Consider the following 112971-nt stretch of genomic DNA (forward strand, 5'->3'; position numbering starts at 1 on the left):
GCGTCACGCACTCACCCGAACCCCGCGTCCTGGACCCGTTCGCCGCCGACGGCTACGACTTCGTCATGGCGGGCCACACGCACGGCGGCCAGCTCCGCGTCCCCGGCTACGGCGCCCTCGTCACCAACTGCGACCTCGACCGCTCCCGCGCCCGCGGCGTCTCCCGCTGGGGCTCGCACATGTGGCTCAACGTCTCCGCCGGCCTCGGCACCTCCCCCTACGCCCCCGTCCGCTTCGCCTGCCCTCCCGAAGCCAGCCTCCTCACCCTCGTGGCCCGCACCGTCGACGCAGGTCAGAGCCCATCCGAAGCCGTTAGGGGTACCCGATTCGGAGTGGGCGGCAACATCCGGTAGAGTTCCAATCGTTCCAACCGGGGTGTGGCGCAGTTTGGTAGCGTGCTTCGTTCGGGACGAAGAGGTCGCAGGTTCAAATCCTGTCACCCCGACGGTTGAATACACAGGCCAGGAACCTTTCACGGGTTCCTGGCCTGTTTTCGTGTCGTCTACTTGCGGTCCGGAGACCGAGGGGCGCGCGATGGAGGTCAACGACGTGATCCTTGCCGGTGACCGGTACGAGCTGTCGTACGAGCTTCCCGCCGACTAGTCCACAGTGGCCTTCGCTGCTCTAGCGGACCTTGTGAGGACTTTCTCTACTTGTTCAAGGCGGCCCCTGCGGGGCCGCTCGGCCGCACTCTGCTGATCCTGTCCGACAGGGTCTTCACGGCCCCATCCTTGTGCCGCTCGGGCAAGCGGGCGGGGCCCGCCCTGGCGGGCACCACCCACGCCCGGCGACGGGAGCAGGGCCTAACCCAGCCGGACACGACAGCGGCCGATCAGCCCCACAGGGTCCGCAGACGGAGAAGGACATGTCCTCGCCGGACGGCAGGTCTCCGAGATGGTCGAAGCCATCGACAGCTCGCGTTCGGCAGTGGGACCGGGGATCGCGCCATCTCGTCGACCTCCACGAGGGCAACCACACGCGTCAAGGGGGCAGCCCCAGCGTCCGTGTCCAGTATAGGTGGATGAGCCCCCTTGACCCGCGCGGTTGGGGCGGGGCCAGGTCGACGAGATGGCGCGAAACCCCTCGTTGAGGTAAAGCGTCCCGCACGAGTCAGACCTAAAGGGACTTTAGGGAGCTAGATAACCTTCGCGCCAACCGGGCCGCCTGGTGCGACCAGCGGTCAGCGGAGTTCGGCAGAGCCGATCTGCCTCGCCGATCGCTCCTTCACTTTGCGCCCTCGACCTGCTTAAGCTGCAAATGCACGCCGAAGACATAGCAACGGGCGACCTACCGTTAGGCAAGGTCGCCCGTCGCAACTAAGCCGTCTGGTAGCACAGACAGCTTTCGTTCAGCCAAACCGGGTCTCCGGTAGGCAGTCTGTCTCCTCGTAGCACGGCCCATCGTGATCGACTCGCTTAGCCAACCTTGCGATCACGAACAAATTTCCGCCTAGAAGGAGCCAGCATCAGTGACGATAGGTCCCCTCACCCACCGTCCACCATCCCCAAACCGTGCCTCTCTCGATGAGAGGTCGCCGTCGAGCGCCGAAAAGCACTGCTACGGTCGAAGGCTGACTAGCTCGGCAGATCTGCTTGGCAGGTCGGACTTGCTCAAGCTTCACACGGGGCGCACCCTGACCTGGGCTTACGTGAACAGCGAGGTCCGGTGATGTCTCCGTGGATCTGGTTCTTCAGCGCTTACGCGATCTTCACTCTTACAGTAGCCGGCTATGCCGCACGCGCTGCGGTCTCGTACACAGACGCCAGCCAGCGTGCTGACGCCTATAAGGTGCTCAAGCTCATCTGGGGTATGGGGACCGGCACAGGGGGTCTCATCGGACTCGTCATCAAAGCACACGAATCCGGGCTGCTGTAGAACATCCCTATTGCACGCGGGACGTGTCGTTGGCTTGCCAGCAGCAGTCGGCAAGCCTGGCATCGTGTCTTGATCAAGCCTGCCTCGGTCAACTGCGGCAGGGTTGCCACGCCAGCAGCATCAGCAGTCAGTAGGAAGTCAGCAAACCGGTCGGCATCAGGCGTTACAGGAACCATCTGGCCGACACAAAATGCGACGCCAGAGGCACTCGCCAACACGGCCCGACAGCAAGCAGCAACGTTCGGGACGAAGAGGTCGCAGGTTCAAATCCTGTCACCCCGACCAGGTTAGAGCAGGTCAGAGCCGGTCTCCGCAGTACGGGAGACCGGCTCTTTCCGTTTGTTCAGGGGTATTCGGCGAACCTCCGTGCAAAGCAAGGCCCCCGACGCGAACCGCGTGTCGGGGGCCTTGTGAGCGGGGGCGGTCAGCCGCCGGGTTCGGTCGGGATGGTGATGCCGCCGGGTGGTGGTTCCTGGCCAGGTGGGGGGTTGGGGGCGGGGGGTGGTTCGGTGGCCGGTGGGGCCTCGCTGGTCTGCGGGGGCGGGACGTAGCCGGAGCTGACGAAGAGCGTGATCATGGTGCCGCGCAGGGCGTTGCCGCGCGGGGTCTGGCTGACCACGGTGCCCTTCGACTCCGACGAGTTGCGGTCCTGGGTGCTGACCTTGTAGCCGGCCTTCTCCAGGGTCGAGGTGGCGTCGTTGACGTTGCGCCCGACGACGTCCGGGATGCGGATCTCGTCGCCGCCCTTGACGTAGCGCTGGTCGGTCGGCGGCAGCGGCTTGGGCGGGGAGTCGCCCAGGACGCGGGTCATGGTGTCGAAGAACGTGCGGGCGGGCACGGTGCCGCCGAAGATGTTGCCCTCCGGGCACAGGCGCGGTTTGCCGCCGACGCAGATGCCGCGCGGCTCGATGCCGTCGTTGAACGTCTGCACCGAGGCCGCGTAGTCGAGGGTCGCGCCGACGAAGGCGGCGGACTTGAAGTCCTCCGTGGTGCCGGTCTTGGCGAGCATCGGGCGGGTCCACTTGAACTGGTTGGCGGCCGCCGCCGCGGTGCCGCCGCCCTGGTCGTCCTTGCTCATGCCGGTCGCCAGGGTGTTCGCCAGCGGTTCGGCGACGACCTGCTCGCACGGCTGCTCGTTGACCGGGACCGGCTTGCCGTTGCGGTCGAGGACCTCCTGCAACGGGGTCGGCGGGCACCACTTGCCGCCGCTGATGAGGGTCGCGGCGACGTTCGCGAGCTCCAGCGTGCTCACCGGCGCCGGGCCGAGGGTGAAGGAGGCGTTGCCGCCGTTGGACTTGTAGAACTCCGTCTGCGAGATCCGCAGCTCCTGCTGCTTCTCCTTGGAGTCCGGCCGGACGCCCGCGATGTTCGTCGCCATCGTCTCGCGCATGCCCAGCCGCGACGCCATGTCGACGACCGGGTCCATGCCCAGCTGCTCCTCGAGGATGACGAAACCGGTGTTCGGCGACGTCTGCAACGCGGTCTGCAGCGTCATCGACGCCGGGTAGGTCGTCGACGCGTTCTTCAGGCAGTACCAGCGGGTGTCCGGCTCACCGGTGGGCGGGCACTTGTCGCCGCCGCCCTTGAACACCTTCGACGTGTAGGAGGCGGGGGTGGCCATCGTGTTCTCGATGCCCATGCCCTTCTCCAACGCCGCCGCCGCCGTGAAGATCTTGTAGATCGAGCCCGCGCCGAACTTGTTCTCCACACCGCTGGGCAGGTCGAACTGGGTCTGGTTCGCCTCGGCCTTGAGGCCGTAGTCGCGGTTCGCGACCAGCGCGACCACCTCGTGCCGCTCCGAGCCCGGCCGGACGATCGCCATGGCGTTGGCGATGCCGTCGGTGTCCTTGGCGACCTGCGCCTCGGCGGCCTGCTTGGCCTGCTCGGTGATACCGCGGTCCAAAGTGGTCTTGATGGTGTAGCCGCCGGTCTTGAGCTGCTCCTCGCTGAACCCGTTCTTCTCCAGGTAGTTGATCACGTAGGAGCAGAAGAACCCGTTCTCCGGGCCCGCGCCGACGCAGCCGTTGGGCGGGGTGCGCACCGGGGTCGCCAGACCGAGCGGTTCCTTCTTGGCGACCTCGGCGGCGTCGCGGGACAGCTTGTCGTTCTCGACCATCTTGTCGATGACCTTGTTGCGCCGCTCCATCGCCTTGTCCGGGAAGACCTCCGGGTCCAGCGCGGACGGGCTGTTGACCATGCCGGCGAGCACGGCGGCCTGCGGGACGGTCAGCTTGTCCGGCGTCGTGTTGAAGTACGCCTGCGACGCCGCCGCGATGCCGTAGATGGTCGAGCCGAACGGCACCACGTTGAGGTAGCGGGCCAGGATCTCGTCCTTGCCGAGCTTGCGCTCCAGCTGGATGGAGATCCGCGCCTCGCGCGCCTTGCGCGCGATCGTCTGCTCCTGCGCCTTCTGCTGCTCCACCTTGTTGTTGCGCGCCACGACGTGGACGAGGTAGTTCTTCACGTACTGCTGGGTCAGCGTCGAGGCGCCCTGCGACACGCTGCCGCCGACCTGGTTGGTCACCGCCGCGCGCAGCGTGCCCTTCCAGTCCACGCCCTGGTGCTCGTAGAACCGCCGGTCCTCGACGGAGACCAGGGCGGCCTTCATCGTCGGGGATATCTTGTCCGGCGGTGTGAGCACCCGGTACTGGTCGTAGAGGTACGCGATGGGCGCACCGTCCTTGTCCGTCACCGTGGTGATCAGCGGTGGGTCGGTGGTGACCAGGTCCGCGGAAATGCTGTCGACCGTGTCGCTGGCTCGGTTGGACACGACACCGAGCGAGCCGACGGCTGGGAACAGCGTGCCGGCCAGTAGTACGCCGGCAAGCAGACACAGGCCGAGCAGCTTCAGCAGGCCGTTCCTGACTCGCACGCGGGCCAGCGTACGCGGCACCTGAACGGGTGAGAGTGACCCGCAACACTGATTACAGAGGATGAGTAGACGTACTCAAGACAGATAACAGGTGCGCAACCCAGGGTTGGACGTGGAACCGGAAGCACCTAGAGTTCGTCAACGTCCAAGTAAGGCGCCAACGGCTCGGCCACTCCGGTGGTGAGCCTACGGCATCCGCGGCAGGGGTGTGGCGGATTTCGGAGTTTGGACAGCTCAAACGAGGTGGGGGATCATGGACCAGGGGGATTGGCGAATCAATGCGTCGTGCCGGGAGGAAGAGCCGGACCAGCTCTTCGTTCGTGGTGCGGAGCAGCGGAAAGCGAAATTGGTGTGCCTCGGCTGCCCGGTCAGGACCGAATGCCTGGCCGAGGCCCTGGACAACCGGATCGAGTTCGGCGTCTGGGGTGGCATGACGGAGCGTGAGCGGCGGGCGCTGCTGCGGCGGAGGCCGGACGTCACGTCCTGGCACGAGCTGCTCGACACCGCGCGCCAGGAGCACCACGTGGACGTGCGGGTGGGCTGAGGCCCACCAGGGTCACTCGCCGGCGAGCCTGCGCCCGATCTCGTGCAGACCGTCCAGGTCGTGCACGTCGGTCGGCAGCGCGGGCACGCCCACCAGGGCCACGCCGGGGTGGGCCCGCGTGAACCTCGCGATCAGGCGCTTCTCCCGATCGGCGACGGCCACGCGGTCCGCGTGCAGGCGGAGGACGGCCGCCGCGAGGGGCGCGTCACCGGCGCGTTCCAGGCCGTCCGCCGCCGCGTGCGCCTTGGTGGCGGACAGCGAGGCGAGCACGGGGTGCGTCCGGTTGGCGACGAGGCCGATCAGGGGCATGTTCTCCGCGCTGAGCCGCTCCACGAAGTAGCTGGCCTCGCGCAGCGCGTCCGGTTCGGCCGCCGCGATGACGAGGAAGCCCGTGCCCGGTGACCGGAGCAGCTCGTAGGTCTTCTGCGCGCGCTGCCGGAAGCCGCCGAACATGCTGTCGAACGCCTGCACGAACGTCGAGGCGTCCTGCAGCAGCTGCCCGCCGACGATCGTCGACACGGCCTTGGTGAACAGGCCGAAGCCCGCGCCGACGATCTTGCGGATGCCCCGCCCGCCCGCGCGCGCGGGTGCGGACAGCATCCGGATCAGCCTGCCGTCCAGCACGGTCGACAGGCGCTGCGGCGCGTCCAGGAAGTCCAGCGCGGACCGGCTCGGCGGGGTGTCCACGACGATCAGGTCCCACCCGCCGTCGGCCACGAGCTGGCCCAGCTTCTCCATCGCCATGTACTCCTGCGTGCCGGAGAACGACGTGGAGATCGTCTGGTAGAAGGGGTTCGCCAGGATCTGCTCGGCCCGGTCGCGGCCCGCGTGCGCCAGCACCATGTCGTCGAACGTGCGGCGCATGTCCAGCATCATCGCGTGCAGCTCGCCCTTGGGCTCGAAGCCCTCGGTCTTCACCTCGCGCGGGCTGTTGTCCAGTTCCCGCAGGCCCAGCGACTGCGCGAGCCGCCGCGCCGGGTCGATGGTCAGCACGACCGTGCGCCTGCCGCGTTCGGCCGCCCGCACGGCGATCGCCGCGGCCGTCGTCGTCTTGCCCACGCCGCCGGACCCGCAGCACACGAGGACCCGCGTCTCCGGGTCGTCGATCAGCGCGTCCACGTCGAGCAGAGGTGGCCTGGTCCCGGTCATCGCACGCCCCGCTCCACCAGCAGCTCGGCCAGTTCGTACAGCGCGGCCACGTCCACGCCGTCGGTGAGCTCGGGGAGCTCCACCGTCGGCAGGTCCGACTCCGCGAGCTTCTCCTTGGCGCCCTGTTCCATCCTGACCCTGATGGCGTGCTCCACGGTCTCCTCGACCAGGCCGTCGATCGTCTCGACGTCCAGGTCAAGCCCGGCGCTCTCCAACCCCGAGCGCACCCGCGAGGCGTCCACCCGGCCACCGGCGGCGGCGACCACCGACCGCGCGGGCAGCCGCGGCGGCCGCACCCGGTTGACCAGCACCGCACCGGGCCGCAGGTCGGCGCCGTCCAGCTCGGCGACCGCGTCCAGCGTCTCCCGGACCGGCATCTCCTCCAGCAGCGTGACCAGGTGCACCGCGGTGTCCCCGGAGTGCAGCAGCTTCACCACGCCGTCGCTCTGCCCCTTGATCGGACCGACCTTCGCCAGGTCCGCCATCGCCTTCGTGACGTCGAGGAACTGCACCACGCGGCCGGTCGGCGGGGCGTCCAGCACCACGGCGTCGTACTCGTGCCGCCCGGACGGCCCGGTGCGCCGCACGCACTCCTTGACCTTCCCGGTCAGCAGCACGTCCCGCAGCCCCGGCGCCAGCGTCGTCGCGAACTCGATCGCGCCCATCTTGCGCAGCGTGCGGCCCGCGAAACCCAGGTTGTAGAACATGTCCAGGTACTCCAGCAGCGCCGCCTCCGGGTCCACGGCCAGCGCGCGCACCTCGCCCCCGCCGGGCGCCGACGCGATCCGCTCCTCGGAGTAGGGCAGCGGGGCCCGGTCGAAGAGCTGGGCGATGCCCTGGCGACCCTCGACCTCCACCAGCAGCACCCGCCGACCACCGGTCGCCAGCGCCAGGGCCAGCGCCGCGGCCGCCGTCGTCTTGCCGGTACCGCCCTTGCCCGTGACCACGTGCAGCCGGGCTCGGGTCAGTTCCTGGGTCCATCCAGTCGCGGGGGAAGCCACCTGGTCAGCCTAAGCGCGCTCGCCCCAACGCGTTGGTCAGTCCATCATCGTGATGAAGAACACCGCCATCGCCGTGGCCGCCACGACACCCCACGTCACCACGGACGGCAGCCAGAAGGCGATCGCGGTCGAGACCACGGCCACGACGGCCAGCCCGATCACCCCCGCGCGGACCACCTCGGCGTGGCTCGTGCCCCGCCGGTCGCGCACCTGCGCCATGGCGACCAGGACCATCACCAGCCCGCCCAGGATGAACAGACCGGTGGCCACCGCGCGCCACGTCTCCATGTGATCAAGGTAGCGGCGGGTGACCGTCGCGGGCAGGGTCTTCACCCGCACGCCGGACGGCTAGGCTCCCCGCCATGACTAAGTGGGAGTACTCCACGGTCCCGCTGCTGATCCACGCCACCAAGGCGATCCTGGACCAGTGGGGCGCCGATGGCTGGGAGCTCGTCACCGTGATCCCGAACCCGACCGGTGAGCAGCACGTCGCCTACCTGAAGAGGCCGAAGGCATGACGAGCTGGTCGGAGAAGCTCGCCGAGCTGGGCATCGAGCTGCCCGGCGTCGCCGCACCGCTCGCGGCCTACGTGCCCGCCGTGCGCACCGGGTCCCTCGTCTACACCTCCGGCCAGCTGCCGTTCGTCGACGGCGTGCTCGCCGCGACCGGCAAGGTCGGCGCCGACGTGAGCCCGGAGGAGGCCAAGCGGCACGCCAGGACGAGCGGCCTCAACGCCCTCGCCGCCGTGCACGCCCTGGTCGGCATCGACTCGGTCGTCCGCATCGTCAAGGTCGTCGGCTTCGTGGCGTCCGCCGAGGGCTTCACCGGCCAGCCCGCGGTGGTCAACGGCGCGTCGGAGCTGTTCGGCGAGGTGTTCGGGGACGCGGGTGTGCACGCCCGGTCCGCCGTGGGTGTCGCGGAGCTGCCGCTGGGCGCCCCGGTCGAGGTAGAGCTGATCGTCGAAGTCGGCTGAAGATCGCGAAGGACGTGATGTGAGATGTCGGACACCGAGTGGGCGTGCCACGAGCTCCTGCTGAGGTTGGCGGGCAGGCTGCCGGACGACCTCCTCTGGCGGTTCCGCGACTGGGCCGCGACCGACGGGGTGGTGGTGCTCGCACGCGCTTTGCCGCGCGCGCTGCTGCACGACCGCATCGGCCTGACCGACCTCGAGCACGGCCTGCTCGCCGACGCCGTGCTGTCGAACGGGGCCGATCGGGCGATGCTGAGTTCCGTCGAAGGGGTGGACGAACTCCCGGAATCCGACTACACCTTCACAGCAGAATCACCCGATCGTGTGTCGATGGGGGATTCGGCGACCGCGGTGCTCGGTGCCACGCTGCGCGGTCGCCAGGGGGTCGGCGAAGTCCGGTCCTCCTGGCGGCAGGGCGGTGCGGACCCGGTGGCCAGGCGAATCATGCTGATCGCCGCCACGACCGGCCACGCCCGCCTGACGGGCGAGGTGCAGCGAGTGCTCCGCGCACTGGGTGAACACGACCCGTGCGTCGAGGTCGTCCCGCTCGGAATGGAACTGCCGCCCTACCACCGGGCGGCGTTGGCGGCATCGGAGCCGATCTGCACCGGCGCCGAGGTCGATGGGCACCTGGTGCCCGTGTAGCGCTCGTCGATCGGCGGGCCGGAAGGAGAACAGACGTGGCGAACGACGTGGAACTGCCCGTCCGCCTGCACGATCTCCTGTTGGCGCTGGCCGGTCGCGTCGACGACGACGCGCTGTCCCAGGCACGGGAGCTGCTCGCGGTCGCGGAGTCCGACCGCGCGCTCGAACTGGTCGTGGGCTGCCTGCTCGCGGGCCGCATACCCGTGACGGACGGCGAACAGGGGCGGATCGCCGACCTGCTGGGCGAGCTCAACTCGTCCCGCACGCTCGCCGACCTCCTCGTCGTGGTCGACGCGCTCCCGGTGCCCCGGCACCGGTTCTCGGCCGAGTCCGACCCCGTGGACGGCATCTCCAACGCCCTGTCCAAGGTGGTCGCGAACCTGCCGGACATCCGCTCGGTGATGTCCGTCTGGCGCTCCACCCCCGCGGGCGCCTCACCGGGCCCGCTGCCCCAGCGCGTCGTCCTGGTCGACATCGGCCCGCAGGGCCACGCACCCGCCACCGCCTACCGGGTCGACCGCGCCCTCCGGCGCGCCGGCCTGCACGTGGCCGTGGAAGTCCTCAGGCCCGCGACGCAGCTCAGCGACTACCACGCGGCGGCCGTCACGACAGCCCGCGAGGTGAAGTTCAGCGACACCTCGACCGGGTCGGGCGGTGGGCACCGCGACGAGACCGGGGCCTGGTTCGACGGACCGGAAGACGTTCGGGATCAGGCACCGGTGGTAGAGCCGACACCGGTGCCGGAGATCGCAGAGACCGGCTCACAGGCCTCGCGGCGCACCAACCGCGCCGAGTCCTTCGAAGGCGCGCAGCCCTTCCCGCCCAAACCGGTCAAGCGGGTCGTCCGCGAGACCGTCGACGCGGCCGACGAACCCCCGCTGCCACCCGCACTCGCCTCACCTCCGGCGCTGAACAACGCCGAGGTCACCATGGAACTGGGCCCGGACGACCTGAAAGCCCTCCAGGCCGCCCTGGCCGACCCGAACGGGCTGCCGCCGGGGTCCGTGGCGGTGGAGGCCACGCCGGCCGCTGACGCGAAGCTGAGCGACCGGGAGCGGGCGCTGTTGCAGCAGCTGCACGAGGAGCTGGCGCAGCGGGAGGACGTGCCGCCGGGGCAGGCCGAGGCGAACTGGCAGACGGATCGGTCCAGTGGGTCGTTCCAGCCGCCGGCGTGGATGGGGGCGCAGGGGGATCCGGTGAACGGGGCGCCTCAGCAGAACGGGCATCCGCCTTATCCGGCTTGATGCTTGTCCGGCTTGGTGGTTCCGGCTTGAGCTGGGTGGATTTGGTTCGGGTGGGGTGACCCCGGCCGCCGAGTGTTCTACGACCAACCCTGGTTGTCAAGACGATAGGACTGTCTTGACAACCAGGGTTGGTCGTAGAGATGGCTTTTCGTCGGGGTGCGTGGGGGAAGTGTGGGTTCGAGGGCATCAGGCTGCGCCTGACAGGGCATCGGCTGGCGCCGACGGAGCATCCTCGCTGCGCGTCGGACAAGGCGGGCGGGCGCTCCGCGCCGGATGCGAGGTGGCGGGCTTCGCCCAGCGGGGGTCTGTGCCTGGCGGAGGCGTCGCATGGGGTGCGGTCTTGTGGTCGTACTCCTTGTCCGACAAGGCGTCTGGCGGGGTGTGGGTGGTTGCCGAAGTCTTGTGGTGGGATCCCGAACCTGTCGGTCTCAGGGGTCGTTCGATCACTCAGGGTGATCATGTCGGGCTGTTTGCTCGCGGTGGTGAATGCGAGCAATCCTCAATTCCGTTTCCCTGCGAAATGCTCCACGCGGATTACCCGGCCGAACCCGAAGATCGTTCAGCGGTCGGCCCGTCAAAATTGTCGGACCTTCCAGCTAGCGTGGAATTTGGGGGCCCATCCCTCGCGCGCGTATGTGGGGGTCCCCCGAATTCGAGTTTACCGATGGGGACCGACAAGATCGGGTAATCGGGAGGGGCTAGATCGTTATCGGAGGTAAGGGGTTGGGGTGGGTCAGGGTTGGGGTGGGGATTTGTCGGTGAGGGTGCGGAGGTTGGTGATCATGGTTGCCCGTGAATGCGGGGGGAGGTGGCGGTAGGGCCTGGAGGCGGTGCGGTCGGTGGCGGCCTCGATGCGGATGTGGGTGGGGGTGTCGGTTGGTAGGGCTTGGACTTCTTGGGCGGTGAAGCCTTCCGCGGACCAGGCGGCGGCGTGGGCGTCGGCGCGGTGGTGGCGGAGGGCGCGTAGTTGGTCGAAGAGGTGGGCGGGTGGGGTGGGGGCGGTGATCGCGGTGGACATGGGGTGGTCCACCCGGGTGGGGATGGGGATCGGGGTTGGCCAGAGGGTGGCGGCGATCTCGGCGTGGACCTCGTTGACCAGTTCCAGGACCGGGCGGCAGCGGGCGGTGGCGGTGACCTCGTGGGGGGTGAGGGTGAGCCAGCCGGTTTCGGCCAGGTGGGCGTGGTGGGTGTCGAGGTCGGCCGTGTAGCGGTGCAGCGAGCGGACGGTGTCGCGGGGAGCGGGGCCAGTGGTGAGGAGGCTCGCGAGGTCGGCGAGCAGGCCGAGGTGCGGTGGGCGGTCGGTGACGCGGGCGACGACCCGCGGGCCCGCGGCGCGGTGCACGGCGGGGACGAGGCGGTGGAGCTCGGTGGCGATGGTGGCGGCGGTGAGGCAGGCGTCGGCCGCGTCGACGGCCACGGTGGCCGAGGCTACGAGGTCGGGGTCGGTGCGCAGGCGGAGGGCGGCGCGGAAGTGGTCGAGCGCGAGGTCCCACTTGCCCTCGTCGTAGCGGCACTTGCCCGCGTGCTGGTGCACGTAGTCGCGGAACTCGCCCGCGTCGGCCAGACAGGTCTCGAACTCGGCGTACGCCTCGGCGAACCGGCCCTGCCACTGGAGCACGTGGGCGCGGCGCAGGCGGGCGGCGGTGGTGGAGCGGATCGCGAGCGCGCGGTCCATCGCGTCCTCGGCCTGGTCGAGCCTGCGCAGCAGCCGCGCGGCCAGACCGACCATGCTCCACGAGCGGTAGTCGTCGGGCCGCTGCCGGTCCAGCCAGGCGGCGAGCTCGGCGGGGTGGTCGGGGACCTCGTGCAGGGTTTCCGGGTCGACGTGGAAGGCGTGGACGTTCACCTGCCCGCCTTGCTTCCCGCCAGTTCGATGATCCGCTGCAGGTGCAGGCCGCGCCGGACGTCGAGGGGGTGCTCGGTGGTGCGGCTGTGCACCATGGCGACGAAGTCGTCGAGCAGCAGCGTGTAGCAGTCCCGCGCGGACGTGCCGCCGTTGGAGAGCCTGCGGTACCCGTGGTCCCCGTACACCGCGAGCTCGGACACGGTCGGCTGCAACGGCAGGTTCATCGACATCGCCACGGCACTGGTCGCACCGCCCTCGTGCGCGAACACCAGGCGCCACAGACCCGTCTCGGAGACGGTCGCGGAGACCACGTCGGTGATGGTGCCCAACGTGATGTCGAGCAGGTCGAACACGTGCGGCCCGAGGTCGTGCAGGGCACCGCGCTCGTGCCGCCACGGCGAGTTCGAGTACGGGCCGTCCAGCAGGGCGCCGTTGAGCCACTGGGCGTCGCCACCGGTCCAGCCGCCCGTGCGGCGCAGCTGGGTCAGCAGCTCCTTCGTCTCCGGCGCGTACCGGCGGGTCAGCAGCACCAGCGAGGCGACACCGGCCTGCTCGACGGCGGCGACGAGCAGCTCCGCCTCGTCCACGGTGGCCGCGATCGGCTTGTCCAGGATGACGTGCTTGCCCTGCTGCGCCGCCTTGACGGCGATCACGGACTGCACCTCCGGCGGCACCGCGAACGCCACCGCGTCCACAGAGGACAGCAGTTCGTCCGGTGTGGACGCCACGTCGGCGCCGTGCGCGTGCGCGATCGCCGCGGCCGCTTCCGGCCTGCGGGCCCACACCGACGTGAGGCGGGTACCGGGGTGGTCGGCGATGCCGGGTGCGTGCACCGCGGTCGCCCACGGGCCCGCCCCGACCAGTCCTACGCGCAGTTGTTCTTCCACGCCACCCATCCTGCCCCTCAGCGGCCTCCCGCGTAGGCGGACTCGGGAACGAAGATCTCCCCGCCGTTGTCGAAGCGCAACCGGGTCCCGCCGCCGCCGAACACGGCCTCGGGGTCGTCCTCCCAGCCGCGGGGGATGGGCACGACGTGGCCGCGCGACTCGTCCGGGCCCAGCCACACCTCGTAGCTGGTCGCGCCGAAGAGGCTGTCGACCTTCTTGACGAACACCCCCGGTCCGGCGCTGGACTGGGGCGTCGAGTGCACGGTCGTGCGGCCGGGGATGAACAGCACCACGCCCGCGACCACGGTGAGCCCGGTGCCCAGGATCGCGCCGAGCAGGAACACCAGGATCTTGACCAGGCAACCGGTGACCAGTGGACGGGAGTCGGAGACCATCGGCACATCCTGCCCGGTGCCCGGAAGTAGGCTCGACCGCATGCGCGAACTCCCCGCGGACATGGTGCTGCCCGAAGGAATGGTGCCCGCCGAACCACCGGCGGTCCCGGTCGTGCCGAGGGACGCCGCGACCGTCGTCCTGATCAGGGACGCGCCTACCGGGCCGGAGGTGTTCCTCCAGCGGCGGGTCACCGGGATGGCCTTCGCGGGCGGTATGACCGTGTTCCCCGGCGGTGGTGTCGACCGCCGCGACGCCGATGCTTCCGTGGCCTGGGCGGGCCCCGAGCCCGCCTGGTGGGGTCGCTGCTTCGACTGCGACCCGGCGTTGGCCACCGCACTGGTGTGCGCGGCCGTGCGGGAGACGTTCGAGGAGTCCGGCGTGCTGCTGGCCGGTCCGGACGCGACCAGCGTCGTCGCGGACACCCGCCCGTTCGCCGACGCCCGCAAGGCGTTGGAGAAGCGCGAGGTGTCTCTGGCCCAGTTCCTGGCCGAGTCGGGTCTGGTGCTGCGCGCCGACCTGCTGCGGCCGTGGGCGCACTGGATCACCCCGGCCGAGGAGCCGCGCCGCTACGACACCCGCTTCTTCGTCGCCGTCCTGCCGTCCGGGCAGCGCGCCGACGACGTGACCAGCGAGGCGTCCGACGCCTCCTGGCAGACGCCCGCCGCCGCCATCGACGACTGGCGGCAGGGCAGACGCGGCCTCATGCCACCTACGTGGACGACCTTGGCCGACCTCGACGAGTTCGACAGCACCGCCGCCGTCATGGCCGCCGAGCGCACCGTGGAGAAGATCATCCCGAAGGTCGTGCGCCGCGGCGGGAAATTGCATGTCATCCTGCCAGGGGACCCCGAGTACACGACCGCCGCGGCCCACTTGGACGCCCGGCCGGATGACGAGGTGGGACGACGATGAGCCGCTTTCCGTCGATCGGCGCACACGCGCAGCACCCGGCCTACGGCGTGCTGCGCAAGGTCACCGACACCGCCTCGGTGATGCTCGCCGACAACCCGTCGATCATGACCCTCGACGGCACCAACACCTGGATCCTCCGCGCCCCCGACTCCGTCTCCTGCATCGTCGTCGACCCCGGCCCTCTGGACGAGGCCCACCTCACCCGCGTCGCCGCCTGCGGCCCCGTCGCCACCGTCCTCATCACCCACGGCCACCCCGACCACGAGGCGGGCGCCAGGCGCTTCGCCCAACTCGTCAACGCCCCCATCCGCGCCAACAACCCGTCGCTCTGCCACAACGGCGCCCCGCTGACCGGCGACACCACCGTCTCCGCCGCGGGCCTGCGCCTCAAGGTCCTCGCCACCCCAGGCCACACCGCGGACTCCATCTGCCTGCTCCTGGAGGACGACAACACCACCGCGGTCCTCACCGGCGACACCATCCTCGGCCGCGGCACCACCGTCGTGGCCCACCCGGACGGCAAGCTCGCCGACTACCTCACCTCCCTCCGCCTGCTGGCCACCCTCCCACCCAACACCCAAGCCCTACCCGGCCACGGCCCGGAACTCCCCGACGTCACCCAGATCGCCACCGCCTACCTCGCCCACCGCGAACAACGCCTCGCCCAGGTCCGCACCGCCGTGGAACAACTAGGCGGCTCCCCAACCGCCCGCCAGGTCGTCGAAGTCGTCTACGCAGACGTCGACCGCATCCTCTGGGACGCCGCCGAATGGTCAGTAGGCGCCCAACTGGAATACCTCCGCACCGAGGACTAAGGCCAAGGCCAGAGCCAGGTCCAGGGGCGAAGGGTCAGGACCAACAGAACCAACCAGGGCCCACGATGATGGGCGAAGCCCGGCTCCGCGCATCCGGCGCGGAGCGCCTGGGGCCTTGTCCGCAGCGCAGCAAGGATGCCTTGTCCGACGGCGCAGCCGAGGATGCAGTGTCCGTCGCGGAGCGTCGGATGCCCTCTAAACCCACCTTTCCCCCACGCACCCCGCCGGGAAAGCCACCTCTATGCCCACTCCTGCTTGTCAAGACAGCTCCACCGTCTTGACAAGCAGGAGTGGGCATAGAACACTCGGCGACCGGGGTGCCCCACCCCCTAAGCCACCGTCCTCAACGGCACCACCAAGTACGTCAACTCCACCCCGTCCCCCTCCACCCCAGACGTGAGCACGGTCGACCTCAACCCCTCCTGGATCCTCAGCTCCACCCTCCTCCCGCTGAACGCCTTCAACGCGTCCGCCAGGTACCGGGCCTGGAACGACTTCGTCAGCCGGTTCCCGTCCACGGTCGCCTTCACCGACTCCTCGGACTCCCCGCTCTGCGGGTCGCTGCCCCGCACCCGCACCTCGCTGTCGTCCACCTGGATCGTCACCGACCCGTGCGGCCCCGAGTACGGCGTGGCCCGCCGCACCGCCCCGGCCAACGCGTCCGCGTCCACGAGAACCGTGCTGTCGATGACCGCCTCCAGGAGTTTCCGCACTCGATCGTCGGGAAAGGGCGCCGCGAGCAGAGCGGTGGAGACCGATCCACCGGCCCACGACAGCCCGAACAGGTCTTCGTCGGCGTGCACCGCCACCTGGTCCGCGGCGCCCGGCTGCCGGACCACGTCGGCCAGCAACCCGGCCGGAACCAGCACGTCCAGCGGCCCCATCGGGTCCCATGGCAGGGTCGCGAAGGCCATCCGGTACCGGTCCGTGGCGATCAGCTCCAGCCGCTCGCCCGCCGCGTGGATCCGGATCCCGGTGAACACCGGCAGCGCGTCGTCCCGCGACGCGGCACCGGACACGGGCAGGACGGCGGCCGCCAGCACCCCCGCGGGCAACCGCCCCACCAGAGGCGGCAGCGCGGGAACCCCCGGATGCGCCCCGAGGTCCAGCAACGGCAACGCGAACCGCGCGTTCGAGGTCCGCACCGCCAGCCGCGACCCCTCCACGACCAGCCTGACCTGCGGATCCTCCAACGTGCGCAGCGTCTCCGCCAGCGGCTTCGCGGGCACCAGCACGGCCCCCTCGCCGTGCACGGTCGCCTTCCGGCTGAGCCGGACGGCCCGCTCCCGGTCGCTCCCCGACAGCTCCACCCCCGACGGCCCGGCCCGCAGCACGAGGCCCGCCAGCACCGGGTCGAGCACCCTCGTCGGGAGCAGCCGGGCGACCTCGGCGGCGGCCGAGGCGAGGTCCGAGGTGGTGGCGGTGAGGTCCATGCGCCGAACCTAGCGACGGGGTCCGACAATTTCTGGTCGTGCGAGGTCAGCGGGGGTGCGGTTAGCGTAGGGGCGTGATGAGCGAACCGGTGCCGATGCCCACCCTGCGCGGCAGGGTCCTGGGTGGCAAGCTCCGCGACCTGCGGGAGGCGACCGGGATGTCGGTCGAGGCCGTGGCGACGCGGTTGGACATCGTGGCCGCGCGGGTCCAGCGGCTGGAGGACGGGGTCACCCCGGTGTGGATGCCGGACCTGCACGCCTACTTCCACGCGCTGCGCATCGAGCGCAAGCTGCGGGACGTGCTGATCGGCGAGGCGGTGCGCGCCCGCGACCTGTACCTGGAGTGCGACTGGGGCCCGGAGGCGGAGTCCGTGCTGACGCTGCTGGGCCGGACCGCGGAGCGGGTGGACGTGCTGAGCCCGCACGCCGTGCCGACCCTGCACGTCGACGACCTGACCCGGTGCACGGTCTTCACCAGCGAGGGCGCCATGCCGAGCCCGCCGCCGGGCATCACCGTGCGGCGGATCCCGTTCGCGAAGGGCGCCTACCCCGGCATCGGGCACCCGTGCACGCTGTTCCACATGGCCGAGGGGCCGTCGGTGGTCTACCTCGAACACGTGCACGCGGCCACGTTCATCGAGGAACCCGACGAGGTCATGGCCGCGCGCAGCGTGTTCGAACGCCTGGACGTCTTCCTGGACTAGCGACTGGCGACTGGCGACCGTGCGACTAGCGCGAGGCGAGGTCCATCTCCTCGCGCCGCACCGCGGGCACCTCGGCGGGCACACCCGCGGCGACCGTGCCGCGGAACAGCCACACCAGCGCGGCGACGAACAGCCCCGACCCGCCCGCGGCGAGGAACGCCACCGGGGTGCCGACGTGCTCGACGAGGTAGCCGCTGATCGACTGGCCGATGGCGAGACCGACGGTCACCGCGGTCACGACCCAGCCGAACGCCTCCGTGGCCGTCCCCTTCGGCGCGACCTGCTCGATCGCGGCCGAGTGCGTGGTGGCCTGCGGCGTCACCATCGTGCCGACCACCAGCATCGCGGCGCCGAGCCAGAACAGCGACGTCGGGACGGCCAGCAGCAGCGACAGCGCGCCGAACCCGCCGAGCAGCGCGGGCAGCCGCAGGTGCATCGACTTCGGGAACGGCCGCATCGCGTACAGCACGCCGAACACCACCGAGCTGATCGACCACGCGCTGAGCAGCAGTCCGCCGAGGCTGACGTGACCGGCGTTCGCCGCTGCCGCGGGCACCGCGACCTCGATGAACCCGATCGTCACGCCGAAGCCGAGCGCCGCCAGCGCGACGGTCCGCATGCCGGGGCTGGCCAGCGCGCCGAGCAGCTTGCGGCCGGTGACCGCGGCGGGCCGGACGCCGCGCACGGTGGGGTTGAGCGCGAACCAGGTGCCGCCGACGACCATGCAGACCGCGCCGACGACCACACCGGTGCCCGCCCACGGGGCGGCGACCAGGATCCCGGACAGGCCGGGGCCGAGGATGAAGAACACCTCCATGCTGATCGCCTCGTAGGCGTAGCCCGCAAGGCGGGTCGAGCCCGGCGGCACCATCCGGCTCCACAGCGCCCGCGACGCCGAGCCGACCATGGGCTCGGTGAACCCGACGCCGAAGGCGAGCGGCAGCAGCACGGCGACCGGTGCGTGCGCCTCGACGGCCGTGATCGACACCGCCACGAACACGGCGAACAGCGCGATCACGGCCAGCAGCGGACGGGTGGGGCCGAAGCGGTCCATCAGCCTGCCTTGCACGACCGCGCCCACTGCGACCCCGACCAGCGACCCCGCCGACACCAGCCCCGCGATCGCGAACGACCCGGTCGTGCGCTGCACGTAGAGCAGCAGCGACAGCCCGACCATGGCGATCGGGAGGCGGGCGAGCACGGCCGCGATGACGGGGCCGCGCATTCCGGGGGTGGTCAGGGCAGCGCGGTAGTCGGCGAGACGGGCGGAGTGGGACATGCGTACCAGTGTGCCGCACTGTGGTACGCCCGTGCCAGTTATTTGCCGGTGCGGTTGGTCACCGGTTGAGACGCCCGTTGCGATTCGGTCACAACAATGGGATGTCCGGGTGAAAGTTGGCAACAAAACGGCTGAACAGGACGTCTTTCAGGGTGACGGGTCTTGAAAGACCGGGGAGTCGCCGTGCGATCGTTGACCCGCGGGTCACGTGAACCGGAACCCGCCGGTCGGCGAAGGTCCACGCAGGTGGTTTCGACGCGGACCGGGCTGGGTAACCACACCCACCAGGTCTTCGGACCTCCTGCCGGCGATGAGGGTCGGGGCCTGCACGCCGGGCAGGAGAAGCGCGGTTCGTCGGGGGATGGATCGCGCAGCAGAAAGGGACCGGTGCGCCGCGTCGGGGGCGGCGCCCGGTCCCTTTGTGTTGTCCTGCGCTAGCGGGCCCGGCGAGCCAGTCGCTCGGGGTCCAGGATCAGCACGCTCTTGCCCTCCAGCCGCAGCCAGCCGCGGTGGGCGAAGTCGGCCAGCGCCTTGTTCACGGTCTCCCGCGAGGCGCCGACGAACTGGGCGATCTCCTCCTGCGTCAGGTCGTGCGTGACCCTGAGCAGGCCCGCCTCCTGGCTGCCGAAGCGCTGCGCGAGCTGCAGCAGTGCCTTCGCGACTCGACCGGGCACGTCGGTGAAGATCAGGTCGGCCAGCATGGAGTTCGTCCGGCGCAGCCTCCGGGCCAGTGCCCTGAGCAGCTGCTCCGCGATCTCCGGCCGGTTCGTGATCCACGTCCGCAGCGCGGGCCGGTCCATGCTCACCGCACGGACCTCGGTCACCGTGGTGGCCGTGGACGTGCGCGGGCCGGGATCGAAGATCGACAGCTCGCCGAACATGTCCGACGGTCCGAAGATCCCGAGCAGGTTCTCGCGACCGTCCGGGGACTTCCGGCCGATCTTCACCTTGCCCGACTGGATGATGTACAGCCGGTCGCCCGGTTCACCTTCCGCGAAGATCACGTGGCCACGCGGGAATTCAACGGACTCCAGCGTCTGCGCCAGTGCCTCCGCTGCAGCCGGTTCAACCCCCTGGAAAATGCCCGCGCGGGCAAGGGTCTCGTCCACCTCGTCCCCTCCTGTCGAGACACGACGGCATGGTCGAGCGCCCTCCACCTTTTGGCGGAACAAGCGCCGTGCCGTCGATCACTGGGTGCAGTCTAAGGCTTGAGCCGTGGATCGCCTTCCGGCTCGCCGTCCCAAGTGGAGACAGCTCACCCCGGTCGAACCCCAGACAGCCCGGAAAGGCCCACGAAGGGTTTCTCCGTGGACCTGGTCGGTGCGGGCCTGCTAGCGGCGGGTGCGCCGCTGACGCAGGTTCCTGGCACGACCGCCGAGCCGCCGCAGCCGGAACAGCTCCAGCGCGCGGCCGATGCCGTGCCCGTAGAGCGCGCGGACCTCGTCCGGACGCGCCTGCTCCAAGAACTCCTCGACCTCGTCCTCCTGCACGGCCACGTGCCGCAGACGAGCTTCCACGCGCTCCATGAAGAGCGCGAAGAACATGATGACGATCGGAACGGCGATGACGAACCAGGCAGTCATGATGGCTCCGATCCTTGCGCATCGTAATTTCGGTCGCTCAAGAGGGGGTCCCTCCAGCGTGTCGAGCCTCTGACGTACCAGGACGCGCACGCCCGTACATTGGTTCCGTGCCCCCCGCGACGTTTCGCCAAACACCCGCGGCCAAGCCGGAGACCAGACTGGGTCTCGTCCGCCGGGCCCGCCGGATGGTCCGAGTGCTCGCCGAAGGCTATCCGGACGCCCATTGCGAGCTGGACTTCGACACACCGCTGGAGCTGCTCGTCGCCGTCGTGCTGTCCGCGCAGAGCACGGACAAGGGCGTCAACAGGGTCACCCCGGCCCTGTTCAAGCGCTACCGGACCGCCGAGGACTACGCGTCCGCCGACCGCGCCGAGCTCGAGGAGCTGATCCGCCCGACCGGCTTCTACCGGAGCAAGGCGACCTCCCTGCTGGGCCTGGGCGCCGCACTGGTCGAGCGCTACGGCGGCGAGGTGCCCGGCAGGCTGGTCGACCTGGTCACGCTGCCGGGCGTGGGCCGCAAGACCGCGAACGTGGTGCTCGGCGACGCCTTCGGCGTGCCGGGGATCACCGTGGACACGCACTTCGGCCGCCTGGTCCGCCGCTGGGGCTGGACGACCGAGGAGGACCCGGTCAAGGTCGAGCACGCGATCGGCGCGCTGATCGAGCGCAAGGACTGGACGATCCTCAACCACCGGGTGATCTTCCACGGCCGCCGCGTCTGCCACGCCCGCAAGCCCGCCTGCGGCGCCTGCCTGCTCGCCCCGCAGTGCCCCTCCTACGGCGTCGGCGAGACCGACCCCGTGGCGGCCGCGAAGCTGGTCAAGGGCGACGAGGCGCCGCACCTGCTGGAGCTGGCCGAGCGCGTCCGGGCGGGGGAGAAGCTCGGGTGAGGCCCGCGACGAGGTGGGCGCTGGTCGTGCTGGTGCTCGTGGTGGCGGGCGTGGTCGCTATCTGGCCGCGTCCGGACGGCTCGCCGCAGGGCGAGCCCGCCAGGGCGGCCAGGCCCAGCCAGGACCTCGGCGCCTCCCGCGACCTCGCCGCGCTGCGCCCGTGCCCGCGGGCGGGCACCGAGGGCCCGCAACCCCTTCGGGGGATCGTGGCAACCTGCCTGGGGGATGGCGCGTCCATAGACGCCGCCACCACCGTCGGAGGCGGCCCGGCGCTCATCAACTTCTGGGCGACCTGGTGTCAACCGTGCCAGGAGGAGCTCAGGGTGCTCGACGGCTACTCCCAGCAGCCCGGCGCGGTCCCCGTGGTGGCCGTGCAGGTGCAGAGCGGGGAGTCCGACGGCCTGGAGCTGCTCGCCAGGCTGGGCGTCCACCTGCCGTCGCTGCACGACGAGCAGGACGCGCTCCGCAAGGTGCTCAAAGCCCCTCCGACGCTGCCCGCGAGCTTCGTGGTCAAGGCGGGTGGTCCAGTGATCCAGGTAACATCCCCGCTCGTCTTCTCGTCCCCGGAACAGGTCCGCGAGGTCGTCGGATGACCGCGCTGAGCGACCCGGCCGACGTGCCGGAGTGGATGGCCACCCTGGTGAAGGCGGCCTCCACGATCGACGCCTCCACGTTCTCCGGGGTGAACGTCCCGATGACCGGGAAGACGCGGTCGGCGGCCGTGCTCATCCTCCTCGGCGAGGGCCAGGACGGCCCTGACGTGCTGCTGCTCCGCCGCGCGGACACCCTCGGCTCGCACCCCGGCCAGGTCGCCTTCCCCGGCGGCGCGGCCGACCCGACCGACGGCGGACCGGTCGACACGGCCCTGCGTGAGGCCCGCGAGGAGACCGGTGTGCTGCCCGAGGGGGTGCGCCCCGTCGTGGTGCTCCCGGTGCTGCACGTACCGGTGTCCCGTTTCCTCGTCACGCCCGTGCTGGCACATTGGCATGAACCATGTCCGGTGGAGCCCGTAGACCTTGCTGAGACCGCGGCGGTGGCCAGGGTGCCGATCGCGCACCTCGCGGACCCGGCCAACCGGTTCCGCGTGAGCCACCCCTCGGGCTACGTCGGGCCCGCGTTCTCCGCACCGGGCATGTTGGTGTGGGGCTTCACCGCGGGACTGCTGAACGGGCTCATCGCACTGGGCGGCTGGGAACGCCCGTGGGACGGGACCGACGTCCGGGACCTTGATCTAGCGCTGCGCGCTACGTAGAAGCTTGTCGGAGGGTGTGGGCGTGAACTGGGTCGACCTGCTGGTGCTGGCGCTCGCCGTGTTCGCGGCGGTGTCCGGTGCCCGGCAGGGCATGGTCATCGCCCTGCCCGCCTTCCTCGGTGTCCTCGTCGGACTGGTGCTCGGCACCCAGCTCGCGCCGCTTGTGGTGGCGCAGTTCGACAACGTGGTGACCAAGGTGGTCTTCGCGGTCGGCATCGTGATCCTGCTGGTCGCGCTGGGTGAGACGCTCGGCGTCTACATCGGCCGGATGATCAAGCCCAAGATCAACGCCACCCCGCTGCGGGGCATCGACAACATGCTCGGCGCGCTGGTCCAGGGCGCCGTGGTGTTCGTCGTGGCGTGGATGATCGCGCTGCCGCTGACCTCGGTGGCGGGCCTGCCGTCGCTGGCCAAGGCGCTCAACCAGTCGCTGCTGCTCAAGACGGTCGACGAGGCCATGCCGCCCGCCGCCCGGCAGCTGTCGGACGACCTGCAGAAGCTGTTCGACGTGTCCGGCTTCCCGGCCGCGATGGACCCGTTCAACCGCACGCCCCTCAAGGACGTCGGCCCGCCCAACCCGGAGCTCGCCGCCAACCCGATCGTGCAGAAGCTGCGGCCCAGCGTGCTCAAGGTCCGCGGCCGGGCGCCGTCGTGCTCGCGGGCGCTGGAGGGCACGGGGTTCGTGGTCGCGCCGGAGCGGGTGATGACGAACGCGCACGTCGTGGCGGGCACCAGCGAGGTGACCGTCGAGGTCGGCCGCGGCCAGTTCGACGCCACCGTGGTGCTCTACGACGCCCAGACCGACATCGCGATCCTCGCGGTCCCGGACCTGGAGGCCACGCCGCTGCAGTTCCACACCGACGAGATCCCGCAGGGCCAGGACGGGATCGTGCTGGGCTACCCGCTGGACGGGCCGTACACGGCGTCCGAGGCGCGGGTCCGCGAGCGCATCCCGATGCTGCGCGGCCCGGACATCTACGACGCCCAGACGGTCACCCGCGACGTCTACACCGTCCGGGCGAAGGTCCGCAGCGGCAACTCCGGCGGCCCGCTGGTCGACCCGCAGGGACGCGTGATGGGCGTGGTGTTCGGCGCTGCCGTGGACGACCAGGAGACCGGTTTCGTGCTGACCGCCCAAGAGGTGCAGGCCGAGGTGGAGAAGGCGCCGACCCTGGTCCGCAAGGAATCCACGCAGAGCTGCGCCAGCTAGGGGTGTGTCGGACTGCTCCGGCGCGGTCTCGCGAGGTCAGACCTGGGCCAGGAACTCCGCCAGGACCCGGCTGGTCGTGTGCGGGGCTTCCTGGTGGGGGAAGTGGCCGATCTCCGGCAGGCAGCGGAACTTGGAGTTCGGACCCAGCCAGTACGACGAGTGCCGGGCGGTGGTCTCGAGCATGATCGGGTCCATCGCGCCGTGCAGCTGCAGCACCGGCACCTCCAGCCTGCGGTCGATGGTCTCGATGAACCGGCGCCCGTCGCTGCGGACCTGCGAGCGGACCGCCCAGCGGTAGTACTCCAGCGCGCTGTGCGCCACGCCGGGCACCAGCATCGCCTCGCGGTTGCGCCGGACGACCTCGTCGAACTCCGGCGCCACGGTCCACTTGGGACCCGACCAGGCGCGCAGCAGGCCGCCCACGTTGGCCGCGCGGTCGCCGGTGAGCCAGCGCTCGGGGTGGATCGGGGCCTGGAACCTGAGCACGTAACCGGCAGCCCGACCCTGGGTGCGCGGGTTCTTGCGGAACGCGCGGCGCAGCGCCAGCGGGTGCGGGGCGGAGATCGCGGACACCGAGCGGACGAGCCGGGGGTGCATCGCGCCGACGGTCCACGCCAGCAGGCCGCCCCACGCGTGCCCGACCAGGTGCGCCCGGCGTTCGCCGAGGGCCTTCACCAGCCCCGCGACGTCACCGGCGAGCGTCCAGCCGTCGTAGCCGCGCGGAGGCTTGTCCGAGTCGCCGTAGCCGCGCAGGTCGACCGCGACCGCGCGGTAGCCGGCCTCGGCCAGCGACGTGAGCTGGTGCCGCCAGGACCACCAGAACTCCGGGAACCCGTGCAGCAGCAGGACCAGCGGACCCTCGCCCATCTCGGCGACGTGCAGCCGGATGCCGTTGGCGGAGACGTCGCGATGGGTCCACGGACCACTGATCCGCACCGTGGACGGATCAGGAGGCAGGCGCACGACCCGGCCTAGCGGGTCTCGCCGCGGTGTCGCAACGTGTCGACGATGTCCTTGGCGGACTCGATCGTGCGCTCCGGCGCCTTCAGCTTCTTCACCTTGCGGTAGCCGAGGAACGCGAACAGGCCCGTGACGAGCAGCATCGCCACGAACACGGTCAGGAACGACAGCGACAGCGGCCAGCCGAAGATGTCGTAGAGGGCGTAGCCGATGGTCAGGAACAGGAAGAAGAGGCTGAACAGCAGCACCGTCAGGGCGATGATGAAGTAGACGCTGCCGGTGACCCCCTTCTTCACCTCCTTGACGACCTCGGACTTGGCCAGCTCGACCTCGGCCCTGACCAGCGTCGACAGGTGGCTCGTCGCATCGCGGACCAAACCGCCGAGCGAGGTCTCCTCCGCGATCCTGGCCGCGTTCTCCGCCCTCAGCGGGATCGACGGGACTGGCGGCAGGCCGTCGGTCGCCCGGCTGCCATTGGTGTTCTCCCTCGCGCTGGTCACCGGCTCATCGTGCCATGCACCGGGACGCGCAGCCGTTCGGCTGGCGGATCACGGCGCTTCGTTGTCGGCTTGGTGCACACGACTGCGCCGAACGAGCAGCACGGCGGCGAACAACGAGGCCGTCAGCGACGCCAGCAGGACGGCCGCCTTCGCCTGCTCGGCGGCCGCTCCGTCCAGCGCGAGGTCCGCGATCAGCAGGCTCACGGTGAACCCGACGCCGCCCAGCATCCCGACCGCGAGGACGTCCCGCGGCCCCGCGCCGCTGGGCCACACCGCGGCCTTCAGCCACACCGCGAGCGCCGCCGACCCGACGATCCCGACCACCTTGCCGAACACCAGCCCGGCCATCACGCCGAGCGCGATCCTGTCGGTGAACAGCCGGCCCAGCGCGTCACCGCCCACCGGCACGCCCGCGGCGAACAGCGCGAACACCGGCACCGCGAACCCCGCCGAGTACGGCTGCAACCGGTGTTCGAGCCGGACGGCGGGCGAGTGCTTCTCGCGGGGGTCCTTGCGCACCCGCGTCAGCAGGCCGAGCGCGACACCGGCGATGGTGGCGTGCACGCCCGCGGCGTGCACCAGCGCCCACGTCGCCACCGCGATCGGCACGTACAGCCACGCGGTCCGGACGCGCTTGTGCTGGAGGTACGCGTAGAGCGCCATCAGCGCCAGCGCGCCGAGCGCCGCGAGGAGGTCGAACTTCGAGGTGAACAGGATCGCGATCAGCAGGATGGCGCCCAGGTCGTCGACCACGGCGAGGCTGAGCAGGAACACCCGCAGGCTGCTGGGCAGCCCCGACGCGGTGATCGCCAGCACGCCCAGCGCGAACGCGATGTCCGTCGCGACCGGGATCGCCCACGCCCGCTCGACCCCCGGCTGCCCCCAGGCCACCCCCACCGCGACCAGCGCCGGGACGACCATGCCGCCCACCGCGGCGATCACCGGCAGGATCGCGGCCTTGAACTTCGACAGCTCGCCGACGACCAGTTCGCGCTTGAGCTCGAGCCCGGCGACGAAGAAGAACACCGCGAGCAGCCCGTCCTTGGCCCAGTCGCCGACGCTGAGGTCCAAGTGCAGCGAGGCCGGACCGACGTGCAGGTCGCGCAAACCGGTGTAGGACCCGCTGAACGGCGAGTTCGCCCAGATCAGGGCGATGGCGGTCGCGCCAAGCAGCACCATGCCGCCGACGGTCTCGGTGCGCAGGTAGCGGGCGAAATCGGTGACGATGGCCGGACGGCGGGACTGCACCAGATCAACTCCGAGGTCTAGAGGACAGCACCATGCTGCTGCCGACCAGACTTCCCGGCTCACCAGAACCCACCCTAGCTCACCGGCCGAGCACCCTGATCTGCTTGTTCTCCACGATTCCCGGAGTGCCGGACGACCGGTCCAGGGCCGCCTGGACCATCGCCCTGGCCAGCGCGTCCACACCCACCGACAACGGGCCGTACAACGCTCGGACCAGAGCGTTCGTCCCGACGGGGAGGACCTTGGCAGGCCGGAAGCAGAAGACCTCGAACCCGCCGCGCCGCGCGGCGAGCTCGCGCAACCCGGCCTCCGCGCGGCCCTTGGGGCTGTCCGGGGACGTGCCCCACCCGCTCACGTAGCAGAACCGGAAGTCGTCGGTGGCCGCCGCGGAGGCGAAGGCCAGGGGGAAGTCGACGGTGAGGCGCTCGTGGGCGGCCTTGTCGCCGCCCGGCGCGTAGCGGCTGCCGAGCGTCCAGACGCAGGCGTCGTGCCCGAGCACCCGGTCGTCGTAGCTGGTGAAGTCGTCGAGCACGACCGACCGGACCTTGTCCGACCCGACCTGCACCGGCCGCCGGGTCAGGCAGGTCACCTGTGTGACGTCCGGCCGGTCGACCAGCTGCCGGAGCACCTCCGACCCGATGAACCCGGTCGCTCCGGTCAACGCCACCTTCATGCGTCCCAATCCCTTGCACACGACACGGGACCCGTGGGGTCGTCACGTGGACGGCCCCACGGGTCCGGTCTGAGAGTCAGTCCTCGGTCGTGGTCTTCAGACCGCTGGAGATCAAGTCCATCACGGACGAGTCCGCCAGGGTGGTCACGTCGCCGACTTGGCGGTTTTCCGCCACGTCCTTCAGCAGCCTGCGCATGATCTTGCCGGAGCGGGTCTTCGGCAGCTCGGGCACGACCATGATCTGCCGCGGCTTCGCGATCGGGCCGATCTCCTTCGCCACGTGCTCGCGCAGCGCCTTGATCGCTTCCGCGCCGGACGCGCTGTCGCCCGCGCCGCCGCGCAGGATCACGAACGCCACGATGCCCTGGCCGGTGGTCGGGTCGGACGCGCCGACGACCGCCGCCTCGGCCACGGTCGGGTGCGAGACCAGGGCGGACTCGACCTCGGTGGTGGAGATGCGGTGGCCGGACACGTTCATCACGTCGTCCACCCGGCCGAGCAGCCAGATGTCGCCGTCGGCGTCGTACTTCGCGCCGTCGCCCGCGAAGTAGAAGCCCTCCTTCTCGAACCGCGACCAGTACGTGTCGCGGAACCGCTGCTCGTCGCCCCAGATGCCGCGCAGCATCGACGGCCACGGCTGGTCGAGCACGAGGTAGCCACCGCCGCCGTGCGCGACCTCGACACCCTGCTCGTCGACGACCTTCGCGCCGATGCCGGGCAGCGGCCGCTGCGCCGAGCCGGGCTTGGTCGAGATGACACCGGGCAGCGGCGAGATCATGATCGCGCCGGTCTCGGTCTGCCACCAGGTGTCCACGATCGGCGCCTTGCCCGCGCCGATGTGCTCGCGGTACCAGATCCACGCCTCGGGGTTGATCGGCTCGCCGACGCTGCCCAGGACGCGCAGCGAGGACAGGTCGTACTTCGCGGGGATGTCGTCGCCCCACTTCATGAACGTGCGGATCAGGGTGGGCGCCGTGTAGTAGATCGAGACGCCGTACTCCTGGATGATCTCCCAGTGCCGACCCTCGTGCGGGGTGTTCGGCGTGCCCTCGTAGACGACCTGGGTGACGCGGTTGGCCAGCGGGCCGTAGACGATGTAGCTGTGCCCGGTGACCCAGCCGATGTCGGCGGTGCACCAGTACACGTCGGTGTCCGGCTTGAGGTCGAACACGTTGTGGTGCGTGTACGCGGTCTGCGTCAGGTACCCGCCGGCCGTGTGCAGGATGCCCTTCGGCTTCCCGGTCGTGCCGGAGGTGTAGAGGATGAACAGCGGGTGCTCGCTGTCGAACGCCTCGGGCGCGTGCTCCTCGGACTGGCCGTCCACGACGTCGTGCCACCACACGTCGCGGCCCTCGACCCAGTCCACTTCGGACTCGGTCCGCCGCACGACGAGCACGTTGGTGACGCTGGGGGTCTGCGCGACGGCCTCGTCGACCGCGGCCTTGAGCGACACGGGCTTGCCGCGCCGGTACTGGCCGTCGGTGGTGATCACGATCTTGGCCGACGCGTCGTCGATGCGGGTGCGCAGCGCCTCGGCGGAGAAGCCCGCGAAGACGACGCTGTGCGTGGCGCCGAGCCGGGCGACGGCGAGGATCGAGAAGATCGCCTCGGGCACCATCGGCATGTAGATCGCGACCCGGTCGCCGGTCTCCAGGCCGAGCGACACCAGCGCGTTCGCGGCCTTGGAGACCTCGCGCTTGAGGTCGTTGTAGGTGATCGTGCGCTTGTCGCCCGGCTCGCCGACCCAGTGGATCGCGACCTGGTCGCCGTGGCCGGACTCGACGTGCCGGTCGACGCAGTTGTAGGCGACGTTGAGCTTGCCGCCGACGAACCACTTCGCGAACGGCGCGTCCGACCAGTCGAGGACCTGGCCCCACTTGGTGTCCCAGTCCAGCCGGTCGGCCTGCGCGGCCCAGAACGCCTCGCGGTCGGCACTCGCATCGTCGTACAGCGCGGACGTCGCGTTCGCCTGCGCGGCGAACTCCGCGCTGGGCGGGAACGTCCGGCTCTCCGTGTGCAGGTTGTCCAGGGCCGGGCCCTGGTCCGACGGCTGGGTCATGGTGCGGGACCTCCTACATTCCTGACCTACGTGCGAAGTGGCTGTGCTGACCGTAGTGCCGGTCGGCCCGGATCGACAGGCCACCGCGCCCAAAAGGTTCAGACCAATCCGCGGTAGCGGACCATCCGGGGCAGGCGAAACACGGTGCTCACTGTGTAACGACCGCATCGGTCAAGGCCACCGTTCGTCCGGTGAACGACCCGTCCGTTGCGCCCAGCGGCCCGGTCCGTGACGCGAGTCACCCCTGATCGGACTAGTTTCGGCTGGTCAGCCCCGCGCGCACGGACGGCCATTCCGGCGCGGTCACCGAGTACACGGCCGTGTCGCGCAAGGTGCCGTCCGGGCGGATGCGGTGCGCCCGCAGCGTGCCCTCGAACGTCGCGCCGAGCCGTTCGATCGCCGCCCGCGAGCGGCTGTTGAGCATGTCGGTGTGCCAGCCGACGCGCAGCGCGCCCAGGTCGTCGAACGCCCGCGCGACGAGCAGCAGCTTCGAGTTGGTGTTCATCCCGGTGCGCTGCCAGCGCGGGCCGATCCAGGTGTGTCCGATGTAGACGGCCCGGTGGACGGGGTCGACGTCGTAGTAGGACGTGGTGCCCGCGACCTCGCCGGTGGCCGGGTCGACCTGCGCCCATGCCCGCCGGTTCGGGTCGGCCAGCGCTTTGGTCACGAGCGCCCGCGCCTCGGCGAGGGTCCCCGGTTGGAGGTCGGCGAGCCACGTCCAGATGTCGGGGTCCTTGCCCGCCTCGAACAGGCCCTCGGCGTGCTCCGGCGTCAACGGCTCCAGCCGGACGTGCGGGCCGGTGAGCACGGGGCGGTCGAACCAGTCGGTGGTCACGGGTCTGACGCTAGGTCGCGAGTGGCCATCCATGAACAGCCATTGCAGGCCATTTCGAGATGGCCACTTTACTCACGGGTAATGTCCGCGCGGTGACCGATCCGCTGGCTCCGCTGCTGGACCTGCCCGGTGTGGCCGACGCCGTCGCCGCCGCCAAGAACGCCGTCTTCCAGGTGCACCGCCACCGGGTGAACCTGCGCGGCTGGGCGACCACCGCAGCCGAGGCGTCCGTGCGCGCCGCCCGCGCCTCCGCCGCGATCGAGGGCGGGTCGACCGCGATCCCGGACGACGGGTCGGTGACCGACCCCGTGCTGGCCGGGTCGCTGCGGGTCGCCGAGGCGCTCGGCACGCTGCTGCCCACGTGGGAGCGCGCGCCCTCGCAGGCGTTGGCGAGGCTGCACCTGCTGGCCGCGGCGGACTTCGCCGGTGAGCTCGGCAGGCCCCGGCTCGACCCCGGCGTGGCCGACCGGCTGGACCTGCTGGCCGGGCTGCTGACCGGTGGTACGAAGGCCCCCGGTCCGCTGCTGGTGTCGATCGTGCACGGCGAACTGCTGGCGCTGGCCCCGTTCGAGAGCGCCAACGGCGTGGTGGCGCGGGCCGCGGCCCGGCTCACGTCGATCGCCACCGGGTTGGACCCGAAGGGGCTCGGCGTGCCGGAGGTGTCGTGCCTGCGGCGGCAGGACGAGTACGACGCCGCTCTGGTCGCCTTCACCACCGGCGAGCCGGAAGGCGTCGGCCGGTGGATCCTGTTCTGCTGCTCGGCGCTGGAGGCGGGCGCCCGCGAGGCGTCGAGCATCGCGGACGCCGCCTCCGCCTGATCAGCTGGCGCCGTTGTTCACGTACCCGACGCGCACCAGTTCACTGGTCAGCGGCGAGGGCCACGCCGTCGTCACGGTCCGGTCGGCCGCCTGCGTCGGCAGGGTGAAGGTCACGGTGGCGACGGGGAAGTTGTCGCTGCCCTTCCGCGACGCGAGGTAGAGGTACTTCGTCGTGTCGGGGGAGAGCACGATTCGCTCGCCGCCGGTCGGGTCGGGCATGAGCACGCCGATGGGCAACCGGTTCCCCGCCGCGTCGTGGAACGCCAGGTAGCCGAACGAGCCCTTCAGCGTGCACGTGATGCCGGGCTTCGCCGCCAGGCGGAACGTGTAGGCCTGGTCGACCGAGTTCGGCGCGTGCCCATCCGCCACCGCCACGTCCAGGTTCGACGCGGAGCACTCGGGGGCTGGGGCGGACGCGTTGGCGGCGCTCGCGCCGACCACGCTGAGGGCGATCGCGGCGGCACCGATCAGGACTGAGGACTTCTTGGTGATGTTCACGTTGGGTACACGCCTCGGCACCACCCGTGGTGGCCCGTGAGCGAGATGTGCCACTCGCGGACAACCCGGACCCCGGCCCGAGCGTGATCTAGAGGATCTCGGCCAGGGCCTCCGCGGCCCGGCGGGCGTCGGAGTACCGGTTGTACAGCGGCGCGAACCCGAAGCGCAGCACGTCGGGCGGCCGGTGGTCGCCGATGACGTCCCGCGCGATCAGCTTCCCCATCACGGCCTCGGCGTCGGCGTGCCGCAGCGACACCTGGTGGCCGCGCCACTCGTCGGCGGGCGTGATCACCTCGATGCCCGGCAGGTCCCGCACGAGCGACCGGAAGTGGTCGGTCAGCTTGAGCCCCTTGGCCCGCACGTCGGCCAGCGACACGTGGTCCCACACGTCGAGCGCGGCGTCCAGCGCCAGCATCGACAGGATGTCCGGGGTGCCGCAGCGGGCCCGTGCGACACCGGGGTCGGGGATGTAGTCGTCCTCCATCGCGAACGGCGCGCGGTGCCCCGTCCACCCGGTCAGCGGTTGCTCGAACGACGCCTGCGCGGCCGTGGGCACGTAGAGGAACGCGGGCGCGCCGGGACCGCCGTTGAGGAACTTGTACGAGCACCCGACGGCCAGGTCGACGCCGAGCGCGTCCAGCTCGATGGGCAGCACGCCCGCGCTGTGGCAGAGGTCCCAGACCGCCTTCGCGCCGACCGCGTGCACCCGCTCGGTCACCGCGGCCATGTCCAGCATCCGGCCGGTCCGGTAGTCGACGTGGTTGAGCAGCACCACCGCGGTCCGCTCGGTCGGCTCCAGCGCGTCCGGTGACGCGGGCCGCAGCTCCAGCCCGGTCAGCTCGGCGACGGAGCGCGCGATGTAGCCGTCGGTCGGGAACGTGCCCGCGTCCACGACGATCTCGGTCCGGTCGGTGCCCCGCACGGCCGCCATCAGCGCCTTGAAGATGTTCACGCTCGTCGAGTCGCCCACGACGACCTGCCCCGGCGCGGCCCCGACCAACCGCCCGATCCGGTCGCCGACCCGTTGCGGTGCCTCCCACCAGCCCTCGGACCAGCCGCGGATGAGCCTGCGCCCCCACTGCCGCCGCACGACGTCCCGCATCCGCTCGGCGACGGCCTTCGGGGGCGCGCCGAGGGAGTTGCCGTCCAGGTAGACGACGTCGTCGTCGAGGTCGAACAGCTCGCGCACGTGCGCCAGCGGGTCGACGGCGTCCAGGTCGTCCAGGTCGTTCACACGAAGCTCCTCGCGGTCCACAGCTCGGGGAACACCGACCGTCGGGTGCGCTTCTCCAGCCAGGCCACGCCCGCGGAGCCACCCGTCCCCACCTTGGCACCCATCGAGCGCCGGGTGGCCAGGAGGTGGTCGTAGCGCCAGCGCGCGAACTCCTCGGCGATGTCGGTCAGCGCCTCGCCCAGCTCCAGCAGGTCGCGGTGGTCGCCGCGGTAGACCTCCGCCCACACCTGCTCGACGTCGGCGTTGACCTCGTAGGCCTGGCTCACGTCGCGCGCCAGCACCTCGGCCGGGATCGGCAGGCCCTGCCGGTGCAGCGCGGCCAGCACGTCGTCGTAGAGGCTCGGCGCGTGCAGCTGGGCCTCCAGCGAGTCGTGCAGCTCGGGCACGGCGCGGTGCGGCACGAGCATCGACCGGGACTTCTCGCCGAGCAGGAACTCCATCTCGCGGTACACGCCGGACTGGAAGCCCGAGCCCTCGCCGAGCGCGTCGCGGAAGGAGTTGAACTCGCCCGGCGTCATCCGCGCGATCGGCCGCCACGCCGCGTTGAGGCCCTGCATGTGCAGGTCGCTGCGGCGCAGCGTGCGCACGGCCGCGCGCAGGTCGTCGGCGCGCAGCTCGCGCTGGGCCTGCCGCCACTCGAAGACGAGCAGCCCGAAGTACAGCTCCATGATCTGGGTGATGACCAGGAACGACATCTCGCGCGGGTCGTCGGAGGCCTGCTTCTGCAGCGTGTGCAGGACGGAGGCGTGCACGTAGTCCTCGTACGGCGTGGTGCCGCCGAAGTCGAGCTTGGGGGCCTCTTCGCCGTTGTGGATGACCGGGCAGGTGCTCATGTCGTCATCATGCGTGGCCGGGTGGCATTTCTGAATGCACGTTACCGCCCTTCGGAACGGAGACTTCTCATGGCCGAAAGGCATTTCGGCGGATAGCTTTGCGTTCATGAGCATCGAGCTGGACACCGTGGACTGGGCCCTGCTGGAGGCCCTCCAGGAGGACGCGCGGCTGTCCTACAACGAGCTCGCCCGCCGGGTGCACGTCTCGCCGCCGACGGTCGCGCAGCGGGTGCGCAGGCTGGAGAACGCGGGCGTGATCACCGGCTACCGGGCCGCGGTCGACCCCACGGCGGTGGGGCGCTCGGTCGTCGCCCTGGTGCGGATGAAGTGCTACGGGCCGCGGTGCATCACCGTGCACCCGGAGCTGCTCGACGACTGCCCCGAGGTGGTCGAGGTGGTCCGGCTGACCGGGGACATCTGCTCGGTGGTCAAGGTCGTCACCACGTCGGTGCAGGAGCTGGAACGGCTGCTCGTGCGGCTTGGCGGCCACGGCGAGACGTCCAGCGCCATGGTGCTGTCCACGCCGATCCCGTGGCGCCCGGTGCTACCGGCCGTTCAGTGACACCAGCGCTTGGCGGACGTGCCCGTCCGAGCCCACCAGCGCCTCGGCGGCCCGCGCGAACGTGACGCCGGACAGCAGGTGCACCAGCGCCACCTTCAGGTCGCCGCCCGAGCCGGTCAGCGCGTCCGTGCACTCCTGCTCGGCCAGCCCGGTGGCCTCGCGCAGGATGCGCACCGTCCGGCCGCGCAGCTTCGCGTTCGTCGCCCGCATGCTGACCATCAGGTTCGAGTAGGTCCGGCCGAGCCGCACCATCACGGCCGTCGAGAACGACGTCAGCACCAGCTTCTGCGACGAGCCCGCCTTCATCCTGGTCGAGCCCGCGATGGCCTCCGGGCCGGTGTCCAGCGCGATCAGCACGTCGACCTCGCACGGCGAGGGCGTGACCGGGTTGTTCGACACGAGCACGGTGCTCGCGCCCATCGCGCGGGCCTCGCGCAGCGCCCCCACGACGAACGGCGTGCGCCCGGACGCCGTGACGCCCAGGACGAGGTCGCCCGCGGCGGCGTGCGTGCGGATCTGCGCGGCACCGCCGAGGTCGTCGTCCTCGACGTTCTCCAAGGCCCGCACCAGCGCCTCCTGGCCGCCGGCGTGGTGCGCCAGGAACCAGTCGGGCGGGGTGTTGAACGTGGGCACCAGCTCCGCCGCGTCGAGCGTGGCGAGCCTGCCGGACGTGCCCGCGCCGACGTAGTGCACCCGCCCGCCCGCGCGCAGGGCGAGCACGGCGAGGTCGGCGGCGCGCGCCACCTCCGGCAGCACCGCCGCCACCGCGTCGGGCACCACGTGGTCTTCGAGGTTGATCGCTCGCAGTATGTCCAGTGTGGACATCCGGTCGATGTCGAGGGTGCGCGGGTTCCGCATCTCGGTCGGAGAGTCCACGCGCACCGCCACACCGTTCCGGTACGAGGTCATTTAGCGGTCTCCCGTCGTCGTCTGCCGTCCGGCCGCTCGCCCAGCCGGTGGCCGGACACCGCGTCGTAGGTCGCCTCCAGCGCCGTGGTGGCGCTGTCGACGTGCAGCTGGGCAACGCCGATGAACAGGCAGTCGACCACTGTGAGCTGGGCGATCCGGCTGGACATCGCACCGGAGCGGAACGTCGTCTCGCGGGCCGCCGTGGTGAGCACGTGGTCGGCGACCTCGCTGATGGGCGAGCGCGGGAAGTTGGTGAGCGCCACCGTGGTCGCGCCGTGCTCCTTGGCGACCCGCAGCGCCTCGACGGTCTCCGAGGTGGACCCGGTGTGCGAGATGCCGACCGCGACGTCGGCACCGGTCAGCACCGCCGCGCTCGTCAACGCGATGTGCGCGTCGTTCCAGGCGAAGCAGACCCGGCCGATCCGGTGCAGCTTCTGCTGGAGGTCGAACGCGACGAACGCGCTCGCGCCGAACCCGTAGACGTCCACCCTGCCCGCGCCCGCGACGGCCGCCACGACCTCGCGCAGCGCGTCGACGTCGAGCTGCTCGGCGGTCTCCTCGACGGCCCGCGCGTCGGCGAACGCCACCTTGCCGACGACCTGGCGCAGGTCGTCGGTCAGCGTGATGTCGCTGCCGAGGTCGCGGTCCACGCGGGACGCGGTCCGCGCGGTGTCCGCGGCCAGCGCGATCCGCAGCTCCGGGTAGCCGCCGACGCCGATCGCCTTGCAGAAGCGGGTCACCGTCGTCTCGCTGGTGCCCGCCGCCTCGGCGACTTCGGTGATGCTGCGGTGCGCGACCGTGGCCGGGTTCTCCAGCACGACCTTGGCGACCCGCTGCTCCGCGCGGGCGAGGCCCGGCAGCAGTGAGCGGATCTTGACCAAGGGGCTGGCGTCGAGGTAATCGGGAATGTGGCTGGACACGTGGGAAACTTACTAACCGTCACCGTCGTGGTCAACGGATCCGAGGGGTGACTCGGCCGTGTTGTGAGGATTTCTCACTCTTATGGCGCCCCTGCCTCACCGGCTGTCCATCCGATTGCGACACACCGTGCTCACCGGTCCGCAAGGCGCCAGCCCACGGCCGTGAGCGCCTCCGGGTGGCGTTCCGCGTCGAGGACGGTGCCCCGGTCGCCCGTGACCCGGATCCCGTCGACGTACACACCGCGTCCGCCGTAACCGGTGCCGCGCGTGTACACCCAGCGCACCCGGCTGCCGTCGACCGCGGCCTCCACGCGGGTCCACTTGCGCGTGCCCGTGCCGGTCAGCGTCCTCACGTCGCGCCACGTCGTGCCGTCCCCGGTCTGCAGCACCGCGCTGTCGCCCTCGTCGAGGTCGACGAACGCGTCGAACGAGACCTTCCGCGCGCCGGGCAGGTCGCCGGTCGTCAGCGTCGCCCCCGTCGCGGTCGGCGTCCACGCGTCGCGGCCCTGCTGCGGCCGGACGGCGAGCGCGCGCGCCAGCCCGTCCGCGACGGCCCGGCGGGCGGGGTTGATCGTCCCCCAGTCGCGCGAGGGGTGGACGCGGTTGGTCAGCAGGATCGCGATCGACCGCGACAGCGGGTCGACCACCAGAGTCGTGCCCGTGTACCCGGTGTGGCCCGCGGTGGCCGGTGAGCTGAGCGCGCCCATGTACCAGCGCTGGTCCAGCTCGAAGCCGAGCCCGTGCGAGTCCTCGGGGAACTCGGTGTTGAAGTTGGTCAGCATCAGCCGCACGGTCTGCGGCCGCAGGATCCGGTGCCCGTCGTAGGTGCCGCCGTTGAGGACGGTCTGGGCGAGCACCGCGAGGTCGCGCGCCGTGGAGAACACGCCCGCGTGCCCGGCGACACCGCCCAGCGACCAGGCGTTCTCGTCGTGCACCTGGCCGCGGACCATGCCGCGCGGCGGGCTCGTCTGGAACTCCGTCGCGGCGATCCGGTCGAGCTTGCTCGCGGGCGGGTTGTAGCCGGTGTCGGGCAGGCCGAGCGGCTCGGTGATGCCCTTGCGCACCAGCTCGTCCAGCGGCGACCCGCTGACCCGGTGGACGAGCTCGCCCAGCGTGATCAGGTTCAGGTCGGAGTAGGTGTACGCGGTGCCGGGGGTGGTCTGCGGCGTCGCGTCCATCACGGCCTTGATCCGGGACGGGACGTCCGGCCACTTCTGCCACAGCGGCAGCCACGGCTCCAGACCGGAGGTGTGGGTCAGCAGCTGCTCGACGGTGATGTCGGCCTTGCCGTTGACGCCGAACTCCGGCAGGTACCGCGACACCGGCTGGTCGACCCGGATCCGGCCGCGCTCGACCTGCTGCATCACCACGATCGAGGTGAACAGCTTGGAGATCGACGCCAGGTCGAAGATCGTGTTGTCCGCCATCGGCACGCGCTGCTCCACGGGCAGCTCGGTGCCCTTGGCGTCGGAGTAGCGCACCGCCCACCCGGTCGGCCGCTGCGCGACGACGGAACCGTCGTGCGCCAGCAGCGTCACCGCGCCTGCGAACATCGGGTGCCCGGTGGCGTCCGGCTCGGTGTAGCGGCGGACCTGGTCCAGGGCGGCGTCGATCGGCGCCCGGTCCAGGCCGGGGTCGCCGCGGTGCAGCTGCGTCCACGGCGGGGCGAACCCGGTGTGCGGCCGGTCGAACCGGCCGGTGGACGGGTCGGCGTGCGCCGCGACGGGCAGGGTGGTCATGGTCAGCATGGTCGCGACGAGCAGGGCTGGCAGTCGCATCGGAGTCCTCACCGGTAGTGCAGGTACTGGCGTCGGGTGCGGCGGAACGAGGTCAGCTCGGGCTCCCACGCGCCAACGATGTCGTCGACGCCCGCGCCCGCGTCGACCATGCGCCGCAGGCGGTCCGAGCCGCTGAGGTTGTCGATGAAGTCGTCCGGCCGCCACGCGAACAGGGCGGGGTAGAGCGCGCGGGCGGTCACGAGCATCGCGACCGCCGAGCGGATGGCGTCGAAGGCGGACGGGTCGGTGAGGTGCAGGGCCACCCCGCCGCAGGCCTTGCCGACGAACTTGCCGAACGTGGGCGTGAAGTACGCCTCCCGGAACCGCACGCCGGGCAGCTCCAGCTCGTTGAGCCCCTCCGCCCAGCGCCAGTCGACGTCCGGGGCGCCGATGGTCTCGAACGGCCGCGTCGTGCCGCGGCCCTCGGAGAACGCGGTGCCCTCGAACAGGCACGTGCCGGGGTAGACCAGCGCGGTGTCCTGGGTGGGCATGTTCGGGCTGGGCGGCACCCACGGCAGCCCGGTGTCCAGGTCCGCGCGCCGCCAGCCGCGGGCCCACACGACGTCCAGGCTGGACACCCGGCCGCCGTCGGAGGGCAGGAACTCGGCGTCGAAGAACCGGGCCAGCTCGCCGACGCTCATCCCGTGCTGCTGCACGATCGGCTTGCGGCCGACCCCGGTCGCGTACGCCGGGTCGAGCTGCGGGCCGCGCGCCGTGCCGCCGACCGGGTTCGGCCGGTCCAGCACGAGGAACGCCGCGCCGGTCGCCGCGGCGGCCTGCATCGCCGTGTACATGGACCAGATGTAGGTGTAGAACCGCGCGCCGACGTCCGCGATGTCGAACACCACGGTGTCCACCTGCGCCTTGCGGAACATCCCGGCGAGCTTCTCCGCGTTCGCCCCGTAGGCGTCGTACACCGGCACGCCCGTGCGCGGGTCGGGGTAGTCGCCCTCGGAACCGCCCGCCTGTGCCGTGCCGCGGAAGCCGTGCTCCGGGCCGAAGGCGGCCTGCGGGCGCTGCCCCGCGGCGACCATGGAGTCGACGACGTGGGTCTGGTCGGGCAGCACGCCGGTCGGGTTGGTGAGGATGCCGACGCGCCTGCCGCGCAGCCGCCGCCAGTCGTCCTGGGCGAGGACCTCCGCGCCCGTGACGACCCTCGTGGCCGCCGTCGCCTCCCCGCCCGTGAGCGCCAGCGCGGGCACGGCCAGTGCGCCCGCCTGGAGGAGCTGCCTGCGCCTCACCAGGTGACGCCGTGGCCGAGCGGGTACCGCGTCGGTCCCGGCACCTCGACCGGCAGCTTGCCCTTGGGGCCGGTCTCGCCGTAGACGACCTTCGCCAGCGACTCCATCGCCCCGGCGCCGTAGGAGTAGGTGGCCAGCCAGGTCGGGTTGTCGACGCCGACGTCGTACGGGTTCTGCACGGCCACCGCGACGACCGGTTTCCCGGTCGCCCGCAGCCTCGTCAGGAGCGCCTGCTGGGCGGACTGGGTGGACAACGAGTTCGTCAGCAGGACGACGACCTCGGCACCGGCCGCCGCCTGTTCGGCCGCGACGATCTGGGCCTCGGTCGGGGCGCTGCCGGTGGGCAGGGCGGTGGTGGTCGTGCCGCGGGCGGTCAGCCGGGCGGCGAGCGTGCGCGTCGTCGTCTCGCCCCAGCCCGTGACCAAGGCGGACGCGGGCTTCTTGGCCAGCGGCAGCACCTTGGCGTCGTTGCGGACCACGGTCGTGGTGCGGTCGGTGATCCGCTGGGCCGTCGCCAGGTTCGCGGGGGAGCCGACGGTGCGGGGGATCGCGCCGACGTCGACCAGGGGGCTGGTCAGCATGCCGCGCAGGAGCTTCATCCGCAGGATCCGCAGCACGCTCTGGTCGATCCGGCGCTCGCTCAGCTCGCCGCTGCGCACGGCGTCCAGCACCCCGTTGACCGCGACCTGCAGGTTCACCGGCATCAGCAGCTGGTCGACACCGGCCTTGAGCGCCAGCACGGGGATCCGCGCGTCGGAGTGCAGCTGGCGGACGCCCTCCATCTCCAGCGAGTCGGTGATGACGACCCCGTCGTAGTGCAGCTCGTTGCGCAGCAGACCGGTGACGACCGGAGCGGACAGCGTCGCGGGCTCGCCGGACGGGTCGATCCGCGGCGTCTGGATGTGCGCGGTCATGATCGAGTCGATGCCCGCGGCGATGGCGGCCCGGAACGGCGGCGCGTCCAGCTTCCGCCACTGCTCGACGGTCCGGTCGACGACCGGCAGGCTCGTGTGGCTGTCCTCGGACGTGTCGCCGTGACCGGGGAAGTGCTTCGCCGTGGCCGACACCGCGCCCTTGGCCAGGTACCGCTGCTGGTACCCGCGGACCTGCGCGGCGACCATGTCGGAGGCCAGCGCGGGGTCGCTGGAGTAGGAGCGGACCCCGATGACCGGGTTCGCCGGGTTCGAGTTCACGTCCGCGTCCGGCGCGAAGTCCTGGGTGATCCCCATCGCGCGCAGCTCGTTCGCGGTGATGGTGGCGGCCTTCTCCGCGTCCGCCGTCGACCGGCCCGCGCCGAGCGCCATGTTGCCGGGGAACTGGGTCGCGGGCGCGCCGATCCGGGTGACGATCCCCATCTCCTGGTCGGTCGAGATCGCCAGCGGGATGTGCAGACCGGACGACATCGCGGCCCGCTGCAGGCCGTTGGACAGGGTGGCGACCTGCTGCGGGGTGTCGATGTTGTCGCGGGTGGAGTTGTTGAAGTAGATGACGCCACCGGGGTGGAACTTGGCGACCACCTGGGCCGGGGTGTCCACGCCGAAGTTCGTCCGGTTGGCGGGGTTCACCTCGTCGGGTGACTGGCCGTTGAGGTAGGTGACGAACAGCTGGCCGACCTTGTCCTCCAAGGACATCCGCCGGACCATGGTGGTGATGTTCCGCGCCGACGTGGAATCCGGTTGGGCCGACGCGGTCAACGGCGCACCCACCACGGCCGTGACCAGCGCGACAACCGCTAACGGACGAGCGACCTGGTACACAGGGCCTCCCCAGGCGTGTTTTTCACCGCTGTGCGGGCATCTTCGCAAGTTACCCACGTCACGGGAGGCGGTCAACGGCCGGGGATCGTGCCAGGTCCGGGGGAATACCGCTCGGCGGAAAAGGGGTGCCCAGACGGAAAAGGGCGGAGCCCCCGCACTCTCGTGAGGGGGCTCCGCCACCAGCACGGGCCTTCGAGTTACCAAGCGTGCAACTCGTGCCGTATCAACCTGGCCTCGGCGTCCAGCGTCCCGGTACGCAGGCCCTTGACGGCAAGCCTCCCGCGGCGTGCTGCGCGTGGGTGCTCGAGGTCCGTGCACGGAGATCTGCCGGGGTGGACGTCGCTTATCTTCTGCTTCGCCCCTGGCCGACCCGAAGTCCGCACCTCCATTTGTAGACCGTGTGCCGCGTCACAGCAAGGTCTCGGACGAGTGCACCGGTCAAGCAACGTTCAGTAGCCGAAGTTGGTCGCGCACAGGGGTTTCCGGCCTCGGTACCGCTGATCGGGCGGTGCTCGCGACCCGTGGGTCGACAGGGGGTCAGCTGCGGCGCCTGCGCCTCATGCCGTACCAGGCGACACCGGCCGCGGCGGCCGCGCCGAGCCCGATCGCGGTGACCGCGACGGCCGTGCCCGACGGGGTGGGGATGCGGGCGCGCAACGACACCGGGTCGGAGAACGTGAGCACCGGCCAGCCCCGTTGCGCGGCGACCTTGCGCAGCGCACGGTCCGGGTTCACCGCGGTGGGGTGGCCGACGACCTCCAGGAGCGGCAGGTCCGACACCGAGTCCGAGTAGGCGAAGCAGTCCTCGAGGTCGTAGCCGTGCTTCTGCGCCAGCTGCTTGACCGCGATGGCCTTGTTCTCGCCCGCGCAGTAGAAGTCGACCTCGCCGGAGTAGCGGCCGCCGGTGACGAACATCCGCGTCCCCACGCTGTGCGTGGCGCCGACCATGCCGGCGATCGGCGCGACCAGCTCCTCGCCGGAGGCCGACACCACGACGACGTCGTGGCCCTCCGACTTGTGGTCGGTGATCAGCTGGGTGGCCTCCTTGTAGACCAGCGGGTCGACGATGTCGTGCAGCGTCTCGTCGACGATGGAGCGGACCTGCTCGACGTCCCACCCCTCGCAGAGCGCGGTGATGTGGGACCGCATGCGGTCCATCTGGTCGGCGTCCGCGCCCGCGAGCATGAACACGAACTGCGCGTAGGCGCTCTTGAGCACCGCGCGCCGGTTGATCAGACCCTCTTGGAAGAAGGGGCGGCTGAACGCCAGCGTGCTCGACTTGGCGATGACCGTCTTGTCCAGGTCGAAGAACGCGGCGACTCGGGTGCCTTGTGCGGGGGCTTCGCCGCTGCCGGGATCGGTCACGCGGTCAGTTTAAGGGCTGGCGAGACGGGCGCGTTTCGCTTGTTGACGAAGAGGATGCGTGGCGAGCGCGGAAATTCCTCGTGTCCCTCTAACGGAAGACACGCACCACCCCCGCATGTGGGGATACAGTGGGGGAGTCCGGTTCTGCCGGACAGGTTCAGTCCGACCCCCCGGGACTGAACCAATGACGACCCCCGTCCCTCCCCCCTGGCGGGGGTCGTCCCATGTCCGGGGTCGGGTGGACCGGGTGTCCACTCCCGTTTTCGGAGCCCAACCCCTCAGCTTCCCGCACGCCACCGACAGTTCCGGCGAACCGCCGTCGAGTTGTCCACAGGGCGGGTGGTTGTCCACATCTCGATCTTGTCGCCTTGTGGCCTTGCTCACGACAGCCGACCGTTGGACCAGGGCCCGCACCGGGTCCGGGAGTCGACGGAGGTGGGTCGGGGTGGACACGAGGCGACCGGTGGCGCTGGTGGGGGACGAGGTGCTGCTGGACGAACTGCTGCGCCTGGCGGCCGCCGCTGGGTGCGAGCTCGACCGCGTGCCGGACGTCGCGGCGTTGCGCGCCCGGTGGAAGGACGCGCCGCTGGTCCTGCTCGACGAGTGGGCCGCCTCCGAGTGCGGGCTCGTCGACCTGCCCCGCCGCGCGGGCGCCTACCTGGTCTGCACCCGGCCGCCCGCGGAGCACGTGTGGCGGGAGGCGTTGGCGTTGGGGCTGGAGCGCGTGGTCGAGCTCCCCGCGGGCGACCAGTGGCTGGTAGGTGCGCTGGCCGACCTGGCGGAAGGGCCGCCCAGCGGTGAGGGGCGGGTGGTCGCCGTCCTCGGCGGTCGCGGTGGTGCGGGCGCCTCCGTCCTCGCCGCCGCGTTGGGCCAAGCCGTCCTCAGCTCGGGTGGTCAGGGCCTGCTCGTCGACTGCGACCCGTTGGGCGGCGGTTTGGACCTGACGTTGGGCGACGAGTCCCACGAGGGCCCGCGCTGGCCGGAGCTGCACCTCTCCGGTGGCCGCGTGGCCGCCTCCGCCCTGCACTCGGCCCTGCCCGGCCGCACCGGCAAAGGCGGCAGGCTGACCGTCCTCTCCTGCGACCGCGACGGTCCCGGTCCGGAACCCGACGCCGTGGCCGCTGTCGTCGAGGCGGGGCGCAGAGCGGGAGAGACCGTCATCTGCGACCTCCCGCGCCACCTCACCGCCTCCGCCCTCGCCGCCCTCACCCGCGCCGACCTCACCGTCCTGGTCGTCCCCGCCGAGGTCCGCGCCTGCGCCGCAGCCAAACGCGTGGCCCACCAGCTCATCTCCCACGGCGCCACCCTCGGCGTCGTCGTCCGCGCCCCCGGCCCGACCGGCCTGCGCGGCAAGGAGATCGCCGACACCATCGGCGCCACCCTCCTCACCTCCATGCGCCCAGAACCCCGCCTCGCCTCAGCGCTCGACAACGGCCGCTTCCCCACCGCCACCCGCGGCCCCTTGGCCCGTGCCGCCACCGCCGTCCTGGCAGCACTCCACGCCGACTGACCGCTTTCCCGACTCCGCGCTCGCATTCCCCGCGCCCCGGTCCGTCGCATCCGGTCACCCGGTGGCGGGAGCCTCCTCGTTTCCCATTGCTGCCAACAACTTCCGTCCAGTCCGAGGTAGCCGACCGAGCGAACCGGTCGCACCCGACACCTACTGCGTTGAGGCAACGGCGTTGATCCCACCCGGCTTGCCGGGGTGCGTTTCCGACGCCCCAAGCACTTCCCGTCCCACCGGCCACTGAGGCCCAAGTCCTACCCCAGCACCGAGGTCGCGCGACGCGCCGCTTCGGTCCGAAAAGGGTCGCGGGCGCTTCCCCGAGAGCGCCCGCGACCCGCCCAACCCCGAGGAGTCCGTCATGACCGCTGATCTGGTCGAGCGCGTCCGCCGCCGTCTCGCGACGAGCCGGGCCGAGCTGACCTCGGCCGCGGTGGCCGAGGCGGTGAGGGGCGAGGCGGGTGGTGTGCTGGGGGACGCCGAAGTGCTGTCCGCGCTGACGTTGCTGCGCCAGGAGTTCACCGGCGCGGGTCCGCTCGACCCGCTGCTGGCCGACCCGGACACCACCGACGTCCTGGTGACCGGTCCCGACGACGTGTGGGTCGACGGCGCGCAGGGCTTGCACCGCACCGGGATCACCTTCCCGGACGAGGCCGCCGTGCGCAGGCTCGCGCAGCGGCTTGCGGTGGCCGCGGGGCGCAGGCTCGACGAGGCGGTGCCCTACGTGGACGGTTGGCTCTCCGGCTCCGGTCCGGCGGGCCGGGTGCGGTTGCACGCCGTGCTGCCGCCCATCGCCGCCTCCGGCACGTGCCTGTCGCTGCGCGTCCTCCGCCCGGCCGTGCACGACCTGGCCGAGCTCCGCTCCCGCGGCACCTTCGACCAACCAACTGCCGACTTGCTCCGCGCGATCGTCGAAGCCCGCCTGGCGTTCCTCGTCACCGGGGGCACCGGCTCGGGCAAGACCACGTTGCTGGCGGCGCTGCTCGGCTGCGTCCCGCACACCGAGCGCGTGCTGTGCGTGGAGGACGCGGGGGAGCTGCAACCGCAGCACCCGCAGGTGGTCCGCCTGCTGGCCAGACCGGCCAACATCGAGGGTGCGGGGGAGGTGGCGGTCCGCGAGCTGGTCCGCCAGGCCCTGCGGATGCGGCCGGACCGGATCGTCGTCGGCGAGGTGCGCGGTGCCGAGGTCTGCGACCTGCTGGCGGCGCTCAACACCGGCCACGACGGCGGCGCCGGCACGTTGCACGCCAACTCCCCGGCCGAGGTGCCCGCCCGCCTGGAAGCGCTGGCGGCGCTGGGCGGCCTGGACCGGACCGCCCTGCACAGCCAGCTCGCCGCCGCGGTGCAGGTGGTCCTGCACATGCGCCGAAGTCCCGACGGCAGCCGCCAGCTGGCGGAGATCGGCGTGTTCGAACGCCGCATGGACACGCTCCTGGTCCGCACCGCCTGGCACCGCGAACGCGACCGACAAGCAGCCTGGCCCGTCCTGCAGACCCTGCTGGGACGGCACCGATGAACGGCGGGTACCCGATGACCTCCCTGAGCCTCGCCACCCTGGCCACCGCACTGCTGGTCCTGCCCGCGTCGGCCGCGACCCGCCGACTGCGCGCCCTGGCACCGCCCGACCACCGCCTGACCCGCAGACCGCACCGATCGGTCGTCGTGGTCACGTGCTGCGTGCTCGTCGGTCTGGTGGGCGGACCGGCGAGCCTCGTCGCCACCGCGCTGATCGGCACGGTGCTGTGGCGCGCGGGCCGTTCCCGAGCCGAGCGGCGGTCCCGGTTGGCGGCCACGGCCACGATCGCGGCGGGCCTGGCGGCGTTCGTGGCGGAGCTCAAGGCCGGGGCGCACCCGGCCGCGGCGGCCTCGGGTGCCGCGCAGGACTCCGAGGAACCGGCCACCACGGTGCTGACCACCATCGCGTCGACCGCTCGCCTGGGCGGGGACGTCGACACGGCCCTCACGACCCTCGCCGCCACGAGACCGGAGCTGACCGCGGCGCTGGGACCGCTCACGCGGGCGTGGTCGCTGTCGGACAGCCACGGCGTCCCGCTGGCCGACGTGCTCGACGCGGTCCGCCGCGACCTGGAACGCCGGGTCTCGTTCGCCGCGCAGGTCAAGGCCCGCATGGCGGGACCGGAGGCCAGCGCGGCGATCCTCGCCGCCCTCCCGGCCCTCGGGGTGCTGCTCGGCGAGCTGAGCGGCGCCCACCCGCTGCACGTCCTGACCTCCACCACGGCGGGCCAGGTCCTCCTGGTCCTAGGCGCACTGCTCATCTCCGCCGGCCTGCTGTGGAGCGCGAGGCTCACCGACCAGGCGGTCCGGTCATGACCCTCCTGCTGCTCGCCCTCGCACTCCTCGTGCTGCCGTCCCGCTCCTCGGCACTGGCCCGGCTGCGCCCGCCGACGGCGAAGCCGGAACGACCACCCCGCCCGGCGGCCGACGACCCGCTCGCCGCGGCGGCGAGCTGGGACCTGCTGGCGGCCTGCCTGCGCGCCGGACTGCCGGTCGCGAACGCGGTCCGCGCGATCGTCGACGGCCTGCCACCACCGGCCGCGGCCGCCCTGCGCCAGGTCGGCGACCTCCTGGCACTGGGCGCCGACCCGGTGACCGCGTGGGCACCCGCCCTCGCGAACCAGGACACCGCCGCACTGGCCCAGGGCGCCCGGCGCACCGCCCGCTCGGGTACCGCACTGGCCGCGCTCGCCGCCGACCTGGCGGTCCGGGTCCGCGAACGCACCGCCGACCAGGCCGAGGCCCGCGCCCAACGCGCGTCGGTTCTGGTGGCCGGCCCGCTCGCCGCCTGCTTCCTCCCGGCCTTCCTCTGCCTCGGCGTCCTGCCGGTCGTGCTCGGCCTGGCCGACCGCCTCACCGCCACCTGGTGACAGAAACCCCTGCCCGACAACCGAAAGCGAGCCGCCATGTACCGATCGATCCACGCCGCCCTCGACGACGACAGCGGCATGACGACCGCCGAGTACGCGCTCGGCACCCTGGCCGCGGCCGCACTGGCCACCGCGCTCTACCTGGTGGCCAGCAGCGACGCCGTGTCCGCCCTGCTGAGGTCGTTGCTGGACCGCGCGCTCTCGGGCATCACATGAGCCGACCCGACGACCGGGGTACCGCCACGGTCGAGGCGGCCCTCGTCATCTTCAGCCTCGCCCTGGTCCTCGGCCTCGGGTCCGCGGCCGTCGTCGCGGTCGTCGACCAGCTCCGCTGCACCGACGCCGCCCGCGAAGCCGCCCGCCTCATCGCCCGCGGCGAACCGGCACGAGCCGAGTCCGTCCTCACCACCATCGCCCCGTCCGGCGCCCGGCTCGAGGTCAGCACCGACGGCGACACGGTCCGGGTCGCCGTCACCTCGACGCCCGCGAACGGCCTGCTGCCGGGCGTCCACCTCAAGGCCACCGCCTACGCCGTCCTGGAACCGACCACCGACGACTGATCCGCGCGGCAGAACACCGCACGAGAACGACCGCGAGAACAGCACCGCATAAGAAGGAGGAAGGAAGTGCCGAACATGGCGGACGACCGCACGGCGAACGGCAGCAGGCTGTGCGGCCGAACTCATGGCCGCACTGCCAACGGCAGCAGGGCGAACGTCCGAACAGCCGGCCGCACGGCGAGCGGCACCGAGCTGTTCAGCCGAACATCCGGACGTGCGGTCAACGGCGGCACGACGCGCGGTCGAACAGCCTGCCGTCCGGTGGGCGACCGCCTGACAGTTGACGGTAATGCGGACGATCAAGGACCTGCCCACCCCGAGCCGGACGACCGCTTGCCGAACCACCTGAGGAACGACTGGCCGGCCCGCCGGGCGGATGGCGGGCCGCAGGACCGGCCGGACGACCACCGGCCGGACCAGCAACCGGAACACCCACCGGACCAGCAGCCACACCAACACCCTGACCACGAGCCGGGTCACCAGCTGGACCGCGAGCCGCACCAACAGCCGAACCAGCCGGACGACGCCGGTGTGGCGACGGTGATCGGCGTGGCCTGCATCGCGGTGTTCGCCCTGCTGGCCGTGTTCGGCATCCGCCTCGGCACCCTCGTCGTCGAACGCCACGAGGTCGCGGCGGCGGCCGACTTAGCAGCGTTGGCCGCCGCCGCCCACCTCCCCGACGGTGTTGTGGGGGCCTGCGACCGGGCGCGGTGGGTCGCCGAGCGGATGGGCAAGCGGTTGGGCGGGTGTGCGGTGAGCGGTTGGGAGGTCGTGGTCCGGGTGGACGGGGTCGGGTCGGTGTTCGGTACGCCGAGCGTTCGGGCGCGAGCGGGGCCGGCTGAAGGGTGAGGTGGGGTGGCCGCGATGAACGGTCATCCATCCACGGTGAGCGGACTCACACGCGGGCTGTTTCCGAGGTGAAGGTGGGACGAACGTTCGGCGGACAGTTCTGCCGGCCGCTGTTCGGGGATCGTTCGCCGTGCCATTCCGACCAGTTGTCGACAGGGAGTTACATCCGAGGCGGGTCATGCCGTTAATTGGAGTAGCGGCACCGACGCGGTGTCCGGCAACACCGACACAGTGTCAGTGTTTACGCAGTTGGAGGCGACAGAGCATGGAGTGGTCGGATAGCTGGCGCGGGGCCTTCCGCATCGAGCTGCGGGCAGAGGCAGTGGGCCTCGCGTGGCACGGGTGGCCTGTGCTGCCGGGTACCTATCCGGCCGGTTCGCAGAGCGGTTCGGTCCAGTGGGCCGGACGCGGCGGTGTGGACACCGACGGTCCGGTGCCGGTGCACCGCGACTGGCAGGAGCGCATCGGTACCAAGCCGGAGCAGGTCGCCGCGTGGTGGACCGGCCGGTCCTACAGCGTGCTCGCCGCCACCGGCCACGTGCTGGACGCCATCGAGGTGAGTGCCGACCTCGGTCGCCGTGCCGCCATGGCGCTGCGCACCATCGGTCTCCCGGTGCCGATCGTCGCCACCCCCGCGGGCCAGTGGATGTTCCTGGTCGAGTCGGGCCAGGCGCTGCGGGCCGATCTGGCCGCGCACAACGACATCCGCCTCTACGGCAAGGGCGAGTACATCGCGCTGCCGCCGTCCCCCGTGCAGCACGGTGTCGTGCACTGGCGCGTCAAGCCGCAGATCTGCGGCTGGCAGCTGCCGGTCTCGCGCATCGTGCAGGACGCGCTCGTCGAGGCCGTCCAGATGCCTTCGCTGTTCGAGTCCAACGCTCAGCGGCTGGTCGCCGCCGAACTGGGCTGACCCCCGATCTGGCCGTGCTGGGTGCTGTTGGTTCTCTCCCCGACAACCCCGAGAACAGTGCCCAGCACGGCCATTCCACCTGCCTTGTCCAGCGGTTCGTTGCCATTCCCGCACTTCGGCGACTGAACGCAGGACGGGCACCCGGCCGGACACGCACACGAAGCGATCGCTTCCCGAGTAGCGACCAACCAGGGGATCACAGCGGCGAAGCCGCGGTCGGCGAATCCGGCCCCTCCTGGATGACCGTCGTGCACGAACACCGTCGCCTCCCCGGTGTCAGCGTGCAGAGCGGTCGACACACCGCCGATGTCCCAGCGGTCACAGGTCGCGAACAGCGGTAGCAGGCCGATCGCAGCGTGTTCGGCGGCGTGCAGTGCACCGGGGACGCGCGCGGGATCCAGACCCGCGCCCCCCGGTGCACTGCCCACCAACAAGCCCTCCGACACTGTGTACCAGACGGCCCTGGTGAGCAGCACCTGCTCGGGCATGTCCAACGGCACCTGGTCGATCACCTGACCGGTCGGCAGCCTCCGCAGGTAGCCCACCACCTGCGACGTCACCTCGACCTCGCCGAGGCACACCGAGACGCCGTCGTAGCGCCGTTCCTCGACCGTCCGCACCACCGTGATGTCGACGGTCTCGCGCGCCATCGTCGACCACTCCGGCCGGGCGGCGTGCACGAGCGCCAGGCCCTGCTCCAGGTCGAGGTCGTCGACCAGGTACGACTCGCCCTGGTGCAGGTACACCGCGCCCTGGTGGACCGACCGGTGCGCCGCGCCCGGATCGACGGTGCCGAGCATCCGCCCGGAGTCCGCTTCCACGACGACGACCTGGTCGCCGCCGGAGCCGCGGATGTCGACGTCCGCGTGCGGGCGGTCGTGCGAAGCCCAGTACCAGCCGTTCGGCCTGCGCCGCAGCAGCTTCCGCGCCACCAGGTCCGCCAGCACGGGCAGGGCCGCGTCGCCGCCGAACTCCGCCAGACCCCCCTCGGTCAGGGGTAACTCCGCCGCCGCGCACGCCAGGTGCGGGGCCAGCACGTACGGGTTCGTCGGGTCCAGGACCGTCGCCTCGATCGGCCGGTCGAATACGGCGGGCGGGTTGTGCACGAGGTAGGTGTCCAACGGGTCGTCGCGGGCCACGAACACGACCAGCGCGCTGTCGCCGGACCGCCCGGCGCGGCCCGCCTGCTGCCAGAACGACGCCAGCGTGCCGGGGAAGCCCGCCACCACCACGGCGTCCAGCCCCGCGATGTCGACACCCAGCTCCAGCGCGTTCGTCGTCGCCACGCCGAGCAGCTCGCCGCTGGACAACGCCCGCTCCAGGGCCCGGCGCTCCTCGGGCAGGTACCCGGCGCGGTAGGCGGCGATCCGCGGCGGCAGCGACTCGTCGACCTCGGCCAGGATCCGCTTGGCGCCGATCGCCGTCAGCTCGGCGCCCACGCGGGACCGCACGAACGCCAGCGACCGGGCACCCTCGACGACGAGGTCGGCCAGGATCCGGGACGTCTCGGCACCCGCCGACCGCCGCACCGGGGCGCCGTTCTCGCCCGCGAAGTCCTCCAGCAGCGGCGGTTCCCACAGCGCGACCGTGCGCGAGGCGCGGGGCGAGCCGTCCACCGTCACCGCCGCGCACTCGGCGCCCAGCAACCGGCCCGCGGACGCCGCCGGGTCCGTCACCGTCGCCGAGGCCAGCACGAACACCGGGTCCGCGCCGTACTTCCGGGCGACTCGGCGGAGCCTGCGCAGCAGCAGCGCGACGTGCGAGCCGAACACACCCCGGTAGGCGTGGCACTCGTCGACCACCACGTACTTCAGCCTGCGGAACAGCCGGATCCACCGGGTGTGGTTCGGCAGCACCCCGCGGTGCAGCATGTCCGGGTTCGTGAACACCCAGTTGGCGTAGGCCCGCACCCAGTCGCGCTCGGCCATCGGGGTGTCGCCGTCGAACGAGGACGCGTGCACCCCCGGTACCGCCAGCCCCTCCACCGCGCGCAGCTGGTCCGCGCCCAGCGCCTTGGTCGGCGCGAGGTACAGCGCGGTCGCGCGCGGGTCCGTCGCCAGCGCGGTCAGCACCGGCAGCTGGTAGGCCAGCGACTTGCCGGACGCGGTGCCGGTCGACAGCACGACGTGGCGCCCGGACCAGGCCAGCTCCGCCGCCTCGACCTGGTGCGACCACGGCTGGGGGACCCCGCGCGCGCGTACCGAGTCGATCACCGGATCCGCCGCCCACGACGGCCACTGGGCCAACCGGGCGGCGCGACGTGGCATATCGGTGACGTGCGTCAGAGGTGATTCCCCGCTGGGCACTCCGGCGAGCACCCGCTCCAGCAGTCGGCGTCCCTGGTCGGCCACGGTCGGCAGCTTGGCACACGCCACCGACAGTTCTGACAGCCCGTCGAGACGCGTAGGACCGCATCCAGCGCGGATAACGGTGTGTGCACGGAACGGGACGGATCGTTGCAGGCTTGCGGCCTATGAATAGACTCCGCCGAATCGCATCCAATGAGGGATGCATCACGTGGTGTCGGGGCTGACGCACGGTTGGCCGGCTGGATGGCGCGACGCGATGCGGTCCCCTGTTGGGCAAATACTCACCAGGAGGACGGATGTCCCGGCAATTCCTCGCGGAGGGCCTTGAACTCTCCGGAGGTGATCGCGGCGTTGTCGCCGTGGTCGCCGTGGTCGCCCTGGCAGCCCTTGCCGTCGGCTACGTACTGCTCAGGGAGGTGCTGGCCGCAGGCCAGGGCACCCCCAAGATGCAGGAAATCGCGACGGCGGTCCAAGAGGGCGCAGCGGCTTACCTCAACAGGCAGTTCCGCACGCTCGCACCCTTCGTGGTGATCGTTTTCGTCCTGCTGTTCGCGCTACCGGCCGATGACCTGAACGAGCGGATCGGCAGGTCGCTGTTCTTCATCTTCGGCGCTGTCTTCTCGGCGAGCATCGGCTACCTCGGCATGTGGCTGTCGACCCGCGCGAACGTGCGCGTCGCCGCCGCGTCGAAGGAGGAGGGCGGTCGGGAGAAGGCGACCCGGATCGCGTTCCGCACCGGTGGTGTCGTCGGCATGATGACCGTCGGCCTCGGCCTGTTCGGTGCCGCGGTCGTGGTGCTCGTGTACTCCGGCCAGGCCCCGAAGGTGCTGGAGGGCTTCGGCTTCGGCGCCGCGCTGCTCGCGATGTTCATGCGCGTCGGCGGCGGCATCTTCACGAAGGCCGCCGACGTCGGCGCCGACCTGGTCGGCAAGGTCGAGCAGGGCATCCCCGAGGACGACCCCCGCAACGCCGCGACGATCGCCGACAACGTCGGTGACAACGTCGGCGACTGCGCGGGCATGGCCGCGGACCTCTTCGAGTCCTACGCCGTGATGCTCGTGGCGTCGCTGATCCTCGGCACCGCCGCGTTCGGCGCGCAGGGCCTGCTGTTCCCGCTCATCGTCCCCGCCATCGGTGTCATCACCGCCGTCATCGGCGTGTACACCACCAAGGCGCGGGTCGGCGAGAACGGCCTGGCGGCGATCAACCGCTCGTTCTACATCTCCGCGGTGATCTCCGCGGTGCTGTGCACCGTGGCGGCGTTCACCTACCTGCCCAGCTCGTTCGCGAACCTGGACGGCGTGACGGACGAGATCAAGGGCACCAGCGGCAACCCGGCCCTGATCGCGGCCATCGCCGTGATCATCGGCATCGTGCTCGCGGGCGTCATCCTCTGGCTGACCGGCTACTACACCGGCACCGAGCACAAGCCCGTCAAGGAGGTCGGCCGCACCTCGCTGACCGGCGCCGCGACGGTCATCCTGTCCGGCATCTCGGTCGGTTTCGAGTCGGCGGTCTACACCGCGCTGGTGATCGGCGCGGCCGTGTACGGCGCGTTCCTGCTGTCCGGCTCGGTCGTCGTGGCGCTGTTCGCCGTGGCGCTGGCCGGGTGCGGTCTGCTCACCACGGTCGGCGTCATCGTCGCCATGGACACGTTCGGCCCGGTCAGCGACAACGCGCAGGGCATCGCCGAGATGTCGGGCGACGTCGACGGCGAGGCCGCGCAGATCCTCACCGAGCTGGACGCGGTGGGCAACACCACCAAGGCCATCACCAAGGGCATCGCGATCGCGACCGCCGTGCTGGCGGCGACCGCGCTGTTCGGCTCGTACAAGGACGCCATCACGCAGTCGCTCGCGAAGGTCGGCTCGACCTTCGACAACGCCGACTTCGTCGCGTTCACGCCGAACGTCCTGGTCGGCCTGATCATCGGCTCGGCCGTGGTGTTCATGTTCTCCGGTCTCGCGGTCAACGCCGTGACCAGGGCCGCGGGCGCCATCGTGTTCGAGGTGCGCCGCCAGTTCCGCGAGAACCCGGGCATCATGGACTACTCGGTGAAGCCGGAGTACGGCAAGGTCGTCGACATCTGCACCAAGGACTCGCTGCGCGAGCTGGCCACCCCCGGCCTGCTCGCCGTGCTGGCCCCGATCGCCGTCGGCTTCGGCCTCGGCGTCGGCCCGCTGGCGGGCTACCTGGCCGGTGCGATCGCGACCGGCACGCTGATGGCGGTGTTCCTGGCCAACTCCGGTGGTGCCTGGGACAACGCGAAGAAGCTGGTCGAGGACGGCAACCACGGTGGCAAGGGCTCCGACGCCCACGCCGCGACGGTCATCGGCGACACGGTCGGCGACCCGTTCAAGGACACCGCGGGCCCGGCCATCAACCCGCTGATCAAGGTGATGAACCTGGTGTCGGTGCTGATCGCGCCCGCCATCATCACGTTCTCCATCGGCGCCGACGCCTCGACGGGCATCCGCCTGTCGATCGCCGTCGTCGCGGTGGCGATCATCGTGGCGGCCGTCGTGATCTCCAAGCGCCGCGGCACCGCGATCGCGGACAGCCCGGCGGAGTCGGTGGCCAACGGCGCCTCGTAGCGCCGCGGCTCGAGCACCACCTGAAAGGCGCGTCCGGGTCCTCGGCGATCCGGGCGCGCCTTTTCGGTTCACACTGGACCGGTCCCACCGCCGACCAGATCCAGGAGTCCGACATGAGGCTCAGCCCCGCCGCGCTGGTCACCGCCGCGGCGCTGCTCGCCGGGTGCACCTCCGGCGGCGGCTCGACCGCGGCCCCGTCGACCCGGCCGACCGCCGACCCGGCCGTCGCGTACATGGACAAGGTCTGCGCGGCGACCTCGGAGTTCGCGGGCACGGCCAAGTCGCCACCTGCGCTCGACACGACCGACCCGGTCAAGCTGAAGGCCGACATGGCCGCCTACATGGGCCAGCTCGCCGACGGGTTCGGCAAGTCCGCCGCCGACCTGCGCTCGGTCGGCCCGGCGCCGGTGGCCGGGGGCGACGAGCAGGTCGCGAAGATGGCGACCACGTTCGACGAGGTCGCGAAGGTGTTCACCGACGCGAAGGCCAAGGTGGAGGCCGCCGACGCGGCCGACCCCAGCGGCGGCCTGCAGGCCGCGAGCGACGCCATCGGTAAACTGGCCGAGTTCACCGTGCCGCTCAAGGACCTGGAGACCAGTCCCGAGCTGCTGGCGGCCGCGGAGAAGGCACCTAAATGCCAGTCGATCCGCGAGCCGACCTCGCCCACCGCGACCTCGTGACGCGACGGGTCTCGATTGGGGTACGAGACCCCGAACGGTCCAACAAACGGGTCCGTCCGGGTCACGCCGAGGAGTAGGTTCGCCCCTCTTGCTCCACTGACCGACTACTGGGAGTTCTCATGAGGCACCGCCTCGTCGCGGTCGGCGTCTTCGCCACCGCTGTCCTCGCCCTGACCGCGTGCGGCACGCAGACCTCGGGCTCGGCGTCCGGCACCGGCACGGGCACCGGTCCGACGAGCTCGGGCTCCTCCGCCGCCGCGGACAGCGACGAGAACGTCGCGTGGATCGACAAGGTCTGCGGCGCCAGCCTCGACGTCATCAAGACGCTCTCCACCGAGCCCGCGCTCGACACGACCGACCCGGCCAAGATGCAGCAGCAGTTCGCCGCGTGGCTGGGCGACGGCTCCACGGCCGTCGACGGCGCCGTGAAGAAGCTGAACGACCTGAAGAACGGACCGCACCCGGACTCGGAGAAGCTGGCCACGAGCGCCGCCGACATCTTCGGCCAGCTCAAGACCGCCCTCGACAAGGCCAAGACGGGTGTCGAGGCCGCGAACCCGAGCGACCCGGCGTCGATCGCCGCCGCGTTCACGCAGGTCGCGACGGACATGCAGGCCGTGGCGAAGGTCGGCGAGGACTTCGACGGCGTGCTCGTCCGCTCGAACCTGGCCGAGGCCGAGAAGAAGGCCCCGAACTGCAAGGCCATCGACTCGGGCACGAGCGCGTCCGCTACTCCCACCTCCTGACGCAGGGGGTCCGCCCGGCGGTTTGGTGGCTGACACAGGTCGAACAGGTGTTCTACGCTCCGTGCGTGGGGCAACTGTCCTTCTACTCCGCCGAGGCGCGCCAACCCGGTATAGGGGACCTGGCGGGTCTGCTTTGCGGACCCGGCCAGGCGGTGGGTTTCGGACGCGGCACGGCGGCCCGCGTGTCGGTCGTGATGGCCGACCGCGGGCGGGCCACCGCGCTGGCCGCGGAGTGCGGCCGGCGCGGCGTCGTGGCGGAGGTGGCGACCCTCGAGGAGCGCGGCGCGCTGGTCCGCACGGCGTTTCGCGCGGATCTCACCCGTTTGGCCGCCGAGTGGTTACGGGGAGGAGCCGCGAAGGCGGTTCCCGCCGAGTTCGAACTGGATGGTCCGGTGCTCAGGTTCTGGGCGCTGGTGTCCGGCGGATGGGTCGACTCGGCGTACGCGCTCGGTCTCGACCCGGACGCCCCGGAAACACACGAACCCCTGCGTAAGGCCTTGATCGGCTCCGGTTTGCCCGCGACCCTCGTGGGCGGACCGGACGGCGGACCGGTGCTCCGGGTGATCGGCAGGCGCAGGTTGGGCAGGCTCGCGGAGCTCGTCGGAGACCCTCCGACAGGCGTAGCGGAATGCACCTGGCCGGCCGTGTCGCCGGGTCCTCCCAACGGGCGATAGAGGGCACTTGTGTCACCCTGTCCGCACCAGGCCTGCCCAGCAGGGCTGGTCGACAGTGCACACTGGCGGGTCGAAGCACAGGGTTTGGAAGAGAGCGGGACAGCGTGGCTGGATCGACACGGACGAAAAACGGCTCCGGGGCTACGGGTGACGGCAATCGCCGATTGGTGATCGTCGAGTCGCCCGCCAAGGCGCGCAAGATCGCGTCCTACCTCGGCAGCAACTTCGTCGTGGAGTCCTCCAAGGGGCACATCCGGGACCTGCCTCGGGGCGCCGCCGACGTGCCCGCCAAGTACAAGGGGCAGTCGTGGGCGCGCCTGGGCGTCGACGTGGACCACGACTTCGAGCCGCTGTACGTGGTGACGCCGGACAAGAGGTCGACCGTCGCCGAGCTGAAGGAACTGCTCAAGGGCGTCGACGAGCTCTACCTCGCGACAGACGGTGACCGCGAGGGCGAAGCCATCGCGTGGCACCTGCTCGACACGCTCAAGCCGAAGATCCCGGTCCGCCGGATGGTCTTCCACGAGATCACCGAGCCCGCGATCCTCGCGGCCGCGGCGAACCCGCGCGACCTCGACCAGGACCTGGTCGACGCGCAGGAGACCCGCCGCATCCTCGACCGCCTCTACGGCTACGAGGTCAGCCCCGTGCTGTGGAAGAAGGTCATGCCGAAGCTCTCGGCGGGCCGCGTGCAGTCGGTGGCGACCCGGATCGTGGTCGAGCGCGAGCGGGAGCGGATGAAGTTCGTCTCCTCCTCGTACTGGGACATCTCGGCCACGATGGACGCGGGCGCCGAGGCGTCGCCGCGCAACTTCGGCGCGCGCATGGTGGCCGTCGACGGCGTCCGGCTGGCGCTGGGCCGCGACTTCGGGTCCGACGGCAAGCTCAAGGCCGGGTCCGAGGTGCGGCTGCTCAACGAGGCCGAGGCGCGGGCGCTGGCCGCCGGCCTGGTCGACGTGCCGCTGACCGTGGCGAGCGTCGAGGAGAAGCCCTACACCCGCAAGCCGTACGCGCCGTTCATGACGTCGACGATCCAGCAGGAGGCGGGCCGCAAGCTCCGCTTCACCGCGGACCGCACGATGCGCACGGCGCAGAAGCTGTACGAGAACGGCTACATCACCTACATGCGAACCGACAGCACGACGCTGTCGGAGACCGCGATCACGGCGGCCCGCACGCAGGCGACCCAGCTCTACGGCGCGGAGTACGTCGCGGCCCAGCCGAGGCAGTACACCCGCAAGGTCAAGAACGCGCAGGAGGCCCACGAGGCGATCCGCCCCGCGGGCGAGGTCTTCCGGACCCCCGGCGAGGTCGCCCGCGAGCTGGACGCCGACGAGTTCAAGCTCTACGAGATGATCTGGCAGCGCACGATCGCCTCCCAGATGAACGACGCCCGCGGCAACACGACGTCGGTGCGGATCGTCGGCAACGCCGCGAGCGGCGAGGAGTGCACGTTCTCCGCCTCCGGCCGCACGATCACGTTCGCCGGGTTCCTCAAGGCGTACGTGGAGACCGTCGACGCCGAGGCCGGTGGCGAGTCGGACGACGCCGAGTCGCGGCTGCCGCAGCTGGTCAAGGACCAGACCCTCACGGCCGCGGACCTGACCGCCGACGGCCACTCGACCAGCCCGCCCTCGCGCTTCACCGAGGCCAGCCTGATCAAGACGATGGAAGAGCTGGGGATCGGCCGCCCGTCGACGTACGCGTCGATCATCAGCACCGTCCAGGACCGCGGCTACGTGTGGAAGAAGGGCTCCGCGCTGGTGCCCTCGTGGGTCGCCTTCGCGGTGGTCGGGCTGCTGGAGCAGCACTTCGGGCGACTGGTGGACTACGACTTCACCGCCGCCCTCGAGGACGAGCTGGACGGCATCGCCGCGGGCCGCCAGCAGCGCACGACGTGGCTGTCCGGCTTCTACTTCGGCGGCAGCGTCGGCCCGGAGAGCTCCATCGGCCGCTCCGGCGGCCTGAAGAAGCTCGTCGGGTCGAGCGTCGAGGAGATCGACGCCCGCCTGGTGAACTCGATCGCGCTGTTCAACGACGACGAGGACCGCCCCGTCGTGGTCCGGGTCGGCCGCTACGGTCCGTACCTGGAGCGCGAGGTCATCGGCGACAACGGCGACCCGACCGCGCAGCGCGCGAACCTGCCGGAGGACATGCCGCCGGACGAGCTGAACCTGGAGCTGGCCGAGAAGCTGTTCTCGACCCCCCAGGAAGGCCGTTCGCTGGGCGTCGACCCGGTCACCGGCCACGAGATCCTGGCCAAGGAGGGCCGCTTCGGCCCGTACGTGACCGAGGTCCTGCCGGAGGCCGCGGACGAGAAGGCGGCCAAGAAGGCGCCCAAGCCGCGCACGGGCTCGTTGTTCAAGGACATGGCGCTGGACACCGTGACCCTGGACGACGCGCTCAAGCTGCTGTCGCTGCCCAGGGTCGTCGGCAAGGACCCGGAGACCGGGGCCGAGATCACCGCGCAGAACGGGCGCTACGGGCCGTACCTGAAGAAGGGCACGGACTCGCGTTCGCTCGTCACCGAGGACCAGCTGTTCACGGTCACCCTCGACGAGGCGCTCAAGATCTACTCCGAGCCGAAGAAGCGCGGCCGCTCGGCCACCAGCGCACCGCCGCTCAAGGAGCTGGGCAACGACCCGGTGTCCGGCAAGCCGATGGTGGTCAAGGACGGCCGGTTCGGCCCGTACGTGACCGACGGCGAGACCAACGGGTCGCTGCGCAAGAGCGACACCGTCGAGGGCCTCACCGACGAGCGCGCGTCCGAGCTGCTGGCGGAGAAGCGCGCCAAGGGCCCGGTCACCAAGAAGAAGCCCGCCGCGAAGAAGCCCGCGGCCCCGCGCAAGAAGGCACCGGCGAAGACCAAGAGCTGACGTAGGGAAGTGGTGGCGGTGCCTGGACCCAACGAGTTCGGACCCGACGGGACCCAAGCCCCGCCACCACCTCGCGCGTTCCCGGACGCCCTCGCGGGCCTGGTCACGGGCGAGGCCCACTACCGGCCGAAGCCGGTCGCCCCCCTGCTGCCCGTCTACCGGACCCCGGTGCCGGACCCGGAGCTCGCGCGGGCGGCCATCCGGGAGGCGATGCTGCAGGAGCAGCGGTTCCGGCCGGTGCGGACCCGCCAGCCACTGCCGCCCCAGGGCGTCGTGAGCAACCAGCGGGTCCAGTACCACGCGCCGGTCGCCCCGACTCCCCAGGCGCACGCGCCCGCGGCGGCCGTGCCGAAGCAGGCGAAGTCGCGCGGGTCGTCGTTCGGTGGTTGCCTGGTGGCGCTGCTGATCATCGGGTCGGTCTTCTTCAACGTGATCCGCCAGGTCGTCGAGTCCTTGTTGGACGCAATCCGCTGACTCTGCGCACTTGGCCGGTCGGTCGCGGTTAGGCTGATCGGTGGGTGGCCTACAGGGGGTGGACAACATCCAGGACAGCGACACCGCAGGTCAGCCCAATCCGGGCGGGGCAGGCGCGGCTTCAGCGACCCATCGACTGCGCAGCGTGCTGGCGATCCGGCCGTTCCGCAGGCTGTGGGGCGTCACGTACCTGTGCAGCGTCGGCGACTGGCTGTCGCTGCTCGCGCTGACGGGTCTGGTGACCAAGCTCGCCGAGGGCTACCGGTGGGAGGGCTTCGCGCTCAGCGCGGTCGTGCTCACCCAGTTGCTGCCCGGCATCTTGTTCGCGCCGCTGGGCGGTGTGCTGGCCGACCGGTTCGACCGCCGCAAGGTCATGGTCCTGTGCGACCTGGCGCGCGGCGGGCTGTTCCTGTCGATCGCGTTCGTGGGCACCGCGTGGTGGCTGTTCATCGCCAACTTCCTGGTCGGCTGCTGCGCGATGCTGTGGATCCCGGCCAAGGACTCCGCCGTGCCGAACCTGCTGCGCAGGCCGGACCAGGTCGAGTCGGCCAACCAGCTCGGGCTGGTGATGACCTACGGCATCTCCACCATCAGCGGCTTCGGCCTCTACGCGATCATCTCCGGCATCCCCGGCTACCTGCACCTGACCGACCGCGACGACGTCGTGTTCACGGTCGCGTCCATCGCGGTGGTCGTCAACGGCCTGCTCTACATCACCTCGGCGGTCCTGGTCGCGACCCGCATCCCGGAGCTGTCCGGCCGGGCGACCTCGCCCAAGCGCAAGCAGGCGGACGAGGACAAGGTCGGCTTCGTCGCGATGATGCGCGACGGCCTGCGCTACGCCTGGCGGACCCCGCTGGTGCGCGGCCTGGTGATCGGCATGATCGGGGCGTTCGCCGCCGCGGGCGCCGTCATCGGCTGCGCCAAGCTGTACGCGCTGAGCCTGCTCGGCGGCGACAGCGCGTTCGGCCTGCTGTTCATCGCGGTCTTCGTCGGCCTGGCCAGCGGCATGGCGCTGGCCCCGAGGTTCGCCCGGCGGCTCACCTACAACCGGCTGTTCGGGCTGACGATCGTGTGCGCGGGCCTGAGCCTGGCGATCGTGGCGCTGGCCCCGCACCTGTGGGTCGCCCTGGTTGCCGTGGCGCTGGTCGGCGGCACGGCGGGCATCGCGTTCCTGACCGGCCTGACGATCATCGGCTCGCAGGTCGAGGACGAGATGCGCGGCCGCATGGTCGCGCTCGTGCAGTCCCTGATGAAGATCATCCTCGGTCTCTCGACCGTCGTGACGCCGCTGCTGGTCACGGTCGTCCAGCCGCGCACCATCACCGTGTTCAACCACCCGCTGCACGTGGACGGCACCCGCCCGGTCATGTTCGGCGCCGGTGTCCTGGCCGCGGTCGTCGGCCTGATCGCCTACCGGCAGATGGACAACCGGCGCATCGAGCCGATCCTGTCCGAGCTGTTCAACGCCATCCGCGGCAAGTCGAAGTCGTCCGCGGGCCTGCTGATCACCGTCGAGGGCGACACCCGCCGCGACACCAGCGCCCAGGCCCGCAGGCTGGCCGACGCGCTGCGCGACGCGGGCCACGTCGTGCTCCTGGCCAGCGACCCCGAGCTCGACGAGCGGCGGCTGCGCAGCATGCTGTCGACCGTCGACCTGGCCGGGGTCCGGGCGCACGCGCTGGTGGCCGCGGCCGTGCGCGCGGACGTGGTCGAGCGCGAGGTGCGGCCCGCCCTGGACAGCGGCGCGCTGGTCGTGATGGAGCGCTACGTCGACAGCCCGCTGGCGCACTTCAGCGCCGTCGGCAGCGTCCAGCCCGCCGAGGTGGAGGGGCTGGTCGACTGGGCGACCGGCAGGCTCCGCCCGGACGTCACCATCCTGCTGGACCGCTCACCGGTGACGATGCCCGACGACGCGCTGGACGAGACCGTGTTCGGCAAGCCCGGCACACGGGCCATCGACAACATCGAGCACCATTGGCGCGTGCAGCGCCTGCTGACCGAGATGGCCTCGGCCGACCCGGACCGCTACGTCGTGGTCGACGCGGACGGCACCGAGGACGAGGTCGCCGAGCGGGTGCGCACCGCGGTGCTCCCGCTGTTCGCGGAACGCCGCGTCCCGGCCGAGGTACAGCCCGTTGTGGAGACCACATGAACACCAGCGTGTGGGCCGAGGTAGTCGGCCAGCCCGCCGCCGTGGAGGTGCTGAGCGCGGCCGCCGAGGCGGCCGCCACGATCGTCGCGGGCGGCACACCGGCGCCCGGCACGATGACGCACGCCTGGCTGTTCACCGGCCCGCCCGGCTCCGGCCGTTCGGTCACCGCCAAGGCGTTCGCCGCCGCGCTGGAGTGCACCGCGACCGACGACCGCCCCGGCTGCGGCGAGTGCTCCGGCTGCCACACCACGATGGCCGCCACCCACGCCGACGTGCGCTTCGTCGCCCCCGAGGGCCTGTCCATCTCGGTCGCCGAGATGCGGGCCCTCGTCCAGGCCGCCGCCCGCAGGCCCACCGGCGGCCGCTGGCAGGTGGTCATCATCGAGGACGCCGACCGCCTCACCGAGGGCGCCGCCAACGCCCTGCTCAAGGCCGTCGAGGAGCCCCCGGACCGCACGGTGTTCCTGCTCTGCGCGCCGTCGGACCACCCGGAGGACGTGTCCGTCACGATCCGCTCGCGCTGCCGCATCGTCCCGCTCGGCACGCCCCCGCCGTCCGCCATCGCCGACGTCCTCCGGTCCCACGACGGCGTCTCCGCCGACATGGCCGAGTGGGCCGCCTCCGTGTGCGCAGGCCACGTCGGCCGGGCCCGCCGCCTGGCCGTCGACGAGCAGGTCCGCACCCGCCGCGAGTCCGTGCTCCGCATCCCCCTGGCCGTCCGCCGCCCCCAGGACGTCTTCACCTGCGCCGACCAGCTCGTCGCCGCCGCCGAGGGTGACGCCACCACCGCCAACGAGGCCCGCAACGAGGACGAGCGCGCCGCCCTCGAGACCGCCATGGGCGCGGGCGGCACCGGCAAGGGCACCGCCGCCGCCACCCGCGGCGCCAAGGGCGCCATGAAGGACCTCGAGAAGCGCCAGAAGTCCCGCGCCACCCGCACCCAACGCGACTCCTACGACATCGCCCTGGTCGACCTCGCGGGCTTCTACCGCGACGTCCTGGTCACCGCCACCGGCTCCGGCGCCCGCCTCAACCACCCCGACCGGGCCGCCGACACCCGCACCGCCGCCGAGTCCTGGACCCCCGAGTCCACCCTCCGCCGCCTCGAAGCCGTCCTCGCCTGCCGCGAAGCCCTCGAAACCAACGTCAAACCCCGCATCGCCATCGACGCCCTCGTCACAGCCCTGCACCACGGCTGACCCGAGCTACCCCCGACGTCCCACGACGTCCAAGTCCCCGCCAATCGCCACCACGGAGCCACGTGCCGAGTTGAGCAGCGTCTCGAGTCGGTACAGCTGCAGGGTGTTGCGGTCCACCGCGCGATCCGCGTCCGAGATCTCGAGGTAGGCCCCTTCACCGACCTGCGGCTGCACGATGACGACCCGGAACTGGTCACGTGCGCTCCGGGCGTCCAGCATCTCGACGAACTCCGACCGGTCGTCGCAACGCTTGCCGTCCACCCACGACGCGGGTGACCCGACAGGTGCTTGGAGTAGCCGTTCCTTGAGCCGGGGACATCGGCGAAGACGAGGTTCTTCGTGGATCTCCTGCGGCTTGTCGAAAGGAGGTTTCTCCTTGGTGACGTCGTACCCGGCGAAGTCCTCGAACCGCCACCGCGGGAAGTGGGCTATCTGTGTCTGCTTGAACAGGATCCGGCCTTCGACGTAGGCATGTCCGGGCTCGTAGTAGACCGTGAGCAGGTCGGGGTGGTCGTTCAAAGCGTGGAAGATCTTCGTAGTGGTCATGTTGTCGGTGATGTCGTTCGTGTAGCCGACGGACAGTTCGAAGCCGTAGCCACCGGGCTTCAGTCGGCAGGCAAGAGTGCCGCTGTGCGAGTTGTTGAACCCGACGTCGACCAGGAATCGTGTCGGAGGTTGGTCGGCCCTGATGTCGAGGGAAGCTGTTTCCAACAAGACGGCCGCGTTGTACTTCTCCTGGTCGAACTCCGGGGTGCCCGCAACGTCCTCGGGTGCCATCGACACCATTTCGTACGGCGAGCCGAGCCCGGCAACATCCGTTGTCTGCTTTGCGAGCTGCGGGAAAGCCGCGGGCAGGTCCGTGCGGGACAGCAGGCCTTTGAGAAGCCTAGAGGACAGCCGGGTGGTCCGCCCTGTGTGAGATCCGCGCAGGAAAACACCTTTGGCCCCCCTTGGAGAAGTCCTGCCTCGGGTACCTCAGAGGACGCGCAGAGCAGGCCGTGGCGCCTTGTCGAGTCATCGGTGCAGACGACTGCGAATGGCCGTCTCCGTGTATACGACGACCAGAGGGTTCTGCCGCGATCTCAGGGTCGGGAAGTGGTCCGAGTCCGCCGACTCCGTACCTTCCGCGGGCTGGCTGGGAGGTATGTCGATCCGTCGGATGAAGCCGCCCACCTGGTCGATGGTCGGATCCAGGAGGATGTCACTGGGATAGCCGTTGGCGATCAGCAGCACGCCTCCCGAACCCCTTTTCGGCTTACTGGAGTCGTAGGAACCTCATGAGCTCGGCGAAGCTCCGGCTCGGGTCGTCACCAGTCGGGGGTGACTTGCTACGAGCATCACAGCACATTCCCCTATCGGGTGACAGGCGACGTGCCTGCTCCGCTACTCCACGTACCCCAGAGCCGTCGACACCGCCTGAGCCGCCTCCAGCACCCGTGGTCCCAGGGCGGTCAGTTGTTCCATCGTGTGCTCCATCGCCAACGTCGACGCGGACAAGCCCCCGACCACGGCCCCGGTGTGGTCGCGCACGGCGGCGCCGACGCAGCGGATGCCGACCTCGTTCTCCTCGTCGTCGAACCCGCAGCCGGTCCGACGCACCTCGGCCAGCTCCGCCCGCAGCCGGTCCTCGCCGGTGATGGTGTTGGGGGTGCGGCCGGTCAGGGTGAGGCGGGTGATGAGGGCGTCGAGCTCGCCGGCGGCCATCGAGCCGAGCACGGCCTTGCCGATGGCGGAGCTGTGGATCGACAGGCTCATGCCCAGGCGGGAGGGCATGCGGTAGGGCTTGTCGGCCTCGACCTTGTCGACGTAGACGAGCTCGTCGCCGACGACCATGGCCAGGTGGACGGTGCACGACGACTGCTCGCGCAGCGCGCGCAGCGCGGGCCGGGCGCGTTCGACGGTGTCGACGGGGCGGAGGATCTTGCCCGCCATGACGAGCACCTTGGGGCCCGCGAGGTAGCCGCCGTCGGAGCGGACGGCCGCGAAGCCGTGGTCGACCATGGCCTGCAGCAACCGGTGCACGGTGGACTTGGGCAGGCCGGTGACGCGGGCGATGTCGGTGATCCGGGAGTGGTCGGCCAGCGCCTCCAGCACGGCCAGCGTCTTCTCGACCGCGGTGTCGGTCACCGGCTCATCCACCCGCCGTCGACGACCAGCACGTGCCCGTTGACGTAGTCCGACGCCGTGCAGCTCAGGAACACCGCCGCGCCGACGACGTCCGCGGGCGTCCCCCACCGCCCGGCGGGTATCCGCGCGCGGATCGCGGGCTCGCGGTCCGGGTCGGCGCGGAGGTCGGCGGTGTTGTCGGTGGCGATGTAGCCGGGCGCGATCGCGTTCACCTGCACATTGTGCGGTGCCCACTCGTTGGCCAGCGCCTTGGTCAGCCCGGCGACCGCGTGCTTGCTCGCCGTGTACGCCGGAACGGTCACCCCGCCTTGGAAGCTGAGCAGCGAGGCGATGTTCACGATCTTCCCGCCGCCGCCGTCGAGCATCCGCGCGCCGACGACCCGGCTCAGCTCGAACACCGAGTCCAGGTTGACCGCCAGGATCCGCCGCCAGTCCGCCAGTGGCACGTCGGCGGCGGGCGCGCGGTGGATGGTCCCGGCGTTGTTGACCAGCACGTCGACCCGGTGCTCGGCCAGCACCGGGGCCAACGCGGGTTCGAGGGCGGTCGGGTCGGCCAGGTCGACGGCGACGCGGGCGACCACGGCGTCGGAGTCCCAGCCGAAGTCCGGTGTCCGGCCGAGCAGCACCAGGCGCGCGCCCGCCTCGGCCAGCCCGAGGGCGATCGCCTTCCCGATGCCGGTGCGGGCGCCGGTGACCAGCGCGGTGCGCCCGCGCAGGGAGAAGAGTTCCACGGTGCTCCCTACCGGAGGTCGGTCACCGCGACCGGCTCGACGTCGTCGTAGGCCTGGTTCTCCCCGCCCATGGCCCACACGAACGAGTACGCGTGCGTTCCCGCTCCACTGTGGACGGACCAGCTCGGCGAGATGACGACCTCCTCGTCGCGCACCACCAGGTTCCGGGTCGCGTGCGGCTCGCCCATCAGGTGCACCACCCGGTGCTCGGGCGGCAGGTCGAAGTACAGGTAGGCCTCGGTGCGCCGGTCGTGCGTGTGCGGCGGCATCGTGTTCCACACGCTGCCCGGCGCGAGCGTCGTCATCCCCAGCACGAGCTGGCTCGACCTGATCCCGTCGGCGTGCACGAACTTCCGGATCTCCCGCACGTTCGACGTCGCCTGCTCGCCGAGCGCCAGCGCGTCCACGTCGGCGAACCGGGCGACGGCCGTGGGGAAGCTCGCGTGCGACGGTGTGGAGAACAGGTAGAAGTGCGTGCCCTCCTCGGCGGCCGCGAACCGAACGTCCAGCGCGCCCTGCCCGACGTAGAGGCAGTCGCGGGTGCCGAGCGCGTGCTCGGTCCCGTCGACCAGGACGCTCCCGGACCCGCGCACGACGACCACCGCCAGCTCGCGCCGGGCGAGGAACGTCGACGAGCGCAGCGGGTCGGCCGTCTCCAGCGCGAGCGGGTGGCCGGGCAGCGGGGCGGCGCCGCCGACGACGACCCGGTCCTCGTGCGCGTAGACGGTCCGCACCTCTCCGGGCGCGAACAGGCCCTCCACCAGGAAACGGGCGCGCAGCTGGTCGGTGTCCAGGGCGGGCAGCTGCGTCGGGTGGGTCGCGTGCCGGATCTCCATGGCGGTGATGCCTTCCGCTTGTGGCTGTCCAGTGACACCATGTGGTCGGTCCGTTCATGGAACTACGTTCTGCTGGACGGAACAAGTGTGGTCTCGTCACTTCGCCGCCGCCGGTGACGAGTCGGTTCGCAGTGCGCCCGGAAGGCGGCGGTCGACGATGTACCAGCAGAACCCCGACCCGACTGGGTCGTTGCTCCTGTCCGCGCTGTTGGCGCTGGTACCGCTGGTGGCGGTGCTGGTCCTGCTCGGCGGGCTCAAGTGGAAGGCGCACTGGGCGGGCCTGACCGCGCTGGTGCTCTCGATCGGCATCGCGGTCGTCGGGTACTCGATGCCCGTCGGCACGGCCCTCGACGCCGCGGCGTTCGGCGCCGCGACCAGCGTCCTGGTGGTCCTGTGGATCACCTTCAACGCCATCTGGATCTACGACCTGACCGTCGAGAGCGGGCACTTCACCGTGCTGCGCCGGGCGTTCAGCTCCATCAGCGACGACCCGAGGGTGCAGGCGATCGTGATCGCCTTCTCGTTCGGCGCGCTGCTGGAGGCGCTCGCGGGCGGCGGGGGACCGGTCGCGATCTGCTCGGTCATGCTCATCGCCCTCGGCGTGGCACCGATGAAGGCGGCCGCGCTCGCCCTGGTCGCCGACACCGCGCCGGTCGCGTTCGGCGGCATGGGCAACCCGATCACCGTGCTCGGCACCGTCACCGGCCTGCCCGCCGAGCAGTTCGGCGCGATGGCGGGCCGCCAGGTGTCGCTGCTCGCGGTGCTGGTGCCGTTCGTGCTGGTGGTCATCGTCGACGGCAGGCGCGGCCTGCGGGACGTGTGGCCGATCGCCCTCGCGGCCGGGCTGTCGTTCGGCGTCACGCAGTACCTGGTGTCGAACTTCGTGTCCTACAAGCTGTGCGACATCATCGCGGCCGTCGTCTCCGTCGGCGCGGTCGTCCTCGCCGTGCGGATCCGCAAGCCCTCCGCCGTACCCGCGACCGTCGGCGGTTCGGGTCCCGTGGACGAGGAGTCGTTGCGGGGCAACGACTCCCGCCGCGACGTCGTCACCGCGTTCGCGCCGTACGCGATCATCGTCGCGGTCTTCGCGCTGGCCCAGGTCACCGCCGTGAAGAACCTGCTGGAGAGGGCCACCACCAAGTTCGCCTGGCCCGGCCTGCACATCACCGCGCCCAACGGCAAGCCGGTCGCGACCACGTACACGCTCAACCTGCTGTCGGCGACGGGGACGCTGCTGCTGGTCTCCGGTCTGCTCTCGCTGCTGGTGCTGCGCATCGGGATCGGCAGGGCGCTGCGGATCTACGGTCGCACGATCAGCCGGTTCAGCTGGGCGATCCTCGCGATCCTGGCCGTGTTCGCCCTGTCCTACGTCATGAACCTCTCCGGCCAGATCACCACCCTCGGCGTCTGGCTCGCGGGCACCGGCGCGTTCTTCGCGTTCCTGTCACCCGTGGTCGGCTGGTTCGGCGTCACGATCACCGGCACCGACGCCGGTTCCAACGCCCTCTTCGGCACGCTCCAGACCACCGCCGCCCAACAGCTCGACGCCTCCCCGTTCCTGTTCGGCGCCTCGAACAGCTCCGGCGGCGTCATGGCCAAGATGATCTCGCCCCAGAACCTGGCCATCGGCACCGCCGCCGCGGGCCTCGTCGGCAAGGAGGGCGACCTCTTCCGCAAGGTCTTCGGCTGGAGCGTTCTGCTGCTCCTGCTCATCTGCGTTCTGGCCTACCTGCAATCAACGCCGATTCTCGGATGGATGGTGCCATGACTGAGTTTTCCTTGTCCCGCCGTACCTTGCTGACCTCCGCCGCCGTGGCGGCCGGGGCGACCGCCGTGACAGGAGGAACCGCGTTGGCGCAGGAGCCGGTGCCCGGCCCGGAGGCGTTGCGCGCCGCCCTGGACTACGCCGTGTCGAAGGTGCGCGTCACCGGGCCCGCGATCACCACGTTCCCGGAGATCACCAGGGCCGAGAAGTGGACCTACGTCGCCGACGGCGGCTGGGTCGGCGGGTTCTGGCCGGGGACGCTGTGGATGGCTTACCTGGACACGGAAGACGAGCAGTTCAAGCAGTGGGCGCTCGCCGCGGCGGAGCGGTTGTCGCCGCGCAAGGACGTGGCGCGCGACCACGACATGGGCTTCCTGTTCTACCCGTCGTGGGTCACCGCGTGGCGGCTGACCGGCGAGGCGAAGTGGCGCGACGGCGCGATCAAGGCGGCCGACGGGCTGATCGGGCGGTACAACACCGCGGGCAGGTTCATCCGGGCCTGGGGTGCGCTCGGCACGCCGAACGACGCGGGCCGGTCGATCATCGACACGATGATGAACCTCGACCTGCTCGCGTTCGCCGGCACCGAGACGGGCGACCGCAAGTACCTGGACATCGCGGTGGCGCACGCCAAGTCCACGCAGCAGAACTTCGTCCGCGCGGACGGCTCGACACCGCACGTCTTCGACTACAACCCGACGACCGGCGCGCCGATCGGGCCGAACACCGTGCAGGGCTACAGCCCGACGTCGGCGTGGTCGCGCGGGCAGTCGTGGGCGATCTACGGGTTCACCACGATCCACCGCCGCACCGGCGACGCCTCCTTCCTCGCCACGGCGCGGAAGCTGGCGGACTTCGCACTCGGCCAGCTGACCCCGGACAACGTGCCGGTGTGGGACTACCGGGCCCCGCAGGCGCCCAACGACGTCAAGGACTCGTCGGCGGGCGCGATCATGGCGGCGGGCCTGCTCGACCTGGCCAAGGTGACCGGACGGACCCAGTACCGGGACGCGGCGCTGCGGATCCTGCACGGCCTGACCAGGGACTGCCTCACGAAGAAGTCCACGCGCGCGGAGGCGGTGCTGGCGCGCGGCACCCGCAACCGGCCGTCGGAGGACGGTGTCGAGGTGTCGCTGCCCTACGGCGACTACTACTTCATGGAAGCCCTGCTGCGGGTCCTCAAGCCCACCGAGATCTCGCGCGCCATCGGCCTGTGAGGACGTGAGCCGGTTGGGAGGAGTCGAGGCCTCCCAACCGGCTCGCCGCTAGCTGTTGCCCTTGTCCTCGGGCGCCGGCTTGTCCTCGGGTTCCGCGTCGGCCTTGGCCTCGACCACGGCTTCGTCCTCGGCTTCGGTTCGGGGCGGGTTCTCGGCTTCGACCTCCGATCCGGTCTCGGCTTCAGGCTCGGGTTCGGCTTCCGGCTCGACCACCGCCTCGGCCTCGGGTTCGGCTTCCGGCTCGACCACCGCCTCGGCCTCGGGTTCGGCTTCCGGTTCGGTCGTGTCCTCCGGCTCGGTGTCCGGCACGGTCCCCGCCGCCACCGCTCCGCCCGCCAGAACCAGCTCGTCCTCACGCCGCCGCGCCCCCGGCATCGCGGACACGATCACCACACCCGCGAGCAGCAGCGCCGTGCCGAGCCAGAAGATCGGGATCGTCCGGTACGCCGCCGTCGTGTACGCCAGCGGGATGGTCGGCTTGCCCGGCTGCTGCGGCTGCGGCTGGCCACCGGCGGGTGGCGTCGTCGTGCTCCCGCACTGCACCCCGCCCTCCGGCGCGGCCGCCCGCACGATCTGCTCGCCCAACGACACCTGCGCCAGCGCGGACGGCAGGTTCGGCAGGCCCAAGGCGTCCGTCGGCAGCAGTTGCAGGTCCAGCAGCCGCGCGGTCGCGCCGAGCATGAACCCCTTGAACACCGGCCCGCCCTGCGTCAGCGGGCTGTCGATGGCGAGCTTCTTCTCGTTGAACTGGGCGATCTGCAACCGGATCACGCCGATGTCCAGCTTCTTCAGCTCCGCGGGCAGGTCGCCGCCGGAGGGCAGGACACCGCCGATGATGGGCAGCTTCGGCAGTTCCGGCAGACCGCCGACCGGGATGCCCACCGGGATCTCCAGCTGCGGGTGGGCCGCGTCCAGCGTGCCCAGCTCCTTGCCGCCCTGCGACACCTTCAGCACCGGCGCGGTGTACGTGATCGACGAGGTGGCCTCGGCACCGGTCGCGAGCGCCACCAGCGTCGGCTGGCTCACCACGTCGATCCGGACCTCCATCGCCGTGCCCGCGAGCAGCCGCACGCTCGCGGCCTGGAGCGTCGACGTCGTCTTCACGGCCTTGTTCGCCGAGTCCGGCAGGTCGACCAGCTCCACGGTCGAGTGCGCCGTCAACGTCTCCGGCAGGCTCAGCAGCGACCCCTTCTCACCGGTGTCCGTCGTGCCAGACAGCAGCCCGCCGAGCTGGCTGAGCGGCCCGGTCAGCTGCTTCAGGCCGTCGATCAGCGACTGCTTCGCCGCCGCGTCGAGCTTCGGGGTGTCCTTGGTCAGCATCCCCGTCAGGTCGGGGGAGGAGGGCAGGGTCGGGATCGCGTTGAGCACCGACAGGCTCGCCAACGACGTCTTCGCGTCGCTCAACGGCCGCACGCACGGCCCGACCGCGTCGTCCCAGCGCGCGTGCACGCTGCCGTTCAGCGCGCTCACCTTCAGCAGCGCGTCCAACGGCGTCTTCGGCAACGCCAACCCGCTGCTCAGCCCCTCCGCGTTGTCCGGGCCCGCCGTCTGCGCCAGCGAACCGGGCGTCTGCGGCGCCCGCCCCTGCACCGCGAACCCCAGCGGCGACGCCTGCGCGACCGACCGCTCGAACGACAGGTACGCCTCGGTGTTCACCTGCGCACTGGCCAGCCCCACCCCCAGCTCCGCCGCGGCCTGCTTCGGCAGGTCCTCCCCGAACCCCGGCAGGATCGTGCTCGTCTGCGTCGAGTCCGGCGCCAACCGCACCACCGCCAACCCCGTCCCCGCGTCCCCGACCGCCCGCGCAAGCGGTTGCGGCCCGTTCGGCGCCGAGATCGGCGGCTGCGAGGGGTTCACCGGACTGGGGATCGGCGTCGTCGTCGGCGGCTGGGCCAGCGCGGGCGACGCGCAGAGAGCGAGCAGCGCCGCGGCGGTGGGCATGGCCAACACGAGCCGGCGTCTGCGCATGTGAGAGGTCCTCCTCGGCGGTGAAGAGCGTGCCACCGGGGTGAGCGGCGTCACGAGAAGCCTAACGACCGGACCCCCGTTCGGTGACGCTCTCCGCTTCCGCTATAGTTATCGCGTCTCGCCGCCTTAGCTCAGTCGGCTAGAGCGGTTCACTCGTAATGAACAGGTCATCGGTTCGATTCCGATAGGCGGCTCTGGTGAGATGCGGGTCAGGCCCGGTGCATTCGTGCACCGGGCCTGACTTGTTTCCGGGGTTCTTCTCCTGCGTGACCAACTGCGTGACTACGAGCGCCGCGCCGGAACCACCCCGATCCCGCTCGCGTTGAACGGGCTGGTTCGCGGGTCGGGGGAAGGGCGTGGGGCATGCCGTTGAGCGCTGTGGTGCGGGAGCGGTGCCGGGCGTTGTTGCCGCCGGGCACGGAGATCAGGTACCTGTTCCCGGTCACGGCCGGGTCGGTGCTGTCGTTCGTGCAGAAGCCGTTCATCGTGGTGGTGACCGCCGAGAACGTGATCATGCTCGAGTGCAGCTGGCTCAGCCACGACCGGCCGAAGGCGGTGCACTGGACGTACCGGCGGGGCATCCGGCTGGGACCGGTGGACACCACGCTGGACCCGACCTTCACCATCGAAGGGACGCCGTTCCAGACCTGGGACGAGTACGTGCCGGTCATCGCGGCGGCCGACGCGGAGGTCCGCGACGCCGACTTCGGACCACCCGACCCGCTGCCGGACCTCTAGCCGCCGCGGCAGGTCGGTGTCACGTGAAACCAGCCAACCGGTGACAAGCCCGTGACCTGCTGTTCTTCCGGTGTCTCCATTACTCGGTAACACTTTCGGGTGAGTGGTCGAAAGTGAGTTCGAGTGGGGTGATCCGGTGTCGTCCGCCCTGTGGAGTGCTTCGGCTGCTCCATCGGAGTGGCCTTCGGCTGATCGCCGTAAGCGGGGTTCGACTCGGTCGTTGCCCTGCCGGAGGAGGCGATGACCATGATTCCGACGCTCTTGATGACGCTCCTGCTGCTGCCGCTCGCCCTGGTGGCCGCACGGGTGGGCAGACGCAGGTGGATAAGACGGTGCGGGGTGGCGCGGGTGCGGGCGGGGCTCGCCCTGTTCCACCACGGGTTGGGGGACGTGCCGACGGGGCGGCACCGGCTCACCCGGTTCTGATGGCCGCGAACACGCGGCTCCACCTGGCGGGGTCCTCGCGGTAGGGCGCGTAGCACGACGCCCTGGTGGTGATGTCGCCGTAGCGCGCCACCAGCTCCGCCCCGACCTGCTCCGGCTCGCCCACCACGGCGAACGCGGTGAGCACGTCGTCGTCGATCGCGGCGGTCATCTCGTCCCACTTGCCGCGCCGCGACAGCGCGTGCAGCTCCTCGTGCAGGTCGCCCCAGCCGTGCAGGTCCAGCACCTTCCGGTAGGACGGGGTGGAGCCGTAGAAGGCGATCTGCCGCTTGGTCTCCGCGACGGACTCGTCGAGCTCCTCGGGCGTGGTGCCGGTGGCGACGAACGACGGGCCGCTGATCTCCAGTCCCGCCAACGGTTTCCCGGCTTTGGCACGACCGCGTTCGAGGGCCGGGATGGTGACCTCGCGCAGGTACCGCTCGGTGGTGAAGCTGTGGCACAGGAAGCCGTCGGCGACCTCGCCCGCGACCTCCGTCATCAGCTCGCCGACCCCCGCCAGGTACACCTTCGGCGAGCCGTGCGGGTTGGGGCCGGGGTCGAAGAACGGGGTCATGACGGTGTGCGTGGAGAACTCGCCGCGGAACCGCAGCCGGTCGCCGGTCTCCCACGAGTGCCAGATCTCCCGCATGGCCAGCACGAACTCGCGCATCCGCGCGGCGGGCCTGGACCACGGCATGCCGAACCGCTTGGTCACGTGCGTCTCGACCTGCGAGCCCAGCCCGAGGTTGAACCGCCCGCCGGAGAGCAGCTGCAGGTCGTTCGCGAGGACGGCGGTGCTCATCGGGTTGCGGGCGAACGCGACCGCGATCGACGTGCCGAGCTCGATCGTGGACGTCCGCCCGGCCGCCGCGGCGAGCGCGACGAACGGGTCGTGCTTGGCCTCTGCCACCCAGAAGCCGTCGTAGCCCGCGGCCTCGGCCTGCGCGGCGGTGTCCCCGATCCCGCGCGGGTCGAACGTGATCTCGACGCTGTCCACCTTCATGGGGTGGTTCTACCAGCGGGCTACCGCTCGCAGGCGATGCCGTCCCCGTCCGGGTCCAGGCTCCGGTCGTACCCGGCCCGCCCGGCGTAGAGCGGCGCGGCGCCCGCGGCCTTGGCCTCGGCGCAGTTCTCGTACGGCGAGTCCGACTGGGACTCCAGGGAGTCCTTGCCCTCGCAGGGCGCGCCCCACAGCCCGGCCTTGGACTGCTGGGCCGCGGACTGCGCCGACCGGAGCGCCGTCGACGACCCCGGTTCCACGCGCCCCATGCCGCGGCGCACCGCCTCGACCGCGAAGTCCGACCCGTCCGGCAGCAGCACGGTCGCCGCGAGCCCCACGGTCGGCAGGTACTTGACGGTCTTGCCGCCCAACGTGGTCCGGGTGAAGTCGGTCGCCGCCTGCGCCCAGCACCCGCCCGGCGCCGCGAGCCCGGCGATCTGCACCTGCTTGCCGTCCGGCCCGGTGATCGTGCGACCGTCGACGACGTCGCTCACCTGCAACGTCGAGGTCGCCGGGGTGGGCGTGGTGGTGGTCGTCGTCGCCGACGCGCTCGCCGCGTAGCTGAAAGGGACTCCGGTCGCGCTGACCTCCGCGGCCGCCGAGAGCGTTCCACCCGGTCTGGCGCCGCACCCGCCCGTCGCGCAGACGACGAGGAGCAGAACCGGAAGTGCACCGCGTCGCCGTAGAGCCGACGCGGAGGTGGGACTGCGCACGCGATCCTCCAAAGGCGCGCCCGTCGCGCCTGTGTTCGGATCATCGCGTTTGGACATGCGCAGTGTTACGCGGATCACAGCTAGTTGCGCGGTCAACTTCCGTCCGACCCGACCCGCCGTCCAGGCAGGCCGGGCCGGGTACCCCGGAAGTCCTTCATTCGCAAGCGGTTCCGTCACCGTCACGGTCCAAGTGGGACCCGTATCCCGGTTCGCCGCGGTGCAGTGGTGTCACGCCCGCGGCGCGCGCCGCGGCGCAGGACTTGTAGTACGGAGCCGACGCGGGCGGGGGCGGTGCGACGGCCGCGGGAGTGGGGGTGGGCGGCGCGGGCGGTACCGGCGGCACGACCGGCGCGGGCGGCGGGACGACGTCGGACCCCTTGCAGGGCTCGCCCCACAGCCCCAGCCCGGCCTTCTCGGCCGCCGTCTGCGCCGCGGTCAGCGCGGAGTCCGCCGTGGACTCGGCGCGCGCCATGCCCTTGCTCAGCGCGGCGACGGCGAAGTCCGTGCCGTCGGGCAGCAGAACGCCCGCGCGGTCGCCCGCGGCGGTGACGATCCTGATCTGCTTGCCGCTCAACGAGGTCGTGGCGAACTCGACGGCGGCCCGCGCCCAGCACTCGCCGGGCGCAGCGAGCCCGGACACCAGGACCCGCGCGCCGCCGGCGTCGACGATCGTCCGGCCGTCGACGACCTCCCGGACGCGCACCGGCGGCGGTGCCACCGACGAGGTCGTGGAGGCCGTGCTGGTCGCGGAGGAGGTGCCGGAGGCGGCGACGGGGGTCGACGGCCTACCGGTCGAGCCGCAGCCTGCGGTGCAGGCGGCGACGAGCAGGAACGGGATGGCGCCGCGCCGCCAGCCGGCTAACGCGGGGGGTGAGCTGGACACGCGACTCCTCACAACGGCGCGGTGGTCGCGCCTGCTGCTGGGGCATCGCGTGCACGTGCATCCGACGTTACGGGGATCACCCGTACGGCGGATTCAGCGGTTGATGCGCAGCGTCCAGGTCACGACCATCTCGGCCGTCGTCACGCCCTCGGCGTTGGTGAGGGTGACGTTCACGGGGAACTCCGGGCGGGTGCCGGTGTCCAGTTCGGCGACCACGTCGGCGACCGGGCGGCCGAGCACGGCCTCCGCGCGCAGCACGCCCGTGGCGACCTTCTTGTAGGCGATCTCGGCGCGCGCCACCAGCGGCGTCGCCTTGGCCATGTGCTGGGAGAACGCCGCGAGCACGACGGCTCCGGACGCGGTCTCGCCCAGGCCGAACGTCATCGCCGCGTGCGGCCCGCCGACGTGGTTGTGGAACTCCGCGCGGTCGGGCAGTCCGACGACGACCCGGTCGCCGGTGACCTCGATGAACTCGATGCCCGCGGTCGACGCCCACGGCACGCCCTGCTTCATCGCGTCCGCGACGAACGAGTAGTCCTGGCTCATGCGCAGGATGCTACCGGCCGGTAACCGAGTTGCCTACCCGTTGGTAACCCCCGCTGAGACGCGGCTCACGTGAAATTCATTTGCATCCTTAGTCCGTTCGAGTTCATGCTTGTATCCAGCAACTAGTTGGGTGATGCAAGCAACGGAGTGTCCGATGGTGAACCCGGTGAGTGGAGCGGTGGGTTCGGTCGACGCGGAACCGGAGCTGGAGCTGGCCGATCGGGTCGGCACGGCGATGGTCCGGCTGAACAGGATGACGGCGTGCGTCAACGCCCAGGCGGGCAAGACGGGCATGGAGAAATCCGCTTTCATCCTGCTCGCGACACTGGTACACCAGGGTCCGATGCGGTCGAGCGCGCTGGCCGAGGTGGTCTTCTCCGACCCCTCGACGATCAGCCGCCAGGTCGCCGCCCTGGTGAAGGACGGGCTTGTGGAACGCCGTGCCGATCCGGAGGACGGTCGAGCCAGCGTGCTCGCCGCGACCGCGACCGGCGAACAGCTGCTGCAGGAACGCAGGCGCATGCGCAACGTGGCCATCGCGCGGATGTTCGAAGGTTGGTCGGATCCGGACTGGGTGCGGTTCGCCGAGTTGTTCGAGCGCTTCGTGGGCGACTACGAGAGCGCGCTGCCGAGTTTTTTGTCTGAGGGCGGGCTGGGGCCGCGCTCAGGAGGGGAGAAGTGATGTCGGAAACGGTAGCGAGACCGGAGGCTCAGCCCGCGGGCGAGTCGCTGCTCACACACCGCCAGATCCTGACGATCCTGTCCGGTCTGCTGCTCGGGATGTTCCTGGCGGCGCTCGACCAGACGATCGTGTCCTCGGCGATGAAGACCATCGCCGACGAGCTGCAGGGCCAGACCCTGCAGGCCTGGGCCACCACCGCGTACCTGATCACCGCCACGATCACGACGCCGCTGTACGGCAAGCTGTCGGACATCTACGGCCGCAAGCCCATGTACCTCACCGCGATCGGCCTGTTCCTGGCCGGTTCGCTGCTGTCCGGCATCGCCACCTCGATGTACGAGCTCGCCGCGTTCCGCGCGGTGCAGGGCCTCGGCGCCGGTGGTCTGATGTCGCTCGGCATGGCGATCCTGGCGGACATCACGTCGCCTCGTGAGCGCAGCAAGTACTCCGCCTACTTCATGGCCGTGTTCGGCGTGTCCAGCGTCGCGGGCCCGGTCGTGGGCGGCCTGTTCGCGGGCCTCGACTCGTTCGCGGGCATCGCCGGGTGGCGCTGGGTGTTCCTGGTCAACGTGCCGATCGCGCTGATCGCGCTCGTGGTCGTCGCCAAGGTCCTCAACGTCCCGCACAAGCGGGTCGACCACCGGATCGACTTCTGGGGCGCCGCCCTGCTGACCGTCGGCCTGGTGCCGCTGCTGATCGTGGCCGAGCAGGGCCGCGAGTGGGGCTGGGGCTCGGGTACGTCGATCGCGATGTACGCCGTCGGCGTGCTCGGCATCATCGGCTTCGTCCTCAACGAGAAGCGCATGGGCGACGAGGCGCTGCTGCCCCTGCGGCTGTTCCGCAGCGGGACGTTCTCGCTCGGCAACACGATCAACTTCGTGATGGGCATCGGCATGTTCGGCGGCATGGTCTCGCTGCCGCTGTACCTGCAGATCGTCAAGGGCGCCTCGGCGACCTCGGCGGGCCTGATGCTGCTCCCGCTCACCTTCGGCATCATGTCGGCGGCCGGGATCAGCGGCCAGATCACCGCGCGGACGGGCCGCTACAAGATGTTCCCGATCCTCGGCTTCGCGCTGATGGCGGCCGCGCTGTTCGCGTTCAGCACGATCGGCACCGACACGCCGAACGCGTTCACGCTCGGCATGATGTACGTCATGGGCGCCGGGCTGGGCCTGTGCATGCAGACCCTGCTGCTGGCGATCCAGAACGACGCCGAGCCGCGCGACATGGGCGTCGCGACGTCGTCGGCCACGTTCTTCCGCCAGATCGGCGGCACCGTCGGTACCGCGGTGTTCCTGTCGATCCTGTTCAGCAGCGTCGGCGACAAGATCGGCAACGCGCTCACCTCGGCGTTCGGCAACCCGGACTTCCAGGCCGCGCTGGCGAAGCCGGAGAACGCCCAGTTCGCCCAGGGCCTCAAGGCGGGCGGCGGCGCCGGTGTCGACCTGAACAACACCGAGTTCCTCAAGACGCTCGACCCGGTGCTGGCCCGCCCGTTCCTGGACGGCTTCTCCGGCGCGATCGACAACGTGTTCCTGGTCGGCGGTGTCGTGGTGCTGATCGGCTTCGTGCTGATCTGGTTCCTCAAGGAGGTCCCGCTGTCCATGCGTTCCGGCCTGGAGCGCATGAACGACGAGAACGCGGCGAAGGAAGCAGCGGCACCCCCGCTGCCGATTCACTAGATCGTGTAAGAAAAAGGCCCCGCACCTCGTGAGGTGCGGGGCCTTTTTCGGTCAAGTACTAATGGTCCTCGCCGCGAGCCACTGCGTCCTTGAGACGCTGGTAGGACCTGACGACCTCGGCTTCGGCCTCGACGCGGCCGACCCAGCTGGCGCCTTCGACGCTCTTGCCGGGCTCGAGGTCCTTGTAGACCTCGAAGAAGTGCTGGATCTCCAGGCGGTAGAACTCGTTCAGGTGGTGGATGTCGCGCAGGTGCTCCGACCGCGGGTCGTCGGCGGGCACGCAGAGCAGCTTGTCGTCGCCGCCCTTCTCGTCGGTCATGCGGAACATGCCGATGGCGCGCGACTTGATCAGGCAGCCGGGGAACGTCGGCTCCTGGACGATCACCAGCGCGTCGAGCGGGTCGCCGTCCTCGCCGAGGGTGTTGTCCACGAACCCGTAGTCCGCCGGGTACTGGGTGGCCGTGAACAGGGTGCGGTCCAAGCGGATGCGACCTGTCTTGTGGTCCATCTCGTACTTGTTGCGCACACCCTTGGGGATCTCGATGGTGACGTCGAACTCCACTGCGCGTCCTCGCTCGTCTCGCCTCGTCGTGCTGAGGTGACGCCGCGTATGCGACACCCTCCGCTGTTGCGCCACTAGTGTGGACTACGACGTCCGCGCGACCCGCATCGTGGTGGTTGCCGACGGGTGTGAGATTGCCCTTACAAGATCTACGGAGGATCGCGTGCCCGGACCTGGCGACCCCGATCCCGGTGTGCCGGACGAGCTTTCGTGGCCCACCGAGGACGACGACTCGGGGGTCTTCGAGATCCCCGTGCAGGAGCCCGCCGACCCGCCGAAACCACCGGCGGACCCGCCCAAGCCCCCTGCGGACCCGCCGACGGTCACGTCGAAGGCGCCGGCCGACAAGCCGAAGCCGCCTGCCGACCCGCCGACCGTCATGTCGAAGGCACCTGTCGACAGGCTGAAGGCGCCCGCGGACCCGCCGACGGTGATGTCGAAGGCGCCAGCCGACAGGCCGAAGGCACCGGTGGACCCGCCGACCGTGAAGGTCCAGCGGCCGAAGCCGGTCCCGCCGCCGCGCCCGGCGGACCCGCCGACCATGCGGATCCAGGTGCCGAGGCCGCAGCCGAAGCTGCCGCAGCTCTCCCCGCCGCTGCGCCCGATGGTCCAGCCGGGGCCCGCGGAGCCCAGGGCGCTGCCCGAGCGGATCCCGGCCCAGAACCAGGGCCAGAACCAGCCGCGGCCCCCCGCCCAGAACCAGCAGCAGAAGCCCCCGCAGGGCGAACCGGCCTCGGCCCCCGAGCCCGTGCAGGAGACCACCGACCTCACGAAGCCCGCGCCCGCCGACGCGCCGGAGGACGCCCCGAAGCGCCGCAAGCCGCTGCTGCTCGCCGGCGCGCTGGTGCTCGTGATCGCCCTCGCGGGCGGTGCGGTGTTCGCGGCCGACCGGCTCGACTGGTTCGGCGGCACGGCGGCGTCCACCACCCAGCCGCCCGCCCCGCCCGCGAAGGTGTCGCTGTCGGTGAAGGGCGTCACCAAGGACGCCCCCACCCCGAGCGCCTCCGGCATCAGCGCCGCGCTGGCGGGACCCGCCGCAGCGGGGGTGCTCAGCCCGTTGACCGGGGTCGTGATCGACCCGGCGACCGGCACCGCGCTGTGGCAGCAGAACGACACCACCCCGCTGGTGCCCGCGTCCACGATCAAGATCCTGGTCGCCTCCGCCGCGCTGCTGTCGCTCGACCACTCCGCGCAGCTGTCCACGAAGGTCGTCCAGGGCGACGCGCCCGGCACCGTGGTGATCATCGGCGGCGGTGACCCGACGCTGTCGTCGCAGTCCGAGGACGTCACGACCGTCTACCCCGGCGCCGCGACCATCGACGACCTCGCCGCGCAGGTCAAGGCCAACGTCTCCGGTCCCGTCACGGCGGTCCAGTACGACCTCGGCCGGTACGCGGGCGAGAGCCTCGCGCCCGGCTGGGACCAGGCCGACATCGCGGGCGGCTCGATCACGCCGATGGTGCCGCTGATGCTCGACGGCGGCAGGCAGGACCCGATGAACCCGAACAGCCCGCGCACCGCCACGCCCGCCGCGGACGCCGCCAACGCGCTGGCGCAGCGGCTCGGCGTGACCGCCGTGACCCCCGGTTCGGCGCCCTCCGGCGGCAGCCCGAAGGTGCTCGGCGAGGTGAAGTCCGCGCCGGTCGACCAGCTCGTCGAGAACGCCATGCAGATCTCGGACAACATCCTGGCCGAGGCGCTGGCCCGCGAGGTCGCCAAGGTCAACGGCCAGCAGCCCTCGTTCGAGGGCGCCGCCAAGGCCGTGAAGGACGTGCTGACCAAGAACCAGTTCGACGTCGGCGGCACCACGGTCGTCGACGCCAGCGGCATGTCGCCGCAGAACAAGATCCCGGCGAAGCTGCTCGGCCAGATCATCGAGGTCGCCGCCAAGCCGGATGCGAGCGACCCGCGCACCGCGAAGCTGCGCCCGCTGCTGACCGCCCTGCCCGTCGCGGGCGGCAGCGGCACCCTGGCGGGCCGCTACCAGACGGTCGCGTCGAGCGGGAAGGGCTGGGTGCGCGCCAAGACCGGCACCCTGACCGGCGTGAACTCGCTCGCGGGCGCCGTCGTGGACACCGACGGCAAGCTCCTGGTGTTCGCGTTCATGTCCAACAGCCCCGGCAACACCGACGAGGTCCGCCAGGCCCTGGACGTACTGGCAGCCACCCTGCGTGGCTGTGGATGCCCCTAGTGCGGCATCCGGTCGACGGTCGTCGCGCCCGCTCGGACGCGCAGGTAGCGTCGGAAGCGTGAACGCGGCACCGCAAGCCCGTGTGGCACGACCGGGCGAGACGACGACCCCTGTGGACTGGGAGCTGGCCGCGTCCACGGCCGCGCGACTGGTGCGGCCGGGGCCGGTGATCCCGAGAGCGGAGGCCGACGTCGCCGTGCACCGGCTGCGGGAGCTCGCTCCCGAGGCCGAGGTGCACGTGCGCGAGCTGACCGGGCTCGGCCACGGCCTCCCGCTGCTGCCCGGAGAGGTCGTGGACCGGCCCGCGTGGGCGCGCGCCGCGGTGCAGGGGCTGTCCGCGCTGACGGACTCCGCGATGCCCCGGACCAGCGGCCCGCTCGGCGGGGTCGTGGCGAGCACGGCCGGGGTGCAGGCGGGGATCGTGCTGTCGTTCCTGAGCTCCCGCGTGCTCGGCCAGTACGACCCGTTCGGCGCCGACGGCGGCGGACGGCTGCTGCTGGTGGCGCCGAACATCGTGGGCGCGCAGCGGGCGCTGGACGTGCCCGCCGAGGACTTCAGCCTGTGGGTCTGCCTGCACGAGTGCACGCACCGGCTCCAGTTCACCGGGGTGCCGTGGCTGCGCGAGTACTTCGCGACCCAGGTCGCGGACCTGCTGGTGGCCATGGACTCGTCGTCCGGGTCGATCACCAAGCTGCCCGACATGGTGCGCGAGTTCCGCAAGCGCATCCGCGAGACCGAGGGCCCGATGGGGCTGATCGAGCTGTTCCAGTCCGCCGACCAGAAGGCCGCGATCGACCGGCTGGTCGCGCTGTCGACGCTGCTGGAGGGCCACGCCGACCACGTCATGGACGCCGTCGGCCCGTCCGTGGTGCCGTCGGTGCAGACCATCCGCGACCGGTTCACCGAACGCCGCAAGGGCGGCGGCGTGCTGGACCGGGCGCTGCGCACCCTGCTCGGCGTGGAGGCGAAGGTCCGCCAGTACGCCGAGGGCGCCGCGTTCACCGGGCACGTCGTGGACGCGGTCGGCATGGAGCGGTTCAACGTGGTCTGGACGTCGCCGGAGACGCTGCCGACCCGCGCGGAGATCACCGATCCGGCGGAGTGGCTGCGCCGCGTCGCGCCGTGAGCGGGCCGCACCCCGCCGTCTCCGAGGTGCGCACGGCGGTCCGGCGGTTCCTCGTCGACGCCGACGAGCACCTGGCGTGCGGTGGGGTCGCGGTCGCGGTGTCGGGTGGCGCGGACTCGTTGGCGCTGGCCGCGGCCACCGCGCACGTCGCCGGGCGGCTGGACCTGAGGGTGCGCGGCCTGGTCGTGGACCACGGGCTCCAGGCCGGGTCGGCCGAGGTCGCCGAGCGGGCCGCGGACCAGTGCCGGGGGCTCGGGCTCGACGCCGAGGTGCTGCCGGTCGTGGTCGACGGCGGCGGCGGTCCCGAGGCGGCCGCGCGCCGGGCCAGGTACGCCGCGCTGCGACCGGACAAGGGGCTCGTGCTGCTCGGCCACACCAGGGACGACCAGGCCGAGACGGTGCTGCTGGGGCTCGGGCGCGGGTCCGGTCCCCGGTCGATCGCCGGGATGCGCCCCCTCGACCCGCCGTGGGGCAGGCCGTTGCTCGGGGTCTCCCGCGCGACCACGACCGCCGCCTGCGCGGCACTGGGCCTCGACCCGTGGCACGACCCGCACAACGCCGACCCCGCGTTCACGAGGGTCCGGCTGCGCACCGAGGTGCTGCCCCTCCTGGAGGACGTCCTGCAAGGCGGGGTCGCGGCCGCGCTGGCCCGCACGGCGGCCCAGCTGCGCGAGGACAACGACGCCCTGGACGGCATCGCCGAGGCCTTCGAAGGTGATCCCGCCGACATCGCCGCGCTGGAGCCGCTGCCCCCCGCCGTGCGCCGCCGGGTGATCAGGCGCTGGCTGCTCGCCTCAGGTGCGCCCGAGTTGTCCGATTCGCACGTTCGGGCGGTGGACGCGCTGGTAGCCGGGTGGAAAGGCCAGGGCGGAGTGTGGCTGTCCGGCGGGTTGGTGGCGCGGCGTGCGCATGGCAGGCTCAGGCTTGACCCAAGGCAGTCATGACAGAGGGGACACCGTGTACGACGGCGACATCGCCTCAACGCTGATCACCGAGCAGGAGATCGGCGACAAGGTAACCGAACTCGCGAAGAAAGTCGCGGCCGACTACCCCCACGACGGTGGATCCGATCTCGTGCTGATCACGGTGCTCAAGGGCGCGGTGATGTTCATGACCGACCTGGCGAGGGCGCTCCCCGTGCCCGTCCAGCTGGAGTTCATGGCGGTCAGCTCGTACGGCTCCTCCACGTCCTCCTCGGGCGTCGTCCGCATCCTCAAGGACCTCGACCGGGACATCGCCGACCGCGACGTCCTGATCGTCGAGGACATCATCGACTCCGGACTCACGCTGTCGTGGCTGCTGAAGAACCTGGCGTCGCGCAAACCGCGCTCGCTGGAGGTCTGCACGCTGCTGCGCAAGCCCGACGCCATCAAGGTCGAGGTGCCGGTCAAGTACGTCGGCTTCGACATCCCCAACGAGTTCGTCGTCGGCTACGGCCTCGACTACGCCGAGCGCTACCGCGACCTGCCCTACATCGGCACGCTGGACCCGAAGGTCTACTCGGTGTAATTGGTCGCTGCTTCGCAGACTCCGGCGGGGCCGCCGGGGAGTCGGCAGTTCGGCCCCGATTTTCCGACGCCGGGGACTGCGTCGCCGACGTCGGAAAACCGGGGCCGACCTACCGACGCGGCCCCGCGTGGTGGTCGGGTAGGTGTGACAGGAAGGGCCCCGCACAGGGTGTGTGCGGGGCCCTTTTCCGTGGGTCAGCAGTTCGGGCGGCAGCGCCTTTGGCTGATGGCGTCGAGCAGGACGCCTTGGATGTCGGCGGGCTGGAGTGCCTGGTAGGCCTTGCCGCCGGTGGCGTTGGAGATCTGGCGCAGGGCGTCCATGTCGGCCTCCTGGCCGAGCCCAACCATGATCATCGGCACCGGGCGGGCCGGGTCGGCCTCCTTCTGGAAGGTCGCGACCAGGTCGGCCATGCCGATGCTGGAGATGTCGTCGTTCTTGCCGTCGGTGATCAGCGTGACCGAGTTGATCTTCAGCGGGTCGTAGGTCGACTGCATGAAGCGCCACGCGGCCAGCGCCGTGTCGTTGAGCGCGGTGCCGCCGCCGACGATCGACGCCAGGCCCTGCGCACCCGCGACCAGGACGTCGCGCCGCGGCTTGCCGCCGAGCGGCTCGCCCAGCGGGCCGATCGGGACGAGCGAGATCCAGTCGTTCGGCGGCTTCTTGTCCGTCGAGAACGCCCACAGGCCGATGTCCGAGGTGTCCGGCATCAGGCCCAGCGCGGTCAGCGCCGCCTGCGTGGCGGCCTCGATCCGGGTCTGGCCGTTGCTCATCTTCTCGGCCATCGAGCCGGACACGTCCAGCACCGCGAGCATCCGCGAGTCGAGGCTGATCGCGCCCCACGTGCGCAGCAGCTCGGACACCTGGTCGGTCGTCGGCGCCTTCAGCAGCGTGACCTTGTCGCCGTTGACGCCGTCCTTCTCGGTCGTCCACCCCGACGGGGCGAGGCCCTGCGGGTTGCGGAACCCGGCGTCGGAGAACCGCTTCGCGGCCTCCGGCGAGCGCAGCGCCTTCTCGAACCCGGCCGCGGCGGACTCCGTGCCGGAGTGCTCACCCGGCCTGCTCACCCGCACCAGCGGGAAGTCGAAGCCGAGCGTGCCCTCCTTGGGGTAGGAGGCGACGACCCGGCGTTCACCGACCGACCGGTTGTTCGCCATCACGTTCTGCTCGCTCGCGGTGAACACCGGCGCGTTCTCGGCGCCCTGGGTGACCTTGTTGAACGCGTCGCGCACCGACGGCAGCGCCGCCCGGCCGACCCGCAGCAGCGCGCTGACCAGCTCCGGCTTCGGCGTGCCGTCGGGGTTGCCGAGCAGGCCGCGGATGACGGCCAGCGTGGCGAGCCCCTCGGTGGACTGCGTCGGGTCGCTCAGCGTCACGGGCACGGCCGGGTCGACCACGCGGGTCCAGCTGACCGGCGTCACCGGCCAGCCCAGCTTCGTCATCGCCTGCTCGGAGCCCGCGATGACCAGCGGCGAGCTGGCCAGCGACTTGCGCACGTCAAGCCGCGGCGCGTCGGTGCCGACCTCGCCCGCCGCCTTCTGCGTCTCGGCCGCCCACATCGACGAGTCCGGGATCCACAGCGCGGGCGGGTTGATCTGCGCGGTCGGCAGCTCGGTCGCCACGTCGGCCGCGGCCCGCGACTCGATCGTCACCTGGACGCACCGGCCGTCCACGATCGGCTGGCCCGCCTGGTAGTCGGCGGCGGTCTGCCGCACGACGTCCTCGACGGCGGGTGCCACCGCGACCTTCAGCGGGAGAGCGCCTTGGCAGTCCGCGCCCGCGGTGGTCTTGAGCGCGACCACGGTGACGCTGACTGCCGCGACCACGCCGATCAGCGCTCCCACGGGGAGGAGCGCGCGACGGAGGATGCTGGGGGGCTGGTTGCGCGATGACATGCCGTCGGTACCTTCGGTTAGGTATTCACCCTTGGGGTGGCGGGAAACTCTCCGTGGTGCTGAGGGGGACACGTGCTCGGCCGTTCGGGACGAGGCTCGGATCTCCCATAACCCGAGTGGATCGATGCAGGTGGCTACGTGTTAAACGCGGTACCCCCATCGAGTGTTACGGGTGGCCGGGGTCGGAAGTTCACGACCAGTCTCGCCCATCCGGCGACATCGGCCGTGAGATTGCGCCGTTCGGCCCAGTCCGCTACTGCGCCGGTCGCCTGAACAATGCTCACGTATTGGAATTCCTGAACCTTTCCGGCCCGCCGGTCGTGTTGGGGGTCACGGCGGGGAACCGCCTGCCGGGTTCGTCCGTTGACCGCTCAGTACAGTCCGAGTGCACGTTCTTGCCGCATCCCGCGTGGATCGGCCGGGGCGGGCCGACGGGCGGTAGGCTGGCCGGACGGGTGGACCCGTCAGTGCCCGTCGACGGGAGAGGTGGGGCCCCCATCACCCGACATGCAAGTCAGGGAGGGTCGAGGCCGCCCGACGGCCGTAAGTGAATGGACCGCAAGCGCCTGCTTCGCAACCCGCTGCTGTGGATCGCGGCGGTGTTGATGTTCTACTTCATCTTCACCATGCTCTTCGACGACACCAGGGGGTACACCCCGGTCAAGACGTCCGAAGCGCTGCAACAAGTGCGCGACGGGAAGGTCAAGGAAGTCACGCTGGAGGACAAGGAGCAGCGGCTCAAGCTGACCCTGAACCCCGGCACGACCTTCAACGGCAAAGACCGCCTGATCACGCAGTTCCCGGCGTCTTCGACCGACGAGATCTTCACCATCCTGGACACGGCGCCCAACAAGCCCGTGCTCGAGACGAAGGTCAGCCAGGAATCGTTCCTGATGCAGGTGCTGATCTACCTGGTGCCGCTCGGGCTGCTGTTGCTGCTGCTGATGTGGATGATGAACAACGCCCAGGGCGGCGGCAACCGCGTCATGAACTTCGGCAAGTCCAAGGCCAAGCAGTTGTCCAAGGACATGCCCAAGACGACGTTCGGTGATGTCGCCGGAGCCGAGGAGGCCGTCGAGGAGCTGGAGGAGATCAAGGACTTCCTCCAGAACCCCGGCCGCTACCAGGCCCTGGGCGCGAAGATCCCGAAGGGCGTCCTGCTCTACGGCCCTCCCGGAACCGGCAAGACCCTGCTCGCCCGCGCCGTCGCGGGTGAGGCAGGCGTGCCGTTCTACTCCATCTCGGGCTCGGACTTCGTCGAGATGTTCGTCGGCGTCGGCGCCTCGCGCGTCCGCGACCTGTTCGAGCAGGCCAAGGCCAACGCGCCCTGCATCATCTTCGTCGACGAGATCGACGCCGTCGGCCGCCACCGCGGCGCGGGCATGGGCGGCGGTCACGACGAGCGCGAGCAGACCCTCAACCAGCTGCTGGTGGAGATGGACGGCTTCGACTCGCGCGGCGGGATCATCCTGATCGCGGCGACGAACCGGCCGGACATCCTCGACCCCGCGCTGCTGCGCCCCGGTCGCTTCGACCGGCAGATCCCGGTGTCCCCGCCGGACCTGAAGGGCCGCAAGCAGATCCTGCGCGTGCACTCGAAGGGCAAGCCCCTCGCCGACGAGCTCGACCTCGACGGCCTGGCCAAGCGCACCGTCGGGTTCTCCGGCGCCGACCTGGCCAACGTCGTCAACGAGGCCGCGCTGCTGACCGCGCGCAAGAACGGCACGGTCATCACGGGCGTCGAGCTGGAGGAGTCCGTCGACCGCGTGATCGGCGGCCCCGCCCGCAAGAGCAGGCTCATCTCCGAGAAGGAGAAGAAGATCACCGCGTACCACGAGGCCGGGCACGCCCTGGCCGCGTGGGCCATGCCGGACATCGACCCGGTCTACAAGGTCACGATCCTCGCCCGCGGCCGGACGGGTGGCCACACCCTCTCCGTGCCCGAGGAGGACAAGGACCTGATGACCAGGTCCGAGATGATCGCCCGGCTGGTGTTCGCGCTTGGCGGCCGGTCCGCGGAGGAGCTGGTCTTCCACGAGCCGACCACGGGCGCCTCGAACGACATCGAGCAGGCGACCAAGATCGCCCGCGCGATGGTCACCGAGTACGGCATGAGCGCCAAGCTCGGCGCCGTGAAGTACGGCCAGGAGCAGGGCGAGCCCTTCCTCGGCCGCACCGCCGGTCGCCAGGCGGACTACTCGCTCGAGGTCGCGCACGAGATCGACGAGGAAGTCCGCAAGCTCATCGAGGCCGCGCACACCGAGGCGTACGAGGTGCTCAACACCTACCGCGACGTCCTGGACGACCTCACGCTCGAGCTGATCGAGAAGGAGACCCTGCACCAGAAGGACCTGGAGCGGATCTTCGCGCGGGTCGAGAAGCGGCCGCGGATCACCCAGTTCAACGACTTCGGTGACCGCACGCCCTCGGACATCCCGCCGGTCAAGACGCCGGGTGAGCTCGCCAAGGAACGCGGCGAGCCGTGGCCCCCCGTCGTGGAGGACACCCTCCCGCCGGAGCCCCCGCCGCTCAGCGACCGCCCGCAGGACCCGCCGCCGCACGCCAACGGGGCGCCGAACGGGTACCAGCCGCAGCCGGTCAACCAGTCCGGGCCGCCGAACTACGGCGCGCCCCCCGGCTGGACCCCGGCCACGGTCCCCGGCGGCCAGTCCTCCGGCTCCTGGGCTCCGGCCCCGACCGAGCCGACCGAGGCCGAGGCGGGCAAGAGGTCGTTCGACAACGACCCGGACAACCGCAAGTGACCGAGATCGACCACCACGACGACGCCGGCCTCCCCAGCAGCAACGGGGAGGCCGGCGTCGCGCGGCGCGTCTTCGACCACGCCCGCGCCGAACGCGCCGTCCGCGAGCTGCTGATCGCCTGCGGCGAGGACCCGGAACGCGAAGGCCTCCGCGACACCCCCGCACGGGTCGCCCGCGCCTACCGCGAGCTGTTCGCCGGTCTCTACACCGACCCCGACAGCGTCCTCGCGAAGACCTTCGACGAGAGCCACGAGGAACTCGTCCTGGTGACCGATATCCCGATGTATTCGTTCTGTGAACACCACCTCCTGCCCTTCCACGGCGTCGCGCACGTCGGGTACATCCCGAACGAGCAGGGCCGGGTGACGGGGTTGTCGAAGTTGGCGCGGCTGGTCGACCTGTACGCGAAGCGGCCGCAGGTGCAGGAGCGGTTGACGTCGCAGATCGCCGAGGCGCTGGTGCGCAGGCTGGAACCGCGCGGTGTGATCGTCGTGGTGGAGGCCGAGCACCTGTGCATGGGCATGCGCGGGGTGCGCAAGCCAGGGTCGCGCACGACGACGTCGGCGGTGCGGGGGATCCTGCGCAGCTCGGCGTCCTCGCGCTCAGAGGCGATCAACCTGATCAGAGGACGTCTGAGGTGAGCGTGCCCGAGCCTGGGCACTGCGTCGTGATGGGTGTCCTCAACGTCACGCCGGACTCGTTCTCCGATGGCGGCCGCTACCTCGACCACGACCACGCGGTGTCGCACGGCGTGGCGATGCACCGGCGCGGCGCGGACATCGTGGACGTGGGCGGTGAGTCGACCCGGCCCGGTGCCGAGCGGGTCGCGGCGGACGTGGAGTCGGCCCGGATCACGTCGGTGATCAGCTCGTTGGTGGCCGAGGGTGTGCCGGTGAGCGTGGACACCTCCCGCGCGGAGGTGGCCTACGCGGCCCTGGACGCCGGGGCGTCGATCATCAACGACGTGTCCGGTGGGCTGGCGGACCCGAACATGGCGAAGGTCGCGGCCGAGGCCGGGGTTCCGTGGATCCTGATGCACTGGCGCGGGCTGAGCCGGGAGATGGACTCGCTGGCCACCTACACCGACGTGGTGCACGAGGTGCGCGACGAGCTGCTGGCCCGCGTGGACGCGGCGCTGGCGGCGGGGGTGCGGCCGGACAACATCGTGCTCGACCCCGGTCTGGGGTTCGCGAAGCGCGCCGAGCACAACTGGCAGCTGCTGCACCGGCTGGACGAGTTGCTGGCGCTGGGTTTCCCGGTGCTGGTCGGCGCGTCCCGCAAGCGCTTCCTGGGCAGCCTGCTGAGCAGCCGCGAGCCGGACGGCCGGGAGGACGCCACCGCGGCAGTGTCGGCGCTGTCGGCGTTCGTGGGGGCCTGGGGGGTGCGGGTGCACGACGTGGACAAGTCGCTCGACGCCGTCACCGTGGCGCGCGCCTGGAGGCGGGGATGACACCCGACCGGATCACGTTGACCGGTCTGCGGGTGCGCGGTCACCACGGCGTCTTCGAGCACGAGAAGCGCGACGGCCAGGACTTCCTGGTCGACGTCACGGCGTGGCTGGACCTGAGCCGTGCCGCGGAGACCGACGACCTGGCCGACACGCTGCACTACGGCGAGCTGGCCGAGGGGGTGGCCGCGATCGTGGCGGGCAGGCCGTACGACCTGATCGAGGCGCTCGCGGGCCGGATCGCCGACGAGGTGATGGTCGACGACCGGCTGCACGCCGTGGAGGTCACCGTGCACAAGCCATCGGCCCCGATCCCGCTGTCGTTCGCCGACGTGTCGGTCACCGTCCACCGGGCCAGGTCGTGACGAGGGCGGTCCTGTCGATCGGCTCGAACCTGGGCGACCGGTTCGGCTACCTCCAGCTGGCCGTGCGGGGGTTCGCGGACGTGCTGGTCGCGGTGTCCCCGGTGTACGAGACGGCGCCGTGGGGCGTGGTGGACCAGGACGACTTCCTCAACGCCGTGCTGGTCGTCGAGTCGCCGGACGTGGACGAGTGGGGCTGGCTGCGGCGTGGGCAGGAGCTGGAGCGCGCCGCCGAACGGGTGCGCGACCGGCGTTGGGGGCCCCGGACACTGGACGTCGACGTGGTCGCGGTGGACGGCGTCCTTTCGAGTGACCCCGAGTTGCTTTTGCCGCATCCGGGCGCGCATGAACGTGCCACTGTGTTGATTCCCTGGCTGGCCGTATCACCCGATGCGGTATTGCCGGGATTCGGGCGTATCGCTGAACTGGACTTCGACGATGAAGGTGTGCGCTTGCGCACAGACCTTTCGTTGAATATTCGCACAACAAAAATTGGCGAATAACGCTATTCGTCCCTACAATTTCCGGCATGAGCTCGTACAAGCCGAATGTGCGCGAAAGACTCGTGGCCCGCAGTCTTGCGGCGTGGCGCTGGGAAACGGGCCGCAGCGGCGCCGACGTGTGCAAGGCCGCGGGCTTCTCGCAGGCGAAGCTGAGCAAGATCGAGAATGCGCACCACCCCATCAAGCCCGCCGACGTGATGGCGCTGGGTCTGATCTACCAGGTTCCCGAGAAGGAGCGCACGCTCGTCTACGAGGCCGCCGAACGGGCTCTCGTGCCAGGCTGGTGGGAGGAGCTGCCGCCGGACGTGGTGGCCGACGCCGTGCGGGACTACCTGGCCCTGGAGTCCGGCGCCGAGCTGGCCAGGGTGTTCCGGACCGACCTGGTTCCCGGTCTCCTGCAGACCAGGGCGTACGCGCTGGCGTTGGCGAAGGCATTTGTCCCACGGCCAACGGAACAAGTCGCGTTGAGCCAGGTGGAAGCGCGAATCAAGCGCCAGGAAAGGCTCTGCCAAGTCGAGAAACCATTGACCGTACATGCAATTCTGGGTGAGGCGGTGCTTCGTCATCCGGTTGGCGGATCGGAGGTCATGAAGGAGCAGTTGCGCCATCTGCTGAAGATGGGTGAGTCCGATCGCGTGGTTCTCCGGGTGATCCCGGCGGCAGTGGGAGCCCATCCCGCCTTGGGATACCAGTTCACCATCCTGTCGTTCGCCGAGGAGCACTTCGACGACGTCGTCTACCTGGAGCAGTTGGCCGGTGGTCGATATGTCGAGTCACCCAAGGGGCGTGAGCCCTATACCCTGAACTTCGCCGCCCTCCAGGAGGTGGCGTTGAGTCCAGGAGGTTCGGCGGACCTGATCGCGGAAGTTGCCGACGGCGGGTAGCTGTGGGAGGCGCGGATGTCCGAGCTCGTGTGGCGCAGGTCGAGCTACAGCGGTGGCGGCGGCAACGAGTGCGTCGAACTCGCCTTCCCGCCCGCGGTGGTCGCCGTGCGGGACTCCAAGAACCCCGACGGCCCGCGGCTGGTCTTCCCGAGGGCCGCGCTGGTCGTCCTCCTCCGGTTGGCCCGCTAGCCCCTGGCCGCCGAGTTGGGTGAGGATGGGGTCGTGAGGTTCACCAAGGCACGTGATCTGCTCGCGGCCGGTCTGGTCGCCGGACTGCTCGCGCACCTCCTACTGCGGTTGGCCTACGGCTCGTTGGCGGCGCTGCCGAAGCTCGCCGGGCTGACCCTGCTGATGATCGCCGTCGTCGACGTGGTGCTCGGCTTCTCGTTGCGCGCCCGGATCCTCCGCAAGCCCGGCGCGAAGCCCGTGGAGCCCCTCACAGCGGCCCGCGCGGTGGCTCTGGCGAAAGCTTCCTCACTTTTGGGAGCGATCATGGCGGGCGGTTGGGCGGGTGTCCTCATCTACGTCCTGCCGGTGCGCGGCGAGTTCGACGCGGCGGCTAACGACATGGTCAGTGCCATTGTGGGCATCGTCTGCGCGGCTCTGCTGATCGCTTCGGCGCTGTGGTTGGAGCACTGCTGCAAGACCCCTCGGTCCACGCACCAGGACAGTTAGATACGACAAGATTGGTCTCAGTCGCATAACTCCCAGGTACCGTATGGGCCATGACCGGCCGAGGCGCGTCGCCGAGCGACGAGCAACAAGATCGCGGTCGTGGCACCGGGCGTCTACTACTCGTAGCGGCAATGGCGCTCGCCCTCGTGGCCGCGGCCCTGCTGGTGCTGAGCGACAACGCCCGTTACCTGCGACTGGCAGTGGTTTCCGCGCTCTGGGCCGCCCTCGTCGGTGCTTTCCTGGCCGCGCGGTACCGGCGGCAGGTCGCCGACCGCGAGGACGAGGTGGCGGACCTCCAGTCGGTCTACGAGCTGGAGCTGGAGCGCGAGGTCGCCGCCCGCCGCGAGTACGAGCTGGAGATCGAGGCGGAGTCGCGCAAGCGCATCCAGGAGGAGTCGCGGGACGACCTCGACGCGCTGCGCGACGAGCTGCGCGCGCTGCGGGAGAACCTGCAGGCCCTGCTGGGCGGTGAGGTCCTGGTCGAACGGGTGGCGCTGCGCGCGGAGTCGACGCGCATGCGGTCGCTGTCGGACCAGTCGAGGCTCATGGCGATCGGCGACCGGCAGATCATCAACACCGAGGGCGACCGCGTCCGCGGCATCACGGCGGGTCCCGCCAAGCCCGCGGTCAAGAAGGTCGTGGCGGAGCAGCCGCCCGCCGTGGAGCGCACGGAGCTGATCGAGCGGGTCGTGGCGGAGACGCGCAAGCCCGCCCGCCAGGAGCCGGTCCGCCCGTCCACCAACTACACCGAGCCGGTGCGCCGCGAGCCGTCGCGGCCGCAGCAGCGGCCCGCGCAGCCACCCATCGTGGTGCGCCGCGACCCGCCGAAGCCGGAACGCTCGCCCGAGCCGCCGAAGCCGCCGGTGCGCCGCGACCAGCCGACGGCGCGGACCAACCGCTCCGACGTGTTCGACTCGATGGAGATGGGGCTCGGCCAACTGGGCCAGCCGTTCCAGGAGCAGCGCAGGCCCGAGGCGCCCCGGCTGCCGGAGCCGCCGAAGCCCGCCCCGAAGCAGCCTGCCCGCGGTCCGCGTCCGCCGGTGGAGCGCACCGGGATGTTCCAGTCCGAGGCCCCGCGCCCGGCCGAGGAGCTGCCGCAGACGAGCGGTCGCAGGCGTGCCGCGGACGAGCGCCCCAAGTGGGAGGGGACCGGTGTGTACAGCACCGGCCGCGGCGAGCCGGTGAAGGAACGCCCGTCGTGGGACGGCAACGGCGCCTACGGCACCGGTCGCGGCGAGCCCGTCAAGGAGAAGCGCCCCGGCTGGGAGGGCGGCAGCCCCAACGGCACCGGTCGCGGTGAGCCGGTCAAGGACAGGCGTCCCGGCTGGGAGGGCGGCGGTGCGTTCGCCACCGGCCGCGGTGAGCCCGTGAAGCCCGGTCGCCGCAGCGCGCCGGACCCGGACGACCCGGCGGGCGCGCACGCCGACGGCAAGTCGGTCAGCGAGCTGCTGGCCTCGTTGGGCAACACCGAGTCGCCCCGCCGTCGCCGCCGCCGCGAAGAGGACTGAAGCCCTACTTGTCGATGTCGCCGACCACGACCGCGAACGAGCCCAGCACCGCGGCGAGGTCGGCGACGCGCGTTCCGGGCAGCAGCGCGGACAGCGCCTGCACGTTGTTGAACGAGGGCGTGCGCAGCTTCAGCCGCCACGGCGTCTTCTCGCCGCGCGAGGCCAGGTGCACGCCCGAGGTGCCCAGCGGCGCCTCCACCCGCGTGTAGACCGAGCCCTCGGGTGCCTTGACCGCCTTGGGCAGCCGCAGGTTCACCGGCCCGCTCGGCAGCCGTTCCAGGCACCTCGCGACCAGCTCGACGGACTGCCGGGCCTCGTCGACGAGGCAGCGGACCCGTGCCAGCGCGTCGCCCTCGGTCCGCACGACCGGCCGCACGTCCAGCTCGCGGTAGGCGGGCAGCGGGTCGTCGCGGCGCAGGTCGAGGTCCACCCCGGACGCACGTCCGATCGGGCCGGTCACCCCGAGCGCGAGGGCAGCTTCCCGTTGCAGCACACCGACTCCGGCCAGCCGGTCGGTCACCGCGTGCGCCTCGACCACGTCCAGGTCCACAGTGGACACGGCGGTGGCGACCCGTTCGGTCCAGCCCGCGGGCACGTCCTCGCGCAGGCCACCGATCCGGTTGAACATGAAGTGGACGCGCCCACCGGACGCCTCCTCCAGCACCGCCTGCACGGCTTCCCGCCCGCGCAGCGCCGCCGCGGTCCCCTCGGTGCCACCGGGGGAGCGGGTCAGCGGGGCCAGGAACACCAGGTGCGCCATCAGCCGGTTCAGCTCGCACAGCAGCGCGCGCAGCCACTGCGCGCGCGCCGGCACGTCCATCCCGGTCATCCGCTCCACGGCCAGCGCCACCGCGAGCTCGTTGCAGAACGCGGCCAACCAGTCGTGCCGGTTGGCCAGCGTCAGCACCTGCCGGTAGTCCCTGACCTCGAACAGCTTCTCCGCGCCGCGGTGCAGGTGGCCGACCAGCGGCTCCGCGTCGACGATCACCGGGTCGTCGGCGTCGCCCCGGACGGTCAGCCGCAGGCGGTACGCGCCGTGCGCCGACGGGTGCAGTGGTCCGAGGTCGACCACGCGGTCCACGCCGAGGTGGCGCGCCCCGGCTCCGACGCCGACGGTGAGCTGTTCTGGCACGCGGTCATGCTCGCACGTCAGTCCCGCGTGACCGCGAACAGGAAGCACCCGTGTGACAGGCTGCGCACCTGCACCTGCTCGACGTCCGGGTCGGCCAGCAGCTTCTCCACCACGGCCTCCACCTCACCCGGTCCCGCAGCCTCGCCCGAGTGGATCCGCCCGCGCCCGTCGTAGGCCCGCAGCACCCTGGGCGCGGCGACCAGCGCGGCGGGCAGGACGTCGGTCCGCTCCGGCCCGCCGCACGCCTCGGCGTGCACGAACACCGGGCCGACCTCCTCGTACGGGCCGGTGCCCGCCTCGGGGGAGTAGCGGAACAGCACCAGCGGTTCGCCGTCACCCGCCCGCCCCAGGCAGCAGCGCAACGGCGAGCCGGGCCCCTCGGGCAGGAGCTCGTGGTGTTCGTCGGTGCCCGCGAGCGAGCGGGCGCGGTCGACGACGTCGTCCGGGAAGGCGTGGATCCTCATGGGACCCAGCCTGGCCGCGGGCCCGCCGGATGGCCGGCGGGTATCCGACGTCAGGGTCAGGCGGTGAGGATCCGGAGCACCAGCGCGGCCGCGACCAGCAGCGCCAGCACCGCGGACGGCACGGTCATCGCGGCCTTGTCCTTGAACCGGACGTGCACGATCACCGCGCCCGCCATCAGCAGGAACAGGCCGATCCCCGCCGCGATCCCGAGCGGCGCGAACCAGAGCCCGACCAGCAGGCCCGCGGCGCCCGCGTACTCCAGCAGACCGATGATCCGGTACGAGTCCTTGGTGAAGCCGTGCGACTCGGCCGCCTCGACCATCACCGGCTTCTGCAGGACCTTCGGCGTGCCCGCCGCGACGAACACGACGGCCAACAGTGCGCTGAGCACAAGAGTTGCGATGAACATAGCGTCGAAGATAGCAGATCGTTGAAGATGCTCAATGGTTATGCTCCGGGTATGATTGGTCTCTGGGTATGATTCGTGGGATGGACGACGAGCACATCGCGCGAAAACTGATGCACCTCGGCAAGGGTGTGGACGCGACGATGCGCCGCGACCTCGGCCTGCTGGGTCTGGCGCCGCGCCACGGCTTCGCGTTGCAGCACCTGTGCGACCACGGCCCGACCAGCCAGCAGGCGCTGATCGAGGCACTGGACGTCGACCCCAGCGTCCTGGTCGCCATCCTCAACGACCTGGAGAACGCGGGGCTGGCCGAGCGCAAGCGCGACCCCGAGGACCGCCGCAGGCACATCGTCGAGATGTCCGACCGCGGCCGCGAGGCACTCGACGCCATGAGCCGGGTCATCGACGGCATCGACCAGTCCCTGCTGGCCGACCTCAGCCAGGCCGACGTGGTCCAGCTCGGCGCCCTCCTCGACCGCCTCCGCCCGCCCGGCAGCGCCAACGCCTGCATCGAGGAACCGCCGAAGAGCGCTTGCTAGGGCCGCCACCCCGGCAGCGGCGGCAGCAGGTCGGCCGTCCGCACGCCCGCGGTCGCGTGCAGCAGCCACCCGAAGTCCCCGAGCCCCCCGGTCGCCCGCAGCTCCGCGACCCGGCCATCGCGCGCGGTCGCCTCCAGCCACGCCATCGGGTCGCCGCCGGGCACCTCCGGTCCGGTCGGCGTGATCCCCAACGCCCCCAACGCGTCCCGCTGCGACACCAGTACCCAGTCGCCCCCGGCCGCCGCCGCGCACGCGTCGAGCGCCACGTGGGCGGTGATGTCGCAGCTCCCGTCGAACACCGGCTCGACCCGCCGCCCGTCGCGGTACCCGGCCAGCGTCCCCGCGCGGTACCGCCCGGCGGCCCGGTCCGCCAGCAGGTGCCCGTAGTCCACGGCCAGCGCCGCCCCGCGCACCCGTCCCACCGCGTCCGCCCAGGCCGCATCCCGCGGCGCCCCCACCTCCGCCCGGTCCCCGTCCCCCAACGGCCACCACGTCCGCAGCCAGGGATCGTCGGAGGGGCCGACCACCACCGGGCACGGCACGGCGTCCAGCCACTCGTGCCCGACGAGCAACCCCGTCACGACCGCGGGCGGCTCCCGCACCCACGCCACCCCCGGCAACGTCCGCGCGGGCCCGACGTCCACCGCCGTCACCCGCAGCCGCCGGGCCAGGTCGCCGGTGGCCGACGCTCGCACGTCCGCCGCCAGCTCACCCCCGCCGGCGCCCATGTCCACGAAGTCCAGCCGCTCCGGCCGCCCCAGCGCCGCGTCCACCCCCGCCAGCAGCACGAGCAGCGCCTCGGCCAGCTCCGGTCCCACCAACGGCGAGGTCCGGAAGTGCCGTGCGGGCTTCTCGCCGCGCGCGAAGAACCCGCCCGGCGCGTACAGGGCGTCGTGCCACCGCGCTTCCCAGTCGACCACCGGGACAGTGTCGTCCAGGGCCCCCGGTCACCCACGCGGAGTCGCCCGAGCGCGTACCCCGCGTGCGCGTCCGCGATTCCGCGTCAACCGCCGGTCGGGTGTGCCCCTACAGTTTCCCTGTGACCGACGCCGACGCACTGCCGACGCCGCCTCCCGCCCGCAAGCGCAGCGAACAACGCCGCTGGACCGTGCTGATGCCGGTGGTGGGCCTCATCGCGCTGGCCTGCTCCGGGCTGGTGCTGTTCGCGCTCGGCACCAGCACGACGGGCCTGCTGCCGATCCTGGTCGGCGTGGTGGCCGCGCTGGTGCCCGTCGGGCCGGTGCTGATGGCCTACCTGTGGGTGGACCGCTGGGAGCCCGAGCCCGCGAAGATCCTGCTGCTGGCGTTCGCCTGGGGCGCGCTGGGCGCGACGATCTGCTCGCTGGCGTTCAACTCGCGGGCGCAGGCGATCGGCGACCTGATCCAGCAGGGCTTCGGCGCGGACTTCGCCGCCGTCATCGGCGCGCCGGTGGCCGAGGAGGCCGCGAAGGCGGCGTTCCTGGTGGTGCTGTTCGTCAGGCGCCGCAACGAGTTCGACGGTGTCGTGGACGGCATCGTCTACGCCGGTGTCACGGCGGCGGGCTTCGCGTTCACCGAGAACATCTGGTACTTCGCCAGGGTCTTCAACGAGGGCGGGTTCGGCACCGCGAGCAGCGGCATCGTCGGGCTGTTCATCCTGCGCGGGGTGCTGGCGCCGTTCGCGCACCCGCTGTTCACGTCGCTGACCGGCATCGGCATCGGGATCGCCGCGCTGAGCGGCAACAAGGTCGTGCGGGTCGTCGCGCCGGTCGTCGGCTACCTGTGCGCGGCCGGGCTGCACTCGCTGTGGAACTTCTCCACGACCGTCGGCGACGGCACGACGTTCATCAACCTGTACTTCCTGATCATGGTGCCGATCTTCGCGGGCATGGTCGTGCTGGTGGTGTGGCAGCGCCGCCGCGAGCAGCGCATCGTCGCCGCGCAGCTGCCGGAGATGGAGGCGCACCGGTGGATCGCGGCCAGCGAGGTGTCGCTGCTGGCGAGCATGCCGGGCCGGAAGAACTGGCGGCGGATCGTGCGCCGCAAGGTCGGCGAGCGGGCGTCCCGCGCGGTCGCGGCCTACCAGCACGCCGTGACGGAGCTGGCGTTCCTGCGGCACCGCATGGCGCAGGGCACCGCGGGAGCCGACGCGGAGCAGCGGCACCGGGTGCTGCTGTCGACGCTGCTGGCCGCCCGCCAGGCCGCCGTCGACGCCCCCGGCGCGGCCAAGGCCGAAGGCGGGCGGAACGGGTGAAGCTGGTCACCCGGACCCCACATTCGGATTTCCCGCCGATTACGCTCGCGGCCGTCGTCCGGTACCCGCGGAAAGGTCGGGACTGGAACGCCAGAAGGAGCCAGTCGCAATGAGCGCGACCACCCGAGCGGACACGACGCCGTGAACCGCCCGGCCAGACTCGCCGTCGGGGTCATCTCCGCCGGCCGTGTCGGTTCGGTGCTGGGCGCCGCACTGGCGCGCGCCGGCCACCTCACGGTCGCCGTGAGCGCCGTCTCCCAGGCCTCCCTGCGCCGCGCCGAGGACCTGCTGCCCGACGTGCCCGTGCTGACCCCGCCCGACGTCGCGGTCGCCGCGGACCTGCTGCTGCTCGCCGTCCCGGACGACGCGCTGCCGGGCCTCGTGCGCGGCCTGGTCGCCACGGGATCGCTGCGCGCGGGCCAGATCGTCGTGCACACCAGCGGCGCCCACGGTGTCGGCGTGCTCGCCCCGGCCGCCGAGATCGGCGCGCTGTGCGTGGCGCTGCACCCCGTGATGACGTTCACCGGCCGCACCGAGGACCTCCTGCGGATGACCGCCGCCAGCGTCGGCGTGACGGCGGCGGACGGCGACGAGGCGGCCTGGAGCGTCGGCGAGGCGCTCGTCGTGGAGATGGAAGCGGACCCGGTGCGCATCCCCGAGCACGTCCGCCCGCTCTACCACGCCGCGCTCGCGCACGGCGCGAACCACCTGGTCACCCTGGTCACCGAGTGCGCGGACCTGCTGCGCTCGGCCGGGATCGCCGGCCCGGAGCGGCTGCTCGGCCCGCTGCTGTCCGCGGCGCTGGACAACGCGCTGCGGCACGGCGACCGCGCCCTCACCGGCCCGGTCTCCCGCGGCGACGTCGGCACGGTCGGCAAGCACCTCGCCGTCCTCGCCGAACGGGCACCGGAGACGCTGCCCTCCTACCGGGTGCTGGCCCGGCGCACCGCCGACCGCGCCCTGGCGGCGGGCCTGCTCAAGCCCGAGGCCGCCACCGAAGTCCGAACCACCCTTGAGGACGACGCATGACGAAGCCCCTGTCCAAGGCCGACTACAGCCCCACGGGGGTGACCGTCCACCACGACCCGGCGCGGCTGACGCGGGTCGTCCGCGCGCTGCGCGCGGCCGGTCGCAACATCGCGCTCGTGCCCACGATGGGCGCGCTGCACGCGGGGCACCGCAAGCTGATCCGCGAAGCGCAGGTCATGCAGAACACGGTCGTCGTGGTGTCGGTGTTCGTGAACCCCTTGCAGTTCGGGCCGAACGAGGACCTCGCCCGCTACCCGCGCGCGCTGGAGTCCGATGTGGACATCTGCCGCGAGGAGCGCGTCGGCATCGTCTTCGCCCCCAGCGTCGAGGACATGTACCCGTTCGGCACCAACGTGTCCATCTCGCCGGGCGCGCTGGGCAACGAGCTGGAGGGCGCGACCCGCCCCGGCCACTTCGACGGCGTGCTGACCGTCGTGGCGAAGCTGTTCAACATCGTCGGCCCCACCTACGCGGTGTTCGGCGAGAAGGACTACCAGCAGCTCACCCTGGTCCACCGGATGGCGCGGGAGCTGAACTTCCCGCTCGACGTCGTCGGCGTGCCGACCGTCCGCGAGCACGACGGCCTCGCGCTGTCCTCGCGCAACCGGTTCCTCAGCGCGGAGGAGCGCCAGACCGCGGTCGGCCTGTCCGCCGCGCTGGTCGCCGGCGCGCACGTCAGCGCCCAGGGGCCGGAGGCCGTGCTGAAGACCGCGCGGGACACGCTGGCCGCCGTCCCCGGCATCGACCTGGACTACCTGGAGCTCCGCGCGCCCGACCTCGGCCCGGCACCGGAGAAGGGCGACGCCAGGCTGCTCGTGGCCGCCCGCGTCGGCACGACACGTCTGATCGACAACGCCGCCGTGCTCCTGGGCGACGGCGACGACTGAGGGGGAAGGCCGTCATGTTCCGCACCATGCTCAAGTCCAAGATCCACCGGGCCACCGTGACCCAGGCCGACCTGCACTACGTCGGCTCGGTCACCGTCGACCTCGACCTGATGGAGGCCGCGGACCTGCTGGCGGGCGAGCAGGTCGCGATCGTGGACGTCACCAACGGCGCCCGGCTGGAGACCTACGTCATCGCGGGCGAGCGCGGCAGCGGCGTGATCGGCATCAACGGTGCCGCCGCGCACCTCGTCCAGCCCGGCGACCTGGTCATCCTGATCGCCTACGGCGCCATGGACGACGCCGAGGCGCGCAAGTACGAGCCGAAGGTCGTCTTCGTGGACGCCGACAACAAGGTCGTCGAGCTCGGCGCGGACCTCGCGCACGCCCCGGAGGGCTCCGGGCTGAGCAGCGGGGCCATCACCGCCGCCGAGACCGCGGACGCCGCCGCGCTCGACGCCCTGATCCAAGCCGAGAACTGAGGAACGCCCAGTGCTGCTCGCGATCGACGTCGGCAACACCAACATCGTGCTCGGCCTGTACGACGGGCTGGGCGACCAGGCGGCGCTCGTGCGCGACTGGCGGATGCGCACCGACGCCAGGATGACCGCCGACGAGCTGGCGCTCACGATGCGCGGCCTGCTCGGCGAGTACGCCGACCGGATCACCGGCATCTCCGCGCTGTCCACCGTGCCCGCGGTGCTGCGCGAGCTGCGCGTGATGCTGGGCCGGTACTACTCGAAGGTGCCGAAGGTCGTGGTGGAGCCCGGCATCCGCACCGGCGTGCCGCTGCTCGTGGACAACCCGAAGGAGGTGGGCTCGGACCGGGTGATCAACACCCTGGCCGCCCACCACCTGCACAGCACCGCCTGCGTCGTGGTCGACTTCGGCACGTCCACCAACCTCGACGTGATCTCCGCGAAGGGCGAGTTCCTCGGCGGCGCGCTGGCGCCCGGCATCGAGATCTCGCTGGACGCGCTGGCCGCCCGCGCCGCCCAGCTCAGCAAGGTCGAGCTGGTCCGGCCGCGCGCGGTGATCGGCAAGAACACCGTGGAGTGCCTGCAGTCCGGCATCGTCTACGGGTTCGTCGGCCAGGTCGACGGTCTGGTCACCCGGATCATCGAGGAGCTGGGCGCCACCGAGCCCGGCGAGGTCACCGTGATCGCCACCGGCGGCCTCGCGCCGCTCGTGGTGTCGGAGTCCGCGACGATCAAGCACCACGTGCCCGACCTGACCCTGCTGGGCCTGCGGCTGGTCTTCGAGCGCAACATGCGCTGAGGTGCCGGGCGGGGGCGCCTTGACGCCCCCGCCCGGACGGTCAGACGCGGACCTGGCGCTTCACCAGGGTGCGCATGGGCAGGTCGAACTCGCCGGTCGCGGTCTCCGGACGGGACTTCAGGTAGGCCAGCATCCTGCCGACCAGCTCCTCGCGCTCGTCGTCGGGCGCCACCAGCACGTGGGAGTGCGTGCTGACGGTGGCCACCAGCGACTCGGCCGTGCGCCGCTGGGCGTGCGGGAACGTGGCCTGCTCTGAGTCGGTGTAGAGCGGGTGCGCGGGCATCACGTGGGTGACGTCGAAGTCCCTGGCGCCCAGGGGCGACTGGCTCACCTCGCCGAACCCGGCGACCCACTCCACGTCCACGTCGTCGGCGTTCCACAGCGCGGCGACGACACCGCCGGGCTTGAGCACCCGTGCGATCTCGGTCAGCGCCTTCTCCTGGTCGAACCAGTGGAACGCCTGGCCGACGACGACGGCGTCCATCGTGCCGTCCGGCAGCGGGATCCTCTCCGCGGTGCCGGGCAGCGCCCGCACACCGCCGTGCAACCGGACCAGTTCGGACAGCATCGCCTCATCCGGCTCGACCGCGGTCACCTGGTGGCCCTCGGCGCACAGCACCCCGGTCAGCTTCCCGGTGCCCGCCCCGAGGTCCAGCACGCGCGGCTGGCCCGTCGTGTCGACGGGTTCCAACGCCCAGCGCACGGCGGCCACCGGGTAGTCCGGGCGGTGGGTCGCGTAGTCGGATGCCCGTGCTCCGAACGAGCTCGCCCTGCGGGCGAGGTGGGGGACAGCGTGGTGAGGTCGATCATCGGCACTCGTCACGCGTTCAACTTACCGAGACCGGTCGTCACCCCGTTCGAATTACCCACCGCTCTTCCGGGAGTGGGCCGTTCGCGAGTAGGCCGACTGGCGGAGTTCCGTGACCAGCCAAGACGTTCTCGGGTTACCGTGCGCATGGGTGAAAAACGGTCTCGATTGGGTGGGTGCGAACGGTTTCGAACGGTCCGGAGAGCGTGAACCGGGAGTACGGGGAACTGGGAGACGTACACCACTTTCTGCCGGAACGTCCCGTGTGATCCTGCCCGACAGCGAGCGCTTTCCGTTTGCGCCCACCGGAACTCGGCGCGAAACCCGAATTAGGGGGTGGCGCGGCGGACTGGACCCTTCGTCCGCGGGCCCCGAGACCGACCGTTATACGACGGAGAGTGTGCGCTCTCACCATGTGGTCGTTGTCCGAACCACTCGCGGAGTAGATCACCCGGACGAGTTCGGCAGTGTTCTTGCGCAACGGTTCCGACTAGAACGGGCGGTGGACCGGCGGCCGGCTCGTGCCGCTACACGCACCACACCGTCGAAGGGTTGCAGGCCGGTCAAGACTTTCTGCGATCGGGGCGGTACGGAATGCCACCGATCCCGTCCGCGGGAATGGCGGAAGCGACCGCGGAAGCCCATCACCGGCAGCGATCCTGTTTGGAGCAGTGCGCAGGCCTGAATGAAGTAACGTCTCGGACGCTGGCAGGTGCATATCCGTAGTTCTGCGCTAACCTGCTCGACGACATTGTTTTCGGTCGCGGTCGGGGTAGCAGTACCGCGCATTCGAGTCCAGGAGGATACGCATGGCGCAGAAGGTCACCGTGACCCTGGTCGATGACCTGGACGGTTCCAGGGCAGAGGAGACCGTCGGCTTCGGCCTGGACGGCGTCGCCTATGAGATCGACCTTTCTCCGGACAATGCGGGCAAGCTCCGCGACGTACTCGCGGACTTCGTCACCAGTGCGCGTCGTGCCGGTGGCCGCAAGAGGGGGCCGGGTCGTCCGGCCGGGGTTAAGACCGCTGCTCGTCCGGCATCGGCGGATAGGGAGCAGAACCAGGCCATTCGCGAGTGGGCCCGCAAGCAGGGCATGAAGGTGTCCGATCGCGGCCGTATCCCGGCCGAGGTCCTGGACGCTTACCACCAGCAGGGCTGACCGGGGGTTTAAGGGGTGTGGGACGCCCCAATTACGTAGATCAACGAAGGGGCGTCGGATTGGGGTCCGGCGCCTCTCGGTCGTCAATTGGGTGATTGGTCGGCTTCGGTCGGTAGCCGGTCGTATTGATCAACAACGAATAACACCGGGGAAAAGGCCGTCGGCCCGTCCGGCGCGCGTGCCCGCGCGACACCCCGGTCCCTGCCCTGCGGGAACCCGTACTACTTCGGTTAGGCTGCCCTCACCGAAGAAGCGGACTCGCGGGCGAGGAGCGGTACTTGGCACCCGGACAGCGCCGTCGGCGGCTCGTCGGGCTGGCCCTGCTGGTGCTCGCACTGGCCGCGGCCACCGTCGCGAGCATCGCCATCGGCTCCAAGGAGATAGCGCTCGACGGGGTGTGGCACGCCCTCACCGCGCCCACGGGCCTCGAGGACGACGTCGTCATCCGCGAGCTGCGCGTCCCGCGCACCCTGATCGGCATCGCGGTCGGCATCGCCCTCGGCGTCGGCGGAGCCCTCATGCAGGGCCACACCCGCAACCCGCTGGCCGACCCCGGCATCCTCGGCGTCACCCACGGCGCCTCCTTCGCCGTCGTCCTCGCGATCTTCACCCTCGGCATCACCAGCCTCAGCTCCTACGTCTGGTTCGCCTTCCTCGGCGCGTTCGCCGCCAGCGCCGTCGTGTTCCTCCTCGGCTCCTCGGGCCGCGCGGGCCCGACCCCGGTCACCCTCGCCCTCGCGGGCGCCGCCGTGAGCGCGCTGATGCACGGCCTGGTGTCCGCCCTCGTGCTACTGGACCGGCAGAGCCTCGACGCGTTCCGGTTCTGGCAGGTCGGTGCCGTCTCCGGCCGCGACCTCGGCGTGCTCCAGCAGGTCCTGCCGTTCCTGGTCGTCGGCCTGCTCCTCGCACTGGCCAACGCGCCCGGCGTGAACGCGCTGGCGCTCGGCGAGGACGTGGCCCGCGCACTGGGCCAGCGGGTCGCGCGCACCAGGGTCGTCGGCATCGCCGCCATCACCCTGCTGGTCGGCGGCGCCGTCGCGGCGTGCGGCCCGATCGGCTTCCTCGGCCTGGTCGTCCCGCACGCGGCCCGCGCGGTCACCGGCCCCGACTACCGCTGGCTGCTGCCCTGCTCGGGCCTGCTCGGTGCCGCGCTGCTCCTCGTGGCGGACGTCCTGGGCCGGGTCGTGGCCCGGCCCGCGGAACTGGAGGTCGGCATCATGATGGCGGTGTTCGGCGCGCCCTTCTTCATCGCGCTCGTGCGGCGCAAGAAGCTGGTGAAGCTGTGAGCGCCGCGGTGGACGTCCCGGAGGCGGCGGTCGTGGAGGCGCGCAAGGGGCTGCGGCTCGGCCCGTTCTCCTGGCCGCTGCGCTGGCGGCCGTTGGTACTGGTGGTGGGCGGCCTCGTCTTGTTGGCGCTGGCCATGGCGGTGAACATCGGCCGGGGCGACTTCCCGCTCACGATCGGGCAGGTCCTCGACGTCCTGCTGGGCGGCGGCCGGACCAGCCACCGGTTCATCGTGCTGGACCTGCGACTGCCCCGGTCGCTGACGGCGGTGCTCGTCGGCGCGGCGCTGGCGCTGGCGGGCGCGATCTTCCAGGCCGTGGCGCGCAACCCGCTGGCCAGCCCCGACATCCTCGGGGTCACCTGGGGCGCCAGCGTCGGCGCGGTCTCGGTGATCACGTTCGGCGGGGTGCTGACCGGACCGGTGGCCGAGGTCGGCATCCCGGTCGCGGCGCTGGCCGGAGGGCTGTTCTTCGGGGTGCTCGTCTACGCGCTGGCGTGGCGCAAGGGCATCGAGGGCTTCCGGATGGTCCTGGTCGGGGTGGGGGTCGCGGCGATCGCGGGCAACCTGACCCAGTACCTGCTGACCGCGGGCGACGTGAACGACGCCGCCCGCGCGATGGTGTGGATCACCGGCAGCCTCAACGGCCGCGGGTGGGAGCACGTGGTGCCGGTGGGCGCGGCACTGGTGGTCCTGATGCCGGTCGCGTTCGTCTGCGCCCACGTGCTGGGGGCGCTCCAGTTCGGCGACGACACCGTGCGCGGACTCGGCGTGCGGCTGAACCCGGCGCGGAGCGTGCTGCTGCTGGTCGGGATCGCCCTGGCCTCGGTCGCCACCGCCGCCGCGGGCCCGATCGCCTTCGTCGCGCTGGCGGCCCCGCAGATCGCCTCGCGGGTGGCGGCCACGGCCACCCCGCCGCTGCTCGGGTCGTCGGTGGTGGGCGGACTGTTGGTGGTGGTGTCGGACCTGGTCGCGCGGACCGCGTTCGGCGGGTTCGAGATGCCGGTCGGCGTCATCACGGCCGTGCTGGGCGCGCCCTACCTCATGTACCTGCTCGTTCGCGGCCGCCGGGAGGCACGGGTATGACTGTTCGGCTGCAAGCCGCGGGGCTCACGGTCGGGTACGGCGACCGGATGGTCGTCGACGGGCTCGACCTGGACATCATCGGCGGCACGGTCACCGCGGTGATCGGCCCCAACGGGTGCGGGAAGTCGACCCTGCTCAGGGCACTGGGCCGGTTGCTGCCCGCGCGCGGCGGAAGCGTGCTGCTCGACGGGAAGAAGATCGACGGGATCCCGACCCGCGAGGTGGCGAAGGTGCTGGGGATGCTCCCGCAGACCCCGCAGGCACCCGAAGGGCTGACCGTCGCGGACCTGGTGGCCCGCGGACGACAACCCCACCAGGCCTGGTACCGGCAGTGGTCCTCCGACGACGAGGCCGCGGTGGCCGAGGCGCTGCGGCTGACGGGGATGGACGAACTGGCCGAGCGGACGGTCGACGAGCTGTCCGGCGGGCAGCGGCAACGGGCCTGGATCTCGATGGCGCTGGCGCAGGGGACGTCGTTGCTGCTGCTGGACGAGCCGACGACGTACCTGGACCTCGCGCACCAGATCGACGTGCTGGACCTGGTGCAGAGACTGCACGGGGAGATGGGGCGGACGGTCGTGATGGTCCTGCACGACCTGAACCTGGCGGCGCGGTACGCGGAGCACCTGGTGGCGATGAAAGGTGGGCGGATCGTGGTGCAGGGGGAGCCGGGGGAGGTGCTGACGGAGGAGATGCTGCTGGAGGTGTTCGGGTTGGAGGCGAGGGTGGTGGCGGATCCGGTGTCGGGGACGCCGCTGGTTGTGCCGATCGGGCATCGGCATCGGGTTTGAGGGGCTGCCTCCGGTTGCGTTGTTCCCACCCCGTGCGAAGCCCGGCCCCCGGCACTCCTGCCGTGGTAAGCCTCGTTCCGGCCGTCCCACCCCTGGTGAAGTCCGGCCCCGGTCGTCCCACCCCTGTGCGAAGCCCGGCCCCCGGCGCGCGATTGTCTCAATGCCCTGCCCCGCTTTGTCAAGACGATAAAGCCATCTTGACAAAGCGGGGCAGGGCAGGAGGGCGCTGTGTATCGGGGGCAGGGGTAGATCTGGCTTCGCCAGCATCGGGCTCCGCCCGACTCGGGCATCAGGCTTCGCCTGACCAGGCATCCTTGCTTCGCTGCGGACAAGGCCCCAGGCGCTCCGCGCCGGATGCGCGTTGGCGGGCTGCGCCCAACGGGGTGTTGGCGTGCTCGCCCTACGTCTACGCCCTGCGCCTCGCTGTTGCGGTTTCAGTGGCAGATGCGGGGGCAGGTGTCGCATTCTGTGGCGTTGGGGAGGACGTAGGTGAAGCAGCAGCTTTGGCGGCTGCGGGTCCATTCGCCGTTGGTGAAGCGCATGGTCGAGCCGGAGGTGAGGGGGGCGATTTTGTCTGGTAGGAGCATGGCGGCGTCGGAGACGCCGGTGGCCTCGTCGCCGCAGGAGCGGCCTGCCAGCCAGGTGCCCTTGTCCAACGCGTCGGTGGCGGCGGCCCAGAGCATGCGGCGGCCGAGGCGGACCGTGGGGCCGTAGGACTTGACGAACTCGGCGGCGTGGGCGACGTACTTGGCGCGGAGCAGGGCGGCGAGAGCGGATTCGTCGGCTACGACGGTGGCGGCGGGGTGGTTGCCCGCTGGGTCGTCGGGGAGGCAGGCGAACTCGTCCGACAGCAGCGCGATGCCCGCGACCTGGGGGCGGTCGCCCGAGATGCGGAAGGCGAGGTCGGCGGGCTTCAGGGACGGGGCGCGGCGGGCGCTGTGGAAGAGGAGGCCTGCCAGTTGGGCGGGGACGCTGAGGTACCAGCCCATGACGTAGCCGGCGGTGGCGCGGTCGGAGGACTCGCCGTACTCGACCTCCAGCCAGCTCGCGAGCGCCTTGCGCCACCTGTCGAAGACCGTCGGGTCGGTGAGGGCGTCGGAGCAGAGGAGCCAGTCGTCGTGCTGTTCCGGGAGGCCGAAGCGGACCTCGACGTCATCACCGCGGGAGGCGACCCTGGTGATGGACTCGGCAACGGGCGTGGACGCGTGTCGCGTCCGCACGTCGGCCGGTATCGTCATGGGCAGGGCCTCGCTGGTCCGGGTGGCTGAGGATTGCCTAACCTTACCTAGTTCGCTCCCCGTTGGGCCTTGCGAGTGATGCCGGTCACCGAAGACTCCACCGAACGGGTGGCTGTTCGCGCTCAGCGGACATGGCCCTCAACGAGGAATCTGCCTGGCACAACGTGCGTTGACGAGGGTGTAAGAGTTCCCCGAGGGCGGCCAGCTGCGCACGGGAACTGAGAGCGATGGCCCCGCCGACTACAGTGGTCGGCACGGTGCCGCGCTCTCCACGGTCTGCCAGTGGTGAGCCCGAGGACCGCCGGCGCAGCAGTCAGGGAGTGCGAATGTTCGAAAGGTTCACCGACCGCGCGAGGCGGGTGGTTGTCCTGGCCCAAGAAGAGGCCCGGATGCTCAACCACAACTACATCGGCACCGAGCACATCCTCCTGGGGTTGATCCACGAGGGTGAAGGTGTCGCCGCCAAGGCGCTGGAGTCGTTGGGGATCGCCCTCGAAGGTGTCCGCCAGCAGGTCGAGGAAATCATCGGCCAGGGCCAGCAGGCCCCGAGCGGTCACATCCCCTTCACCCCGCGAGCGAAAAAAGTCCTCGAGCTGTCCTTGCGCGAAGCGCTGCAGCTCGGCCACAACTACATCGGCACCGAGCACATCCTGCTCGGCCTGATCCGCGAGGGCGAAGGCGTCGCGGCGCAGGTCCTGGTCAAGCTGGGAGCCGACCTCAACCGGGTGCGCCAGCAGGTGCTGCAGCTCCTGTCCGGCTACTCCAACAAGGAGCCCACGGAGACCAGCGGTCGCGGCGAGGGCACTCCCTCGTCCTCCCTGGTGCTCGACCAGTTCGGGCGCAACCTCACCGCCAGCGCGCGCGAGGGCAAGCTCGACCCGGTGATCGGGCGCTCCAAGGAGATCGAGCGGGTCATGCAGGTGCTGTCCCGCCGCACCAAGAACAACCCGGTGCTCATCGGCGAGCCCGGCGTCGGCAAGACCGCCGTCGTCGAGGGCCTCGCGCAGATGGTCGTCAAGGGCGAGGTGCCCGAGACGCTCAAGGACAAGCAGCTCTACACGCTTGACCTGGGCTCCCTGGTCGCCGGCTCCCGCTACCGCGGTGACTTCGAAGAGCGCCTGAAGAAGGTCCTCAAGGAGATCCGCACCCGCGGCGACATCATCCTGTTCATCGACGAGATCCACACCCTCGTGGGTGCGGGTGCCGCCGAGGGCGCGATCGACGCCGCCAGCATCCTCAAGCCGATGCTGGCCCGCGGTGAGCTCCAGACCATCGGCGCGACCACGCTCGACGAGTACCGCAAGTACGTCGAGAAGGACCCCGCCCTGGAGCGCCGGTTCCAGCCGATCCAGGTCGGCGAGCCGTCGCTGGAGCACACGATCGAGATCCTCAAGGGTCTGCGCGACCGCTACGAGTCGCACCACCGCGTCTCGATCACGGACTCCGCGCTCGTCGCGGCCGCCACCCTGGCCGACCGGTACATCAACGACCGGTTCCTCCCGGACAAGGCGATCGACCTGATCGACGAGGCGGGCGCGCGGATGCGCATCCGCCGGATGACCGCCCCGCCGGACCTGCGCGAGTTCGACGAGAAGATCGCCGACGTCCGCAGGGACAAGGAGTCGGCCATCGACGCGCAGGACTTCGAGCGCGCCGCGAAGCTCCGCGACGCCGAGAAGACCCTGCTCGGGCAGAAGGCCGAGCGCGAGAAGCAGTGGAAGGACGGTGACCTCGACGTCGTCGCCGAGGTCGACGACGAGCAGATCGCCGAGGTGCTGGCGAACTGGACCGGCATCCCCGTCTTCAAGCTCACCGAGGAGGAGACGACCCGTCTGCTCCGCATGGAGGACGAGCTCCACAAGCGCATCATCGGCCAAGTCGACGCGGTCAAGGCCGTGTCCAAGGCGATCCGCCGCACGCGAGCGGGTCTGAAGGACCCGAAGCGCCCGTCCGGCTCGTTCATCTTCGCCGGCCCGTCCGGTGTCGGCAAGACCGAGCTGTCCAAGGCGCTCGCGCAGTTCCTGTTCGGTGAAGAGGACGCGCTCATCCAGATCGACATGGGTGAGTTCCACGACCGCTACACCGCGTCGCGGCTGTTCGGTGCCCCTCCCGGCTACGTCGGCTACGAAGAGGGCGGCCAGCTCACCGAGAAGGTGCGCCGCAAGCCGTTCTCCGTGGTGCTGTTCGACGAGATCGAGAAGGCGCACCAGGAGATCTACAACACGCTGCTCCAGGTCCTGGAGGACGGGCGCCTGACCGACGGTCAGGGCCGGACGGTGGACTTCAAGAACACCGTCATCATCTTCACGTCCAACCTGGGCACGTCGGACATCTCCAAGGCCGTGGGGCTGGGCTTCACCACGGGCCAGGACGGCGCGTCGAACTACGAGCGCATGAAGAACAAGGTCAACGACGAGCTGAAGAAGCACTTCAGGCCGGAGTTCCTCAACCGCATCGACGACATCATCGTCTTCCACCAGCTCACCCAGGACCAGATCATCGAGATGGTGGACTTGATGATCAACCGCGTCGAGGCGCAGTTGAAGAACAAGGACATGGCGATCGAGCTCACGGACAGGGCCAAGAAGCTCCTGGCCACCCGTGGCTTCGACCCCGTGCTCGGCGCCCGCCCGCTGCGCCGCACGATCCAGCGGGAGATCGAGGACGCCCTGTCGGAGAAGATCCTGTTCGGCGAGATCCAGCCGGGCCAGATCGTCCTCACCGACGTCGAGGGCTGGGACGGCGAAGGCACGCCCGACGACAAGGCGCACTTCGTGTTCCGCGGCGAAGCCAAGCCCAACCGCGTCCCGGACTCCCCGCCGGTCGAGCTCTCCGCCTCCGGTGGCGGCGAGTCCGCTGGTGAAGCCGAGGCAGTCGGCGAGTGAGGTAGTAGCAGTAGCGCGAAGCGCCCCTGGTCTTCGGACCGGGGGCGTTTTGTGTGTTGTGGCTGGTGGGGGTTGGGGGCGGTTTTTGTCGGTGGTGGTGGGTAGCGTTTTGTGTCGGGGGGTCTTGGTTTTTGGGGGACCTGGCCGGTGGCGTGGGTTCCGTCTGGTTGGGGCCTGTTTGGTGGTGGGTTGGCCTGGTCGTGGTGGGTGTTGGCCAGGTAGCGGTTGGGTGGGTCCGCGGTTGAAGGTCCGTGCGTGGTGTGGTCGATTTGACTTGGGGCCCCTCGATCGGCCCTTGCCGGGCCTCAAGGGCAGGGTGGTGATGCAGCCCGACCGGCAAGTGTAAGGGCCGATCCCCCAAGTCAAATCGACCACGTTGAGTGGTGGTGTCGCGTTCCGGCGGGTTGGGTTGCTTCGGGCTTTCAAAGCGGAACCTGTGTTCAAGCGGCCTGCGTTGCTGTGGTTCGCAAGGCAGGTCCTGTCTCGCTTCGCCTCGCTCTGCCTAGCCCCGCTCCACCTGCCTCGCCCTGACCTTGCACCACCCCTGTCCCCACCAACCCCCTGTCCCCGCCACCTCCTGCCTCGCCCTGGCTGACCTGCGCGTCTGTCCAACTCGGCCTTGCCGTGTCCTCCTTCGGGCAGACTGGCTGGGTGGCCGATACCGAAGTGGTGCGACGGCGGCGGGTGGGTGGGGGGCCGTTGTCGGCTTTCCTGGTTCTGCTCACCGGGGTGTTCCTGGTCGCGGCGGGTCTTCGGTTGTTGGGGATCGACGGCAATCGGTACATGATCGCGGTGACCGCGTTGACGCCGTACACGGCGGCGGCGGGGGTGTTGTTGGGGTGTGTCGCGTTGCTGTTGCGCCGCTGGGCCGCCGGGATGGTGGTGTTGCTGGTGGCGGTGGTGCTGGTGGCGGCGGTGGCGCCCAGGGCGTTCCCGGACTCGAGGCCGAACGGGGTGGGGACCGAGGTCCGGGTGATGTCGGTGAACCTGCTGCTGGGGGAGGCCGACGCGGTGGGGGTCGTGGCGGCGGTGCGGTCGAACCAGGTGGACGTGCTGGCGTTGCAGGAGCTGACGCAGGAGGCCGTGCTGGCGTTGGACCGGGCCGGGCTCCGGGAGGTGTTGCCGAACCGGTTGTTCCAGCCCGAGGTCGAGGGGTACGGGTCGGGGATCGCGTCGAGGTACGGGTTGACCGCGAAGACGTTGACGCCGCCGAGCGGGATGAGGCAGGTGGGGGCGTTGGTGGACCTGCCGGGCTCGCAGGACATCGAGGTGCTGTCGGTGCACTCGACGCCGCCGGTGGTGCCGTCGGGGCCGGAGGCGTGGCAGCGGGAGCTGGCCGGGCTGCCCAACCGGGACGTGAACGGGCCGCCGAGGGTGTTGGCGGGGGACTTCAACGCGACGCTGGACCACGTGGGGCTGCGCAGGCTGCTGGCCAACGGGTACGTGGACGCCGGTGACGAGGTGGGGGCGGGGCTGGAGCCGACGTGGCCGTCGGGGCGGTTCTGGCCGCCGCCGGTGACGCTGGACCACGTGCTGGTCGACAACCGCTGCCCGGTGGACACCTACGGTGTGATCACCATCGGCGGTACGGACCACCGGGCGGTCGTCACGCAGTTCGTCGTGCCAGCTCGGTGAGGGCCTCCAGAGCCCCCATCGCCAACCCGATCCCGCGCCCGTGCCGGACGTCGGGCTCGCGCGGGTTGATCCGGACCAGCGCGCCGCCGGCCGCGCTCGCGAGCTCCGCCTGCCGTCGGACGGTGGGGACGGCGTTGCCCGCGCCGATCTCGACGACGACCAGCGAACGGTCGCGCAGCCCGCGCCGCCACGCGGTCAGCTCGTCCAACGACGCCTGGCTGCGCGTGCCGACCCAGTCGTGGTCCCCGAACATCAGGATGTTCGGCCGCGCCAGCCCGCCGCAGTTGCGGCAGCTCGGCAACGGGCCGGTGGCGCGCATCGTCGTGGGGTCGACGGTGACGACGAGGTCGTCGGCGGCCCAGATGTCGTCGGTGCAGGGTTGCACGCACTGGAGGTGGTGGATCGAGCCGTGCACCTCGGCGACGTGCGGGAACCCGGCCACCTGGAACTGACCATCCACATTGGACGTGAACACCCGCTGTTCGGTGCCCCACGTGCGCAGCAGCGCGAAACCGGGGTGCGGCACGGTGTCGCGGTAGAGGTGCAGCCGGTGCCCGTAGAACCCCCAGGCGAGCGCGGGGTCGTCGGCGAAGTGCGCCGGGTCGGCCAGTTCGACGAAGCTGAGGCCGAGCCGTTCGTACGGCGGGTACGCCTGCCAGAACCCGCGGTCACCGCGGAAGTCGGGAAGGCCGGAGTCCACGCCCATGCCCGCACCGGCGCAGATCAGGACCGCGTCGGCGCGGGCGAGCAGCTCGGCTGCCCGGTCAAGCATCCTTTTGGGGCGTGGAGCTGAGCACGACCTCGAACTCGAGCAGGTCGGCGCCGCTCGCGACCGGCTTCGCGCGCTCACCGGCGTGGGCCTCGCGGGCGCCGCCGTTCTTCCAGTTCTCGAAGTCCTCGTCGGTCTCCCAGCGGGTGTAGACGAAGTACCGGTCGTCACCCTGCACGGGGCGCAGCAGCTCGAAGCCCAGGAAACCGGGGGAGGAGTCCACCGTCCCCAGTCGGGCGGCGAACCGCTTCTCCAGCTCGGGGCCCGCGCCCTCGGGGACCTTGATCGCGTTGATCTTCACGACTGCCATGGTTCCCAGCCTATCGGCGCAACGTGCCGGGCAGCAGGTACTCGTCGGAGGGGCGTTGGTCACCCCGGAACCACGCCGCGAAGAACCCCTCCAGGTCCTGCCCGGACACCTTCTCCACGTGCTGCTCGAACTCCGGCCACGTCCCGTTGCCGCCCTGGTGCGCCGAGGTCCACCCCTTGAGCACCTGGTCGAACGCC

The 112971-nt window shown here is 71.1% G+C and carries 110 protein-coding genes and 2 tRNA genes (2 of these 112 cut by a window edge); 64 read left to right on the forward strand and 48 right to left on the reverse strand.

Annotated elements, in window-relative coordinates:
• Nucleotides 1–353 carry the 3' portion of a metallophosphoesterase gene (locus tag CLV43_RS02155; RefSeq protein WP_106185235.1) on the forward strand. It extends 610 nt beyond the left edge of the window, so only the last 353 of its 963 coding nucleotides appear in the window; its start codon lies beyond the left edge, outside the window; the stop codon is at nt 351–353.
• An 18-nt stretch (nt 354–371) separates the two neighbouring features.
• A tRNA-Pro gene (locus CLV43_RS02160) sits at nt 372–445 on the forward strand.
• Between the two features lie 1854 nt (nt 446–2299).
• On the opposite strand, the gene CLV43_RS02170 is transcribed toward CLV43_RS02160, so the two are convergent.
• Complete coding sequence (locus CLV43_RS02170) at nt 2300–4747, reverse strand: transglycosylase domain-containing protein (protein WP_106185237.1); 2448 nt, start codon at nt 4745–4747, stop codon at nt 2300–2302.
• Nucleotides 4748–5000: 253 nt separating this feature from the next.
• Between CLV43_RS02170 and CLV43_RS02175 the strand changes: the two genes are divergently transcribed.
• Nucleotides 5001–5291: a WhiB family transcriptional regulator gene (locus tag CLV43_RS02175; protein WP_106185238.1), complete on the forward strand. Its 291-nt coding sequence runs from the start codon at nt 5001–5003 to the stop codon at nt 5289–5291.
• Nucleotides 5292–5303: 12 nt separating this feature from the next.
• On the opposite strand, the gene bagB is transcribed toward CLV43_RS02175, so the two are convergent.
• The 3 genes from bagB to CLV43_RS02190 are packed head-to-tail and all read right to left on the reverse strand — an operon-like array spanning nt 5304 to nt 7780.
• Complete coding sequence (gene bagB / locus CLV43_RS02180) at nt 5304–6440, reverse strand: ATPase BagB (protein WP_106185239.1); 1137 nt, start codon at nt 6438–6440, stop codon at nt 5304–5306.
• The gene (gene bagA / locus CLV43_RS02185; protein ID WP_106185240.1) at nt 6437–7441 is read right to left on the reverse strand and encodes an ATPase BagA; all 1005 of its coding nucleotides are present in this window, start codon (nt 7439–7441) and stop codon (nt 6437–6439) included. Before bagA ends, bagB begins: the two co-directional genes overlap by 4 nt.
• A 36-nt stretch (nt 7442–7477) precedes the next feature.
• Complete coding sequence (locus tag CLV43_RS02190) at nt 7478–7780, reverse strand: hypothetical protein (RefSeq protein WP_245886070.1); 303 nt, start codon at nt 7778–7780, stop codon at nt 7478–7480.
• A 23-nt stretch (nt 7781–7803) separates the two neighbouring features.
• Between CLV43_RS02190 and sp36 the strand changes: the two genes are divergently transcribed.
• The 4 genes from sp36 to CLV43_RS02210 are packed head-to-tail and all read left to right on the forward strand — an operon-like array spanning nt 7804 to nt 10300.
• On the forward strand, nt 7804–7959 hold the full coding sequence (gene sp36, locus CLV43_RS02195; protein ID WP_106185241.1) for a Sp36 family protein: 156 nt from the start codon (nt 7804–7806) through the stop codon (nt 7957–7959).
• Nucleotides 7956–8414: a RidA family protein gene (locus CLV43_RS02200; RefSeq protein WP_106185242.1), complete on the forward strand. Its 459-nt coding sequence runs from the start codon at nt 7956–7958 to the stop codon at nt 8412–8414. Before sp36 ends, CLV43_RS02200 begins: the two co-directional genes overlap by 4 nt.
• A gap of 24 nt (nt 8415–8438) precedes the next feature.
• A complete protein-coding gene (locus tag CLV43_RS02205; protein WP_106185243.1) occupies nt 8439–9056 on the forward strand; it encodes a hypothetical protein in 618 nt (205 codons plus the stop codon).
• A 35-nt stretch (nt 9057–9091) separates the two neighbouring features.
• A complete protein-coding gene (locus tag CLV43_RS02210) occupies nt 9092–10300 on the forward strand; it encodes a hypothetical protein (RefSeq protein WP_106185244.1) in 1209 nt (402 codons plus the stop codon).
• 733 nt (nt 10301–11033) lie between these two features.
• Here CLV43_RS02210 and CLV43_RS02215 read toward each other — a convergent pair.
• Genes CLV43_RS02215 through CLV43_RS02225 form a run of 3 tightly spaced genes read right to left on the reverse strand, consistent with a single transcriptional unit; the run spans nt 11034 to nt 13428 of the window.
• A complete protein-coding gene (locus tag CLV43_RS02215) occupies nt 11034–12146 on the reverse strand; it encodes a tetratricopeptide repeat protein (protein ID WP_106185245.1) in 1113 nt (370 codons plus the stop codon).
• Entirely contained in the window at nt 12143–13033 is an 891-nt protein-coding gene (locus CLV43_RS02220) for a Gfo/Idh/MocA family protein (RefSeq protein WP_425445714.1), read from the reverse strand. Before CLV43_RS02220 ends, CLV43_RS02215 begins: the two co-directional genes overlap by 4 nt.
• Before the next feature lie 17 nt (nt 13034–13050).
• Nucleotides 13051–13428, reverse strand: a complete 378-nt coding sequence (locus tag CLV43_RS02225; RefSeq protein WP_106185247.1) for a hypothetical protein — start codon at nt 13426–13428, stop codon at nt 13051–13053.
• Nucleotides 13429–13468: 40 nt separating this feature from the next.
• On the opposite strand from CLV43_RS02225, the gene CLV43_RS02230 reads away from it, so the two are divergent.
• Both CLV43_RS02230 and CLV43_RS02235 read left to right on the forward strand, forming a co-directional pair.
• Nucleotides 13469–14341 (forward strand): NUDIX hydrolase, encoded by an 873-nt coding sequence (locus CLV43_RS02230; protein WP_106185248.1) that lies wholly within the window; start codon nt 13469–13471, stop codon nt 14339–14341.
• Nucleotides 14338–15156 (forward strand): MBL fold metallo-hydrolase, encoded by an 819-nt coding sequence (locus tag CLV43_RS02235; protein ID WP_106185249.1) that lies wholly within the window; start codon nt 14338–14340, stop codon nt 15154–15156. Before CLV43_RS02230 ends, CLV43_RS02235 begins: the two co-directional genes overlap by 4 nt.
• 329 nt (nt 15157–15485) lie before the next feature.
• Here CLV43_RS02235 and dnaN read toward each other — a convergent pair whose 3' ends face one another.
• On the reverse strand, nt 15486–16589 hold the full coding sequence (dnaN, locus tag CLV43_RS02240; RefSeq protein ID WP_106185250.1) for a DNA polymerase III subunit beta: 1104 nt from the start codon (nt 16587–16589) through the stop codon (nt 15486–15488).
• A gap of 77 nt (nt 16590–16666) precedes the next feature.
• Between dnaN and CLV43_RS02245 the strand changes: the two genes are divergently transcribed.
• The gene (locus CLV43_RS02245; RefSeq protein WP_106185251.1) at nt 16667–17293 is read left to right on the forward strand and encodes a Scr1 family TA system antitoxin-like transcriptional regulator; all 627 of its coding nucleotides are present in this window, start codon (nt 16667–16669) and stop codon (nt 17291–17293) included.
• Between the two features lie 25 nt (nt 17294–17318).
• On the opposite strand, the gene CLV43_RS02250 is transcribed toward CLV43_RS02245, so the two are convergent.
• The 3 genes from CLV43_RS02250 to CLV43_RS02260 form a co-directional block, all read right to left on the reverse strand.
• Nucleotides 17319–18572, reverse strand: coding sequence for an MFS transporter (locus CLV43_RS02250; protein ID WP_106185252.1), 1254 nt, complete (start codon nt 18570–18572; stop codon nt 17319–17321).
• A gap of 434 nt (nt 18573–19006) precedes the next feature.
• On the reverse strand, nt 19007–19681 hold the full coding sequence (locus CLV43_RS02255) for a Crp/Fnr family transcriptional regulator (protein WP_106185253.1): 675 nt from the start codon (nt 19679–19681) through the stop codon (nt 19007–19009).
• A 222-nt stretch (nt 19682–19903) separates the two neighbouring features.
• The gene (locus CLV43_RS02260; protein WP_106185254.1) at nt 19904–20155 is read right to left on the reverse strand and encodes a hypothetical protein; all 252 of its coding nucleotides are present in this window, start codon (nt 20153–20155) and stop codon (nt 19904–19906) included.
• 185 nt (nt 20156–20340) lie between these two features.
• Between CLV43_RS02260 and nth the strand changes: the two genes are divergently transcribed.
• The 4 genes from nth to CLV43_RS02280 are packed head-to-tail and all read left to right on the forward strand — an operon-like array spanning nt 20341 to nt 23507.
• Nucleotides 20341–21045, forward strand: coding sequence for an endonuclease III (nth, locus tag CLV43_RS02265; protein ID WP_106185255.1), 705 nt, complete (start codon nt 20341–20343; stop codon nt 21043–21045).
• Complete coding sequence (locus CLV43_RS02270; protein ID WP_106185256.1) at nt 21042–21638, forward strand: TlpA disulfide reductase family protein; 597 nt, start codon at nt 21042–21044, stop codon at nt 21636–21638. The genes nth and CLV43_RS02270 overlap by 4 nt, the downstream gene beginning before the upstream one ends.
• Nucleotides 21635–22297 (forward strand): NUDIX hydrolase, encoded by a 663-nt coding sequence (locus CLV43_RS02275; RefSeq protein WP_106185257.1) that lies wholly within the window; start codon nt 21635–21637, stop codon nt 22295–22297. The genes CLV43_RS02270 and CLV43_RS02275 overlap by 4 nt, the downstream gene beginning before the upstream one ends.
• Nucleotides 22298–22319: 22 nt before the next feature.
• Nucleotides 22320–23507, forward strand: a complete 1188-nt coding sequence (locus tag CLV43_RS02280) for a MarP family serine protease (protein WP_106185924.1) — start codon at nt 22320–22322, stop codon at nt 23505–23507.
• A 36-nt stretch (nt 23508–23543) separates the two neighbouring features.
• Here the strand turns inward: CLV43_RS02280 and CLV43_RS02285 are convergent, their stop codons facing one another.
• The 6 genes from CLV43_RS02285 to CLV43_RS02310 form a co-directional block, all read right to left on the reverse strand.
• Nucleotides 23544–24470: an alpha/beta fold hydrolase gene (locus CLV43_RS02285; RefSeq protein WP_245886071.1), complete on the reverse strand. Its 927-nt coding sequence runs from the start codon at nt 24468–24470 to the stop codon at nt 23544–23546.
• Between the two features lie 8 nt (nt 24471–24478).
• Nucleotides 24479–24967 (reverse strand): phage holin family protein, encoded by a 489-nt coding sequence (locus CLV43_RS02290; protein WP_106185258.1) that lies wholly within the window; start codon nt 24965–24967, stop codon nt 24479–24481.
• 48 nt (nt 24968–25015) lie between these two features.
• Nucleotides 25016–26218 carry a Na+/H+ antiporter NhaA gene (gene nhaA / locus CLV43_RS02295; protein WP_106185926.1) on the reverse strand — a complete coding sequence of 401 codons (1203 nt, stop codon included), beginning with the start codon at nt 26216–26218 and terminating at the stop codon, nt 25016–25018.
• A 76-nt stretch (nt 26219–26294) separates the two neighbouring features.
• The gene (locus tag CLV43_RS02300; protein ID WP_106185259.1) at nt 26295–26888 is read right to left on the reverse strand and encodes an NAD(P)H-binding protein; all 594 of its coding nucleotides are present in this window, start codon (nt 26886–26888) and stop codon (nt 26295–26297) included.
• Nucleotides 26889–26964: 76 nt separating this feature from the next.
• Complete coding sequence (gene acs / locus CLV43_RS02305) at nt 26965–28947, reverse strand: acetate--CoA ligase (protein ID WP_106185260.1); 1983 nt, start codon at nt 28945–28947, stop codon at nt 26965–26967.
• Nucleotides 28948–29200: 253 nt separating this feature from the next.
• Nucleotides 29201–29782, reverse strand: a complete 582-nt coding sequence (locus tag CLV43_RS02310; protein WP_245886072.1) for a GNAT family N-acetyltransferase — start codon at nt 29780–29782, stop codon at nt 29201–29203.
• A 92-nt stretch (nt 29783–29874) separates the two neighbouring features.
• Here CLV43_RS02310 and CLV43_RS02315 point away from each other — a divergent pair, with 92 nt between their 5' ends.
• Nucleotides 29875–30600, forward strand: a complete 726-nt coding sequence (locus CLV43_RS02315) for a Fic family protein (RefSeq protein ID WP_106185262.1) — start codon at nt 29875–29877, stop codon at nt 30598–30600.
• Here CLV43_RS02315 and CLV43_RS02320 read toward each other — a convergent pair whose 3' ends face one another.
• From CLV43_RS02320 to CLV43_RS02330, 3 genes are all read right to left on the reverse strand, one after another.
• Complete coding sequence (locus tag CLV43_RS02320) at nt 30601–31098, reverse strand: hypothetical protein (protein ID WP_106185263.1); 498 nt, start codon at nt 31096–31098, stop codon at nt 30601–30603.
• Nucleotides 31099–31186: 88 nt separating this feature from the next.
• A complete protein-coding gene (kynU, locus tag CLV43_RS02325) occupies nt 31187–32332 on the reverse strand; it encodes a kynureninase (protein ID WP_245886073.1) in 1146 nt (381 codons plus the stop codon).
• On the reverse strand, nt 32329–33165 hold the full coding sequence (locus CLV43_RS02330) for a tryptophan 2,3-dioxygenase (protein ID WP_106185264.1): 837 nt from the start codon (nt 33163–33165) through the stop codon (nt 32329–32331). Before CLV43_RS02330 ends, kynU begins: the two co-directional genes overlap by 4 nt.
• Nucleotides 33166–33199: 34 nt before the next feature.
• On the opposite strand from CLV43_RS02330, the gene CLV43_RS02335 reads away from it, so the two are divergent.
• Nucleotides 33200–33727 (forward strand): Lrp/AsnC family transcriptional regulator, encoded by a 528-nt coding sequence (locus CLV43_RS02335; RefSeq protein ID WP_483887663.1) that lies wholly within the window; start codon nt 33200–33202, stop codon nt 33725–33727.
• On the opposite strand, the gene CLV43_RS02340 is transcribed toward CLV43_RS02335, so the two are convergent.
• From CLV43_RS02340 to CLV43_RS02365, 6 genes are all read right to left on the reverse strand, one after another.
• Nucleotides 33710–34636, reverse strand: coding sequence for an N-acetylmuramic acid 6-phosphate etherase (locus CLV43_RS02340; protein ID WP_106185265.1), 927 nt, complete (start codon nt 34634–34636; stop codon nt 33710–33712). The genes CLV43_RS02335 and CLV43_RS02340 overlap by 18 nt on opposite strands.
• The gene (locus tag CLV43_RS02345; protein ID WP_245886074.1) at nt 34633–35556 is read right to left on the reverse strand and encodes a MurR/RpiR family transcriptional regulator; all 924 of its coding nucleotides are present in this window, start codon (nt 35554–35556) and stop codon (nt 34633–34635) included. Before CLV43_RS02345 ends, CLV43_RS02340 begins: the two co-directional genes overlap by 4 nt.
• Before the next feature lie 131 nt (nt 35557–35687).
• Complete coding sequence (locus CLV43_RS02350) at nt 35688–37334, reverse strand: serine hydrolase domain-containing protein (RefSeq protein WP_106185266.1); 1647 nt, start codon at nt 37332–37334, stop codon at nt 35688–35690.
• An 8-nt stretch (nt 37335–37342) separates the two neighbouring features.
• Entirely contained in the window at nt 37343–38575 is a 1233-nt protein-coding gene (locus CLV43_RS02355) for an exo-beta-N-acetylmuramidase NamZ family protein (RefSeq protein ID WP_425445715.1), read from the reverse strand.
• A complete protein-coding gene (locus CLV43_RS02360; protein ID WP_245886075.1) occupies nt 38572–40206 on the reverse strand; it encodes a glycoside hydrolase family 3 protein in 1635 nt (544 codons plus the stop codon). The genes CLV43_RS02355 and CLV43_RS02360 overlap by 4 nt, the downstream gene beginning before the upstream one ends.
• A gap of 663 nt (nt 40207–40869) precedes the next feature.
• A complete protein-coding gene (locus tag CLV43_RS02365) occupies nt 40870–41697 on the reverse strand; it encodes an HAD family hydrolase (RefSeq protein ID WP_106185267.1) in 828 nt (275 codons plus the stop codon).
• Nucleotides 41698–42142: 445 nt separating this feature from the next.
• Between CLV43_RS02365 and ssd the strand changes: the two genes are divergently transcribed.
• From ssd to CLV43_RS02405, 8 genes are all read left to right on the forward strand, one after another.
• Nucleotides 42143–43207: a septum site-determining protein Ssd gene (gene ssd, locus CLV43_RS02370; protein WP_245886076.1), complete on the forward strand. Its 1065-nt coding sequence runs from the start codon at nt 42143–42145 to the stop codon at nt 43205–43207.
• A gap of 355 nt (nt 43208–43562) precedes the next feature.
• Complete coding sequence (locus tag CLV43_RS02375) at nt 43563–44717, forward strand: TadA family conjugal transfer-associated ATPase (protein ID WP_106185269.1); 1155 nt, start codon at nt 43563–43565, stop codon at nt 44715–44717.
• A 14-nt stretch (nt 44718–44731) separates the two neighbouring features.
• Nucleotides 44732–45532: a type II secretion system F family protein gene (locus CLV43_RS02380; RefSeq protein ID WP_245886077.1), complete on the forward strand. Its 801-nt coding sequence runs from the start codon at nt 44732–44734 to the stop codon at nt 45530–45532.
• On the forward strand, nt 45529–46086 hold the full coding sequence (locus CLV43_RS02385; RefSeq protein WP_106185270.1) for a type II secretion system F family protein: 558 nt from the start codon (nt 45529–45531) through the stop codon (nt 46084–46086). The genes CLV43_RS02380 and CLV43_RS02385 overlap by 4 nt, the downstream gene beginning before the upstream one ends.
• 36 nt (nt 46087–46122) lie before the next feature.
• Nucleotides 46123–46302, forward strand: a complete 180-nt coding sequence (locus CLV43_RS02390) for a DUF4244 domain-containing protein (RefSeq protein WP_106185271.1) — start codon at nt 46123–46125, stop codon at nt 46300–46302.
• Entirely contained in the window at nt 46299–46646 is a 348-nt protein-coding gene (locus CLV43_RS02395; RefSeq protein ID WP_106185272.1) for a TadE family type IV pilus minor pilin, read from the forward strand. The genes CLV43_RS02390 and CLV43_RS02395 overlap by 4 nt, the downstream gene beginning before the upstream one ends.
• A gap of 531 nt (nt 46647–47177) precedes the next feature.
• The gene (locus CLV43_RS49045; protein ID WP_170155671.1) at nt 47178–47495 is read left to right on the forward strand and encodes an Rv3654c family TadE-like protein; all 318 of its coding nucleotides are present in this window, start codon (nt 47178–47180) and stop codon (nt 47493–47495) included.
• A 265-nt stretch (nt 47496–47760) separates the two neighbouring features.
• Entirely contained in the window at nt 47761–48405 is a 645-nt protein-coding gene (locus CLV43_RS02405; protein WP_106185274.1) for a bifunctional DNA primase/polymerase, read from the forward strand.
• On the opposite strand, the gene CLV43_RS02410 is transcribed toward CLV43_RS02405, so the two are convergent.
• Nucleotides 48375–50756: a DEAD/DEAH box helicase gene (locus CLV43_RS02410; RefSeq protein WP_106185933.1), complete on the reverse strand. Its 2382-nt coding sequence runs from the start codon at nt 50754–50756 to the stop codon at nt 48375–48377. The two genes, CLV43_RS02405 and CLV43_RS02410, sit on opposite strands and share 31 nt — an antisense overlap.
• A gap of 254 nt (nt 50757–51010) precedes the next feature.
• On the opposite strand from CLV43_RS02410, the gene CLV43_RS02415 reads away from it, so the two are divergent.
• From CLV43_RS02415 to CLV43_RS02450, 8 genes are all read left to right on the forward strand, one after another.
• Nucleotides 51011–53308 carry a sodium-translocating pyrophosphatase gene (locus tag CLV43_RS02415; RefSeq protein ID WP_106185275.1) on the forward strand — a complete coding sequence of 766 codons (2298 nt, stop codon included), beginning with the start codon at nt 51011–51013 and terminating at the stop codon, nt 53306–53308.
• Nucleotides 53309–53421: 113 nt separating this feature from the next.
• Entirely contained in the window at nt 53422–53988 is a 567-nt protein-coding gene (locus CLV43_RS02420) for a hypothetical protein (protein ID WP_106185276.1), read from the forward strand.
• Nucleotides 53989–54107: 119 nt separating this feature from the next.
• Nucleotides 54108–54734, forward strand: coding sequence for a hypothetical protein (locus tag CLV43_RS02425; RefSeq protein WP_106185277.1), 627 nt, complete (start codon nt 54108–54110; stop codon nt 54732–54734).
• Nucleotides 54735–54799: 65 nt separating this feature from the next.
• Nucleotides 54800–55408: a hypothetical protein gene (locus tag CLV43_RS02430; protein ID WP_106185934.1), complete on the forward strand. Its 609-nt coding sequence runs from the start codon at nt 54800–54802 to the stop codon at nt 55406–55408.
• Between the two features lie 104 nt (nt 55409–55512).
• Nucleotides 55513–58284, forward strand: coding sequence for a type I DNA topoisomerase (topA, locus tag CLV43_RS02435; RefSeq protein ID WP_245886078.1), 2772 nt, complete (start codon nt 55513–55515; stop codon nt 58282–58284).
• An 18-nt stretch (nt 58285–58302) separates the two neighbouring features.
• A complete protein-coding gene (locus CLV43_RS02440) occupies nt 58303–58758 on the forward strand; it encodes a hypothetical protein (protein ID WP_146174619.1) in 456 nt (151 codons plus the stop codon).
• A 58-nt stretch (nt 58759–58816) separates the two neighbouring features.
• Nucleotides 58817–60913 (forward strand): bifunctional MFS transporter/dTMP kinase, encoded by a 2097-nt coding sequence (locus tag CLV43_RS02445; RefSeq protein ID WP_106185280.1) that lies wholly within the window; start codon nt 58817–58819, stop codon nt 60911–60913.
• Entirely contained in the window at nt 60910–62112 is a 1203-nt protein-coding gene (locus tag CLV43_RS02450) for a DNA polymerase III subunit delta' (protein WP_106185281.1), read from the forward strand. Before CLV43_RS02445 ends, CLV43_RS02450 begins: the two co-directional genes overlap by 4 nt.
• Before the next feature lie 6 nt (nt 62113–62118).
• Here the strand turns inward: CLV43_RS02450 and CLV43_RS02455 are convergent, their stop codons facing one another.
• The 5 genes from CLV43_RS02455 to kduI form a co-directional block, all read right to left on the reverse strand.
• A complete protein-coding gene (locus CLV43_RS02455) occupies nt 62119–62889 on the reverse strand; it encodes a hypothetical protein (protein ID WP_146174620.1) in 771 nt (256 codons plus the stop codon).
• A 237-nt stretch (nt 62890–63126) separates the two neighbouring features.
• Nucleotides 63127–63345 (reverse strand): hypothetical protein, encoded by a 219-nt coding sequence (locus CLV43_RS02460; protein WP_106185283.1) that lies wholly within the window; start codon nt 63343–63345, stop codon nt 63127–63129.
• Nucleotides 63346–63495: 150 nt separating this feature from the next.
• Nucleotides 63496–64239 carry an IclR family transcriptional regulator gene (locus CLV43_RS02465; protein ID WP_170155672.1) on the reverse strand — a complete coding sequence of 248 codons (744 nt, stop codon included), beginning with the start codon at nt 64237–64239 and terminating at the stop codon, nt 63496–63498.
• On the reverse strand, nt 64236–64970 hold the full coding sequence (locus tag CLV43_RS02470; protein ID WP_170155673.1) for an SDR family oxidoreductase: 735 nt from the start codon (nt 64968–64970) through the stop codon (nt 64236–64238). The genes CLV43_RS02465 and CLV43_RS02470 overlap by 4 nt, the downstream gene beginning before the upstream one ends.
• 8 nt (nt 64971–64978) lie before the next feature.
• Nucleotides 64979–65806, reverse strand: a complete 828-nt coding sequence (kduI, locus tag CLV43_RS02475) for a 5-dehydro-4-deoxy-D-glucuronate isomerase (protein ID WP_106185286.1) — start codon at nt 65804–65806, stop codon at nt 64979–64981.
• Between the two features lie 157 nt (nt 65807–65963).
• On the opposite strand from kduI, the gene CLV43_RS02480 reads away from it, so the two are divergent.
• Together CLV43_RS02480 and CLV43_RS02485 are read left to right on the forward strand one after the other, a co-directional pair.
• Nucleotides 65964–67574, forward strand: coding sequence for an L-lactate permease (locus CLV43_RS02480; RefSeq protein ID WP_106185287.1), 1611 nt, complete (start codon nt 65964–65966; stop codon nt 67572–67574).
• Nucleotides 67571–68788, forward strand: coding sequence for a glycoside hydrolase family 88 protein (locus tag CLV43_RS02485; RefSeq protein WP_106185288.1), 1218 nt, complete (start codon nt 67571–67573; stop codon nt 68786–68788). Before CLV43_RS02480 ends, CLV43_RS02485 begins: the two co-directional genes overlap by 4 nt.
• Nucleotides 68789–68836: 48 nt before the next feature.
• Here the strand turns inward: CLV43_RS02485 and CLV43_RS02495 are convergent, their stop codons facing one another.
• Nucleotides 68837–70756: a hypothetical protein gene (locus CLV43_RS02495; RefSeq protein WP_245886079.1), complete on the reverse strand. Its 1920-nt coding sequence runs from the start codon at nt 70754–70756 to the stop codon at nt 68837–68839.
• A gap of 120 nt (nt 70757–70876) precedes the next feature.
• On the opposite strand from CLV43_RS02495, the gene CLV43_RS02500 reads away from it, so the two are divergent.
• From CLV43_RS02500 to CLV43_RS02510, 3 genes are all read left to right on the forward strand, one after another.
• Nucleotides 70877–70950: transfer RNA gene (locus CLV43_RS02500), tRNA-Thr, on the forward strand.
• 169 nt (nt 70951–71119) lie between these two features.
• Nucleotides 71120–71494 carry a hypothetical protein gene (locus CLV43_RS02505; protein WP_146174621.1) on the forward strand — a complete coding sequence of 125 codons (375 nt, stop codon included), beginning with the start codon at nt 71120–71122 and terminating at the stop codon, nt 71492–71494.
• 246 nt (nt 71495–71740) lie between these two features.
• Nucleotides 71741–71920 carry a hypothetical protein gene (locus tag CLV43_RS02510; RefSeq protein WP_146174622.1) on the forward strand — a complete coding sequence of 60 codons (180 nt, stop codon included), beginning with the start codon at nt 71741–71743 and terminating at the stop codon, nt 71918–71920.
• Here the strand turns inward: CLV43_RS02510 and CLV43_RS02515 are convergent.
• From CLV43_RS02515 to CLV43_RS02530, 4 genes are all read right to left on the reverse strand, one after another.
• Nucleotides 71907–72920: an LLM class F420-dependent oxidoreductase gene (locus CLV43_RS02515; RefSeq protein ID WP_106185291.1), complete on the reverse strand. Its 1014-nt coding sequence runs from the start codon at nt 72918–72920 to the stop codon at nt 71907–71909. The genes CLV43_RS02510 and CLV43_RS02515 overlap by 14 nt on opposite strands.
• A gap of 20 nt (nt 72921–72940) precedes the next feature.
• Entirely contained in the window at nt 72941–73630 is a 690-nt protein-coding gene (locus CLV43_RS02520; RefSeq protein WP_211304198.1) for a thermonuclease family protein, read from the reverse strand.
• 154 nt (nt 73631–73784) lie between these two features.
• Nucleotides 73785–74513, reverse strand: coding sequence for an excalibur calcium-binding domain-containing protein (locus CLV43_RS49050; RefSeq protein ID WP_245886080.1), 729 nt, complete (start codon nt 74511–74513; stop codon nt 73785–73787).
• 93 nt (nt 74514–74606) lie between these two features.
• On the reverse strand, nt 74607–75059 hold the full coding sequence (locus tag CLV43_RS02530; protein ID WP_106185293.1) for a DUF4442 domain-containing protein: 453 nt from the start codon (nt 75057–75059) through the stop codon (nt 74607–74609).
• Between the two features lie 178 nt (nt 75060–75237).
• On the opposite strand from CLV43_RS02530, the gene CLV43_RS02535 reads away from it, so the two are divergent.
• Both CLV43_RS02535 and CLV43_RS02540 read left to right on the forward strand, forming a co-directional pair.
• On the forward strand, nt 75238–75741 hold the full coding sequence (locus CLV43_RS02535; protein WP_245886081.1) for a MarR family winged helix-turn-helix transcriptional regulator: 504 nt from the start codon (nt 75238–75240) through the stop codon (nt 75739–75741).
• On the forward strand, nt 75741–77423 hold the full coding sequence (locus CLV43_RS02540) for an MDR family MFS transporter (protein WP_106185936.1): 1683 nt from the start codon (nt 75741–75743) through the stop codon (nt 77421–77423). Before CLV43_RS02535 ends, CLV43_RS02540 begins: the two co-directional genes overlap by 1 nt.
• 58 nt (nt 77424–77481) lie before the next feature.
• Here the strand turns inward: CLV43_RS02540 and CLV43_RS02545 are convergent, their stop codons facing one another.
• Entirely contained in the window at nt 77482–77985 is a 504-nt protein-coding gene (locus CLV43_RS02545; RefSeq protein ID WP_106185295.1) for an inorganic diphosphatase, read from the reverse strand.
• A 163-nt stretch (nt 77986–78148) separates the two neighbouring features.
• Between CLV43_RS02545 and dacB the strand changes: the two genes are divergently transcribed.
• From dacB to hpt, 4 genes are read left to right on the forward strand one after another with little or no spacing between them, the layout of a single operon-like run.
• Complete coding sequence (gene dacB / locus CLV43_RS02550; protein WP_146174623.1) at nt 78149–80176, forward strand: D-alanyl-D-alanine carboxypeptidase/D-alanyl-D-alanine endopeptidase; 2028 nt, start codon at nt 78149–78151, stop codon at nt 80174–80176.
• Between the two features lie 58 nt (nt 80177–80234).
• Nucleotides 80235–81302 (forward strand): zinc-dependent metalloprotease, encoded by a 1068-nt coding sequence (locus CLV43_RS02555; protein ID WP_245886082.1) that lies wholly within the window; start codon nt 80235–80237, stop codon nt 81300–81302.
• Nucleotides 81299–82246: a tRNA lysidine(34) synthetase TilS gene (tilS, locus tag CLV43_RS02560; protein ID WP_106185298.1), complete on the forward strand. Its 948-nt coding sequence runs from the start codon at nt 81299–81301 to the stop codon at nt 82244–82246. The genes CLV43_RS02555 and tilS overlap by 4 nt, the downstream gene beginning before the upstream one ends.
• A gap of 13 nt (nt 82247–82259) precedes the next feature.
• Nucleotides 82260–82811: a hypoxanthine phosphoribosyltransferase gene (hpt, locus tag CLV43_RS02565; RefSeq protein WP_106185299.1), complete on the forward strand. Its 552-nt coding sequence runs from the start codon at nt 82260–82262 to the stop codon at nt 82809–82811.
• 194 nt (nt 82812–83005) lie between these two features.
• On the opposite strand, the gene CLV43_RS02570 is transcribed toward hpt, so the two are convergent.
• A complete protein-coding gene (locus CLV43_RS02570; protein ID WP_245886083.1) occupies nt 83006–84652 on the reverse strand; it encodes a substrate-binding and VWA domain-containing protein in 1647 nt (548 codons plus the stop codon).
• A gap of 602 nt (nt 84653–85254) precedes the next feature.
• Here CLV43_RS02570 and ftsH point away from each other — a divergent pair.
• The 9 genes from ftsH (at nt 85255) to CLV43_RS02615 (ending at nt 92844) form a co-directional block, all read left to right on the forward strand.
• A complete protein-coding gene (gene ftsH / locus CLV43_RS02575) occupies nt 85255–87465 on the forward strand; it encodes an ATP-dependent zinc metalloprotease FtsH (protein WP_106185301.1) in 2211 nt (736 codons plus the stop codon).
• Between the two features lie 5 nt (nt 87466–87470).
• Nucleotides 87471–88106 (forward strand): GTP cyclohydrolase I FolE, encoded by a 636-nt coding sequence (gene folE / locus CLV43_RS02580; protein WP_245886172.1) that lies wholly within the window; start codon nt 87471–87473, stop codon nt 88104–88106.
• A 29-nt stretch (nt 88107–88135) separates the two neighbouring features.
• The gene (gene folP, locus CLV43_RS02585; protein WP_106185303.1) at nt 88136–88915 is read left to right on the forward strand and encodes a dihydropteroate synthase; all 780 of its coding nucleotides are present in this window, start codon (nt 88136–88138) and stop codon (nt 88913–88915) included.
• Entirely contained in the window at nt 88912–89277 is a 366-nt protein-coding gene (gene folB / locus CLV43_RS02590; RefSeq protein WP_106185304.1) for a dihydroneopterin aldolase, read from the forward strand. Before folP ends, folB begins: the two co-directional genes overlap by 4 nt.
• Entirely contained in the window at nt 89274–89777 is a 504-nt protein-coding gene (gene folK, locus CLV43_RS02595) for a 2-amino-4-hydroxy-6-hydroxymethyldihydropteridine diphosphokinase (RefSeq protein WP_106185305.1), read from the forward strand. The genes folB and folK overlap by 4 nt, the downstream gene beginning before the upstream one ends.
• Before the next feature lie 26 nt (nt 89778–89803).
• Nucleotides 89804–90661, forward strand: a complete 858-nt coding sequence (locus CLV43_RS02600; RefSeq protein ID WP_146174624.1) for a helix-turn-helix domain-containing protein — start codon at nt 89804–89806, stop codon at nt 90659–90661.
• 15 nt (nt 90662–90676) lie between these two features.
• Complete coding sequence (locus CLV43_RS02605; protein ID WP_106185307.1) at nt 90677–90850, forward strand: DUF397 domain-containing protein; 174 nt, start codon at nt 90677–90679, stop codon at nt 90848–90850.
• 33 nt (nt 90851–90883) lie between these two features.
• Complete coding sequence (locus CLV43_RS02610) at nt 90884–91336, forward strand: DUF3180 domain-containing protein (protein ID WP_106185308.1); 453 nt, start codon at nt 90884–90886, stop codon at nt 91334–91336.
• A gap of 131 nt (nt 91337–91467) precedes the next feature.
• Nucleotides 91468–92844: a DUF6779 domain-containing protein gene (locus CLV43_RS02615; RefSeq protein ID WP_106185309.1), complete on the forward strand. Its 1377-nt coding sequence runs from the start codon at nt 91468–91470 to the stop codon at nt 92842–92844.
• Between the two features lie 4 nt (nt 92845–92848).
• Here CLV43_RS02615 and CLV43_RS02620 read toward each other — a convergent pair whose 3' ends face one another.
• Genes CLV43_RS02620 through CLV43_RS02630 form a run of 3 tightly spaced genes read right to left on the reverse strand, consistent with a single transcriptional unit; the run spans nt 92849 to nt 94850 of the window.
• Nucleotides 92849–93976, reverse strand: a complete 1128-nt coding sequence (locus CLV43_RS02620) for an NADH-quinone oxidoreductase subunit D (RefSeq protein ID WP_211304199.1) — start codon at nt 93974–93976, stop codon at nt 92849–92851.
• A 17-nt stretch (nt 93977–93993) separates the two neighbouring features.
• Complete coding sequence (locus CLV43_RS02625; protein WP_106185311.1) at nt 93994–94440, reverse strand: DUF1203 domain-containing protein; 447 nt, start codon at nt 94438–94440, stop codon at nt 93994–93996.
• Between the two features lie 56 nt (nt 94441–94496).
• Entirely contained in the window at nt 94497–94850 is a 354-nt protein-coding gene (locus CLV43_RS02630; RefSeq protein ID WP_106185312.1) for a DoxX family protein, read from the reverse strand.
• Between the two features lie 80 nt (nt 94851–94930).
• Here CLV43_RS02630 and CLV43_RS02635 point away from each other — a divergent pair, with 80 nt between their 5' ends.
• Nucleotides 94931–95386, forward strand: a complete 456-nt coding sequence (locus CLV43_RS02635) for a MarR family winged helix-turn-helix transcriptional regulator (protein WP_211304200.1) — start codon at nt 94931–94933, stop codon at nt 95384–95386.
• Here CLV43_RS02635 and CLV43_RS02640 read toward each other — a convergent pair.
• Entirely contained in the window at nt 95383–96306 is a 924-nt protein-coding gene (locus CLV43_RS02640; protein ID WP_106185314.1) for an SAM-dependent methyltransferase, read from the reverse strand. The genes CLV43_RS02635 and CLV43_RS02640 overlap by 4 nt on opposite strands.
• Before the next feature lie 194 nt (nt 96307–96500).
• Between CLV43_RS02640 and CLV43_RS02645 the strand changes: the two genes are divergently transcribed.
• The 5 genes from CLV43_RS02645 (at nt 96501) to CLV43_RS02665 (ending at nt 100810) form a co-directional block, all read left to right on the forward strand.
• The gene (locus tag CLV43_RS02645; RefSeq protein WP_106185937.1) at nt 96501–97619 is read left to right on the forward strand and encodes a PrsW family intramembrane metalloprotease; all 1119 of its coding nucleotides are present in this window, start codon (nt 96501–96503) and stop codon (nt 97617–97619) included.
• A 141-nt stretch (nt 97620–97760) separates the two neighbouring features.
• Nucleotides 97761–98648 carry a Rossmann-like and DUF2520 domain-containing protein gene (locus tag CLV43_RS02650; protein WP_106185315.1) on the forward strand — a complete coding sequence of 296 codons (888 nt, stop codon included), beginning with the start codon at nt 97761–97763 and terminating at the stop codon, nt 98646–98648.
• Nucleotides 98645–99535, forward strand: coding sequence for a pantoate--beta-alanine ligase (panC, locus tag CLV43_RS02655; RefSeq protein WP_106185316.1), 891 nt, complete (start codon nt 98645–98647; stop codon nt 99533–99535). The genes CLV43_RS02650 and panC overlap by 4 nt, the downstream gene beginning before the upstream one ends.
• A 14-nt stretch (nt 99536–99549) precedes the next feature.
• Nucleotides 99550–100014, forward strand: coding sequence for an aspartate 1-decarboxylase (gene panD / locus CLV43_RS02660; protein WP_106185317.1), 465 nt, complete (start codon nt 99550–99552; stop codon nt 100012–100014).
• A gap of 10 nt (nt 100015–100024) precedes the next feature.
• Complete coding sequence (locus tag CLV43_RS02665) at nt 100025–100810, forward strand: type III pantothenate kinase (protein ID WP_106185318.1); 786 nt, start codon at nt 100025–100027, stop codon at nt 100808–100810.
• A gap of 40 nt (nt 100811–100850) precedes the next feature.
• Here the strand turns inward: CLV43_RS02665 and CLV43_RS02670 are convergent, their stop codons facing one another.
• Complete coding sequence (locus CLV43_RS02670) at nt 100851–101633, reverse strand: class I SAM-dependent methyltransferase (RefSeq protein WP_106185319.1); 783 nt, start codon at nt 101631–101633, stop codon at nt 100851–100853.
• A gap of 794 nt (nt 101634–102427) precedes the next feature.
• Here CLV43_RS02670 and CLV43_RS02675 point away from each other — a divergent pair.
• The 4 genes from CLV43_RS02675 to CLV43_RS02690 all read left to right on the forward strand — a co-directional run bounded on the left by CLV43_RS02675 (nt 102428) and on the right by CLV43_RS02690 (nt 105937).
• The gene (locus CLV43_RS02675) at nt 102428–102778 is read left to right on the forward strand and encodes a histone-like nucleoid-structuring protein Lsr2 (protein WP_106185320.1); all 351 of its coding nucleotides are present in this window, start codon (nt 102428–102430) and stop codon (nt 102776–102778) included.
• A gap of 278 nt (nt 102779–103056) precedes the next feature.
• Nucleotides 103057–104064, forward strand: coding sequence for a FecCD family ABC transporter permease (locus tag CLV43_RS02680; RefSeq protein ID WP_106185321.1), 1008 nt, complete (start codon nt 103057–103059; stop codon nt 104062–104064).
• Nucleotides 104061–105146, forward strand: coding sequence for a FecCD family ABC transporter permease (locus tag CLV43_RS02685; protein ID WP_106185322.1), 1086 nt, complete (start codon nt 104061–104063; stop codon nt 105144–105146). Before CLV43_RS02680 ends, CLV43_RS02685 begins: the two co-directional genes overlap by 4 nt.
• Nucleotides 105143–105937, forward strand: coding sequence for an ABC transporter ATP-binding protein (locus CLV43_RS02690; protein WP_106185323.1), 795 nt, complete (start codon nt 105143–105145; stop codon nt 105935–105937). Before CLV43_RS02685 ends, CLV43_RS02690 begins: the two co-directional genes overlap by 4 nt.
• A gap of 434 nt (nt 105938–106371) precedes the next feature.
• Here CLV43_RS02690 and CLV43_RS02695 read toward each other — a convergent pair whose 3' ends face one another.
• Complete coding sequence (locus tag CLV43_RS02695; protein WP_211304201.1) at nt 106372–107175, reverse strand: (2Fe-2S)-binding protein; 804 nt, start codon at nt 107173–107175, stop codon at nt 106372–106374.
• A gap of 326 nt (nt 107176–107501) precedes the next feature.
• On the opposite strand from CLV43_RS02695, the gene CLV43_RS02700 reads away from it, so the two are divergent.
• Together CLV43_RS02700 and CLV43_RS02705 are read left to right on the forward strand one after the other, a co-directional pair.
• Nucleotides 107502–110060, forward strand: a complete 2559-nt coding sequence (locus tag CLV43_RS02700; RefSeq protein ID WP_106185324.1) for an ATP-dependent Clp protease ATP-binding subunit — start codon at nt 107502–107504, stop codon at nt 110058–110060.
• Nucleotides 110061–110711: 651 nt separating this feature from the next.
• Nucleotides 110712–111695 carry an endonuclease/exonuclease/phosphatase family protein gene (locus tag CLV43_RS02705; protein ID WP_211304202.1) on the forward strand — a complete coding sequence of 328 codons (984 nt, stop codon included), beginning with the start codon at nt 110712–110714 and terminating at the stop codon, nt 111693–111695.
• Here CLV43_RS02705 and CLV43_RS02710 read toward each other — a convergent pair.
• The 3 genes in view from CLV43_RS02710 to CLV43_RS02720 are tightly spaced (at most 10 nt apart) and all read right to left on the reverse strand, a layout consistent with a single transcriptional unit that may run on beyond the window.
• A complete protein-coding gene (locus CLV43_RS02710; protein ID WP_106185325.1) occupies nt 111667–112467 on the reverse strand; it encodes an SIR2 family NAD-dependent protein deacylase in 801 nt (266 codons plus the stop codon). The two genes, CLV43_RS02705 and CLV43_RS02710, sit on opposite strands and share 29 nt — an antisense overlap.
• Nucleotides 112460–112774, reverse strand: a complete 315-nt coding sequence (locus tag CLV43_RS02715) for an antibiotic biosynthesis monooxygenase family protein (protein WP_106185326.1) — start codon at nt 112772–112774, stop codon at nt 112460–112462. The genes CLV43_RS02710 and CLV43_RS02715 overlap by 8 nt, the downstream gene beginning before the upstream one ends.
• 10 nt (nt 112775–112784) lie before the next feature.
• Nucleotides 112785–112971, reverse strand: partial view of a M1 family metallopeptidase gene (locus CLV43_RS02720; protein ID WP_106185327.1) — the end only. Its footprint extends 1298 nt past the window's final position; only the last 187 of its 1485 coding nucleotides appear in the window; its start codon lies beyond the right edge, outside the window; its stop codon occupies nt 112785–112787.

It is taken from the genome of Umezawaea tangerina (genome assembly GCF_003002815.1).
Classification (GTDB): domain Bacteria; phylum Actinomycetota; class Actinomycetes; order Mycobacteriales; family Pseudonocardiaceae; genus Umezawaea; species Umezawaea tangerina.

What these genes read in the sequence shown, in the direction of transcription:
- panD (WP_106185317.1), top strand. Translation starts at nt 99,550, where the DNA reads ATGTTCCGCACCATGCTCAAGTCCAAGATCCACCGGGCCACCGTGACC.
- CLV43_RS02205 (WP_106185243.1), top strand. Translation starts at nt 8,439, where the DNA reads ATGTCGGACACCGAGTGGGCGTGCCACGAGCTCCTGCTGAGGTTGGCG.
- CLV43_RS02235 (WP_106185249.1), top strand. Translation starts at nt 14,338, where the DNA reads ATGAGCCGCTTTCCGTCGATCGGCGCACACGCGCAGCACCCGGCCTAC.
- CLV43_RS02415 (WP_106185275.1), top strand. Translation starts at nt 51,011, where the DNA reads ATGTCCCGGCAATTCCTCGCGGAGGGCCTTGAACTCTCCGGAGGTGAT.
- CLV43_RS02275 (WP_106185257.1), top strand. Translation starts at nt 21,635, where the DNA reads ATGACCGCGCTGAGCGACCCGGCCGACGTGCCGGAGTGGATGGCCACC.
- CLV43_RS02515 (WP_106185291.1), bottom strand. Translation starts at nt 72,920, where the DNA reads ATGAAGGTGGACAGCGTCGAGATCACGTTCGACCCGCGCGGGATCGGG.
- CLV43_RS02700 (WP_106185324.1), top strand. Translation starts at nt 107,502, where the DNA reads ATGTTCGAAAGGTTCACCGACCGCGCGAGGCGGGTGGTTGTCCTGGCC.
- CLV43_RS02450 (WP_106185281.1), top strand. Translation starts at nt 60,910, where the DNA reads ATGAACACCAGCGTGTGGGCCGAGGTAGTCGGCCAGCCCGCCGCCGTG.
- CLV43_RS02380 (WP_245886077.1), top strand. Translation starts at nt 44,732, where the DNA reads ATGACCTCCCTGAGCCTCGCCACCCTGGCCACCGCACTGCTGGTCCTG.
- CLV43_RS02300 (WP_106185259.1), bottom strand. Translation starts at nt 26,888, where the DNA reads ATGAAGGTGGCGTTGACCGGAGCGACCGGGTTCATCGGGTCGGAGGTG.
- CLV43_RS02505 (WP_146174621.1), top strand. Translation starts at nt 71,120, where the DNA reads ATGCCGTTGAGCGCTGTGGTGCGGGAGCGGTGCCGGGCGTTGTTGCCG.
- bagB (WP_106185239.1), bottom strand. Translation starts at nt 6,440, where the DNA reads ATGACCGGGACCAGGCCACCTCTGCTCGACGTGGACGCGCTGATCGAC.
- CLV43_RS02385 (WP_106185270.1), top strand. Translation starts at nt 45,529, where the DNA reads ATGACCCTCCTGCTGCTCGCCCTCGCACTCCTCGTGCTGCCGTCCCGC.
- CLV43_RS02405 (WP_106185274.1), top strand. Translation starts at nt 47,761, where the DNA reads ATGGAGTGGTCGGATAGCTGGCGCGGGGCCTTCCGCATCGAGCTGCGG.
- CLV43_RS02485 (WP_106185288.1), top strand. Translation starts at nt 67,571, where the DNA reads ATGACTGAGTTTTCCTTGTCCCGCCGTACCTTGCTGACCTCCGCCGCC.
- CLV43_RS02715 (WP_106185326.1), bottom strand. Translation starts at nt 112,774, where the DNA reads ATGGCAGTCGTGAAGATCAACGCGATCAAGGTCCCCGAGGGCGCGGGC.
- CLV43_RS02395 (WP_106185272.1), top strand. Translation starts at nt 46,299, where the DNA reads ATGAGCCGACCCGACGACCGGGGTACCGCCACGGTCGAGGCGGCCCTC.
- CLV43_RS02260 (WP_106185254.1), bottom strand. Translation starts at nt 20,155, where the DNA reads ATGACTGCCTGGTTCGTCATCGCCGTTCCGATCGTCATCATGTTCTTC.
- dnaN (WP_106185250.1), bottom strand. Translation starts at nt 16,589, where the DNA reads ATGGACCTCACCGCCACCACCTCGGACCTCGCCTCGGCCGCCGCCGAG.
- CLV43_RS02225 (WP_106185247.1), bottom strand. Translation starts at nt 13,428, where the DNA reads ATGGTCTCCGACTCCCGTCCACTGGTCACCGGTTGCCTGGTCAAGATC.
- CLV43_RS02690 (WP_106185323.1), top strand. Translation starts at nt 105,143, where the DNA reads ATGACTGTTCGGCTGCAAGCCGCGGGGCTCACGGTCGGGTACGGCGAC.
- CLV43_RS02250 (WP_106185252.1), bottom strand. Translation starts at nt 18,572, where the DNA reads ATGTCCCACTCCGCCCGTCTCGCCGACTACCGCGCTGCCCTGACCACC.
- CLV43_RS02635 (WP_211304200.1), top strand. Translation starts at nt 94,931, where the DNA reads ATGGACGACGAGCACATCGCGCGAAAACTGATGCACCTCGGCAAGGGT.
- CLV43_RS02330 (WP_106185264.1), bottom strand. Translation starts at nt 33,165, where the DNA reads ATGAGCACCTGCCCGGTCATCCACAACGGCGAAGAGGCCCCCAAGCTC.
- CLV43_RS02710 (WP_106185325.1), bottom strand. Translation starts at nt 112,467, where the DNA reads ATGCTTGACCGGGCAGCCGAGCTGCTCGCCCGCGCCGACGCGGTCCTG.
- CLV43_RS02615 (WP_106185309.1), top strand. Translation starts at nt 91,468, where the DNA reads ATGGCGCTCGCCCTCGTGGCCGCGGCCCTGCTGGTGCTGAGCGACAAC.
- CLV43_RS02425 (WP_106185277.1), top strand. Translation starts at nt 54,108, where the DNA reads ATGAGGCACCGCCTCGTCGCGGTCGGCGTCTTCGCCACCGCTGTCCTC.
- CLV43_RS02335 (WP_483887663.1), top strand. Translation starts at nt 33,200, where the DNA reads ATGCACGTTACCGCCCTTCGGAACGGAGACTTCTCATGGCCGAAAGGC.
- CLV43_RS02340 (WP_106185265.1), bottom strand. Translation starts at nt 34,636, where the DNA reads ATGACCTCGTACCGGAACGGTGTGGCGGTGCGCGTGGACTCTCCGACC.
- CLV43_RS02675 (WP_106185320.1), top strand. Translation starts at nt 102,428, where the DNA reads ATGGCGCAGAAGGTCACCGTGACCCTGGTCGATGACCTGGACGGTTCC.
- CLV43_RS02390 (WP_106185271.1), top strand. Translation starts at nt 46,123, where the DNA reads ATGTACCGATCGATCCACGCCGCCCTCGACGACGACAGCGGCATGACG.
- nth (WP_106185255.1), top strand. Translation starts at nt 20,341, where the DNA reads ATGGTCCGAGTGCTCGCCGAAGGCTATCCGGACGCCCATTGCGAGCTG.
- kduI (WP_106185286.1), bottom strand. Translation starts at nt 65,806, where the DNA reads ATGGAGATCCGGCACGCGACCCACCCGACGCAGCTGCCCGCCCTGGAC.
- CLV43_RS02360 (WP_245886075.1), bottom strand. Translation starts at nt 40,206, where the DNA reads ATGTCCTTGGAGGACAAGGTCGGCCAGCTGTTCGTCACCTACCTCAAC.
- CLV43_RS02600 (WP_146174624.1), top strand. Translation starts at nt 89,804, where the DNA reads ATGAGCTCGTACAAGCCGAATGTGCGCGAAAGACTCGTGGCCCGCAGT.
- CLV43_RS02230 (WP_106185248.1), top strand. Translation starts at nt 13,469, where the DNA reads ATGCGCGAACTCCCCGCGGACATGGTGCTGCCCGAAGGAATGGTGCCC.
- CLV43_RS02605 (WP_106185307.1), top strand. Translation starts at nt 90,677, where the DNA reads ATGTCCGAGCTCGTGTGGCGCAGGTCGAGCTACAGCGGTGGCGGCGGC.
- CLV43_RS02625 (WP_106185311.1), bottom strand. Translation starts at nt 94,440, where the DNA reads ATGAGGATCCACGCCTTCCCGGACGACGTCGTCGACCGCGCCCGCTCG.
- folB (WP_106185304.1), top strand. Translation starts at nt 88,912, where the DNA reads ATGACACCCGACCGGATCACGTTGACCGGTCTGCGGGTGCGCGGTCAC.
- CLV43_RS02420 (WP_106185276.1), top strand. Translation starts at nt 53,422, where the DNA reads ATGAGGCTCAGCCCCGCCGCGCTGGTCACCGCCGCGGCGCTGCTCGCC.
- CLV43_RS02645 (WP_106185937.1), top strand. Translation starts at nt 96,501, where the DNA reads ATGCCGGTGGTGGGCCTCATCGCGCTGGCCTGCTCCGGGCTGGTGCTG.
- acs (WP_106185260.1), bottom strand. Translation starts at nt 28,947, where the DNA reads ATGACCCAGCCGTCGGACCAGGGCCCGGCCCTGGACAACCTGCACACG.
- CLV43_RS02175 (WP_106185238.1), top strand. Translation starts at nt 5,001, where the DNA reads ATGGACCAGGGGGATTGGCGAATCAATGCGTCGTGCCGGGAGGAAGAG.
- CLV43_RS02455 (WP_146174620.1), bottom strand. Translation starts at nt 62,889, where the DNA reads ATGGCACCCGAGGACGTTGCGGGCACCCCGGAGTTCGACCAGGAGAAG.
- CLV43_RS02540 (WP_106185936.1), top strand. Translation starts at nt 75,741, where the DNA reads ATGTCGGAAACGGTAGCGAGACCGGAGGCTCAGCCCGCGGGCGAGTCG.
- CLV43_RS02375 (WP_106185269.1), top strand. Translation starts at nt 43,563, where the DNA reads ATGACCGCTGATCTGGTCGAGCGCGTCCGCCGCCGTCTCGCGACGAGC.
- CLV43_RS02530 (WP_106185293.1), bottom strand. Translation starts at nt 75,059, where the DNA reads ATGAGCCAGGACTACTCGTTCGTCGCGGACGCGATGAAGCAGGGCGTG.
- folP (WP_106185303.1), top strand. Translation starts at nt 88,136, where the DNA reads ATGGGTGTCCTCAACGTCACGCCGGACTCGTTCTCCGATGGCGGCCGC.
- CLV43_RS02245 (WP_106185251.1), top strand. Translation starts at nt 16,667, where the DNA reads ATGAGCGAACCGGTGCCGATGCCCACCCTGCGCGGCAGGGTCCTGGGT.
- CLV43_RS02630 (WP_106185312.1), bottom strand. Translation starts at nt 94,850, where the DNA reads ATGTTCATCGCAACTCTTGTGCTCAGCGCACTGTTGGCCGTCGTGTTC.
- CLV43_RS02695 (WP_211304201.1), bottom strand. Translation starts at nt 107,175, where the DNA reads ATGACGATACCGGCCGACGTGCGGACGCGACACGCGTCCACGCCCGTT.
- panC (WP_106185316.1), top strand. Translation starts at nt 98,645, where the DNA reads ATGACGAAGCCCCTGTCCAAGGCCGACTACAGCCCCACGGGGGTGACC.
- sp36 (WP_106185241.1), top strand. Translation starts at nt 7,804, where the DNA reads ATGACTAAGTGGGAGTACTCCACGGTCCCGCTGCTGATCCACGCCACC.
- CLV43_RS02480 (WP_106185287.1), top strand. Translation starts at nt 65,964, where the DNA reads ATGTACCAGCAGAACCCCGACCCGACTGGGTCGTTGCTCCTGTCCGCG.
- CLV43_RS02200 (WP_106185242.1), top strand. Translation starts at nt 7,956, where the DNA reads ATGACGAGCTGGTCGGAGAAGCTCGCCGAGCTGGGCATCGAGCTGCCC.
- CLV43_RS02495 (WP_245886079.1), bottom strand. Translation starts at nt 70,756, where the DNA reads ATGCGCAGACGCCGGCTCGTGTTGGCCATGCCCACCGCCGCGGCGCTG.
- CLV43_RS02350 (WP_106185266.1), bottom strand. Translation starts at nt 37,334, where the DNA reads ATGCGACTGCCAGCCCTGCTCGTCGCGACCATGCTGACCATGACCACC.
- CLV43_RS02510 (WP_146174622.1), top strand. Translation starts at nt 71,741, where the DNA reads ATGATTCCGACGCTCTTGATGACGCTCCTGCTGCTGCCGCTCGCCCTG.
- ftsH (WP_106185301.1), top strand. Translation starts at nt 85,255, where the DNA reads ATGGACCGCAAGCGCCTGCTTCGCAACCCGCTGCTGTGGATCGCGGCG.